Origin of the sequence: Thalassospira lucentensis (assembly GCF_011806425.1) — a bacterium.
GTDB classification, from domain to species: Bacteria; Pseudomonadota; Alphaproteobacteria; order Rhodospirillales; family Thalassospiraceae; genus Thalassospira; species Thalassospira lucentensis_B.
In genome coordinates, this window is the sequence record NZ_JAATOV010000007.1 from 1 (window position 1) to 115,343 (window position 115,343).

The window sequence follows — 115,343 nt, forward strand, 5'->3', positions numbered from 1 at the left end:
GATATTGCCGACAATTCCGACAGCAGCACGGTTGAAATCAGCATGTCGATGCCGTTCTAACAACCGACATCAAAACACCGGGCACCAAACAACCGGCATAACCACAAACACCCCCGACCACACATCGGGGGTGTTTGTGGTTGGTGAATGGTGAAGGGTCACGACCAGCCTATTTCGCAACAAAAGGCTATCGCTCGATCTTCAAACCGTCATCACCCCTTTTCTTGAAAATCAGCCCAACAAAACGCCCCAAATGCGTCTTTACCCCGAAAATTGAGACGTTCTGCATACATTCTGAGACGTTCTGCATATTGGGCAATTTTCTTTCTGCTAAAATGAAGCCTTTGAAATAAACACAATGGGTCATGTAGACGCATTGAAACCATAAAAGGCGCTCTGATGCAGTCAGGAACGACGATACGCGCGACACAGGAATGCTCCTGCTTTCCGGTAAACGATGCGCACCCTTCGCTGCGAACTCCCTTACCGCAAGCTCCCTTACCCATCGTGGTCATTGACCAAAATCTGCCGGCCCTTGGCGCCCTCATTCAGTCCTATCTCGGACTGGCACAGATTGCCTTGGTGCCAAATCAACGGGCGGGACGTCGCCTTTTGGCCTCTTTGGCCAACCAAGATGTCGAAATTCTCGCGGTAATTGGGTTTTCCGCCGATATCTGCCCAACCGGATCATCGGGCAGGAACTAAGAAAACGGATCGTATGGCAGAAGCGGCCAGCAGGCTGCCTGCTTAATTTCTAGGGATGACAAGCCGTTAGCCCAACGAATGCAACCAGTTTTCGTAGCGGGTATCAATCGCATTACTGACACGCTTGGCCGCAGGTGTCGGCCGATGACCTGCCCGCACATCGCCCGGAGTAATGTCATATTTCGCCCGAAACGCACGGATGAAACTGGCATCCGATGTATAGCCACATTCCAACCCGATATCATAGACTGACCGATGAACCTGTTTCGGATCGTTCAAAAGCTTAAGACCATGCTTTAAACGCATGTCGCGCACGTGGTTTTTCACCCCGCCATAGGCATCAAAAAGGCGATACAACGCCGCCCGCGAAACGCCAAGATCGGATGCCGCCTTCTCAGGCGTCAAATCCGGTGACAACAAATTGTCGCGGAAATACCGTCGGATCATAACCTGCTTTTCGATGTCCTGACGTTGCGCATGCATCTCGGCTGTTTCCCGATAGGCCGAATTCATCGAATTGGCCAACAGCATCACGATGGTTTGCTTTAAAACAGCAATCTGATCATCTTCGAGAAAATCGATATTGTTGTGCAATGTCATGATTTGATCGTGGGCAAGCCGCACGATTGGATCATTGGCCGTCAAAAATCGAAGATTGTGGTCATCTGGATTGATCAGCCGCTCTTCCAAAGGCTGCCGCGGAATAAACAGATGCAAAGAGTCAAATTCACTGGTCTGGGCCTCGGTATGCTGCGCGCAATCAAGCAACAGAAAACCACCCCCATGGCCAAGCGACGTCCCCCCGCGGCCCAACTCGCTTTGCACAACACCATCGGTATAAATCTGAATGTTATAGTGATCCATGCCGTCGCGCGCGAACATCTGTGAAGACCGCACAAACCGTTGTGACCGGCTTTGCGCCTGGATCATCAACATATCTTGGTGCCGCCACGACGTCAGATTGGCGGCAAAATCTTCGCTTCTGATATCACGGGGCGCATCAACGTCGTAAATACAGCTGATGCTGTCTTTCCAAACGTCGAACCGATCCTTACGCGCGACCCCGTCGAGGGTAAAAAACGATCTCTCGACGGTTTGTTTTTTGGGAATTATGGTCTCTTCCATGGAGCATGCGATCTTAAAGGGTGTGCATTATAAAATTAGACTGACCTAAATTTCGTTTTTCTTCAAGTTTTCCAATCCTTTCGATCCCATATCATCTATCATTCAACGTTTGATCGAACGGCACTGGCACAATGAAACCGCATTAAATGTGCCTAAATCGTCTTCACGCGCGAACAAGTTGGGAACAACTTGCTATCAACCGACGTTGTCCTAGGGTCTGAACCCAATTCAATGTTTAAAATGGCATCAGAACAAGCAAGACATGCAAGGAAATCTCCGCCGCGCGGGGTGTTGCCCCGGGCAAGGGGATTGACGCAGCAGGTCGCAGAGTGTCCTGATGTCCTTCGGATCGGAGGAATTTGCACGGGCTATTACGTCGCATCACCTTGCAAGGCAGCAAGCCTTGCTGCGGTGAAGCTCCTGATATCCGCACACATTCCTCACGACCATTTCAAGCATTGAATTGGGTTCAGACCCTAGCTACCGCATATATTTGAAAATTATCTCTCAAATAAAAATTGCACAAAACAGGAGAAAACATCATGTCCATCGGTCGCATTCTCGGCGTTGTTATCCTCGTTATCGGCATTGGCCTTTTGGTCACCGGCTATAACGCATCGGAAAGCGCTGTTGATCAGATTTCCGAAACGCTCGTTGGCCGCTATACCGATGAAACCATCTGGTATCTGATTGGCGGGATCGCTGGCATCGTTGCTGGTGTGCTTCTGCTGCTGTTTGGCCGTCGCCGCTAAGCACTAAGATACAACACCTGTTGCCGATGCTTGGGACCCTATTGCCCAAACCTTATCGCACCCCATAGGGTTTGGGCAGTACAGGCATCGGCAACAGACTGTTGACGAACAGCGTATGGTCAGAATTTCGCTTTGGCACCATAGTTACGGCAAATGATCTCATTGACCGAGGTGCCCGATTATGACCAACGCATCCCAAAACACCCCCAAAGCATCGTCCCCAAACGCTGCTTTAAGCTTATCCCCCCTCTTTATCTCCCACGGTTCGCCGATGCTGGTTGCGCGTCAAAGCACGCCAGCCTTTGATTTCTTTATCGGGGACCTTGGCCGTCATCTGGACGGTGTGCGGGCGATTTTGATGGTATCGGCCCATTGGCAAACCGATGTGCCAACCATCTCAACCGCGCAGACGCAAGAAACCATTCACGACTTTTACGGCTTCCCGCAATCGCTTTATGATCTGCAGTATCCGGCAAAGGGTGCCCCCGAACTGGCCCAACAGATTGCCGATCTGATCGGGGTTAAAACCGATGACAGCCGCGGCCTTGACCACGGTGCATGGATGCCACTTATCCTCGCCCGGCCAACGGCGGACATTCCGGTGTTTCAGCTTTCAATCCTGACCAACGGCAGCCCCAAGGATCATTTCGATCTGGGTAAAAAGCTGCGCGCTTTGCGTGATCTTGGCGTTCTGGTCATCGCCAGTGGTGCAATGACCCATAATCTGCGCGCGCTTGATCACGCCGAAGGCCCGATTGATCCATGGGCGACCGAATTTACCAACTGGATGATCGACAAGGTCAAATCACACGATATTGACGCCCTTCTTGATTATCGCGTGCGCGCCCCGCATGCGCGTATGGCCCATCCGCAGGACGATCATTTGATGCCGTTTTACGTCGCCCTTGGGGCCGCATCAGATGACTTTACCGCCAACCTGCTCCATGACAGTTATGAATTTGGCAACCTTGCCATGACCGCCCTTCGCTTCTACGATCAGGGCGAAATCAAAACCGCCGCCTGATGCGATATGGCATTGCCTTCCGTCATGCGGCCTTAACGCCCCATCGCCCGGACGGAAGGCCACCGCCATGCTGTCGCAAGACCAGACCACACTTGAAATTCGCACCAACGGTCAGGGTCTGACCGAAATAACCGACCCCATCCAATCATGGGTCGCCCAATCGGGCATCCGGTCTGGACAACTAACAGTGTTTGTCCGACACACATCGGCAAGCCTGACCATTCAGGAAAATGCTGATCCGGATGTGCGCCTTGATCTGGAAACCTTCTTTGCCCAACTGGTGCAAGAAAACCCCAGCCTCTATCGCCACACCTGCGAAGGGCCAGACGACATGCCCGCCCACATCAAATCAAGCTTGACCGATGTGTCGCTGACCATTCCGGTCGGCGATGGCTATGCCATGCTCGGCACATGGCAGGGCGTCTATCTGTTCGAGCACCGCCATATGCCCCATCGCCGCCAAGTCGTGCTGCATTTGATTGGCGAATAATCGCCCGTCAATCCGACCATCTTTTAGATCGCTTTTGCACCTAAAGAAGAAAAACTAATCAAAAAAACAGTCAGGCCGCAAGATCAGGCACACACACCCAAAGCCCCGTCACCTGCGTTTCCAGCAATTCACGCAAGGTCGCGCACATGTCTTCGCAGTCAAAACTCTGCAGACTGATATGCTGGTGAATGGTGAACAAAAACAGCGCCATAATCGTCTTGCGGATCAAAGGGACGGGGATGTCGGGATTAAGCTCCCCGTCAAGTTGCGCATCTTCGATCAACGCCTTGATCGCGCACAAAAGCCCGCTGCCCTGCATGATGTCATGCACCGCCCCTTTGCGCGGGGTAAAGACGACCTGTTGCAAAATCACCTGCCACAGCCCGGGCTGAAAAGCGATCTGCGCAAAGCGATAAGACGCGATATGCATCAACTTGTCGACAAAGCACCAGTCGGGCTCCATCGTATGAAGCCCGCGCTCAATCGCCTCGGCCATATGTTCGCCAAGGCTGGCAACAACCAGTTCTTCCTTCGTCGGAAAATGGCTGAAAATCGTGCCTTCAGCCACCCCGGCCTGCGCAGCAATCGCCCGTGTGGAGGCGTTTTCAAAACCCAATTGGTCAAAACAGCTGCGTGCAGCCGCAAGGATTTTTCGACGGGTCTCTTCACGCTGCTTGATCCGGGAATTCATCGCCACCTCGATTAAATGAGCAAACTCAATGAGTGAACTCAATTAATCGAGGTATCTGGTATCTGTCAATGATTGATACAATGATTACTGAAGCTTGGCGGTTGGCTCGGTCTTAATATCTGCCCCTAAATCCGCGCTATACGTAATGTCCTCGCAGGCGGCAAAGATATCGAGCTTCTTGTTATAGACAGTGGTTTGAACCCCCATCACGCCCAACACGGTCGAATACAGATTGTCGTGGGAAAACTGCCCCGTTTTCGCGGCTTGGCCAAGGCAATCGGGGTTGATCGCCCGTGATGCCGCAAAACCCGGCGACATCCAGGTAAACATCGGCACATGGGTTTGCTCATCAGGTGCAAACATATAAGGCGCACCGTGCAAATACATCCCGCTTTCGCCCAATGATTCCCCGTGATCAGACACATACAACAGCACCGTGTTAAACCGGTCCTGGTATGACGCCAGTTTCTTGGTCAATTCGGCAATCACAAAATCCGTATAGCGAATGGTGTTGTCATAGGTATTGACCAATTCCTGCTGGGTGCAATTTTCAATGTCGCTGCGCGGACAATCGGGGGTAAAGAACCGGTACTCTGCCGGATAGCGCTTGAAATAGGTTGGCCCGTGGCTGCCCATTAAATGGAACGTGATCAACCGATCGCCCGAAAGTGCCGAAATCTGGTCATCCAATCCTTCCAGCATCACCGCGTCAAGGCACGCCCCACCCTTGCAATATTGCGGAAAGTCATCCGGGTTGATCGTGACGTGATTGGTGCGATCGCATGTGCCTTTACACCCGCCGTCATTTTCCTTCCACAGCACGGAAACACCGGCCTTGGCAACCACATCCATCAGGCTTTCGCTATGTTGGGCAACCTCCCCGTCATAGCCATCATGACGCATGTTTGAAAACATACACGGCACCGAAACCGCCGTTGCCGTCCCGCAGGACCGCACATTCTGAAACGCCAAAATCCCCGGAATATCGCGCGTGAAAACCGATGTTGGCCGCCCGTACCCATTGGCCTGCACACTTTGCGCCCGCGCGGTTTCGCCAATCAGCAAAAACATCATGGTCGGTTTGCCATTGGCGTTTGCCTGCACCACCTGATGGGCATCATCGCCCACAGTGCGAAACGGCATCTGCGATGATAAAAACCGTCGTTTGGTATATTTGATCGTCCCGGTAACGTAATTCACCGGCGAAACTTCCTTACCAAGCACCTTGTGATTGCGCCCGACCGATGCGTAATCCTTGAAATAAAGCCCGGCAATCCCGCCCAGCATCACAAACGGGATCAGCATCATCAAAATCCGCTGCCCGACCCCGCGCACAATGGTCTTGGGATAGCGGATCGGCATCAAAATCAGGATCACAACCGGCACAATCCCGGTCAAAACAAACCACAAAACCGCTTGCAGGTTTAAATAGGATGCTGCCTCCACCGTGTCGGTTTCAACGATATTTTCGATCATGCTGCGGTCAAACACGATGCCATATTTCACCATCGCATAATTGGCCAGCGCACCTGTGATCAGCAACATCACGAAAAACGGTTTCAGGACGTATTTGAACGAAAACGGCGTAAACAAAACCAACGACCCAAACAGCAACACAAACGGCGCACTGGCCGCAAAGCCAAGGTCATAATCACCAAGCCCACCCAAAATGCCGTAAAAATGCGCCAACGCCCGCCAGTTCAAAACCACCGCGAAATAAAGGGCCAGAACCGCAATCACCACCCGGTAATCAACGGCCGGCAATTTCGATGAAATGCGCGAAAGGGGCTTAAACAAAGGCGAAAACGGCGGCTTAAACGGCGACTTAAATCGGGACATTGATACTCGCATGCTTGCTGGACCAACCACCCCGCCCCTTTGGGGCCATCCCGAAACGGTCCGGGATGAAGGCCAACATATGCGCGGCCCTTAAGGTCGTCGGTCATGATGACGGACACCTGTCATCTACCGACCCAACCTGACGCCAACCTGAACCCCGCCCCGAAGCCAACCTGTAAATGCCCGCAAAATAAAAAAGGCGATGCCCAAAGACACCGCCTGTTATCTCGTATCAAAACCGATCCGCGCAGTTGGTCCGAAACGCCCCTATTCCGCGGCACTTTCGCGCAATCGGCGTCCGGCACGCATGCCCAAAACGCTATGCACAATCAGGGTGGCAATCACCACCGCCCCACAAATAAACGTCATTTTGCTCGGCACTTCGTGAACAAACAACCACACCAAAAGCGACCCAAAAATCGCTTCGTTCAGCATAATAAGCCCAACCTCGGCGGCGGGAATTTTGCGCGCCCCGGCCGATAAGAACAGGAACGAAACCGGCACCACCCAGAACCCCAAAATCAAAAGCCACACCCAATCAATCCCATAAACCTCGGTCGGCTGGGCGGCGGGTGCCATCGCAAGGGTCGCGATAAACGCGCCAAACAGCATGCCTTTGACCTCGTCCATCTTGGGCCGCGCACTGATCACATTTAAAAAACCGGCCATGCAAAATGCCGCACATAGCGCCAAAATATCGCCCAGCGCATTTTCCCCGCCAAACCCGGCACCGACAATCAAAACCAACGCGGCCAAAACCACCAAGGACGCCACCCACGTCCGCATCGGAAGCGCACGCTTAAAAATAAACATCCCCATCAACCCGGCCAAAAGCGGCGTTGCGGAAATAATCACCAAGGTATTGGCCGCATCGGTATTGCGCACCGACAGGATGAACAGAACACTGGTCCCGGCATAAAAAATCCCGGTCAGGATTTCATCTTTGCCCGGCATGATGGCCTGAACAATTCCCTGCCCGCGCTCCACCCCACGCCAAAGGGCAACCCCCAAAAGTGCGATGGTCAAAAAGCACACCCGCCAAAAGGTCGCGGTCATGTCATCGGCATGGATCAACCGGATCAACAGCGCATCGGGCGATAAAATCGCAATCCCGATCAGGGCCAAAAGCCCGCCATGCAAATTCCCAATCCGCTTACGCAAAGACATCAAATCTCATCCCCAACCAAGTGATTTCCCCCTCCCCATCGCGCCACGCTTTCTCTTTTTGCTATCGATACCCGATACATGCGTGATCTGTGCGGGGGGCTATAAGGACGCGGCGATAAGCGCGCGGCCGTAAACCCCGGATAACACTGCGGTTCTTTCCCACCGATGGCAAATTGATTTTTCTCATCCCACCGTGCGCCCGGCCCCTCGATGGTTCTGCGATCCAAAAGAAACTGTTTTGTTCAGCCCGCAAGATCGCTAAGTTTGCCAAAGCATTCTGCGTCCCCACAGTAAAAGGATCCATTCGCATGGCTGGAAAAATTGACGCCCATCTTGCCGATCTTGGCATCACCCTGCCAACCGCCACCGCCCCGGTTGCCAATTACGTGCCCTATGTAGTCTCGGGCAACCTTGTTCATATCTCGGGCCAGATCACCATGGAAAATGGCGAACTGAAATTCGTTGGCAAACTCGGCAAGGATTATCAGGTGGAAGACGGCCAAAAAGCCGCCCGCCTGTGCGCGCTCAATCTGGTGGCACAGCTCAAATCGGCCATCGGCGATCTCGATAAAGTCACCCGCGTTGTCAAACTGAACGCCTTTGTGAATTCCGATCCGGCCTTCACCGATCAGCCAAAAGTCGTCAATGGCGCGTCTGACACCATGGTTGAAATCTTTGGCGATGCGGGCAAACACGCCCGTTCTGCTGTCGGCGTGGCCTCTTTGCCGCTTGGCGTTGCTGTTGAAATTGACGGCATTTTCGAAGTCGCCAACTAAGCACCCGTGACGGTCCAAACATCATAAAGCCGGGCATCTGCCCGGCTTTTATTTTGGTCATGGTATGGGCTTGGCTTAGCTCTCGTTGCTGATCGCCTTAAGCCCGACAACCCCGCCAATAATCATCAAAAGGAAAATGCCCTTTAACGCGGTCATCGGTTCTTTGAAAAACACCAAACCAATAATCGCCACCGCCGCGGTACCAAGCCCGGCCCAAACCGCATAGGCCGTGCTGACCGGGATGACCCGCAAGGTCAGGGATAACACCCAAAAGCTCAGGCCATAAACGGCCAAGCTCAGCGCCGAAAACCGCCAGTCGGTAAATCCGTTGGAAAATTTAAGCGACACCGTCCCGATCACTTCAAGACCGATTGCCGCAATCAGATAAACCCAGGACATGCTCTTCCATTCCTTGCTTGGTCAACGCGTTAGGACGCATCACGCCACACGTATTTTGTTCGCGCCACCATGCCCGAACTTATCCCCGGCGGCAATGCTCTGCACGTGTCCGGGCACATCTCAGGCGCACATAACGCGCCGCACCGCACAACAATTTCCCCCACACACGACCCATATCAATCCATTTGCCAAAACGGGTGCGTATAAATATTGCGTCCACCGGGCCAAACGGGCACATTGCCCGGACCATTCATGGCGCACCAAATACCAACTTGCTGGCGTCAGCAAACCACCTGACGCACGATGCCAAAAGACCAAGGAACACGTTGATGATCAAAACCGATATTCTGATCGCGGGCGGCGGGATCGCCGGGATGAGTGCCGCGGCACGCCTTGCCGCAGACGGACATGCCATCATCATCGTGGACCCGGCCCCCGCCGACATTGGCGAAGGCACCGATTTGCGCACCACCGCCTTTTTGGAACCGGGAATCGAAACCCTTAAAAAAGCTGGTGTCTGGGATGCCATCAAACCGACCGGTGCGGAACTTCGCGTCATGCGCATCGTCGATGCCGGTGGCACCGAACGCACCCCGCGCGAAACCGCCGACTTTGATGGCGCTGAAACCACACAAGGTTTCTTTGGCTGGAACGTGTCAAACAAGGCTGCGCGCGTCACCCTGATGGCAAAGCTGGCAAAGCTCGATAACGTCGAATTTCGCTTTTCCACCACCGTCACCGGCTTTACCGGCACCGCACGGGCGGGCGTCGCCCAACTATCTGACGGCGAAACGGTTGAGGCGAAATTGGTCATCGCCGCCGATGGCCGCAATTCATCGCTGCGCGAAATGGCCGGGATTAAGCATAAACGCTGGGCCTATGATCAAAGTGCGCTGGTCTTTGTCGTCACCCATGACAAACCCCACGATAATATCTCAACCGAAATTCACCGCACCGGCGGCCCGCTGACCCTTGTGCCGATGCCTGATTTGGATGGCAAGCCGTGCTCGTCGGTTGTCTGGATGGTCCCCAACGACCGCGCATCTGATCTGAACGCCATGAGTGACGATGCGTTGTCGGCTGAAATCACCCATGACACCATGAACCTGTTTGGCCCCCTGACGGTCGCAAGCCCGCGTGCCGTCTGGCCGATGATTTCACAAGTCCCATCGCGCCTGATTTCCGCCCGCTTGGCCCTGATTGCGGAATCCGCCCATGTCGTTCCGCCGATCGGTGCGCAGGGGCTTAATATGAGCCTGCATGACATCGAAACCTTGGCCCAGCTGATGGCAAAGGCCAAATTCAACAATGATGACATCGGCGCCACCACCCTGCTGAAATCCTACGAACGCAAACAACTGCCCAAAACCCTCGCCCGGGTGGGCGGCATTGATTTGCTCAACCGCGCCTCGATGTTTGAACCCAAAACACTGCGCGACCTGCGCTATGCTGGCCTTTCCGCCATCAACCGCATCGGCCCACTGCGCAAACTCGCAATTAAGGTTGGCGTGGGCAAGTAACAGCGTTCCACTGCCCTTCAAACTCAAAAAAGGCCCGCCAGATTGGCGGGCCTTTTGCATTATCGCAGGCTATGGTGACTTTCTCGCCACCTTATCCTCAGACAATCAACTTACCAGTCTCATCAAAAAACGGATGTGGCCCGTCATGGCGGTCGATATAGGCCATATGCGTCATCAGGTTTTTCTGATCCGCATCCCAAACATGCAAATGAAGGGCTGGCGGCTCCATCACAAAGGCCGATGCTCCACCAACCCGTAAATCAAATGCCACCTGATGGGCGACTGACGGTCCGATGCTTAACGGCACCCCGGCCCAGATCGTATGGATCGGGCGATGCACATGGCCGCAAATAATCGCCCGGATACGGTCGCGATGTGCCCGAACAATGTCGGCCAGACCATCCGCCCCCGCACCAAGATTTTGCACATCCATATGCGTAATCCCCGTCAGGATCGGCGGATGATGCAAGAAAATCAGGCAATCGCGTTCATCTTCTTCGGCCAACACATCGCGCAGCCAATCAAGCTGTTCGGTGGGCAAAACCCCACCGGGTTTTCCTTCCTCCAGCGTATCAAGCGCAATGAGACGCAGGTCAAAATCATCAACAACGTAATTCACAAACGCCTGTCCCGACGCAACGGGTGTTGCATCGGGAAACGCCGCACAAAGCGGCGCACGACAATCATGATTACCCGGCACCATGAAATACGGAATGGTCAGGTCTTTCAGGATTTCGGCGACCAACGCATATTCGTCGGGCGTGCCAAGATCACCGATATCGCCGGTAAACAGGACCACATCCGGGCGCGGCTCCATCGACATCACATAGGCCACCGCATTTTCAAGCGCGCCTGCCGTATCCACCTTGCGATAGGCAAGCCTGCGCCCCGCCCCGATATGCAGGTCGGTCAATTGTGCAATCAGCATCTTTTTATCTTTCTTGAGGATCTATCGTGCTTACGAAACAGCGTGGGCACTTTGGTTTGCAGCACTGTTTCCTGCGCCAGCCCCAACCGGGAAAACCGTCAACCGATCCGGATTAATCTGGCAATGCACATCAGCACCTGGCGCAATCACGTCATCGGCATGGGTATCGACAATCACCGCCTGCGCGCCAATCCCCGATACGGTTAACCGCAACCGTTCCCCCAAATACGAAACGGCTTCAACCCGGCCCGTCACGTGGGCACGCGCCGCGTCACAAGTCGAAAGACCATCAGCCCGGAAAAACAGCTCAACCGGGCCCTGATCAATGATCGCCCCGTGGCGTGGATCAAACGCATCGACCGCATCAAAAACATGGGTGCCGATATGCAGCCGTCCATCGCGCATCTGCCCATCCAACCGGTTGGCCGCCCCGACAAAGTCGGCAACGAACGGGTTTTGCGGCTTGCGGTAAATCTCGCGCGGTGTGCCGATCTGGGCGATTTCACCCTTTTGCATCACCACAATCCGATCCCCCAGCGCCATGGCTTCTTCTTGGTCATGCGTCACATAAACTGCCGTAATACCCAGCTTGCGCAACAGGGCATTAATCTCGGTACGAAGGCGCACACGCAACTTGGCATCAAGGGCGGTTAACGGCTCATCCAGCAACAAGACACGCGGCTGTACCGCGATTGCCCGTGCAAGGGCCACGCGCTGGCGCTGCCCGCCCGAAAGCTGATCAATCCGCCGATCCGCCAGCATTTCGATATGCATCATTTCAAGCATATCTTTAACCCGCGCATCGCTTTCTTCGCGCGAAACCCCATGCACTTTCAGGCCATAGGCAACATTCTGTGCCACGGTCATATTGGGAAACAGCGCATAAGACTGAAACACCATCCCCACCCGGCGCTTTTCAATCGATTGATGGGTCACATCGTCACCATCAAACGTGATCACACCGCCCTTATCGGGGAATTCCAACCCGGCAATCATGCGCAAAATCGTCGTCTTGCCACAGCCCGACGGGCCCAACAAAACAATCGTTTCCCCGCCCTCGATGGTCAAATCGAACGGTGCCAATGCCCGTGTGCCATCGCCAAAGGTTTTCGCACAATCGCGAAGTCTGATCTGTGTGCTCATAACGTATCCTCCGCCGTATCAATGCGCTTGGACGCACGCTTGCCTCGATCGGCAAGGGCCTGCATCGCAATCAGCAACGGCATAATCAGTATAAAGAAAATCAGGGTATAGGCGCTGCCGATCTCAAGGCGCATCGACGCATATGCATCGGCAAGCCCCACCGGCAACGTCTTGGTCAGCGGCGTGTGAAGCATCCACGTCAGATTGAATTCCCCAATCGACAAGGTTACCACCATCAACGCACCGGCCAGAATGCCCGGCTTGGCATTGGGCACGATCACGGTAAAGAACCGCCGCCAGAACCCAGCCCCAAGGCTGGCCGCCCCTTCTTCAAGCATTTTCATATCCATCGCCGACATCACCGCCGCGACGGACCGCACCATAAACGGCAAGGTAAACAACACATGCCCGGTCAAAATGAAAAGCCAGCTTGATCGGTATCCACTGACCCCGCCATAGGTAATCAAAAGCGCCAATGCCAACGCCAAACCCGGTATCGCAACCGGCAGGGTCAAAAGTTCTTCAAACAAACGGGTCAACCGACCGGGCCTGCGCACCAACACATACGCCAGCGGCACACCGGCCACCAACGTCACCGCCAAACACACCAACGCAATCCAAAGCGACAGCATGATACTGCTGGCATAAAGGTCCCAGACCTCGATAATCCAGCGCAACGTCAAGCCCGATGACAGCCCCTTAAAGACATTAACGGTCACCCCCGCCAAGGCGGACATCCCAACCGGGATCACGATAAACAGGCACAACAAAACCGTCAGGCCAAGCTGGCTGTAAAATTTCCAATCACGGCGCATGATCATGCTCCTCCGCGTGCGGCGGTATCGGCCGATGAGCCAACAAAACACCGAACGGCAAACAGAACCGCCCACGTCATTGCCCCCAACGCGATGCTCAGCGCTGCGGCAACGGCCACATTGGCGTTTCGGGTAAACTCGGTATAGATCACCATCGGCAACACATCGATATCGGTCGCCAACGTAAAGGCCGTGCCAAATGCCCCCATGGCGGTGGCAAAGCAAATCGCCCCAGACGACACAAGGCCGGGCATCAAACCGGGCAGGATCACATCCTTGATCACCCGCCATGTCGGCGCGCCAAGCGACCGTGCTGCTTCTTCAAGTTGCGGATCAAGCTTCTCGGCCGATGCCATCACCGCCAAAATCACCCGTGGGATCGAAAAGTATAAATAGCCGATAAACAGCCCGCTGATCTCATAGGCAAAGACGAGTTTCTCATCAAACAGCGCATCCGTAACACTGCCAATAACGCCCTGCCGACCCGCCAGCATAATCACCATAAAGCCAACAACCGTCCCCGGAAAAGACAGCGGCAAAGTCAAAAGCGCCATCAGCATATTGCGCCCGGCAAACCGGTTGCGCACCAAAAACAGGCCACAAACCCCACACAGGATAAGGGCGGTTAACGTCACCCCTGCCGACATCAAAAGCGTCTGAACCAAACTGGCAAAATACCGCCCGTTGGTCAGGATCACGAAATAGGTCGCCCACCCATCAGGCCCGTCTGCCACCCGCATCGCCACAAGTGCGAGCGGGATCAGGAAAAACGCCGCCACAATGATAATCCCCGGCGTCATCAAAAGGGCCAAGATCGCGGGGCTTCCGGCACCGGGGGTGGCGCGGCGCAAAAAACCAAATGGGAAAGAAGGGCGCGAACGCCCCTCTTGAATATTTTGAACCGACGACACCTTAGCGCACCTCAGACAGGTAACGTTCGCCAAAGCCCGACTGAACCTCTGCCATCTTGGCGTAATCAACCGGTTTGGATCGTTCATAATCGGCTGCTGGCAGGAATTTCTTGGATGCTTCTTCTGACATCGCCGATGCAATTACCGGACGCAGGAAGGCATTCGCCCAATGGGCTTGCCCGTCATCGGACATCACATAATCCAGAACCTTTTTGCCATTCTCGGCATGCGGTCCGTTTTTCACCAGGCTCATGACGTATGGCACCGCAACCGTTCCTTCGCTCGGAATGACAAAGGAAACATCTGCTTCGTCTTTGTATTTCGCACGGTACGCGTTGAAATCGTAATCGATCAGGATCGGAATTTCACCCGACAGAACCCGCGCATAGGCGGTCTGTTTTGGCACGATCGGATCGTTTTCTTTCAGCTTCTTGAAAAATTCGATGCCCGGCGTGAAATCATCAAGCGTTCCGCCCATCGCACGGTTGATCGCAACGGCCCCGGCATAGCCGACAAACGCACTCGACGGATCAAGATACCCGACCATGCCTTTGTATTCCGGCTTCAAAAGATCCGACCAGCTTTGCGGAACGGCGGCACCGTCAAGCGCCTCGGTATTGACGAACAATCCGATGGTGCCTGAATGAATGGCAAACCACGCGCCTTCGGGATCTTTCAAGCCGTCTGGGATTTTATCGAAATTGGCCGGTTTATAATTCGCCACCACGTCTTGCTGCTTGGCTTTGATGCCAAACGACACGCCGTAATAGGCAACATCGGCAACCGGATTGTCTTTTTCCGCCAAAAGCTGTGACAACGTCTGGCCAGAATTTTTGTTGTCTTGCGGCACATCGATCTTAAGATCGCGCGCAATGTTTTTAAGCTGCCCACCCCAGTCAGCCCATTCCGGCGGACAGTTATAGCAAATCGCAACATCGTCAGCAAAAGCAGGCTGCGCCGCCACAACGGCAAACGCGGCACCCATCACAAGTTGTTTGAAACGCACTTTTGATCTTCCTATAATCAAGTTGATGAACAGTGCTGGTCGGTGCCACGGTACGATCCGATGGACTCTCCAGCGCTTAGATGATGAGGCAGCAACAAACTCTGTGGGTTTGCCTGCCCCTTGATCAGGCCGCGCAGGAATGCAAGCGCCTGCCGGCCCATCTCTTGGGTGGGTTGAACTGCCGAACACAGCTTTGGCGTGATCAGCCCACCCACCGAAATTCCGTCAATCCCGCCAACCGACACATCATCGGGCACCGACAATCCATGTGCGCGACACGCATTCATCGCGGCAATCGCCAACATGTCGGTTGAACACACAACCCCGGTGACCTTTTCTGGCCCACATAGCAACGCGCCCAACGGGCCAACCAAATCGGCCTCATCAAAGCGCACCTGCACCAGGTTCTTTTGGGGGATCCCGGCATCATCAAGGGCACGGCAAAACCCGTCATAGCGTTGGCGCGACCGGTCTGAACTTTCAAAATGCCCGGCCACCATCGCAAGCGACCGGTGCCCTTTGGCAATCATGGCGGTGGTAATGTCATAGGCCGACTGCGCGTTATCGACACTGATCGCGGCGATGTCGGCACGGCTTGGCTGGTTAAACAGCAACACAAACGGGATTTTTTCCGCCAACAGCAAATCAACAACCGGGTTGTTGTCCGCATTCGCCAGCGTCAGGATCAATCCATCGACGCGATTATTCAAAAGGGCCGAAACCGCCCCCATTTCGCGTTCGGGATCATAATTTGATGACGTCAAAAGAACCGTCAGACCCTTGGCATTGGCATCCTGCTCAATGCCCTGCACCGCGGTTGCAAACACCGGATTGGCAAGGGTCGGCACCACAACACCGACCGTGCGGGTATGGGTCATCTTTAACCGGCGGCCATTGATGTTGGGCCGATAATTCAGATACGCCATCGCCGCCGTCACGACCTTCGCCGTTTCGGCTGGCACCTGATCGGGGAAATTAATCACCCGCGATACGGTGGCAATGGACAAACCTGATTTGCGCGCAACATCGCGCATGGTGGGTTTCGATGACATTCACAACAACTCCTGTAACGCCCCCACCATAGCGACGCTAAAAGTCAGTCTGATAACGTATTTGTTGCAGTTTCATGAAGGTTTGAAACGTTTACATTGGCGGAAAACAGCCATTCCCGCGATCAAGCTAAACCAATGGTTTTAGCGGTCATGCCGTCTTCCACGAAAGGTACCCGGTTAAAAATCAATAGCATGGGGACGCATCGCAAACCTCAATCATTCTTGGAAAATCTCAAGAATCCCAACAAAACATCACCGCGACGAATGGGTGCACATTCACGTCACAGAAAGCCGCGCCCGCTGAGAAAGCCATTCGTTATTTTTCCTTATCTTTCAATTCACTAAATCGCTTTTCACCCTAATTAATAGAACCCAAAATCGGTAAAACAACCATTGATATAAAATTAAATTAGTATAACCTTATAGTTGAAATCATGTGGGGACAGTTTCAAATGCTAAATACCAGTCAATCAGATCCAGCCGGGAACACAGTGATAAATATTCTGCTTGCTCAGGATGGCATCCCATTTTTCCCGGAACATGCTCATTTCGTTACACTTTTCCTTGCACCAGACAAACATGACTGCCTTGATCACTGGCGTCATACCGTTCAGAAAATAAACAAAAAATGCGCTGAATTATCGGATCGGACTGTCTGTGTGTGCGGTGTGGATTACAACTTGTGGGAACAATGGTGTGATCTTCATGACATGCCCTACCCCCGCGGCACCACCAGCAAAGAGGACCTAGAACAGGCGCCCTTTACCGACAGCGGCGGACAATTGTGGTTCCATATCAAAAGCGACAGCCCCGACAACTGTGACCTGATCGCAAAGGAAATCATCCATTCCTTTGAATCGCTGATTGACCATGACATTCAAACGACCGCGGCCAAACGAAAAGACGGCAAAGTCATCGGCGACCGTTTTCGCGATGCCATGATCAACCCGGTTGATCCGATCAATCTGTCGGAACGATGCACAATTGGCAATTCCGATGCCTACTATCGTGGTGGGGCTTACGTCATACAGCAAAAGTTCAAACACAATTGGACGCGTCTGGATGACATGACCATGATCGAAAAAGAAAACATGATCGGTCGCAACCACGACAACACCATCGTTCCAATGCACGATGACCGAAGCCATATAAAATGTGTGCGCCAGTTGAATGGCGAACGCGTAACCCAACGCATACTTCGTCAAGCCATACCCTATGGAAAGTCCCCAGAAGGCGGCGGACGGGAAGACGGCATCTATTTTGTTGCCTATACCGACGATGGCGATGTCTATCACCAACTGATTGAAAACATCGTCGGCCCGAAAAAGGGCTTTGTGAAGGATAAACTTCTCAACAACACCCACGCAGAATCCGGAAATTTCTGGTTTATTCCACCGGCCCGGCTGCTCGACGTTCCAACCAGCGATCAAAACCTGGATGTGCCGTTAAATGACTATTTCGATCTGCGTAGCAAAAACGGCTACATGTTCTACAACAACCGCGATTACCTTCACAAAGCACAGAAGGTAAATGGCGATGGCGTTGACGCAATCAGTGACCGTATCATGGTGCTGCTGGGGCAAACATTTAGTCGCTGGAATGACACATGGCAAAAGCCATGCGAAATGCCATACCTAGGACACCTGAATGACTATCTTGCCGAACCGCGTTGGCATGAATTTTCTGACATTGGGCAAAGTTCCTCTGCCGCCTTGCGTAAGGGTCTCGCAATCAAAATCAGTCTATCGGATGTCCTGCGCCGCGATAAATTCCGCGACGAGGCAAAGCTGTTCAATATTAAACCCTACGAGCTCATCGTCGGGAACATGCCCCCGCTAACACTTGGAAGCGGCACTCAGGTAATGGAATACCTGACAGAGGACGAGAAAATCGTTGGTTTCTTTGGGATGCTCAACGAATATTCCGCAACCGGGCATAATATTCCAAACTACCACAAGGCCATTAAGCTTGGTGTGCAAGGCCTTCTGGATGAAGCAAAAACCAAACTAGAACAGTCAGGTAGTGACACGGAAGATTTCTATCAGTCCGTCCTTTGGTCCCTCGAAGGCTTACAGGACTTCATTGCCGGCTATGCCGACCTTGCCCGCAAGGCTGAAAATGACACGCCTGATGAAGACACCTCATTGAAACACTGTTATCGCGAGATAGCAGAACGCATGGACCGACTTGCGTCAGGCAAGCCCGACGGCTTCGTTGATGCCTTGCAGCTTATCTTCTTGATCAATTGCTCTTTGCACCAAACTGGCGAACCGATGTCGATCGGGCGCCTGGATCAATATCTGATTGACGCTTACCAAAAGGACATTGAAACCGGAAAAATCAGCCAGTCAGCCGCACAGGAAGCTATTGATGCCTTCTGGCTGAAAATGGACGAAACGGTTCATTACAATCGCCAAAACATAAAAGACTACCTGACATATGGTACAGGTGCTGTGTTCTATTCTGCAGGCAACTTCCCACAAGGAGCCGCACTTAACCAATGGGTTCAACAGGTAACACTTGGCGGCTACTTACCGACCGATGATACCGACCCCAAAGATGGCTGTAATGAACTCACATTACTCTGCCTGCGTGCGGCACGCCGATTACCCCTGAACGCACCCTGCGTTTCTTTGCGGGTGCATGACAAAATGGAGTCCGATCTTCATCGCGAAATCATTTCCGAAGCAGGAAAAGCGATACTGTCTGGCGGTGCGCATCCGATCCTTCTCAATGACGACAAGCTATGCAAGGCACTGAAAGACAGCGGACCGCTTTCCCTTGCAGACTCACGTGATTATGTCTGCGATGGCTGTTACGAACCCGTGATTCAGGGGAAAAGCGAATGGGCATTTAGTTATGTCCCAATCCTTCCCACGGTTGGAATGGCGATGAATCAGGGGGCGACGATTGCCGGTGCTGGATGGGTGCATTTGCGTGGCCTCAAAACCGGCTGGAATTCCCCACCGCCCGAGGACATCCGTTCATTCGATGAATTCCTCGACATCTTCTTCACGCAGTATAAATGGCAAATCAGTGCTTTCTATAATGCGCTGATGAATGGCTATGGGGATTTGTGGCCAATTTGTCCAAGCCCGCTGTTCTCTTCGATGACGGACGGCTGCATGGAAACAGGTCGCGACATGACGAACGGCGGTGCCCAGTATCATATCGTCGCCCCCATGATGTGCGGCATTACCAATGCCATCAACGCTCTTTATGCCATCAAAAAAATGGTCTTTGATGCCGATACAGCCGTAACCAACCTTCCTGAATTGCGTCAGGCCCTGTTCAACAACTGGGGTCTGAACATGCAGGAGCCTTTCAACAATGTTCTCGCCGGCCCTGTCCGCGCCGAGGCCGCAGCCCTTCGCTACAAGGAATTGCGTGAACACGCGCTCACCTTGCCTAAATTCGGAGAAGGTGAATCCGATGAGCTTAAGAAACTTGGCGAAACAGTTGTTGGCAAATGCGTAGAGATCATACGCGACGGGATCGACAAACCACTTCCACCGATCAAGGCCGCGTACGATAAGCTGAAGGAAAAATACAGTCTGCCCGACAAAGAGTTTTCTTTCACAATCACCCCCGGCGTTGGCACGTTTGAGGACAATCTGGGACTTGGTTACACGATGGGCGCATCCGCTGATGGTCGGATTTCCGGCGAACCGATTGCCGACGATTTCTGCCCCGCGCCGAGCCCAATTGACATGCCGCCGATGACCAAACCCATTGATTTGATCAAGGGATTGAAAGACTGGAATACCGATCCGATCAATTTCGGGCTGTCAAATGCTGCACCGATTGACCTCAATATTGATGAGAATTTCGGCCTTAAAGACGTCGAAGAAGTCATTGGTCTGTTCGCAAAAAGTCAGATTGGATCGAACCTAATCACGATGACAACCGCCGATCCGCAAACCTATGAACGGTCTCTCAAGTTTCCTGAAAAATATGATCTTGTGCGCGTTCGTCAGGGCGGCTGGAGCGAGTTTTTCGTCGCAATGTTCCCCGAACACCAAAACTACATCCAACGACGTCCTTATTACCGCATCAAGAAATAAACCTCTGATGCGGGTCATTCAGGATCAAACCGAATGGCCCGCATGTCTCGGGTAGGAGCATTCAATGAAATCTGTCGCGATTGCCTTCATCTCGGCCGTTATATTGTCCGGCTGCGCCGCATCTGGCGCCAAACACGCAACACTTTCCTCCGTTGCATCCTTTTCGGAAATGGAAACCAAAATTGCCCAATGGGGTGATGCTGCCATGCCGAACACACTCATTGTTATGGACGATGACGATACGTTGACAATGATGGACTGTCCGGTGCAATCGGATCCTGAACAGTGTCAGTATATCGGTGGTCCAGCTTGGTATGCATGGCAATCAAGCATTCTTAACGACCCAACCAACCCTTACCGGGTCGCCAAAACCAGCGATGATCTTCTCAGCATATCCGCACTTTTGCTTGGCATGAACAACATGCCCTATACAGATCCAGATATCCCCAAGGTTCTGTCTGATCTTACGGAAAAAGGCGCACGCTTGTTGGTTTTGACCGCACGCGGCAACAGCAATGTCTCTGCGACGGAATCGCAATTCACAAACCTGGCCGTCGCCCAAAAAGATTTTCTAAGCTTTGTAAAAGACAATGCCCTGCTCGGAACTCAAAGTCGTATCGCAAGCATTGCCGGACCTGTAATTCCGGCGGCTTGTCCGGCACATATTCCCGTTACTTACCAACAGGGGGTCATGTATGTCTCGGGCCAGAACAAAGGTGACATGTTGAAATGCCTTATGGCGATCACAAACGTCAATAACGTTCGCAACATTGTGTTTCTCGATGACACCGCCGCAAATGTACAAGACGTCTATAAGGCATTTGAAAACAGCAAAAACCTAAATGTTCTCGCGCTGCATTACACAAGGCTGGAAGCACACAAAAATGCGCTAACCCAACCAGCGGCTAGCTCGTTACCTGACAACAAATACCAGATGAAGGCAAATGCTCGCTGGCGTGCGCTCAAATCGATGATGGATCAGGAACTTCTCCGACCGAACTTGCCCGCATCGAACTAAACCGGCAAACAACAGCTTTTTGATCCTGCCAGTAGATCGGGATCAAAGAGCTAACTCTGATGCAACCAAAGTTCCGCCATGAAACCATCCGGTTTGCCAGGGCGCGGGGAATGCAGGGTCAATTTGCCGCCGGTATTGCGCATGATGGTATCAACAATCGAAAGCCCCAATCCCGCACCGCGCGCCTTGGTGCGCGATCGTTTGAACCGGGCGGTCAATTCGGTCATATCCTGTGGGTCAACCACATCACCATTATTGGACACCGTGATCACGTTGCTGCCGGTGATTTCAATCACCACCGGGCTGTCGTCTTTGCCGTGTTTCAGGGCGTTTTCAATCAGGTTGCGCATACAAATCGCAAACGCATCGACATCGATATTGGCGCTTAACGCATCGCGTTGATCCGGGGCGCAATAAATGCGGCCGGCCCCGTCTGACACCCGTTCAAGGTCATCAATCACCATCGATAACGTCATGCCAAGGTTCTGGTTTTCCCCCGTCGGGCTTAGTCCCACCCCGGCTTCGGCACGCGCAAGCTGAAGCAGTTTCTCAGACAAGCGCGAAAGCCGCTTTAACGATTCTTCGGTTTGTTGGGCGCGTTTAAGCCCCTGTGGATTATCGGTCAGTTCCAGCAAAAGCCGCTGCGTCTGGGCCAATGCCGCCGCAATCGGGGTGCGCAATTCATGGGCACTATGCGCGGTAAAGGTCCGCTCGGCGCGCAATGCCGCATCAAGCTTTTCCATCAGCCGATTAACCGCGCGCACAATGGTATGGATTTCGTCGGGTGCGTCATGTTGCTCAATCGGCGAAAGGTTGCCTTCGCTGCGCGCTTCAATATCATCGCGCACCCGCCGGACCGGTTGCAATCCTTGGCGCACGGCAAAGATAATCCCGATAATCACGGCGGGGATCAGCAAGATGATGGGCAAGAACTGCGCGCTGACACTCGCCACAAGGGCCTCGTGACGGTGATTAAGCGATTCCGCAACCTGAATAACCCGCGTGCCATCATGCACCACGGCAGAATAAATGCGAAAATCGTCGTCGGTATGAAATCCTTCCAGCAACGGCGCGGAATACGGCTTATCTGACGCATTGGCTGAGCGCAGCAAAAGCCGCCCGGACAAATCGCGCACCTGATACATCAGATAATCTTCGCCGATTTCATCCTCGCCCTCGCCGCGATCGCCGGTTTTGTTTTCGCCCTGATCGGGGCTTTGGACCACCACCGTCTGGCTGTCACTGCCATTATGGATCAGGTAATCATCAATCAACGGCGCATAGCGATAGGCCGATTTGACAAGGCTGCTGTCAAACACCTCCTGCATCTCGTGATACATGGTAAAATCGGCAAGCAACGATCCGGCGATCCAAAAAAGACTGATCATCACCGTCAGGCGTTTGGTCAGGGCAAATTGCAGGCTTTTGGTCGAAAACATCCGCATTCTCATCCCTCTACCCGATAGCCAACACCACGCACGGTTTTAATCACATCCTTGCCCAGTTTGCGCCGCAGGCGACTGACATAAACCTCAACCGTGTTGCTTTCGATTTCGGCGCCAAATTCATAAAGCGCTTCTTCAAGTTGCGGCTTGGAAAGTGTTTGTCCCGGGCGGCGCACCATCTGATCAAGCAACGCCCATTCACGCGATGTCAGATCAATCTGCGCACCGTTAATCAGGACAACCCGCCCGGCCAAATCCACCTCAACCCCACCGGCCAATTCAACAAACGGATTGGGATTGCCGCTATAACGCCGCGCCACCGCCGACAACCGCGCCGACAGCTCGTTTAAATCAAACGGTTTAACCAGATAATCATCCGCCCCGGCATTGAGCCCCTCGATCCGGTCGGAAATCTGATCTTGCGCGGTCAGGATGATGCACGGCATCGCCGATCCATTGCGGCGCAACACGCGCAGCAAATCAATCCCCCGCCCATCCGGCAGGTTAAGGTCTAGCAACAGCACATCATAATTAGTACCCCGGATCATGATCTCGGCATCATGGATGCTTTCGGTGTGATCGACCGCTTCGCCGGCGGCCAATAAATGATCCCGCACCGCCTCGGCCAGCATGACCTCGTCTTCAACCAAAAGAATTCTCAAAACCCATCCCTCGCCTGCACTGCGCCATGTGACCGGCCTGCTTATCCAGACTTCCTGACACCAACCTGAACGCCCCTGATTTTGTCCTTCAGGCAGCTGTCAGGAAACCCTGTCATCTTCTGGCCCATCGGACACAGATGGCGTCCATCCGCTTTGTCTTTTCGTCTTGTTTGATCTTGTGTCGTCTTTGACCTTTATGAAGGAACTGCGCTGTGAAAAGAACTGTTTTCCCCACCCCTGCATCAAAATCCATCCTGTCAAAATCCACCTTGTCGGCGGCGATTGCCTTTGCGCTTTTGACCGCCGCGTCCCTTGGTGTGGCCTCAAGCCCGGCCCATGCCGATGATGACATGTGCAACGTTCCCAAGGCCGATTGGAAAACCAAAGAAGCGCTTCGCGAAAAGCTCACCGCCGAAGGTTGGGATGTGCGCAAAGTCAAAACCGAAGACGGCTGCTTTGAAGTTTACGCCATCGATGCCAAGGGCAAAAAGGTCGAAGCCTATTTTAACCCGGCCACCTTCGACACCGTCAAAATCAAACAAGAAGACTAAGGTCTGAACCCGCATCTCCCGTCCCCCCTTTAAGTTGGCCTGATTTAGCCAAGGACGACTTAAGGGCGTTTTGGCGGGCATGCACACATTCGGTCTGCACTGTCCCCTGCTCCTGACCGGTGCATTGCCCGCCAAAACCTTAAAGCCCCCAAGACCTTAAAGCCCCAAGAAGGAAAGCACATCATGTCATCAATCAAAGTCTGGGATCCGTTCGTCCGCCTGTTTCACTGGGGCTTGGCCGCAAGTTTCGCGGTTGCCTGGATCACGGCCGATGATTGGGACACGCTCCATCATTGGGCGGGGTATGCGGCGGCGGCATTGATTGGCATGCGGTTGGTTTGGGGTCTGTTTGGGTCGCGCTATGCCCGCTTTACCCAGTTTATCAAAAGCCCGGCGACCACCATTGGCTATATTGGCGACATCATCCACGGTCGCGAACGCCGCTATATCGGGCATAACCCCGCGGGTGCGGCGATGGTGATGGTGTTGATTTTTGGCATGCTTGGGTGCGCCTTTACCGGCTGGCTTTACACCACCGATGCCTTTTGGGGCTCAGACTGGGTCGAAGAAACCCACGAATTTTTGGCCAACGGCCTGCTGATCATGGTTCTGATCCATATCGGCGGGGTGCTGCTGGCAAGCTTGCGCCACCATGAAAACCTGATCCGCGCCATGATCACCGGCAAAAAACGCCGTCCGCTGTCGGACGACATCAGCTGATACCGAACCGCTTTCTCTTTTCGCCCTCAACCACCCAACGATCCCCACCTTGCAACCGCGCCCTTTCGGGTTCGGTTGCATTTTTTTGGGGTAAAATTGTTGGAAAACGCGGGCCTAGGCCTGCTTGATCACCCGCGCGCGATGACCAACAACCGTCACCCCGATGGCACCTCCTTGCGCCGTCAGGCCGCTATTTCGACGTTACATGTGCAAGTTCACGCGCATGGGTTGCCAACCCGTCACAGGCCGTCCCCCATGCCCGGTCCCCGTCATAAAGCGCCGATGTCAAATAGGCCCAGCTCATGCGCTGCGTAATTGCCAGACGGTCCGGGTCCTCGTCATCGGTTTCCTTGGCATCATATCCGGCAACCCCGCCAAGCCCATGTTTGCCCCCAACAAGGGTCAGTAAATGCTCGCTGCCCGGTGCATGATAAAACGGATCGGTATGCCATGCTGCCCCGCGCGTGGTCAGATGCGGGCTGTCGTCGCTGTCGCCCACCACCACAAGGGTCGGGATCGTCAAACGCGAAAAATCGGGATTAAGTGCGGTGTAATTTTCACGCGCATGATCGCTTAAACTGTCTCCACCGTTCCCCGGTGCGGCCAACAACACACCCGCCTTGATGCGCGGCTCGATCAAATTGACATCTTGCGCCTCCGGGTCTTTGGGATCAGTCAAACGCGCGCCAAGCAACATGCCCACCGTCTGCCCGCCAAGTGAATGGCCAACTGCTGCCACCTTGTCATGATCCAACCGCCCGGCAAGCATCGGGCACGCCGCCTCGATCTCGGTTAAATGATCAAGGATCGTTTTGAAATCTTCGACCCGCGACCGCCAGAAAAATGGCGCTTCGGGCGCATCCGGGTCAAAGCCAGCGACCTTTGAATTGCCATGCGTTGGCTGAATAACCACAAAGCCATGTGCGGCGTAAAAATCAACAAGCGGCCCGTACCCGTCCTTTGAGGGGATATAAAGCGACGGCCCATGCCCGTGTGATAACAAAATAATCGGCAAATCCCGCCCCTCTGCCGGGGCGGTGATCCGCATTTCAATCGGGGTTGGCCGACCGGGGGCGTCAATCACCACAGGCGCCATCGAAAGGGTCGCAACCGGGGAATTCACGGGGATGTGCCGCGCCTTATCAATAAGTTTGTTCATCATCGGCATCCTTAATTTGGTTGGCGCATAAGCCTGTTTGGCCTATACAACACGAAACGGAACATTGATCCGAAAACAAAGGGAACAACGTTCCGCTTAAGGAAACCAGATACGGAACAATGTTCCGTTTATCAAGTACAAAGATAGCCAGCCGCTATTTTCGCACGCTGATAAATCTGACTTAATGCTTGGAAAACAATGCGATGACGACCGAAACCCCCGGCACAAAAAAAGCCACCCGTGCGGATGCATTACGCAACGAAGACGCCCTGCTTGAGGCCGCCAAGGCCGTTTTCACACGCTTAGGAGTCGACGCACCGGTACGTGAAATTGCCGCCCATGCCGGGGTTGGTGTTGGCACGCTTTATCGCCGTTTTCCCAAACGAAGCGACCTTGTCGTCGGGGTGTTCAAACGCGAAGTCGATGCCTGCGCGGCCGAGGCCCCAAAGCTTGCCAAAAATCACCCCCCGGGCGAGGCGCTTTCGCGCTGGCTCAAACGCTATTGCCAATTCATTGCCACGAAAAAGGGATTGGCCTCTGCCCTGCATTCGGGCGACCCGGCCTTTAGCGCCCTGCCCGACTATTTCCGAAGCAATTTCGAACCGGTTCTGGCCGATCTTCTTGCAACCGCGGCCAAGGCCGGGGACGTGCGCGATGACATTGCCGCCTATGACCTGCTGCGCGCCATTGGCAACCTGGCCAGCAGCGGCGGACAGGACGGCGAAGATGGCATGGACCATACCTATCGGATGCTTGATCTGATGATTGACGGGCTGCGCTTTGGCAAACCGCGCTAAGCTCTAATCAAAATCTGGCGCAAACAGGTTCAGATCAAGGGTCGGCTTCACACCGATATCGCGGCGGTGCTTTTTCAAAAACCCGTTGGCGGCTTCGCGGCCCTTATCGCGCAGCATGGTCATAAAGCCCCACTCGGCATTCATTTTTGACGATGCATCAAGTTCGAGCATCACGTCACTGGCAATACAATGCATGCGCATTTCGGCCCATTTGCTGGCTTCGCACGCATGTTTGGGCGCATCATTTTTCAGGATCGAAATCATCCTGAGTTCCTTGACCAAACTGCTGTTAAACGAAATCTCGTTGAGGCGGCTGGCAATTTCATGGGATGTTTTGGGTACACCGGGCCGCTTAACCGGATTGATCTGCACAAGCACCGTATCATCTGCCCCGCATTCCCGCACCAGCGGGCCAAGGCTGGGATTGCCGCAATATCCGCCATCCCAATACGGGATGCCATCAATCTCGATCGCCTTATAAATCGTTGGCAAACAGGCCGATGCCAACAACACATCTACCCCGATATCGGGATTGCGAAACACCCGCCCTTGCCCGGTTTCCACATTGGTCGCGGTCACAAACAGCTTCGCCGGGCTGTGATTAAGCGCTTTGAAATCAATGATATCGCTTAAAATCGCCGCCAGCGGATTATCGCCGACCGGATTAAGGTCATAGGGCGAAAACAGCCGCGCACTCATATTCAGCCACATATAAGACAGCGAATTTTCAAGCGACCAATTGCCAAACAAAATATCAATCGGGCTGCGTTGTAATGGGCTAAACCGTGCCGCATCTGAAACCTTCTGCCAAAAGGTTTCCAAATCCGCACGCGCCACTTCATGGCCGCTTTGATCCGCCGTTCCCTTGGCAAGCCCCGATGTAACGACGGCGGCATTCATTGCCCCGGCCGAGGTCCCCGAAATCGCTTCAATCGCGATTTCCTCATCCTCAAGCAACCGGTCCAAAACGCCCCAGGTAAACGCGCCGTGCGATCCGCCGCCCTGAAGGGCCAGACTGATATGCTTTTGCGCTTTCTTGCCCTGGGTCGGTTTCTTCACCGCCCCAGATTTATTAGCAGCTTTCTTGACAGCCTCGCTCATCACAGCTCCTCAATCGCACATCACCACACGGCACATACAACCCAACACGCCGCCCTGATGATATGTCGCACAATTTTGGATTTACCAGCCACACGGGATATTAAAGCGAAAAGAAGCCGCAAAGACCACAAAGTTCCAGCGCGGGGCCAAATGGACCAAACACCTGCCCTTAAAAATCAGTGCTGATCACAAGCCGGATCATCAACGCGGATCATAAGACACTTCTAACCGCGTCCCACCGGGCTCCAACACCATGAAATGCTCTTTCGGGCCTTTGCCGGAAAACTCTGGCGCGAATTCAACTTCCACACCCGGCCATGCCTGAACCACCTTAAACAGGGATTTCAAATCATCGGACGACGCCACCTTTAACGCCATGTGATGCAGCCCAACATTCTTGTGCCGATCAAAGCGATTAAAGTCCTCGGCCTTGCGCTCCCACAACGTCACCTTGGCCTGCCCGTCGGTCATATAGGCGCTGGGATAATCGGGGTTTCCGCCAAACTGCTCCCACCCCAAAGCGCCCTCAAAAAACGCCTTGCTCGCCGCCAAATCACAGACCGTCAACCCAATATGATCAATCCCCTGTGTCACATAAGACGCCATGTTTTCATTCCTCCCTGATCACAAAACTTCCCTGAACCCTTTCGTCATTAAAAACCACAAGAATGCTATTTTCCACACACTGGGTTCTAGGCTTCGCAACGCGAATAAATGCCCCGCGAAATGACACACGGGCACTGCCGGTATCGGGTAAAAAAAGCACAACCCAAAACGCACCACAACAACCAAATGTTTAAACCATAACTTGCTAGCCCTTTGAACAGGAAGACATATTGCCGAGTTGTATAATAGTCTAACCCGATCTTATTGATTAAAGCAGCAACTGGGGGACACAGTTCATGAGCAAAGCCATTTTACGGGGCACGACCGCCCTTGCGATGATGTCGGTATTGGCACTTGGCGGGTGCGATAAAACAACCGGCCAAACAATTGGGTCAATCGTTGGCGTTGTCGGCGGCACGGTTCTTGGCGCGCAGTTTGGCAAAGGAACCGGTCAGCTTGTCGCAACCGCCATCGGTGCAACAGCAGGCTATCTCATTGGTGACTGGGTGGGTGAAATGCTTGACCCCAAAGACACCGAAGCCGTTCAGCAAACCACCATCAAAACACTTGATGCCGGCAGTGACGGCCAAGCGGTCACCTGGAACAATCCCGACACCGGCGCACGCGCCGAAATCACACCAACAAACACCCGCCAGGTCACCGCACAAGTCGAAGTCAAACGCCCGAAAGTCGTCGCAAGCCCGGTTGGCATGACAATCATCGGGGATGAACGGGTCATCCTCAAAGGGGCCAATGTACGTGCAGCACCAACGACCGACGCCAGCATTTTGCGTGGCCTGCGTTCGCAAACGCCTGTGAATGTGATCGGCAGCGTTAAAAATGGAAATTGGTATCTTATCGGACAAGACGGCAAAGCCATCGGCTATGTTTACCACACCCTCGTCGGGCAAACCGCTAGCGCGCCAGCTGTGCAAACAGCGACGGCCGACGCGCCAAATGATCCGGATGCGCAAAAAGTTGCCGAAGAAGAAATCGTCGCCAGCGACGATAACGTCATTGATCTTGATGCCGAATTTGAAACTGAAACGCTGATGGTACAAACCACCTGCCGCGATCTCTCCATGAAGGTCAGCGACGGCAGCGAAACGGAACAGCAAAATTACTCGGCATGTAAATCACCTGATGGCGTCTGGGAGCTCGGCTAATGCTCAAACGCCCTTCCCTTTCTGCGGTATCTCTGCTGTTTGCGGCCACGATGCTCACATCACCTTTTGGTTTGCACGCGGCAGAAAGCAAGCAAATTGCACGGTCTTCCAACCTCGGCATCGAACTGTTTGGTGTCGGCGGAGACGATTGGTGCAAAGCTGACAGCCAATTAACGCTGACGCGCACAAATGACAGCCCACTGGTTGGCACCGAAGAAAAGCTGTTTCCCAAGATCGCCAAAATTTTCAACACCGAGTGCCCACAAATGGAAACGGCGCAGGTTGTTGTGAATGATGCATCCGGCGCAACCACACGCGATTTCCGTATCAGCAAGAAAGCTGGCTGGAATATCGTCGAAGATGCCCCGGCAAAAACCGCGCAAGCAGAAACACCATCAAACACATCGCAGGAGCCACCGGCGCAACCCGCCCCCACCCAAACACAAGAAGCTCCCCAACCACCCAAAAAGCAAGAGCCAACGCTTGCTCAAAAGCAAGCTGAGCCTGAGCAAAAAACGGCGCCTGCGCCTGCGCCTGCGCCTGCGCCTGCTGTCGCCAGAGAAAAATATGTTTCTTTGTCAAAGGACAACCTTTTTTGGTTGGCCGCACATGAAGCCCCTGAATTGCTTGAAGACAATCGGGTCATTGATCAGCTGGCAACACTCAAAAGCTGTGACCGTTTCCTGTCTGTTCGCAGCAATGAATTCGCTCTCAGAGATTGGCGTCAAGAGGTCAAGCCAACTGTCGTCAAAAATGCAAACGCCGCATCAGACCTCTTTGAGTTTTCGTTCAATTTCCGCGTCAAACGTAACTACGATTTTGAGACTTCAATGCTCGACATCGGAAGCTTCACACCGAAAACACAGGAATACCGTGCGAAGTGCGGTTATCACGATACGTTTCGTGATAATACGTTCGGCGGCCGGGTCGATGTCAGCTTCGAAGGCTTGCCTGATAGCTTCAATCGCAAAATTTATCTGCCCGATGAGCTTGGTCGTGCTGCTGTCGACCGACTTGAAGCCACCGACAACAAAGTTCGCATCACATATCGTGCGCGCTTAAAAGGTATTGGCGTCAGCAACGATTGGGGAAAACGTTATGAACTCAAAGCTGAGTTCATTGATGTCAAAATCCATACCGGCAAACAGTTCGATTATCTGCTTGTCCATCATGATGCAGACAAGTTTTCCGCCGCCCGCGAACAGCATAAAATCGCACGCGAAGCAGCCGCCGAAGAACAACGCAAGATCGAACAAGAACGTCTTGCCGCACAAAGCGCACGCGAAGAAAAACTGCGTCGCCTCCAGATCGAGCAGGAAAACGCACGCGCCCAAGAACTTTATGAAAGCCTTGCTGGCGATAATGCTGTTCCGGCAAAACTCGCCGCCCTTTATCACGACGGAAATCCGGCATTTAATAACCCGTACGATGTCGCGGCCAAGGCAATTTCAGTCGGCCAAAAGTTTCCCGTCCGTGCCTTTGTCCGCGCCGGAAGCCGTGACAGCATCGGCTATCGCGCTGAATGGCCGTCTCGGCTGTATCTGACCGGGGCCGACCTTGAAGAAGGCGAATGGTACTTTGTTTCTGGCATGGGGGATGGTCAGAAAATCGATAACACCCTCCTCAGCATCATCACAGTCGACGAAGCGACAAAATGTGATGACCGCCTCTGCATGAGCGAAGATGACGTGATCGACTATGTTCGGTCACAATATCCGCAATGGACCGGGAAAGAGGAGTAAGCCCTATGAAACAAGAAAACAGCCATACGGCCGCACCCGCCCCGAAAAAGACCACCAAGATTGCACTTATCGCCGGTGGCGTGGGGGCTGTGGTTCTCATTGCCGGGTATTTCGTTGTTCAAAGCCAAGTTACCGATAGCGCAAGAACGGACATCGACAATTTCCTGCGCAACAACAACATGGATCGTTACGTTCAGTACCGCGATATCGACGCCTCTTTATTCGGGCAAAGCGTAACCCTCCACAATGTCCGGCTTGATTTCGGCGAAACACAAGGCACCATCGAAGCAATCAACGTCTCCAATTACGATGTTGATGAACGCAGTGGCCACCTCAACAGCATTGATATCTTGCTTGAAGGCACCGACTTCCCAATCAACCCAGGTCGGGCAAGCTTCTTCCAACGCCGAAGTGCCCCGCCCCCCTATCTCATTGGGGTCGACGCTGTGCGCGGCGATTTTGGGATGGAATATGAATATGACAACGTAAGCGGCACTCTTGATGCCGACGTCAATTTCAGCCTTCCTGATCTGATGGAAGGCGAGTTCAATATCGGCATCGGCAACCTCCACCTGCCGCCGATTGATCGATTGGCATCGCGTAAATTCGCAAAAATGAGCTCGGTACTACGAGACGCAAGTACCGCAGACCTCAAAGCGATCTCCCTAAGCCTGACAGACCTTGGGCTTGAGAATAAGGTCGCTGAATATTTTAGTGTTAAAGAAGGCATGGCACTTGATGCCGAGGCCTATCGCGATCACATCGTCGAGGTTCTTGAAAAGAATATCGAAAAAACGCCCCCTGGGACGCCCTTTGAAGAACACCTCGCCGACATTGCAAAATCGGCCACAGGATCGTCGGGCGGAACGCTGTCTGTTTCGTATGAACCGGAATATCCGACAACATTCGAAGATATGGGGGCGGCTGCATTTGGTTTGATGTTCGGGGGCTTAGGCGCCCTCGGAAACGGCTTCTACCAAAACAGCGAAATCCTAAATGACCTGTATGATCGCGATGTTCTCAAAATAGAATTTGATAGCTGATCAAGGCAAAAAACGCCCCGCATTCCGCTGCGGGGCGTTTTTCATTGGGGCCAAGGGCACAAGTGAAATTAAAAAACGACGCGCCTCGCGTGGCGAGGCCTAAGTTGTCAAAGCCCAGAGTAGCCGAACCCAGAGCGCAAAGCCCCGGTCCAACAATATCGCTCATCGTCCCCCACATTCCCTACCGTCACCCCCGCGAAGGCGGGGGCCCATCGTGCCTCACGCACCATCTCGGATGCCCGCCTGCGCGGGCATGACGCAAGGGTCCTAAAACCGGGACGCACTTCTTTTCTAGGAGTCATTTACGTCGTTTTAAACGGATGACGTCTGGGATTCCGGTCAGTCAAATCCATCAACTCATCAAACGAGAGTTTACCGATCCTAACATTCTCAAATTCCTCACTGGACAATTCATACTGATCAACTCCACCGCCATGCCGTGCAGCTAAAAATTCAAAAATGTACTTTTTTCCCAGTTTTAGAACCCGCCATCCATTTCCAGAAATCAAATCGTCAGAAATGATAATATCCTGCTTTTTAGGAACATACGTCTTGCCAAACTGGAGCTTAAAATCGTTGGCCATTTTTGATCCTCAAAAGAAAGGGGACATTCCCCTTTTTCACTCTATGAAAAGAAATGAACCACTAAAATACCCAGGATCAGGATAAACCAATCTCCACTTGGACTGGCAATTCGTACAAGAGAACCATCTTTCAGATATCATTTTGCCTGCAGATTTCTTTTCAACGGAAACCTCTATGGCTCGCCCGGTTTCTATCTGATTTTCCATCCATGCGACAAAACTTTCAAACTCATTCAAGGAGCGAAAAGTGTCTATGTTCTCCCAATGACAGTTCATTGGCTAACTTTCCAATTCGTAAACAAAAGGGTCGTAAAATGGGACGGCATTATCTCACCGCCCTACTCTCAACCCCCCACCCTCAAGCCCACTCAATCGCCGCCGGTAAATCCAGTTTCGGCGCCTGTTCCATGACCATCGCAAGGAAAATGCGCGCAATCGGCGACAGGCTTTTGCTGTCGCGTGTGATCACGCCAATCGGGCGGTGACGGACGGGTTGGCAAAGTGGGACGAAGGTCAGTTTGGCATCGGCATTTTGGTCCGACACGCCGGTTGCAATCCGCGCGGCCAGCTCCGGCAGGACCGTGATCCCCACCCCTTCGGCGACCATCGCGGCCAGTGTAACGGTGTTGGATGTCTCGACCACCGGGCGCAATCCCGCCACCAGCCCAAGCGCGGCAAGATCGCCCGACGTTTTCGCTGTGTCTTTCACATGCTCGGCTTTGTCACCGCGCGCTACCTTGGCCATCGCACGGTCAAGCTTTGCCGCACTGCCGACAACCGCCTTGGCCGCCCCCACGCCAAGGGCCGCGGCCTGTGTCACCGCCGCACTCATCGGCGTCGCTGGCACGTTCGGCACCGCCCCGCCAAATCCCTGATCGGCCATCATCGCACGCGTGCCTGATTCCGGGCCCAGCCCAACAAACGGCTGATCAAAAAGGTCCGCCCACGCGATTTCAGATTGCTGGGCAAATTCATGATCGGCCCGGCACAGCACGCCAAACCGATCAGAAAAAAGCGGACTAAACCGAATATCGGGCAGGTCCTGCCATTCCCCGGCAATGCCAAAATCGGCCTCGTTATTGGCGACCGCTTCATGCACTTCGCCAGCATTCATTTCATCGAGCCTAAGGCGCGCATCAGGGTGCTCGGCCACGAAATGGCGGATCACACCGGGCAAAATGCGGGTTAAAACCGACGGGGCTGCCGCAATACGGATTTTGCCACCAATCCCCTTGGACAACGCATCAAGATCACCAAGCGCCTCTTCAAAATCGCCCAGCAACCGCCGCGCAATCGGCAAAAACCGCTCCCCCGTCACGGTCAACGACACATGGCGCGTGGTGCGATCAAAAAGGGCCGCGCCCGTTACATCCTCAAACTGGCGAATGGTCGCGGTAATCGCCGGCGATCCAAGCCCAAGGGCGGCGGCCGCCGCACTAAACGATCCCTGCTCGGCAACCGCAACAAACACGCGCATATGGCGGATATTAAGTGATGACAGCATGATTTTAGATGTCCGTTCCAGTAAATGTGCGCCTGCCCCAAAAGACCATAGCGCCCAATCCCGCTGCGGGCAAAAGGCTTCTTGCGTGTTTTACATCGCCAAACGCTACTTTAAAGGGCATTCTGTCTGTAAGGTTCACGTTTCGACAATTGAGAATAAATTGAAGGCAATGACAGAAGACGACCGACCCAAACTACTCGCGGGCGATGAAGCCTTCGACCTTTGGCGCAAGGGTCCTGGCGCGTGGAACATTTGGATTGAAGCAAATCCGGGCACAGATATCAGCTTTGCCGGTTTTGTTTTCTCAATCAAACGGGTTTCTAAAAGAGAACTATCGTTCGCTGGCTATCACTTCGGCAATCGGAACATAGACTTTTCAAATGCCATTTTCAGAACTGGAGATGTCGTCTTCTCTAATGCGGTGTTTGAAGGTAACGTAGAATTCGCTGGCGCGGACTTCGGCAACGGAAGTATCAAATTTTGCGATGTAGAATTCCAAGGTGAAGTGAACTTTCTCGAGACAAAATTTGGAGATAGCAACGTTGACTTTGGTGGCTGCCGATTTAGGCAAGGTGCCGATTTCACGGAGGCTATCTTTGGAAAAGGACGTGTGGTTTTTAGCCGAACCAGTTTCTTTGGTCCCGCTGATTTTTATCTCACACAGTTTGGCGAAGGATATCTAGAGTTCTTTGACGCCCACTTTAAGGATCCAGTCTGCTTCCGTCGCTCCAGTCTCGGTTTAGGCGAACTATGCTTCAGAGAGACTCAATTCAATACCGACATCGTCGACTTTAGCGAAGCCATGTTCGGGAACGTCAGGATCGACTTTACTGATGCGACATTTGAAAATTGCGATTTAACCTTCAATCGCGCAAAGATCGGCGAGTTGATATTCAAACCTCATTTGTTCGCCTCTGAGCGCTTAGCCGCACAAAGCTTGTCAATTGAAGACTTAGCCATCGTGGTGTTCCCGAAAGGCTCAGCATCGTTGAAATTTTGCGACTTTCAAGGCGCGTCATTTCGAGGCTCATTATTTATCAAAGGCAACCTAAGCATTGTGCCAGACTTTCGACGCACGAGAGCTTCTCACCAAATTGAACTAAGCGACCTAGAGGTCAAACTCCTTCGTTCTCCCAAGTCGCCAAACTGGTTCAAAAGGTTTTATGCTGTAGCCGCAGATTCCCAAGATGCAGCTCGCTTGCGCCGTCTAAAGGAAATTGCCGAAACCAACAAGGATCATCAGGCCGCCTTGCGGTTTTCCGCCGATGAAAACAGGGCGCGACGCTGGATTGAAACATCATGGCTTGGATCTTTGCTCGATATCGCCTTTAGTGGTTTCAGCAATTACGGTCAAAGTATTCTGCGACCTTATTTGTGGCTCTTTAGTTTTTTTGCAGGGTTTATTGGCATTTACAAAACTTTGGCGACAGCTTGCCATGCGGGTTGGCTGACTTCATTGGGACAAGCAACCCTCTTATCCATCAGCAACAGCCTAGCGTTCCTACCGCAATCGAGAAGCTTGCGAACGGATGCCCTAAAAGCACTTTATCCCGGTGATCCGGGCTTTTGGGTCGATGCCCTCATGATCACCCAAGGCGTTCTCAGTTTCGTTTTCCTGTTCCTAATCGGTCTGGGTCTCCGCAACCGTTTCCGCCTGTAACATCAAGCGTGTCAAATATCCGCCGGACGCGGTGACAGGCCCTTGGCGGTGCTGGTGGTTTTGCCGCGTTGCACGGTGGGATGGACCTGTACCAAGCATTCATGAAAAACGCGCGCCATACGCGAAATCACGGTTTGCGGGAAATTGGCCGCACACATGGCGATTTTAAACGTCAAAAGATCGGGGCGAAGGGCGCGCATATCGCCGCGTTCAACCCATTGTTTGGCATAATGGGTCGGCAGGAAGCTGACGAACTTGCCACTTAGGATCAAATACGCCAGCCCTTCCATATCATAGGCCGTCGCACTGGGCGGATGGCGAAACAGCGATTGGAACGCGGTCGCCACCGAATAGCCGCGCCGGGCAAATTTCTGATCGGCCAGCAATTCAATCGGCATGTTCGATTGTTCGCGCCCATAAAGCGGATGTTCCCGCCCGCAATACATCATCTGTTCTTCGTGAAAAAGATGCTGCATCTGGATCGCGCCATTCATCGGCTGATTGGGCACAATGGCGATTTCCATCTGACGGCTGAGCAACGCATTTTCGATCTGGTTGGGCGACACCACCACAAGGGTCGGATGCACGCCCGGCACCCGATCATTAAAAAGCTGGATCGCCTGCCCCAGATGGCAATTGGGGTTTTCCACCATTGCATCAACCAGCCCAATGCGCAGTTCGCCACTCATATTGCCGCGAATGGCCCCGACTTCGGCGCGAAAGGAATCTGCTGCCGAAAACAGCTTGATCACTTCGCTGTAAATCTTCTGGCCATGCTCGGTCAGCGAGAATCCAGACCGCCCGCGCCGACAGAGTTTCACCCCCAACCGGGTTTCAAGGGCGGCCATCTGCGTACTGATGGTAGAGCGCGAAATGCCCAATTCATCCTGGGCGGCGGTAAAGCCATTGCTTTCGACAATGGTGCGAAAAATCCGCAACTGGCGGAAATCGACGTCACTAAGCGGTGGAATGGTGGTCGACACAGCAATCAAAGCCTTTACGTTGAAAAAATCGGACGTTTACTTTGGAAGTTCGATATTATTGAACACAAGACACCGTGGCAACTTCATTTGTGCAGCGCAACCGATCCCGTCCGGATTGGGATGTAATGCCCCCATCGCCGCCACCATGCTGCACCGCGCCGCCGCCACGGAGTTCTGAAATGACCAGTTCAAAAGACCCATCGACCATCAATTTCACCCCGCCTTCGGCGATGACCATGCCGCGCTATGCCGGGGTCGCAAGCTTTATGCGCGCCCCGCATCTGTCGATGGATGATGCGGCCTGTGATCTGGTCGATATCGCCATGCTGGGCGTGCCATGGGATGGCGGTACCACCAACCGTCCGGGCACGCGCCACGGTCCGCGCCAATTGCGCGACCTGTCAACGATGATCCGCCCGATCCACCCGGTTACCGGGCAAAACCCGTTCGAAGACCGTAACGTGGCTGATCTGGGCGATGCGCCGGTTAATCCGGCCGACATCATGGATACGCTTGAAAAAGTCACAAGCTTTGTCGCAGGCCTCAAAAACAAGGGCATTTCGCCCTTAAGTGCCGGCGGCGACCATTTATTGTCCTATCCGATTTTGGCTGCACTGGCAAAGGATCGCCCGCTGGGCATGGTGCACTTTGATGCCCATACCGATCTTTTTGACAGCTATTTCAACGGCTATAAATACACCCACGGCACCCCGTTCCGCCGCGCAATCGAGGACGGCTACCTTGATCCCAAACGCGTGGTGCAGATCGGCATTCGTGGTACGATGTATGACGGCGAAGATGTGCAATGGGGCCTGTCACAAGGCGTTCGGATCATCCGCATCGAAGAAGTCGAAGATCGCGGCATTGATGATGTCATGGCTGAGGCCCGCGAAATCGTCGGCCAGCAAGACACCTATGTCAGCTTTGACATCGATTGCATCGATCCCGCCTTTGCCCCCGGTACGGGCACACCCGAAATCGGTGGCTTCACCAGCCGCGAAGCCCAACGTTTGGTTCGCAAGCTTGCCGGGCTCAATATCGTCGGCGCCGATCTGGTCGAGGTTTCCCCACCCTTTGATCCATCGGGGGGCACCGCGTGGCTTGGCGTGTCGATCATGTTTGAACTGCTGTGCGTTTTGGCCGCGTCCAAACAAAGCAAGAACCCGAACAAGACCACCGCTTAAAGAGCTAAAGAACGTTTTTCGCCACCACCATCTGCGTCACCAAAACCACCAACCATAAAACCAAAACAAGACTTACAAGACTTATCAGAGAGTCCTCAACACGGAGATACACCTTATGAAACGGTTCCTTTCCAAGCTTTGCCTATCGGGCGTTGCCCTGATGACCGCGGCAAGCCTTTCAAGCACCGCATCGGCTGCCGAAGAACTCACCATTGCCCACTCCACATGGGTTGGCTACGGCCCGCTTTACATCGCCCAAGAAGAAGGCTTCTTCGAAGACGAAGGCCTTGATGTCAAACTGGTCATTATGGAAGACGTCAAAACCCGTATGCCGGCCTTGGCCGCTGGTCGGATTGACGTTGCCGTTACCACCATTGATACGGTTTTGGGTTTCTATACCCCCGAACATCCGCTGAGCTATCTGTTCGCGCTCGATGATTCACGCGGCGGCGATGGCATCGTTGCCAATCAGGACATCAAATCGGTTGCCGATCTTAAGGGCAAAAACGTCGCCTTTACCGAGGGGTCCGTTTCGCAGTTCTTCCTCAGTGTCCTTCTCAAAGATGCCGGCATGAAGCTTTCGGACATCAATGCGATGAACATGTCGGCCGGTGATGCCGGTGCGGCCTTTGTTGCCAAACGTGTTGATGCGGCTGTGACGTGGGAACCTTGGTTGACGCGCGGTCAGGATACCGAACATGGTCACCTTCTGGTCGACAGCACCAAAACACCGGGCCTGATCACCGACATCATGGTCACCACCAACGAGACCCTTGAAAAACGCCGCCCGGAAATGGAAGCCCTGTACCGTGCATGGACCAAAGCCATCGCATGGCAGAAAGAAAACGAAGAAGCAGCCGATGTCATCATGGCAAAGGGTGTTGGCGGCTGGCTTGAAGATCCGGCTGTGTTTGCCGAAACCCGTGCGGGCATTGCGTTCTATGACGATGCGATGAACAAGAAGTTCATGGATACCAGCAACACCGACGGCATTTTGGGCACCATCGCCAACGCCAAAGAACTCGGCGAAGAAGCCGGTCTGTTTACGATTGATGCGGAACCAGCAAGCCTGATCGCCGCCGACATCGTTAAGTAACAAGTAAAAAGAAGACTTCGGAGCAAGTACCATGTGGACCAGATCCCTCTTTTCACCCAAAACCGAGATTGCCAGACCGGTCTTTATCAGTCTGTCGCTGGCATCGGTTGCTGTTGTTCTGTGTCTATGGTGCTTGCTCACCTATGGCGGCATCACGCCAAAGGATTTCCTCGCCGCCCCGCACGAAGTCATCCTGGCCGGGGTCAAGCGCGTCGCCAATATGTCGCTGCTTGAACATATGTGGGCCAGCTTGGTGGTGATCCTGTCGGGCTTTATCTTGGCCTCGATCTTTGCCGTGCCGCTGGGCATCCTGATGGGCAGCTTCCGCGCCGTGCAGGCGATCATTGAACCGATCACCGGCTTCATGCGCTACATCCCGGTATCCGCCCTGATCCCGCTTTTGATCCTGTGGATCGGCATTGGCATCGAACAGAAAATCATGGTGATTTTCCTCGGTACGTTTTTCCAACAATTGATCCTGATTTCTGATGTCTCGGCCCGTGTGTCCAAGGATCTGATTGATTGCGCCTATACGCTCGGTGCTGATCGGCGCAAGGTTGTCACCCGTGTTTTGGTTCCGGCCTGCATGCCCGGTGTGATGGATAACCTGCGTGTGACAATGGGTTGGGCCTGGACCTATCTTGTTGTCGCCGAACTGGTCGCGGCCGATACCGGCCTTGGCTACATGATCCTCAATGCCATGCGCGGTCTGTTTACCGATGTGATTTTGCTTGGTGTCTTTACCATCGGCATTTTGGGTCTGATCACTGATTTCTTCTTTAAATGGGCGCGGCGCCGCTTGCTGCCCTGGTCTGCTGATTTTTAAGGTTATTTGTCATGAGTATGCTTTCCCTAAGCGACGTTACCGTACGCTTCGAACCCAAAGACAAACCAGCGGTCCTTGCCCTTGATGATGTCTCGCTGAAAGTCGCCAACAACACGTTTTCGGTCATTGTCGGCCCATCGGGCTGTGGCAAATCAACGCTTCTGCGTTTGGTCGCCGGGCTGGAAGTTCAGACCTCTGGCCATATGGAACTTGATGGCGAACCCATTGGCGGCCCGTCGGCGGATCGCGGCATGGTGTTTCAAAGCTACACGCTGTTTCCGTGGTTGACCGTGCGTGAAAACATCATGTTCGGCCCGAAACTTAAAAACCTGCCCAAATCCGAATGCGAAGACATCGCCGATGATTTGATCCAGGCCGTGCACCTCAACGGATTTGAAAATTCGTACCCAAAAGAACTGTCGGGCGGCATGCGCCAACGTGTGGCCTTGGCCCGCGCACTTGCCAATGATCCGCGCATTTTGTTGATGGATGAACCGTTTGGCGCGCTAGATAGCCAAACCCGTCAGGCCATGCAGGAACTGTTGCTCGATGTCTGGCAGTCACGCCGCAAAACCGTGCTGTTCATCACCCACGACATCGACGAAGCCATTTTCCTTGGCGATGAAGTCCATGTCATGTCGGCCCGTCCGGGCAGAATTCAAAAGTCACTCGACATCAACATCCCGCGCCCGCGCGGCATCGAAGTCCTGACCAGCCCGGAATTCACCGACTACAAAAAAACCATCCTGTCGCTGATGCACAAACAAGTCGTCGGCAGTCAGCAGCCAGAAGCACCAAAACGCGCAACGGCTTAAGAGGTTAAAGGGTTAAAGGGTTAAAGGGTTAAAGGGTTAAAGGCTTAACCGCCAATCAGCCCCCAAACCACCCGACAGGCTCAGATACAGGGAATGTGCGGCGCACAGCAGCCCCGCACATTCCCGACCGTTTTTAAACACTTGATGGCTTCTCACGTAAAAGTTCGACGTACCTTCGGTCGCAATACCACCATTCAATATCCGGTAGCTCCATTCGAAGTAAGTTTAACAACTCCCAACCCTCTTCATAGAACAAGTGATATTCTTGTTCATCATTGAAGCCGATATTTGAATGATCCGCCAAATCTAGTGTTTTATCAAAGGTCTCCTCCCACAAATGCAGCCGCGCTTTTAAGATATTAGAGATAGGCAACGTATCAGGATCAACGTTATCGGGTTCAGTCATATCCCAGAGACACCAACACTGATAATCTGACTGCAATTTCATCTTGCGCTTCGCGTTGTGCATATTCTCTCCTCAAGGTCCTGATCTCGGGTTCGCGCCTAAGATAAAACCACTGTCGCCGAACGTAATCGCTGTGTATTGGGTTTGGCCGTTGCAATGGTATTTGTATACTCGGCGACCTTCACCGGCACCTTGATAACCTAGAATCTTTCCATTTTATCGCGTCGGGTCAGATCAACATCCTAAAGAGTTGGAACGGTGACAGTTAATCACGCAAATTTTGAGTACTTCTTGTATAGTTTGTCGAATGAGATTTCACCTCTCCGCAGCGCTGAAAACTCTTCCTCCATTATCTCAACATCGGTAAATTTCGTCGCTAACTGCCCACTATCAAATTGGAAGAAATATACACCATCTGACTGAAAAGCCTTGCAGTGCATTCCTAGCAGTTCCTTCTCGTTCCCTCGAGCATTGCAAAAATAATACTCGTCCTCCCTCAACTCAAGGTGGCGATCTCTTTGCGAAGTATCAATCTTCACAGGCTTAAGCTTCACAATAAGCTCCACTAGAATTCAATTTCGATAAGCGGTGCGTTTCTCAACTCGACACCTGCTTCAGCAGTTCCACCGGCAGTAAATCCACCTGGCACCCATTGATGATTGGCTCCTCTCTCGTTTCCACTTGGAAATTTAATTCCAGCAAGATTTTGCTGTGGAATATGAAGAGCTACTGAATCACCATTTGAAAGTGTACCTGGGACGCTACCCAACGGGCTGTCTCTTTTTGTTCCTGTCTGTTAGTGCAATCATGTCTTCAAAAGTAAGTTCACCACTTTTAATGCGTTCGAACTCACCATCAGATATTGCGTAAACAATCGAACCACCGCCTTGTGCACTTGCCTGAAACTCGAAATAACAGGAGCCGTCCGCTTCTTTACGTGCCTCCCAATCTTGTTCTCGCCACAAGGTCTCAGAATGAATCGATGGCCGGCCGATAGGATAGTAAGTGTCACCGATTTTCTTAACATATGGGCCAAATTTTGGGTTCATATCGGTAATCCCATCAATTTCTTAGCTGATCTGTGATGTCTTTAAATGGCGCAGTACTAACGTCTGCGACACCATCACGCCCAACGACATGCCCACAAAAGGGGACAGGTTCGATCAAGGCCAAAGCTTAACCGCCAAACAGACACCAAACCACTTTAATGCTCCGCCGATTTACAGCGCCTCATGATCGACCAGAACAAACGGAATACCTTCGGAGCAATATTCAACCCGCGCCGAAACCCCATAAGCGCGCGATATCACCTCGGGCGATATGACGCTTTCCGTCTGACCAAAAGCAATCAACCCGCCGTCTGAAATCACCGCAAGCTGATCACAAGTCCGGATCGCAAGATTGATATCGTGAATGGCAATCATTGCGATGGCCCCGGTGTCGCGCAAGATCTCTCGAACCGCGTTAATCACCGCCAATTGCCATTTCAGGTCCAACGCACTGGTCGGCTCATCAAGCAGCAAAAGCTCAGGGTTGCGCACGACCACTTGCGCCAGTCCCACCATTTGCCGCTGCCCGCCTGACAAACGGTTCATCCGCTCAAGGGCAAGATGGCTGATGCCAAGATCGGCAAAGGCGGTTTCAACCGCTTCTTCCGCTGATCGCGTGTCCAACGCCCTCACCGCGCGACAGGCTGCCATCACGGCTTCGTACGCCACAAGTGGGCTTGCCGGGGGCAATGTTTGCGGAAGGTAGCCGATCATCTCGACACGCTTGCGGCGGTCGACGGATTTTAAATCCACGCCATTCAATTCAACGCCCCCCGTACTGTCACCAAGTGCGGCAATGGCGCGCAGAAGCGTCGATTTACCAGACGCATTCGGCCCCAAAAGCCCGACCATCGATCCCCGTGCGACCGACGACAGCGACAGGTTTTCAATCACCGACCGGCGCTTGTATCCCGCGGAAAGGTTGCTAATGACAAGGCCGGTCATGCGCGATGCTCCTTGGCGACAAGCAGGGATAGGAAAAGCGGAACCCCGACAATCGACGTCACGATGCCAAGCGGTATGATCATGCCCGGAATGATCGTTTTAGACGCGATTGACGCCAACGACAGGATCAACGCCCCCGCCAATGCGGCCCCCGGCAAGAAGAAACGATGATCTTCACCCAGCAACAGACGCGCAATATGCGGCCCGACCAAGCCAACAAACCCGATGGTACCGACAAAACAAACCGCGACCGCCGCCAAAAGGCTTGCGCGCAACATCACCGTCAGTCGAAGCCGCTTGGTATCAATGCCAAGGCTTTCTGCCTGCGCCTCGCCAGCACGAAGCGCGGTAAGCTTCCACACATTGCGTAACGACAAAGGAATGGCGATGATCAAAACCACCGCAACCGTTGCGATCTTTGGCCAGGTTGAACGGCCCAAGCTTCCCATGCCCCAGAAAACAATCTGCTGCAACGTGTCCGCATCCGCCAAAAACTGCAAAAGCGCAACCACAGAATTGATCGCAAACACCAGCGCAATCCCAAACAGGACCACACTATCGGCCCCATTCGATTGCGTTTTCGCCAAAAGATGGATCAAAAGCGCTGCCACCGCCGCAAACAAAAAGGCACTTGTTGGCAACAATGCTTCTTGCGGAAACCACGTCAGGGTAATCCCCGTCACCAGCACCAACGCCGCCCCTAACGTCGCCGCGGCCGAAACACCCAACGTAAACGGGCTGGCCAGCGGGTTGTTCAGAACCGTCTGCATTTCTGCCCCCGCCAATCCGAGCGAGGCCCCAACAAGCCCCGCCATCACGGCATAAGGCAGGCGAACATTAAACAGGATATAATGCACCGGCCCCGGCAAACCAGCCGGGTCAAACAGCCCGGCAATCACGCTATCGGGTGACAACGGGGCTGGCCCGGTAAAGACGTCAAAAACAAACGCAACCCCCAACAGCACGACCATAAGGATCAGGATCAGAACGCGATACAGGACGAAACGTGAATAGCCTTCCGCAAGCGTGCGGTCGGTTGTTGCCATCTGTGAAGGACGTGTCACGGACTGGGTCACTTTAATATTCATTTAGGCCCACGGCATCGTTGAGGCATATGTCTCTGCCGCATCATTAAATTCTGCCACCGCCGAAAACGGCGTCGTGTCGACGCAAAGTTCGCCCGCCTCACGGATCAGGGCGTGCGGCGCGACATGCTCAGAAACAGGATATTCATATCCCACACTGGCATAAATCTGCTGGCCTTTATCCCCGGCAAGATATTCCAAAAAGGCACATGCTTCCTTGGGATGGGGCGCATGCGCCGCAACGCCTGCCCCGGTGATATTGACCGGGGTTTTGCCATGATCAAACGTTGGCAAAATCGGCCGCACATGCTCGCTCCAGGCCTTTTGCTCTGGCCCGCCAACACCAGCACACATTTCCCCGTAATAGTACGAATTGGCGACACCGATCTGCGCCTTGCCCTCGGCAATCGCACGAACGGCACTGCGGTCGCCACCCTTGCTCAGCGGCCTGTTCGCCGCGATACCTTTTAGCCACGCCTCGGTTTTCTCTTGGCCGTAATGCGCCCGAAAGGCCGCAATCAAGGCCGTGTTGAACATATGATCGGCGGGTCGAATAAACAGTTGATCGCGCCAGCGCGGATCTGCCAGATCCGCATAGTCAAACTGCGTCACATCAAGGGACTTCTCGACGAAAACGAACCGCGCACGCATGGACTGCGCAAACCAGCGCCCCTCAGGATCGCGTAAATGTGCCGGCACCAGCTTATTAAGTGTCTCTGATTGCACCGGCTGCGTCAGGTTTGCCGCCGCAAGCGCCATAAGCCGACGGTAATCAAGTGTAAGCACGATATCAGCAGGACAATTTTCCCCTTCCTGTTGCACGCGCGGGGCCGCATCGGACTTGATATCTTCGATGGTTACCTCAATCCCGGTTTCCTGATGGAAACCGTCGGCAAGCAACTGGGTGAATTCCCGGTGACGGGTGGAATAAATGGTCAGTTTACGGTGGGTCATAGGGTCTGCTTATTCTAAGGGATCAAGGGCAACGGTATAAACGCCATCCTGCGGAAGCAACGGAAACCGCTTGCGAAACTCAGCCAGCGTCTTTCCGGCGTCAAAGGCATCTTTATGGTCCGGGTTAAGCCAACCTGCCAATGCTTCAAGGGCAACCAGATGAAGCGGCGTTTCATTCAGGCCGTGCCAAAGCGCATAGGCGCGTTTGTTGCGCACGGCCTTCAATTCCGCAAGTCCGGGATCAGAAACGATGCGCGCAAGACTTTCACGCGCTTGGTCCGCACTCACATTCGCGCCGATGGTAATTCCGCCCGAACCTTCGGCTTTCAGGCCACCGGTGGCAACATACACATCGGGTTGGCGCGTCAGCATATATTCAAGATTGATCGGGCCGACCGGCCGTGGCAACACGTCCGCGGCAATACTATGCCCGCCGACCAAGGCTGCAAGATCGGCAAAGCTGCCGCGCCCGATACTCGCACAGCAGGGCATCACCCCGGCATGACTGTGAAAAACCAAATCAGTCGGCGCACCTGTCTGCTTCCCAACCGCCTCGGTGATCCGCTTTAATGTTGCCTGATAAAACGCAATCGCTTCTTCCGCGCGGGTCTCTTGACCAAGCAACTGGCCAAGGATGCGCAGGCTCGGCACCGTGTCGTTAAGCGGATCCTGTGCGAAATCGACAACGGCAACATTCAGTCCCGCCTGCGTCAGTTCCCGGATGAAAGCCGTACTACCGTCACTTTCGACCGGCCCGGCATTGAACCGGCTGATCAACACCAGATCGGGCTGCAGCATAAGCAAGTTTTCGATCACAAAGTCACTTCCCGCCCGCCGGCCAATCACCGGCAGCGCGTTTAGCGACGGAAACCGGCTGTGCCATGCCTCGGCTTCGTTTGGGAATATCCGGTTCAGGTCATCGGCCCAGCCCGCAAGAATACCCATCGGGTCCGGATGGACCATGCCAATCATGCTCAGAAAACGGCCCTGCCCCAGCACAACACGGCTGGCTGGCTTTGCCAGTTTGATCTCGCGACCCAAAAGATCGCGAACCACAAGACCCGATTTCGCGCTGGCCAGCCCCGGAAGTGCAAGCGCCATCGACCCGGCGAGGAAAGCGCGCCGGGTTATTCCATTCACATTCGCCATCTTCGTGCTTTTCGGGACTCTAAATTTGTTAATATTGACTATCACTAGCATCTTATTCTATAGGTCCTACAGCAAGCAAGGCCTGAACGCAACTTGCTGAAATATTTTGCAGAATTGGGGAAATCGTGAGCAATCGACAGTTTAATTCCAGGGTATCCGTTCTCGCTTTGATCACGGGCCTGAACATCATTTCCTTTGCCCCGGCGACGCACGCTCAGGAAAAAGTCCAAACGCTCGACCCCATTATCGTGCAGACCAAGGGCGAAAACAAAGACAGCTATGTCGCAACGACATCAAGCTCCGCCACCAAAACCGCAACGGCGCTGATCGAAACACCGCAAGCTGTTTCCGTTGTCACACAAAAAGAGCTCGAAGCACGCCAAGTACAGTCCGTGGGCGAAGCCATCCGCTATAATTCCGGCGTCTTGGGCGACTATTGGGGCGGGGCTGATCTTCGATATGACAAAACCTTGATCCGCGGTTTTGATGCGGCCCAATATCTTAATGGACTGAAACTAAGCCAAGGCAAATTCGCCGGCCTCGGACGACCAGAACCCTACGGATTGCAGCGGGTCGAGGTCCTCAAAGGCCCCTCTTCGGTGCTCTATGGGCAAAACGCTCCGGGCGGCCTCGTCAACCTGGTTAGCAAAAAACCAACCGCAGACCCCATTCGCGAAGTCAATGTCTCGCTCGGCAACTTTGACCGTCGCCAAGGTTCGTTCGATGTCGGCGGTGCGCTCGATGATAACGCCGAATTCCAGTACCGCTTGGTTGGCTTGGCGCGCGAAAGCGACACCCAAACCGATTATGGCAAGAACGATCGCCAATTCATCGCACCATCTTGGCGCTGGGCGCCTTCTGATGACACCAGCCTCACCTTCCTTGCCAGCTATCTGCGCGAGGATCTCGGAAATCAGGTCAATGTATTGCCGCCAATCGGAACACTGACCTCCGCCTCCTTTGGGAAAATACCGACCAGTTTCTATCCCGGTGAACCGTCGTTTGATCAATTCATCCGCGCGTCAAAATCAATCGGGTACGAGTTTGAACATAGCCTTAAAGACGTTTGGACGTTCCGACAAAACCTTCGTTATGACCGGCAGGATGCCGATTACCGCTATGTCAGCTATTCCGGTGCGCCCGTCGTCGGAACAACGATGGCCCGTAAACGGACCTTCATCGATCAGGACCTGAACTCTATCGGCGTCGACAACCAGGCCGAGGCGGAATTCTCAGCAGGCCCCATCGACCATGACGTCATTGTCGGTCTCGATTACCGATATGTCGATTTCTCATATCAATTCGGCACCGCCTCCGCCCCCAGCCTTGATATCGCAAACCCCGTCTATGGCAGTGCGATCGAGATGCCGCGCACAACCAAAAGCGAACGGACGGAACAGCATCAGACCGGCTTTTACCTGCAAGACCAGATGCGGATGGATAATTGGGCCGTCACGCTCAGCGGGCGTTACGATGTCGCCGACAGCTCAACCGTGAACCGGTTGAAAAACACCACCGTCGACCAGAATGACAAAGAATTCACCTGGCGGTCCGGCCTTGTCTATCTCGCAGATAACGGATTGGCCCCGTATGTCAGCTATTCCACCTCGTTCGAACCAACAGCAGGCAGTGACTTTGACGGAAACGCCTTTGAGCCGACAACCGGCCAGCAATACGAAGTCGGCGTCAAATATCAGCCCAACGAAGCTGACAGCTTTGTTACCGTCTCGGCCTATAACCTGACCCAGCAGAACGTGGCAACGTCCGACCCCGATAATGTCGGCTTTGACGTCCAGACAGGCGAAACCGAGGTCCGGGGTGTCGAGCTTGAAGGTGTCGCCGTTCTCACCGACAGCTTAAGCTTAAAAGCCAGCTATACCTACATGAATGGCGAAGTCACCAAGAGCAACGATTACAAGGGCAACACCCCGGCCCAAATCCCCCGTCACATCGCCAATCTTTGGAGCGACTACACCTTTCAGGATGGCCCGCTGGCTGGATTTGGCCTTGGTGCAGGTGTGCGTTACATCGACAAACGCTTCGGCGACATGGCCAACAATATGGAACTCCCGGCGACCACACTGGTCGATGCCGCCCTCCATTATGACTTTGAAAAGCTCGACACCGACCTCAAGGGCCTAAGCCTGCGCGTCAATGCCAGCAACCTGTTTGACAAAGACTATGTCGGCCAATGCGCCAGCACCAAATTCTGCCAATACGGCGCACGACGCACCGTCACGGCCTCGCTTGGATATAAATGGTAAATGGTAAATGGTAAATCCGGTGCCAACTTCAGAAACAAGATCGCTCAACACGGCGCGATACCACAAACCGATTTAACCGACCCAGGTCATCCCCAATCAACTTGACCCAAAATAAAGGCTGGCCCCAAAAGGCCAGCCTTTATGCCAAGCGCACATCATCAAAATCTACGGGATCGTGATATTCACCCCACCCCCGCTGCCCGGCTTAAAAATCACCCCGCCATTGGCAGTGATTTCGGTCAGGACGGTGTGGTCATCCTGCTGCGCCTTGCCGACATTTTCAGACCACAGCAGACTGTCGCCTTCGCAGGTTTCCGATCGATAATCGCTGCGGATAGCGACCAGAAGCGCAACCATTGGCGATGGCGGCATGGATAAAGGGTCAATGGGTCAATGGATCAAAGGGTCATAAAATAGATCTGTCCACTTTTCTCTATTTTCTCTGAGTCATACCTCAAAAAACTCTACTTCTGCCCAATTTACACGCTTATCGACAAAATGATTTTCTTCCGAACGGTTCCAAACAAAACACAGCGCGTTTACGCTGTGCCATCCGTCACCCAGCTTTTCAATTACATTTGGCAATATCGCGCTTGATATAGATGGCGCGCGCAGCTCCATCGCGCACTCATAATACTCAGGGATTTTCCAATATTTTTTGATATCGGTTATCGTTACGTCTCCGAATTCATTGAGCGCACAAACCAGCGTTTTTCCAAGCTCAACAGCCTCCTCTGCTGAGGAAACGGAGGAAAACAAACGGATATTGACGAAAGGCCCATGTGTCATTTGTGCGTAATCTTTCTAACTAACGAAACTTTTGCACGGGAACCGTCGCCTGTAGCCCAGCCAATCTAAGATTTATCTGTCTTCGACAGCTGCACATACCATTCAAAGGCTTGCCCTTCCGTTCTGGACGAACCAAGAGTGCATTCATTCCCGAATTTATCGACGTACCCTTTGTTGGGCCCTCGCGGCAGGGAAGTAGTTGCATTCCAATCCTCTGGCGGAACATACCTAAACTTTCCAGATATTGGCAACTGCGCGGAATTGACACGGGCGGATTTCGACCAAACCTTCGCAGAACCCAATGTTCCCGACGGATATAAAGGCTACTCAGACTGATTATCGCCTGGGTATCCTGCGCGGCCAGAACCGACAGATCGAACCCGGCCAGAATAACATCGTCTTTTTGAAAAAGTCAGACTTGGCCCAAAACGCCGCCATGTATGACGGGATGAGACCTGCGAAAATTACGTCAGCACGTTTACGTGATGACCGCCGCCATTATCCTGCGCCCACCACATCATGGCCTCGCGATAGGCGGGCATATTTGGCAGGTCGTTTGAATTTCCGCCGCTGGCCATCACCTGGCCCCAAGCTTCCATCAGCTTCTCGACAGCGGGCATGCCCAATCCGACATCTTCCCGCCCGCCATGCACGAAATAGGATTTTTGCACTTCGGACCGGTCCACCACCCAGTCAAACGTGGCCTTTTCGTCTTCGCTTGCCGCGTCGTAAAAATCGATCACGTCCCGATACGCTTGTTTAAGGTCGTCGGGGTTGGCATCCATGATATCGGAAATGCGGTTCTCGACTTCTTTTTTCGCGGCCGCAACTTCTGCTTCGGAAAAAAGGCCGCCCGCATTGCTCTTCACCGCATACAGCATCTGACGATCAAGATCAGGGAACCCAACCGCGTCCCATTCTTCCTCTGTCGTGCCAGACGTTCCGATGATGCCATGCTTGGCATAGCCCGCATCAAGCTTTTCGCGCGCAATCATCGCGGCACTGGCAAGGGTGCCCGGTTCGGGCGCTGCTGCAGCCGCAGATTTCTGAGAAGGCACCGTTTGCCGCCCAGAAGACACCCCTACCGCATTGCCAGACGTCTGCGATGCCGGCTGCCTTTGCCCCGCATTCGAAGACAAAGTGGCATACCTGTTCATCATAAACCCAGGAATAGACGTCATGACCGTCCCTTACGCACAGTAGAGTATCACAATAATAGGGGAACTGACTTTAGGTCACACAACCTTAACAAGCAATTTATTTCCACCTAAACGTGTTTACTTAACCACCGCCTCTAACCGTTTATGCGCCGTGTAAAGCAGCGCCAAAACCAAAATAGCCACCAGCACCAATATCGACCTAAACATCAACATCGAACCCGGAACCTATAACGACCACAATATCAACCTGCCCCGACACCGACACCGACACCGACACCGACACCGACACCGACACCGACAAAAAAGGGACTGAGATACGATGCCCGACACAACGAAAATCGCGTCCCCCAAACACAAAAATCCAAACTCAAAAAAGAAGGCCGATTTTAAATAGTATGAGGATTTAAAATGCGGTGCGTCGGGTGATTTTTTGGTCGTGCGATTTGAGCGTTTTGGGCACGCGTCGATTATTCACTAAAAATGAATAATCAGTCAGAATTTTCGATTTGTGTATTTAATCGCGATCAGGTCAAATGGCCCAAATTCCCGTTCAAGCCGCCCTCAAAAAAGCGGCCAACCCATGAGAGCCCCGCAATGCCCGCGACCCAAAGCGTGATTTCAAAACTGCCGCGTCTTACCCCAGACAGATCGCTTGATAGTTTGACGCTCAGTTTCCTCAAAACCCTTGAATCTGAAGGGAAATTTGGCGGCGAAATCCATGCGGACTTCCCAACCCGGCTGCTTAATGCCACCGATAACAGCGTTTATCAGGTCATGCCGCGCGCCGTGTTGCAGCCAAAATCGCGCGAAGACATCAATATCGTCATGGAAATGGCTGGGCGCGAGGAATTTAACGAGGTCAAAATCACCCCGCGCGGTGGTGGTACCGGCACCAATGGTCAGTCGCTCAACAACACCATCATTTTGGATTCCTCCAAACATCTCAATAACATACTGGGGTTTGACGCTAAAACCGGCTTGGTCCATGTCGAACCGGGCGTGGTGCTTGACCAGCTTAATGCTTGGCTAAAACCACACGGGTTTTTCTTCCCGCCGGCGGTCTCCACCGCCAGCCGGGCCACCATTGGCGGCATGATCGGATCGGACAGTTCGGGCAAAGGATCGCGGATTTATGGCAAAACCAGCCATTATATCCACGATATGACCACGGTGCTGATTGATGGTACGGATTTCAAAACATCGGCGCTAAGTGCTTCTGATGCAAAGGAAATCATGGCGCGCGAGGATCGCACCGGATCGCTTTATCGCACGGTATTTGATGAAATAGCCCCACGTCGCGACCTGATCAAGGCAACCTTCCCGGAAATGAACCGCGGGCTTACGGGCTACAACCTGAAAGAAGCCGTTTCCGATCAAGGGGATATGAACCTTTCCTTCTTGCTCGCCGGGTCTGAGGGCAGCCTTGGCATGGTCAAGGAAATCACCCTGCGCGTCATCCCCCTGCCCAAGCACAAAGCCGTCACGGTTGTCCGCTATGACAGCTTTGATAGTGCCCTTCGCCATGTGCAAACCCTTGTAAAGTTTGATCCTGTCGCGATTGAAAGCATCGATGACAAGGTCATGAAACTGGCCGAGCAGGATGAAAGCTGGCACATGCTGGGCAAGTTGCTGGGCACAGATACCAGCAAGGTGCAAACGCGCGGCTTTAATGTTGTTGAATTCATTGGCGAAACTGTCGAAGAAGTTGCCGCAAAACAGGCCGAACTTGCCAGCCACCTGACCGCCAACCCAGATGCCGATTACGCCCCCATTGGCTGGGTACAGGCCACCGATCCGGCCCAAATCGCCGCCATCTGGTCGATCCGGGCCAAATCTGTTGGCTTGCTTGGCAATCTGGAAGGCAAACGCCGCGCCACCCCATTTGTCGAAGATACCGCCGTCCCGCCGGAAAATCTGGCTGATTTTATCGCCGAGTTCCGCGCCTTACTGGATGCCGAGGGCCTTGATTACGGCATGTTTGGCCATGTCGATGTCGGCTGCCTGCATGTCCGCCCATTGCTTGATATGATGGACGACGAAGACGAAGCGCGCATCCGCCGTGTTTCGGACGCAGTTGCCGATCTGACCAAACGCTATAACGGGCTGATTTGGGGTGAACATGGCAAGGGTTTCCGCGGCGAATATTCCCCGATTTATTTCGGGCCAGAGCTTTATGAAAGCTTGCGCCGTATCAAGGAAGCCTTTGATCCGGAAGGACAACTCAATCCCGGCAAGATCGCATCGCCCTATTCGAAAAACACACCGATCACCGCGATTGACGCGGCCCCAATGCGGGGCCAGTTTGATCGCCAAATCGAAGAAAAACTGCGCGACGAGTACCTTAATGCCACGCGTTGTAACGGCAATGGCGCGTGCTTTAACTGGGATCTGATGGACCCGATGTGTCCATCCTATAAGGTCACGCGCAATCGTGTACACTCGCCCAAGGGGCGGGCTGGCATGATGCGCGAATGGATCCGGCAAATTTCGGTTGGCACCGACCCAATGAACCAGGATTTGGCGGTGATCAACGCGCGTGACTTTTCCCATGATGTGTACGAAGCCATGGCAGGCTGCCTATCGTGTAAGGCCTGTGCGGGCCAATGCCCGGTCAAGGTCGACATCCCGGAAATGAAATCGCGGTTCTTGGAAACCTATCACACCCGCTATAAGCGCCCCATAAAGGACTATGTGATTGCCAAGCTGGAATATATTGCACCCCTAATGGCGACGGCCCCAGCGCTGTTTAACACCCTGCAATCCACCCCGCCGATGCCATGGATTTTCAAGCGGTTCATTGGCCTGACCGACCTGCCCAAGCTCACGCGACAAAGCTTGAAATCGGGGCTACGCCAACGCGGTATTGGCCGGTTTAAACAGGCCGAACTTGATGCGCTTACCCCCGATGAAAAAGCCAAGGCCGTCATCCTTGTGCAGGATTGCTTTACCACCCATTACGATACCGATGTGGTGCTTGCCCATGTCGACCTTTTGCAAACCCTTGGATATCGGGTATTTGTCCCGCCCTACCGGGCCAATGGCAAGGCGATGCACGTTAAAGGCTTCCTGAAAAAGTTCGATTATCAGGCCAAACAAAACGACATCGTCTATGGCAAAATCGCCAAATCCGGTGTGGCAATGGTCGGTATTGAGGCCAGCGTCACCCTGACCTATCGCCAAGAATACGCCCAGCGCCTGTCGGGGCGTCCGGATTACCGCGTGCACCTGTTCCATGAATGGTTGGCCGCCGAAATCGCCGAAGGCCGCCTCAACGCACCCAAAATTGATAACAGTGTTAACACCACACCCGCGGCAAGCCTGTTCCCCCATTGCACCGAAAAAACATCCCTTCCAGATGTTGGCGTAAAATGGCAACAAATCTTTGCCGCCTTTGGCCTTACGCTCACCACTGAAAAGACCGGCTGCTGCGGCATGGCGGGGGTTTATGGCCACGAAACCCGCCATCAAGAAACCTCGCGCGAACTCTATGATATGAGCTGGAAAAAGAAGGTCGATCAAACGGGGGCGGCAAACATGCTCGTCACCGGTTTCTCCTGCCGTTGTCAGGTCAAACGCTACGAAGGCGCAAAACCGCAGCATCCGGTGGAGTATCTGGCGCGGCATTTGGTTTAAGGATAAGAGATGGAACTCATACAAAACATCCTTGGTACGATTATCGCGTTTGCAGTTGGCATATTCGTCGTCCGGGTTTTCTGGGTAAGCGGTAGAGATCGCCGATCCAGCGACAGCCGAGAGCACGGCTCCCTTCCCGGCACGCACTATTATTCCGGATCGAATGACGGCACCGGATCTGATTCCGGTGGTCGACCATAATTATCTCTGAAAGTCAGACGTCTAAGGCCACGAAACCCGCCATCAGGAGCCCCCAATGATCCGTCACATCGTTTTGATCAAATTTAAAGCTGGCATTGATCAAGCGACGATTGAGCGTCAGTTTGATTCCTTGGCTGATCTTGGTAAAGAAATTGCGGGGATGCGGGGGTTTGATGGTGGATTTTCGGTGAGTCCGGAAAAGATGGAACAGGGGTTTCGTCACGGGTTCTGTGTTGATTTTGATGATGTCGCGGCGCGCGATGCCTATTTAGCGCATCCAACCCATCAGGCATTGGGGGCCGAGCTGGTCGCGGCGGCCGATGGCGGGATTTCCGGATTGATCGTGTTTGATTTGGAGATGTCATAAAAAAGGGAGCAGATGCAGATCTGCTCCCCGTGCGTGCCAAGATGATTTCTTGGATTGGCTTGTTAGCGCGTCAGGACTTCGGCGGCTTTGCGCGTTTGTGTGACGGACTTTTCAACACCTTCCGAGATTGTTCTGATTTCACCCAGTCTATTGACCAGTTCCTCGACCGAGACGGCCATTGTTTGCATGTTGTGCGACACGCTATCTGTGACCGCACTTTGTTCTTCGACCGAGGATGAGATGCTTGTCACACTGTCGCGGGCGGTTTCGATGGAGCCGCGAATGGTTTCAAGTGACTGAACGACTTCGTTGGAAATTTCCTGCACGCCACTGATTTCCGAGGAAATCTGATCGGTGGCCTTGGCCGCCTGATTGGCGAGGTTTTTGACTTCGTTTGCCACGACGGCAAACCCCTTGCCAGCGTCGCCAGCACGGGCTGATTCAATCGTCGCATTAAGGGCGAGCAAGTTAATCTGCCCCGCAATCCCACGGATAACTTCGACAATCCCGGTCATCGCATCCACAACCTCGGCCATTTTCTGGGTCGATTGGTTGGCATTGACGGTTTGGGTAAAGGCGTGCTCCGTCTCGTCACGGCTTTGGACCATGCTGCGCGAAATTTCGGCGATAGAGGCCGATAATTCTTCGGCACTGGCGGCCACGGTTTGCACCGAGTTTGCACTTTGCTCTGCAGCCGATGAACCACTGACGGCGGCATTTTCAAGATTTACGATATTGGCATCAATGTCAGCGAAATTCTCATCAATCATGACTTTGAGATCGACGAGAAGCTGGACCTGCTCGCTGACGTCTGTGGCGAGTTTGATCACGCGTTCTGGTTTGCCATGGGGATCGAAAATCGGATTATAGGTGGCTTCAAGCCAAACCGGCATACCGCCCTTGCCAACCCGTTTAAATTGGGCGGCCTGAACATTGCCTTTGCGCAGGTTTTCCCAGAAATCCTTGTATTCAGATGATTGGTCATAGCCCGGCTCGACAAACATGCTGTGATGTTTGCCGATCACCTCTTCCTTGGTATAGCCCATTGTTTTCAGGAAGTTCTCGTTGGCGGTCAGGATTTTGCCGTTGAGATCAAATTCAATGGTCGCTTGCGAGCGGTCGATGGCATTGACCAGCCCGGCGGCCAAGGCGCGTTCTTTGCGGCGCGCGGTAATGTCCGTGGCAAACTTGATAACTTTAACCGGCTTGCCCGATGCATTTAAAATCGGATTATAGGTGGCTTCAAGAAACACAGTTTCACCGTCTTTGCGGATGCGCTCAAACATGCCGCCTTCAAAGCTGCCTTCGGAAAGTTTTTTCCAGAAAGCCTCATATTCGGGGCTTTTCACTTCTGCTTGCGGGACGAAAATCGCGTGTTGCTTTCCGACAACTTCATCGAGTTCATAGCCCATGACATCTAGGAAATTTTGGTTGGCATGGATGATTTTGCCATCCATCGAAAATTCAATCACCGCCATCGATTTGCTAAGTGCTTGATATATTTGTTCGCCTTGTTGCGTCGAACGTCCCGCCCCGAAAATACTCAGCCCCATTATCTTTCCCATTTAAATTACTGTTTCAACATGGAGACGATCCGAATTCTCCATAAGAGCAATAACGACTATACTTAGGTATTGTTCCCTTTTAAACTTACAAGAGTATTAGGCCGATAATTTCGCCACAGCGTCGGCGCAGCCTTTACATTCCCATCGTCCCGACGGCCTATACCCACCTCTCCTTGCGTAAGATCAATGAGCGGTGCGCCATAGTGACCTAGGATCATTCCATAAATTGGTGCGTTGCATATAAAGGCGAACTCTGATCACCTGTATCGATCAAGGATTGTTTTGCCCTTGCCATATCCTGCCTTTGGAGAACGGAATGAAAAGTCTGCGTGGTCTGTTGATCGTTCTTATCGTAATTTTTGCGGCCGCAGGTGGTGGCTATTATTACTGGCAATCGCAGCAATCCGAACTGCCCGACTATATCGCATCGGGCAACGGCCGGATCGAAGCCGAAGAAATCCGTGTTGCCACCAAATACGCCGGTCGGGTCGATGCGGTTCTGGTCGATGAAGGCGATCGCGTTACCGCCGGACAGATTTTGGCCCAAATGGACACAGCCGAACTTTTGGCAAGCAAAGCCAAAGCCACCGCAGAAGTTGCCCGCGCCCAGCAAGGCATTGCCGAAGCGAAGGCCGAGATTGTCCAGCGCCAAAGCGAATTATCCTTTAGCCAGCAGCAGCTGACCCGCGCCAAAGAACTTGTCAAAAACAACAACATTTCCCGAGAGCAGCTTGATCAGCGCCAAGCCAACCGCGACGCCGCGCGCGCAGGGTTAAGTGCATCACGCGCGCACTTGACCAGTGCGGAACGTGGTGTTGAGGCCGCCCAGGCCGAACTGCGCCGTATTCAGGTGCAGATTGATGATTCCGTCCTGCGTGCGCCGCGCGATGGCCGGGTGCAATATCGTTTGGCCGAACCCGGTGAAGTATTGGCCGGTGGCGGCCCCGTGGTCACAATGATTGACCTGACCGATGTTTACATGAATGTGTTCTTGCCAACCCGTCAGGCAGGATTGGCCTTTGTTGGCAATGAAGCCCGCATTGTTCTAGATGCGGCCCCCAATTTTGTCATCCCGGCCAAAGTGACCTTTGTCGCCGATGACGCGCAATTCACCCCGCGTGAGGTCGAAACCCGCGAAGAACGCGACAAACTTATGTTTCGGGTCACGGTACGCATTGATCGGGAATTGCTTGCCGAGCATATCAAACGGGTGAAAACCGGCCTGCCCGGTGAAACCTATATCATGCTGGGCGACACCCACACGTGGCCGGAAAACCTGCACGTTAATCTGCCTGACGCACCAAATGCGACTGACACCAATGCAAACGCATCCCAAGGCACGCCGGAATGAGCAGCGGTGACGATATGGCGCCCATTACAGATACCAATGGCGATCTAGATCGGGCTGCGCCGGTTGCGGTGCGGCTTCAATCTGTTCGCCATCACTATGGCAAGGTCACGGCCCTTGATAGCATTGATCTGGAAATCCCGACGGGCCAGACCATCGGCTTTATCGGCCCGGATGGGGTGGGTAAATCCACCACCCTTGCGCTGATTTCCGGGGCACGTAAAGTGCAAGACGGGGTGGTTGAAACCCTTGGCGGATCGATGGCGGACGGCACGCATCGTAACAGTGTCCTGCCCAAAATCGCCTATATGCCACAGGGGTTGGGCAAAAACCTGTATATGGATTTAACCATCCGCGAGAATCTAGAATTCTTTGGGCGGCTGTTTGGTCAAAGCAAGCGTGAGCGCGATGAACGCATTACGCGTTTGGTCCGGGCCACCGGGCTTGATCCGTTTACCGAACGTCCGGCGGGTAAGCTTTCGGGTGGGATGAAGCAGAAACTTGGGCTGTGTTGTGCGCTGATCCATGATCCGGAAATCCTGATTTTGGATGAACCGACCACAGGGGTTGATCCGTTATCGCGACGCCAATTCTGGGAACTGATTGACGCGATCCGACAAACCCAGGGCCATATGACGGTTCTGGTGGCGACGGCATATATGGATGAAGCTGCGCGGTTTGATCATTTGATCGCGATGAATGATGGCAAGGTTCTGGCGACCGGAACGGCCGATGCGCTGTTAAGCCGAACCAACACCGACAACCTTGAAGCAGCCTTTATCGCCCTTTTGCCCGAGGATGAGCAGCGCGGTCACCAGGCCTTGAAAATCCCGCCGCGCACCGTCACAGACGACGTCCCGGCCATCGTGGCCGAGCACTTAACCCAGCGATTTGGTGATTTTACAGCGGTTGATGATGTCAGCTTTCGCATTGAGAAAGGCGAGATTTTCGGCTTTCTCGGATCGAACGGGTGCGGCAAAACAACCACCATGAAAATGCTGACCGGGCTTTTGGCGGCGACCGAGGGGACGGCAGAACTATTTGGTAAACCGGTGGATGGGCAGGATATCGAACTGCGCCGCCGGGTTGGTTATATGAGTCAGGCCTTTTCGCTTTATGCCGAACTGACGGTTTTGCAAAACCTTGAACTGCATGCACGGCTGTTTCATTTGCCATCCGACAAGATCAAACCCCGCATTGATGACCTGTCAGAACGGTTTGGATTGGCACCGTATCATTCTGAAATGGCGGAACAATTACCGCTTGGCGTGCGGCAACGTTTGTCACTGGCTGTGGCGATCATACACAATCCGGAAATCCTGATTTTAGATGAACCGACATCCGGGGTCGATCCGATTGCACGCGATCAGTTTTGGCAATTGCTGGTGGAGCTTTCGCGCGATCAAGGGGTCACGATTTTTATCTCGACCCATTTCATGAATGAAGCTGAACGGTGTGACCGCATTTCATTGATGCATGCCGGTAAGGTTTTGATCAGTGACACGCCAGACGCCATTACCAAAGAACGCGGCTGCGACACGCTGGAAGAAGCATTTATCCGTTATCTGGAAGAAGCCAGCGGCGAGGATGAGGCGAACGATCCTGCGAACAAGGGAAGCGCGAAAAAAGCCGATACGGATGCAGATCCCCTCGCCGCCCTTGCGCGTGACGATACCAGCTCGGCCCATTGGCAACCGGCAAAGGCATCGTGGTTTAGTTTCAGGCGGCTGTGGGCCTATTCCCTGCGTGAAACGATGGAGCTTGTGCGCGATCCGATCCGGTTGATGTTTGCCCTGATCGGGACTGCGATCCTGATGCCGGTATTTGGCTATGGGATTACGTTTGATGTTGAAAATCTGACCTATGCGGTTCTCGACCGCGATCAAACCGCAGAAAGCCGGACCTATATCGAAAACCTTTCAGGATCGCGGTATTTTGAGCAACAGCCCCCGCTTTTAAGCAATGATGATCTTGAGGCGCGTTTGCTGTCGGGCGACATTGCGCTGGCGATTGAAATTCCGCCGGGATTTGGCCGCGATGTCGGCCGTGGGGCCAGCCCGGAAATCGCCGCGACGATTGATGGCACAATGCCATTTCGTGCCGAGACCATTCATGGCTATGTCGAAGGCATTCATCAACGGTATCTGGATGAACATACCAAGCGCGATGTTGGGCAATCGGGCCAAAGCCAGCCGATGCAAATCGAAGCGCGCTATCGCTATAATCAGGATTTCAAAAGCATCTATTCCATGGTGCCATCGGTCATCGCCCTTTTATTGATGTTTATCCCCGCGGTTTTGATGGCAGTTGGTGTGGTGCGTGAAAAAGAATTGGGATCAATCACCAACCTTTATGTCACGCCAGTTTCACGGCTTGAATTCCTGCTGGGTAAGCAACTGCCCTATGTCGGATTGGGGATGGTCAATTTTGTTTTGATGACGGCGATGGCGCTGTTTTGGTTTGGCGTGCCGATCCGGGGCAATGGATTGACGCTTTTGATTGGTGCGGTGTTGTTTGTGATTTCGACAACCGGCTTGGGACTTTTGATTTCGTCCTTCACCAACACCCAGATTGCCGCACTGTTTGGGACTGCGATTGCGACGATGGTGCCATCGGTGATGTTTTCTGGGATGATGCAGCCGGTGTCATCGCTTGAAGGTGCGCCAGCGGTTTTATCGGTGATTATCCCAACATCGCATTTCATGTCGATCAGTGTCGGGACCTTTACCAAGGCGCTTGGATTTGGCGCGCTTTATCCGGAATTGCTGCATCTTGCATTGTTCTTCCCGATCTTGACTGGGCTTTCGATGCTGCTTTTGAAAAAGCAGGAGGTATAAGACATGCTTGGCCGTCGGATCAGCAACATATACCGCCTTGGCATCAAGGAGCTGTTTAGCCTTAAGCGCGACGTGGTTTTGATCATCCTGATTTTCTGGGCGTTTACCTTTGCGATTTATAACGCCGCAACCGGGTTTTCCCATGACCTGAAAAACGGATCAATTGCGATTGCCGATTTGGATGGATCGGCCTTATCGCTTCGGATTTCGGATGCGTTTTTGGCACCCTTTTTCCAAGAACCCGTGCAAATCCAAGAACGCGATATTGATGATGCCATGGATAGCGGTGCGTTTACCTTTGTGCTGGTGATTCCGCCCGATTTTGAAAAGGATGTGGTCGCAGGGCACGGGGCGCAAGTCCAGCTTAACATCGATGCCACCGCCATGATGCAGGCCGGGATCGGCCAAGGCTATATCAGCAACATCATTGCCCAAGAAGTCACCACATGGTTGGGCGGCAAGTCGGCCTATGCGGCACAGAACGCGGACCAAAATACCGCTGCCCAGATCGTCACGCGCTATGCCTATAACCAGAATGCGACGAGTTCGTGGTTTACCAGCACGATGGAAATCATCAATGCGATTACCATGCTGTCGATCATTCTTTCGGGGGCAGCACTTATTCGCGAACGCGAACATGGCACGATTGAACATTTGCTGGTGATGCCGCTTGATCCGTTTGAAATCATGATGGCAAAGGTTTGGGCCAATGGATTGGTGATTTTGATCGCCAGTATGTTCTCGCTTATTTTTGTGGTCGAGTTGATCCTTGGCGTGCCGGTGATTGGATCTAAATTGCTGTTTATGGCCGGTGTGACGCTGTATCTGTTTTTTGCCACGGCCCTTGGTATTTTCCTGGCGACCTTAACGCGATCGATGCCGCAATTTGGCTTATTGTTTATTTTGGTGGTGTTGCCGCTTCGAATGCTATCAGGCGGCAGTACGCCGGTTGAAAGCATGCCCGAAACCCTGCAAACCATTATGCAATTTGCGCCCTCGACCCATTTTGTGACCTATGCCGAGGCGATCCTGTTTCGCGGGGCTGGCATGGATGTGGTGTGGCCGGAATTTTTGTTGGTGTTTGTCATTGCACTTGGCTTTTTTGCGTTCAGCGCCATGCGGTTTCGCAAAAGCATCGCGCAAATGCGCTAGGGCTTTGTTTTCGGACTTGGCTGCTTTGGATTTACGAAAACTGGGTCCGCAGGAAGCCTTCAAGGAAATCAGACAGCCGCCGGGCGGCAAAGCTGCGTTGCCCGGCAACAACCCGGTTCATTTCCAAATGGGTTTCAATGCGGGATGCGCTGGCCAGTGGCCGCATGACCAAGCTGCCTTGGTCTATTTCACGCTTTACCGTCATTTCAGGCAAAATCAAAACAGCCGTCCCCCGCCGTGCCAGTTCCTTTTGCAGTTCAAGCGATGACGTTGTGAACGTGCTTTCACCGCATTGAAGGCCCGCATCGCGCAAACGCGCATCAAAGGCACGCCGCACACCAAAGGTCCGATCCGGCAAAGCCAGCGGATGTTCAACCAAATCAACAAGGGCGATTTCATCACATTGCGCCAAGGGGTGATCGGGCGACAGAATGGCTTCGTGGCGGATTGGGGCCCGAAACCGCGTTTCAATGCGGCTGTCGGCCGTCGAAAACATGGTGACGGATAAATCGGTCAGACCGTTGGCCACCGCATCCAAGGCGGCCTGTGCAGACGTTACTGTGACTTCGATGGTGATGGCCGGATAGCGTTGGGAAAATTCGGCCAATGCCGGGGCCAAAATGGCACTGGATGCCGCGCCATTGACATAAAGCGATACAGCACCGCGTTGCAGACCGCGCAAATCATCAATAATTTGCTCGACTTCGTTCAGGTCCCGCGCAATCGAAAGCGAACGTTCCGCCAATACTTCACCCGCCGCCGTCAGGCGAATGCCGCGCGGATTGCGTTCAACCAAGGCCGTGCCAAACAAATGTTCGAGCTTATCAAGTTGACGGGCGATTGCGGTTGGCGACACATTAAGGGCATCTGCTGCTTGGCGGATTGATCCGCATCGCATCAATTCGTTAAATACTGTAAGGGATTGGATTTCGACCATCGTTTCGCCACCACATTCATCAGTGCTACGGAAAACGTAGCACCCCGACATCAAATTATCGACTTCAAATTCACTGAAAAATGGTCTCTGTTATCAGACAGAAACATTTTCAAAATAAAATCAGGTCACATCAGGGGGACCACCATGCCGAACCGTTTCACACCAATCAGAAACCTTGCCTGTGCCGTTTCGACGGCCGCACTGATTGCATTCGCCCCGACCCTGTCACTTGCCGCTGGCAGTGTGACGTTTGGTCAGCCAGTTGAACCGGCGGGACTTGACCCGACCGTGGGATCGGCTGTGGCATCGGGCGAAGTCACATGGCAGAATATTTTCGAAGGTCTGGTTGCCGTGGATCGCGACGGCGAAGTTGTCCCGCAGCTTGCCAGCGATTGGACCATTGCAGATGGTGGACTGACCTATACGTTCAAGTTGCGCCCTGATGTCACCTTCCACAACGGTGTGGCATTTGACAGTGCCACGGCGAAATTCACCCTTGAACGCATCATTTCCGATGACAGCACCAATGGCCAAAAGGCCCTTTATACCGTCATTGAAAGCATCGATGCGCCCGATAGCACCACGCTTGTTCTTAACCTGTCGCAGCCGTCGTCAAACTTGCTGTATTGGTTGGGCTTTCCCAGTGCGGTGATGATTGAACCATCAAGCGTTGAAAGCAACAAAAGCAATCCCATCGGCACCGGCCCGTTCAAATTTGACGAATGGCGCAAAGGGGACCGGGTTTTGATGTCGGCCTATGATGGGTATTGGGGCGAAAAACCGTCGCTTGATGCGATCAGCGCGCGGTTCATTTCCGACCCACAGGCCCAAGCCGCCGCAATCATGTCCCACGACATTGACGTATTTGCCAAATTCGAAGCCCCGGAACTGTTTGCGCAGTTTGAAGCCGATGACAGTCTTGCCACCCATGTTGGGGTTGGCGAAATGGAAATCGTTGCGGGCATGAACAATACCCGCCCGCCGTTTGATGACCTTCGCGTGCGGCAGGCCCTGATGATGGCCGTCGATCGCAACATTCTGGTTCAAGGGGTCGAAAGCGGCTTTGGCACCCCGATTGGCAGCCACTTTTCGCCCGCAAGCCCGTATTATGTTGATCTGACATCGGAATATAGCTTTGACGTCGAAAAGGCCAAGGCACTTTTGACCGAGGCAGGCTATCCAAATGGCTTTGAATTTACCATGAAGGTCCCGACCCGAAGCTATGCCAGCCGGTCCGCCGAAATCCTGCAGGCGCTGTTTACCCAGATCGGGGTGACGGCCAATATTGAAAGCTCGGATTTCCCGGCGACGTGGATTCAGGACGTGTTCAAAGACACCAATTACGACATGACCATTGTTGGCCATGCCGAGCCGCTTGATATCGGGATTTATGCCCGCCATCCGTATTATTTTAACTACGACAATCCCGAATTTGATGCAGTGATGCATGACATCGATGCCGCAACAACACCGGATACCCGGGCGGCTGGTTTCAAAAAGGCACAGGAAATCATCGGCCATGATGTGCCCGCCCTGTTCTTGTATTCCGCCCCGAAATTGGGGGTTTGGGATGCGAAACTGACCGGGCTTTGGGAAAACGGTCCGGTGCCATCGAATGACATGACGGACGTTCGCTGGACGGAATAACGCCGTTCTTTAGCAGACGAACCATCGTACCAAGCCCCTTCGCGCCACCAAAGGCGACCGGCATAGTTTCCTTGCCCCACAACGACCCTGCCGGTCGCCTGCGCGTTTCCTTTTTCTGAAATGTGTGAAAGCCCAATGACCCCAGCCCTGAAACACATGCGCCGGGCGGCGGGATATCTTCTGATCCTGCTGGTGACGTCGTTTCTGATCTTTGTTCTGATCGAAGCGGCCCCCGGTGACCCGGCCGAAATCATGCTCGGCACTTCCGCCCAGGCAGACACCGTTGCCGCCCTTCGCGCTGACCTTGGTTTAGATCGACCAATGATGGTGCGCTATGCCAGTTGGATTGCCGGTGTGGTGACGGGCGACCTTGGCCAGTCTTACACCTATGGCACGCCGGTCGCCGAGCTGATTGGTGACCGACTGGCGGTGACCGTCCCGCTTACCCTGCTGGCGACAATTATCGCGATTTGCATTTCCTTGCCGCTGGGTGTTTGGGCGGGTTCGCGGCCCGGTGCGGTAACCGATGGGGTTGCGACGGTCTTTTCACAGTTTGGCATCGCGGTGCCGAACTTCTGGATCGGGTTGTTGTTGATCTTGCTATTTTCGCTGTCGCTTGGCTGGTTTCCGGCCGGTGGTTTCCCTGGTTGGGACGATGGCATTGACAAAGGCATCATGGCATTAATCCTGCCATCCATTGCCTTGGCCATCCCGCAGGCCGCGGTTCTGACCCGTGTGACGCGGGCCGCCGTGATTGAAGTCGCCAACGAAGATTTTGTGCGTACCGCACGGGCCAAGGGACTTGGCCGCAATCGGGCACTTTGGCTTCATACAGTGCCCAATGCATTATTGCCGGTGGTCACCATGCTGGGTCTGCAAATTCCGTTTCTGATTTCAGGGGCGGTATTGGTTGAAAACGTCTTTACCCTGCCCGGTATTGGCACCCTTGCCTATCAGGCGCTGTCGCAGCGCGATCTGATTGTCATTCAAAATGTGGTTCTGATGTTCGCAATCATTGTGATTGTCGTGAACCTGATTGTTGACGGTCTTTACGCCATCCTTGATCCCAGACTACGGACGCGCAAATGAAACGGATTCCCCTTAACCTTTGGCTGGGTGGCCTGATTTCGACTTTGCTGGTCGGATCGGCGGTTCTAAGCCGTTTCTGGACGCCCGAAGACCCAATAAAAATGAACATCCTTAACCGCCTTAAGGGCCCCGGTGATGCTGGGCTGTTGGGGGCCGATCAAATCGGGCGTGATGTTTTTTCAATGATTATGGCCGGTGGCTGGACGTCGCTTGGCATTGCATTGACCGCGACCATCATTGGTGGATCGATCGGCACCCTGATCGGGGTGACGGCGGCGGCCAAAAGCGGAATATTTGAAAAGGCATCCGGCTGGATCAACAGTGTTCTGTTTGCCTTTCCGCCGATTTTATCCGCCATTCTGTTGGGCGCGTTGCTCGGCCCGGGTGGTCTGACATCGATCATTGCGATTGGCGTTTTCATGATCCCGGTATTCACACGGATATCACGCGGGGCCGCGATGCAGATTTGGTCACGCGACTATATCAAGGCCGCCAAAATGGCCGGCAAAGGTCAGGCCCTGATTACCATCGAGCATGTATTGCCCAACATTTCCGCCCAGCTTTTGGTGCAGTTTGCCATTCAAACCGGACTTGGCATTTTGGCAGAGGCGGGATTGAGCTTCCTTGGCATGGGCATCGCCCCACCCACCCCAAGCTGGGGCAGAATGCTTGCCGATGCCCAGACCTATATCAGCACCGCGCCACATTTGGTGTTGGCACCGGGCATTGCCATTGCGCTTGCCGTTCTTGGCTTAAACCTGCTCGGCGATGGGCTGCGTGACCTGACCGATCCAAGGAGGAAACAGGCATCATGATGCTTTCGATTAGAGACCTCCGCGTATCGTTTGAAGATAGCAGCGGTGACAGCACCGAGGTTGTGCATGGCATAAACCTTGACCTTGCGCGGGGCGAGAGCCTTGGCATTGTAGGCGAAAGCGGATCGGGAAAATCGGTTCTGTCGCTGGCGACCATTGGGCTACTGCCCGGTACTGCGCGTGCCAGTGGGCAGATCATGTTTGAGGGGCAGGACCTGTTGACCCTGCCCGAAAAACAGATGTGCGGTTTGCGCGGGCGCAAGATCGGCATGATTTTCCAAGAACCGATGTCGGCATTAAACCCGGCCATGACGGTTGGCGCACAAATCGCAGAAGGTTTACGCCTGCATAAAGGCATGTCGCAAAGCGATGCCAAAACCGAAGCGTTGCGGTTACTCGAAATGGTTCAAATCCCGCAGGCCACCCAACGTATTAACAGCTACCCCCATGAAATGTCGGGTGGGCAGCGCCAGCGGGTGGGCATTGCGATTGCCATTGCCCTTAAGCCCGACCTTTTGATTGCGGATGAGCCCACCACCGCCCTTGATGTGACGGTGCAGGCCGAAATCCTTGATATTCTCGATGATCTGGTCACGGATTTGGGGATTTCACTGATCCTGATTTCGCATGACCTTGGCGTGATTGCGCGCATTTCTGACCGGACACTTGTGATGTATAAGGGCGACGAAATGGAGCACGGCGATACCGAACGCGTGCTGCGATCCCCCCAACATGATTATACCCGCAAGTTGCTTGACGCGATGCCCAGCCGGGCACGCAAAAGCCTTGATCAAACCGGGATGGAGGGCCCCCATGCCTAAGCTTCTGGAAATTAAAAACCTGACGCGCCAGTTTGATCTTGGCGATGGCGAAATCACGGCATTGGATAATGTGTCGCTCTCGCTTGAAGCAGGACAAATCATGGGTGTGGTCGGCGAAAGCGGATCGGGAAAATCGACGTTAGCACGGATTGTGATGGCGCTTGATACCCCGACATCGGGCAGCGTTCATATCAATGGGCATGATCTTTTTGAATTGTCGCCATCGGCCTTACGTGCGGCCCGGCGGGATTTTCAAATGATCTTTCAGGACCCATACGGATCGCTTAATCCCCGCCACACAGTCGGGCGCCTAATTGCCGAACCGCTTCATCTGGAAAAAAATGCCCCAACCGGCTCAGCACGGCGCGAGCGGATTGGCGAGCTTTTAAAGGCAGTTGGCCTTAAGGCCGGTGACATGGATCGCTTTGCCCATGAATTTTCCGGCGGGCAACGCCAACGCATCGCGATTGCGCGCGCACTGATCACAAAGCCCAAACTTGTGGTCGCCGACGAAGCGACCTCGGCCCTTGATCTGACGGTGCAAAAACAGATTTTGGATCTGATTTCTGGGTTGCGTGCCGAATACGGGATTTCGGTTCTGTTCATCACCCACAATATCGGCGTGGTCGAAGAAATCTGCGACGAAGTTGCGGTTCTTGAACATGGCAAACTGGTCGAAACCGGATCAACCGATATGGTCCTGAATGCGCCCAAAGAAGCCTATACCCGCCGACTGATGAATGCTGAGCCGACATTGGAACATATCGGGCGCAAGGCGTGGCGTGACGCCCGCGCGCCGTAAGAAGACATCAGATGTCATCGCCCCCAATAAAACCAGTTTAAAGGTGCCACCATGTCCGAACTTCTTACGCTTTCTGCCCGCGATGTCCTGAATGGGTTTAAGGACAAAACAATATCGCCCGTCGAATATATGTCAGAATTGACCGCGCGCGTGGATGCGTGCGAGCCCCAAGTCTGCGCACTGTATGATTATCAGCCCGAAGACGCCATGAAGCAGGCGCGTGCAGCCGAACAACGCTGGATGGATGGCGCGCCGATGGGGCCGCTTGATGGCATGCCCGTCACGGTTAAGGAATTGATCGCCACCAAGGGCACCCCCGTCCCCATGGGCACTGCCGCGATTGATTTGACACCCGCCAAGGATGATGCACCAACCGCCGCCCGGTTAAAGGAAGACGGCGCGATCATTTTTGCCAAAACCACCTGCCCCGATTACGGGATGCTGAGTTCCGGTCTTTCGACGTTTCACCCGCTTAGCCGCAATCCCTGGGATCTGAGCCAGAACCCCGGTGGTTCAAGTGCCGGGGCCGCATCCGCCGGGGCTGCTGGATACGGCCCGCTTCATATTGGAACCGACATTGGCGGATCAGTCCGCCTGCCCGCCGGGTGGACCGGATTGTTTGGTTTTAAGCCGTCATTGGGGCGTATCCCGATTGATCCGTATTATACCGGGCGCTGTGCCGGGCCAATGACGCCACGGGTCGATGACGCCGCCCTTTTGATGGGAACCATCACCCGCCCCGATGCACGCGATGCCACGTCCCTTCCGTACGAGGACATCAATTGGGACGCGCCGGGTATGAATGTTAGCGGCATTAAAATTGGCCTGATGATGGATGCGGGATGTGGTATCGACGCCGAACCCGATGTGCAAAAAGCGGTCCGAAATGCGGCAAAAGAATTCGAAGCACATGGTGCGGAAATCATAGAAATTCCGCCAGTTTTAACGCGCGCAATGCTTGATGGACTTGATGTGGCATGGCGGGCGCGTTTTTGGGGCATGATGCAACAATTGCCCGAGGCCAACCGGGCGAAAATCCTGCCCTATATCCATGAATGGGCAAAGGCCGGTGCATCAATCAAACCAACCGAGGTTGCCGCCGGGTTTGATCAGACATTTGCCATGCGCAAAGCCTGTGCGAAGGCGTTTGAGGATGTCGACTTTATCTTGTCGCCGGTGAACCCAAATGTCAGCTATCCGGCGGAATGGGCATCCCCGACCAACGATCCGGCCAAACCGTTTGAGCATATTTGCTTTACCGTGCCGTGGAACATGGGGGAGCAACCAGCATGTTCGATCAATTGCGGCTTTTCACAAAGCGGTATGCCCATCGGCCTTCAGATCGTCGCCCCACGGTTTGAGGATTTGAAAGTCTTCCAACTGGCCCGCACCTTTGAAAGCTGGCACGGCCCGATCACAAACTGGCCGGAAATCCAGCGCGGTTAATGCGCGGCATATGCAAAAGCGACGCGTCGCACACATCGTCCCGGACGGCATGATCACCATGCGTCCGAGGGCGATGTGTTGATGCATACAAGTTCAATCGATCTTTGGCACGACAGCCGGCAGGCCCATTAATTCTGCACCGACCGGCAAGATGGCCGCAGCGTTTGCCAATCCTGATGGGCCAAGAAGTTCTGTCGCGGTCAGGGATGGTTTGATCAGCGAACGCCGGGTTGGCAAATCGTAAAATCCCAAATTGATCTGCGCACATAGGGCGGTCAAAATTTCAAACGGCAGCGATCCACCCAGAACAATCGTGTCGGGGTTATAAAGCTGAACCACCGCGGACAGTGGTTGTGACAAGCGATTGCCGCGATCCTTAATCCAATCAACAAGTGACGCGTCCTGCCCTTTGAACAGTTTGATCAGATAATCCATCGTCAGACGCTCTATCGCACAGCCGAGATGTTGCGCCAAATCGGGCAAGTTGGGGCGCGGTCCGGTTTCGGGGATCAGCGCGCCGAAATTGGCGGCCTGGTTATATGCGCCGCGGAATATTTTGCCATCAATCACCAAGCCACCGCCAATGCCACTATCCAAGGTCAGGTGAAAGACGCAACGACGCCCGGATTCAGGTTTGTGTGCTTCGAACCCGGCAATGCAATAGGCGGCATTTTCCCAGTAAACCGGCAATTCAAACGTTTCGCGCAACGATGCGGCGATATCTTGAAACGGGATGCTAAATTGCCGCGGGGATATTTCAAACAATGTGCCATTTTCGCGCACGATTGCCGGCACGGCTTGGCCGATGCCAATCACGGGTGCTGGGGCGTTTTCAATTAAATCACCGACGGCATCACGGATACCCTCAAGGATGCTTTGGGCGTTACCTTTGGGCTTGATGATCCGGGTTTCGTGGACCGAACCGCTTAGATCCGCAAGGATGGCGATGCCGTCTTGTGGGGTAAGATAAAGGCCGATGCTGTAAAACGCATTTTTGTTTAAGAACAAGCGGATTGGCGGCTGCCCACGCCCGCCCTCAGACGGGGTTGATCGTTCTTCGATCACCAGCTGCATCTGTTCAAAGGTTTGAACCGCCTTGGACAGCATCGATTTTGACAGATTGAGTTTTTCAGCAATTTCAGCCCGGCTTTTGCCCGGGTTCAGCCAGACAAAACGCAGAACGGTCTGTTCGACATCTGTTATCGGCAATCGGCCATTTTTAAACCGGGTTCGCATCGTCAACCGATTCCCTAAATCCTGAACATTTTTCCGCACGTTTTCCTGTGTGCGGAACTTATCTCAATTGTCATGTACATGTCATGCACTTAATAGTAAGTTCGCGGTATGAACTAATTATAAGAACAACCCTTCATCGCCGGGAGCGAAAATGGCCAGACTTGAAATTCGGGAGGTCTCAAAGACTTATCCCAACGGTTTCCGTGCCCTTGAAAATGTGTCTATCGACGTAAAGTCGGGCGAATTCCTTACGCTGCTTGGCCCGTCTGGATGCGGAAAAACTACATTACTCAAAGCAATTGCCGGCTTTCACCCAGTGTCGTCGGGAAAGTTCCTGATTGATGGCAAGGACGTTACGACCGATTCCCCGGAACGGCGCGACACAGCAATGTGTTTTCAGTCCTATGCCCTGTTTCCCCATATGACGGTTGCGGAAAACATCCTGTTTGGGCCACGGCAAAACCGGCTGAGCAAATCAGAATGTGACGTGCGTCTTGCCGATTCATTGCGTCAGGTCGACCTTGAAGCCCACAGCGATAAATTGCCCACTGCCCTTTCAGGTGGGCAACAGCAACGTGTGGGACTGGCGCGTGCCATGGCGATGCGCCCGGGCGTGATTCTGTTTGATGAGCCGCTTTCAAACCTTGATGCGAAACTGCGTCATCAGGTGCGCTTTGAAATGCGGGCCTTGCAGGCCGAACTTGGCTTTACTGCGATCTATGTCACCCATGATCAGGCCGAAGCACTTGCGATGTCGGATCGGATCGCGGTGATGAAGGCAGGACGCATCGAACAAATCGCGCCGCCTTCTGACATATATGACCGCCCTGCCAATCGCTTTGTTGCCGATTTCATTGGGGCAGCCAACATCATAAGCGCTGAATTTATGGCGACGGACACAGCCAACATGTGGTCCGCACGCACAGAAATCGGCACGTTCAAGATTGCGTCGGATGAAAACCTGACCGGCAAGAAGCGCTATATTTGCTGGCGCCCGGAAAGTGCAGAAATTGTTGAAAATGCACCAACCAACACCGAAAACACGTTCACTGCCAAAGTTGTCACACAGGCCTATCAAGGCAATGTGACCGACATTGTCATGCGCCCGGTTACGGATGGATCAAACGACACCGTTAGCATTCAAACCCGCAAGCCCGAAACCATCCGGGCAGAGCTTTCAATCCGGTTGGCGCCAGATGCGTTTTCCGTTCTGGAGGATGTCTGATGCGGGCATATTCCCCAAGCAACTGGAAACATACCGGCGTTGTATTGCTGTGTCTTTTGCCCGGTCTTGGACTGATTATCCTTTTGATCGGGACGGTCATATCAATGGCTGTTGCGCAGTCGGTTGGATATTTCAATTTTTCCGGACCAAGCGAATTTTCACTGATCTATTGGCAGAAGCAACTAGCGTCGCCGTTTTTGCATCGATCCGTTTTGTATTCGGCGAAAATATCGTTGCTGTCGTCGCTGATTTCCGTCGGGTTGGCCTACATGTTTGCGATGTGGCTTCGGCGTCCTTTTCCGGGATCGACCATGCTGGGCGGATTGCTTAAGGCGCCGATGATGGTGCCCGGATTGGTGGCGGCGTTTTTGTTGCTGAACGTCATTGCCTTCCACGGTTTTGTGAATGAATTCCTTTTATGGACGAACATCATTTCCAAGCCGCTTCGCATGCAAAATGACAGTTTCGGGACGGCTGTGATTTTTCTGCAGGTTTGGAAACAGATGCCCTTTGCGCTTTTGGTGCTCATCGGCCCGGTTCAATCCATCCATAACGAGATTTTTGACGCGGCGCGTGATCTTGGCGCCAGTGCATGGACACGGTTTCGCAAGATTGTCCTGCCGCTGACCCTGACCGCGATGCAGGCGGCCCTTATCCTTGTTTTCATACGGGCGGCTGGCGACTTTTCATTCCAAGTGATTGTCGGCCCGCGCGAAGTCAGTTCGATGGCGCAGTACATGTACACGGTCCAGAGGTTGTACGGCGAATGGAATGAAGCCGCGGTTGTTGCTGTCGTGCTGATGACCATGTCTCTGACAGGCGCGTTATTGCTTGCTGCTGTTTCACAATTCCTTGTTACCGGCAGGAGGCGATAATGCGCAGATCCAAACTTAATATCCTTCTTGTCGCCATTCTGGTCATTGTGCTGGTTCTGTGGCTTGCCGTACCGTTTGGCATGGCGCTTCTTTGGTCGCTTGTCGATCCGAGCAAGGCGTGGAGTTACCCGGATTTACTTCCGCAAAAGCTGTCATTCGTGCGCTGGACAGAAATGTGGGAAACCACGAACTTGGCCTTGGCCATGGGGCATAGCTATACGCTGGCACCGATTGTGGCGGTCTGCACCTTGATCCTTGCCGCACCGACGGCCTATGCGTTTGCCAGACTGGATTTCCACGGCAAGACCGCGGCACAGATGTTGTCTTTATTGCCGTTGGTCGTGCCGGAATTTGTCACAGCGCTGTTTTTCACATCGCTTCTTTATAAGCTGGGCATCTATGCCAAGTTTCCCGCCATCGTTCTTGGGCATATCGTTTTGTTTTTGCCCTATGCGATCCGCATCCTGACGGTTTCGTTTGCGCAAGTGCGCCAAGACTTGATTGATGCGGCGCGCGATCTGGGGGCAAGCCCATGGGCACGTTTTTCATCTGCTTTTTTGCCGGTCCTTAAACCCGGCATTCTTGCAGCCCTCATCATCGTGTTCATTCAAAGTATCGAGGAATTTGCGATTTCGTTTGTCGTCGGTTCCCCCGATTTCACGACCATTCCGACAATTCTTTATTCCTATCTTGGCGATAACTTCATCCGCCCGAATGCGGCTGTTGTGTCCCTTATTCTGGTCGTGCCCAACATCATCCTTTTGCTGATTTTCGAACGGCTGCTCAAAAGCAATGGCGCAGTCACGGTCGGCGGCAAGGGATAAATTAACAGCCACTATTTTATCAACGGGAGCTTAGAAATGCTAAAACGCACGCTTATAGCAGCCGCCACGGCCCTGTCTTTTGCCCAGCCTGCCCTTGCAGCCGATGACATCATGACCAAGCCATGGGATGACATTGTCGCCCAAGCCAAAGAAGAAGGTCAGGTTGTGTGGTACAACTGGTTCTTGCAGCCACGGTTCCGCGAATTCGTAAAGGGATTTGAGGAAGAATACGGCATTGAAGTCACCATCCCTGATGGCACCAACGAAGGGAACTTCAACAAGTTTCTGGCCGAGCGCGATCGCCCAGAAGGCGATATTGACGTGATGTCCGTTCCCGGCGACGCGCTGAGCAAGTTCGACCCGAAGACCTATTTCCTCGGTCCGCTTGATACCCTGCCCGACTTTGACAAGCTACGTACCGAAATCAACAGCGGTGATGGCAAGGGATATGCGGTTGCCTATTGGGGCAATCAGACCGGCTTGGCATACGATCCGACACAGGTGGAGTTTGCCGACCTACCGCAGACGTTTGACGATCTGACAGCCTGGATGACCGCGCACCCGATGGAATTTGCGTTCAATGATCCGCAAGGTGGCGGTGCTGGCAAAGCTTTCGTTCAGATGGCTGTCCGATCAAAGGTATCTGATGCCGACCTTAAGGCCGAAAAATTTGACGCCGGATGGGATTGGTTTAAGTCGCAAAAAGACAATTACGGCTACACCGCATCAAACGCCGATAGCCTGACCCGCCTGAACGGCGGTGAATTTCACCTTGTGGTGGCGTGGGAAGATCATCTTGCCGGCCTTCAAAAGAAAGGTGAGATCGACAAACGCATGAAATTCTACATCCCGAAATTCGGCATGCCCGGTGGCGGCAATGCGGTTGGCATTCCCGCCAATGCAAAGCACAAACATGCGGCCCTTGTTTTTGTCAATTGGCTGACCTCGGCCAAGGTGCAGGAAATGCTGGCAACGCAGCTTGGCGCATCGCCGGTGAATAGTGCGGCCAAAGGTGTTCCGGGCGGTGTGCCGGCCGAACAGCGTGCCTATTCTGTTGATTGGCTGGCGGCTGACACCACGGACGCGATTTCCAGACAGTTTCTGGAAAAAGTCGTCCTCGGTCAGTAAACGGAGCAATCATCTTGAATCAAGAAACACCTCAGAACAACGAGCGTCAGCCACAGGCTGGCGCTCAATCTGCTATCCCGTCTGGCGTTGGCCGGAAATTCCATCCTGACGGCAGCATTCGTCCCTTTCCGGGCAACACGGTGATCTGCCACCTCGATCAGGACAGCGCGCTTTTTGACGCGCTTTTGCGCATGAGAAAGACGTTGGCAGAGCTTCCTTTTGCATCGGCTTATACCTTGCTGCCGCCTGCAAGCTGGCACATGACGGTGTTTGAAGGCGTTTGCGATGAAATCCGCAAGCCCAGCTATTGGCCATCTGATTTGCCGATGACGGCACCTTTGGAAACCTGCAATGCCTTGTTTGAGCAGAAACTGCAGGACTTTGACCTTGGCAGTGATGCGCCGTTTAAAGTCAAACCTTTGGGCTTGCAGCCGCTTGTCGATGGTATCGCGCTGAACATTCAGCCGGCGACCGATGATGATGAGCAAAGATTGCGCGATCTGCGGGATCGCCTGTCTGAGCTTTTGCTGCTGAAACATGAGCAACATGTTTCTTACGCATTTCATCTGAGCATGGGGTATCTGATCCGGAACCTAAGCCCGGATGAACAGCACCAGCTTCATGATCTTTTTGAAAATGAAAGTGCAACAAACGGCACATGCTTTGAACTGGGTGCGCCGGAGTTTTGCCGCTTTGACGATATGTTCGCCTATGAGCGGCAATTTTATCTTAAGCCACAAGAAACAACCAAATAGACTGAGCCGATCCGATGTGCATGCCCCCGCATGCACGTTCTCAATGCCGGTTTAAGGCAGGATCGATCCAGTCAAAAAAGCAGCCTTACCGGGCGCATCATCCGGTAAGGCTGCTTTGATTTGGATCGGAAAGACGAAGCCGTTAAATTTGACTTTGACGGGCCAGACATTGGCCGCAACCCAGTGCCAGCACCTCATTGGCGATCACGACAAAAGGGGTCTGTCCCCTTATTAGTGCAGGCTAATTAGGCCATGCGCCTTAGGCCTTGAACTTTTTCTTTTTGAAGATGATCACCAGCAGCACTGCACAGATGATCAACACCAGTATTTCCATTAGGCCGCGTGTCGCATGTCCATCGATGAATTGGAGTGCGTTGTTGCGAACCCCGACAGATCCCACTTCGCGTTCGCGTGCGGTAAAATACAGCCTGACAAACATGCCGGTCACGATAGAAGTGAAGATAATATCGATACCAACCAACACCGAAAGAACAATCACACCAGTCTTTTTATAGATCGGTTTGAAGAACTGCCATACGACCAAAACCAACAAGATAATTGCCGATATCGATGTGATCATCTTTCCCCCGCCCCGAGCTATCATGTTATAATAACAAAACGATATCGGAAACCGAACACCCCGCCAACCCGATCTTTTTGGCCGCGGCTTGGCCCATTGACGACGATGCCAGGTCAGTCATTGTGCAGCGGAATGATGGTGCGTGATGGCGGCGGCGTTCGCCGGTCTAATCAGACCGGCGAAGCCGTCACCAAATTGGATTTCTGGCGGGCCAAATATTTGCCGTCGCCCTTTTGGCCAGTGACTTCGCCGTCTTTCACGACGGTTTTGCCGCGTACGATGGTGTGGACCGGCCAACCTTTGACCTGGAGGCCTTCGTAGGGGGTGTAGTCGCAGCCCTGTGCCAGCAAGTCATTGGTGATCGTGACGTTTTTGGTCGGGTCCCATAGGGCGATGTCGGCGTCTGAACCAATCGCAATCGTGCCCTTTTGCGGGTACATGCCATAGAGCTTGGCGTGGTTGGTCGCCGTCAGTGCAACAAAGCGGTTTAGGTCGATGCGTCCCTTTTGCACCCCTTCGGAAAACAGGATCGGCAGGCGAGTTGCCACGCCGGGAATGCCATTGGGGATCCAGCGGAAGCTTTTCTTGCCCTTTTCGATCAGCTTGCCTTCGGGGTCGTCAAAACGAAACGGACAGTGATCCGATGAAAACAGATCAAACACGCCGCGCTGCAGACCATCCCAACAGGCGTCCTGACTTTCCTTGTCACGTGGCGGTGGGGAGCAGACAAATTTCGCACCCTCCATCTCGGTTTTATCGAGATCATCGGCGGTCAGCATCAGATATTGCGGGCAGGTTTCGCCAATCACCTTGCTGCCGCGCACCCGGGCGCGTTCGATTTCTTCCATGGCTTCGCGGTTCGACACATGGACGATCACAATCGGGGTATCGACGATTTCAGCCAGTGAAAGCGCACGATGGGTGGCTTCGCGTTCGGCGGCAATCGGGCGGGTTGTCGCGTGGGATTTGGCGGAAAATTCGCCCGCCGCTTCGTGCTGCCCGATCAGGAACCGAATGGCGTCTTCGTTTTCACAATGCACCATAACAAGCGCGCCGGTATTTTTGGCCGCATCCAGCGTATCAAGAATTTCATCATCGCGCAGGCGCAGGTTTTCATAGGTCATGAAAACCTTAAACGAGGTATAGCCGTCTTCGACCAAGGCCGGAAGTTCTTGCCCCAACACTGCCGGGGTTGGATCAGTGACGATCATGTGAAACGCCACATCAATGTGGCATTCCCCGTCCGCCTTGTCGTGATAGACCTTAAGCGACTGACGCAGACTGTCGCCCCTTTCCTGCATGCAGAAACTTAGGATCGATGTGTTGCCCCCAATCGCTGCGGATCGGGTGCCGGTTTCAAAATCATCGGCCATGACAATGCCATCACCTGATGGCTGGGCAATGTGAACGTGGCTATCGATCCCGCCGGGCATGACATAAAGCCCGGTGGCGTCGACGATATCAGCACTGTCGGTTAGATCATTGGCCAAGGCAGCAATTTTGCCATCCTTGATCCCGACATCGGCCATGAAGGTGTCACTGGCGGTGACGATGGTGCCGTTTTTGATAATGCGGTCAAACTGCATGGTACCTCCTTCTGGCTTTAGGCGCTGAGTTCAGCGGATGCGTCGTCAAACATCTTGTCAAAGGCCGCGGTCAGTTTATCGACTTCTTCGATTGTGTTGTAATGAACCATCGCAACACGGACCAATCCGCCATTATCGGTAACATCAAGATATTCGGCCAAACGGCGCGAATGGAAATCGCCAAAGCGAATGGCGATCTTGAACTGATCGATATACCGGCAAACCTTATCGGCATCGAGGCCATCAAAACGGAAACTGATGGTCGGAATGCGTGTGCCGTCTTTATTATCGGCATGACCAACGATGGTGCAGTTATTGCGCCCGCGCAGATAGGTCAAAAGACGATCACACAGGGCATTTTCCTGCGCGGCGATGGCATCAAAGGCCGCAACAATTTTGTCGCGCACCGATCCAGTTTCCCCAGCCATTTCACCAAGCGTTTGCAGATAATCAACAATGCCGCAGGTGGCATAAGCCAGTTCGTAGTTCGGGTTGCCCGGCTCTAACTTGCCGGGGACTTTATCCTTGCCATAGAAATAGTGATAGAGCGTGTCGAGTTCGCGCAAATAATCGTATTTGCCGTACATCATCGCATAGTGCGGGCCATAGGTTTTATAGAGGCTAAAGACGTAATAATCCGCGTCAAAAGCCTGCACATCAATCGCGCGGTGCGGCGCATAGGCCACCGCATCCACACAGAGACGCGCACCACGTTCATGAACAAAATCGGCAATTTCGCGGATCGGATTGATCGAGCCCAGAATGTTCGAAACGTGCGTGACACAGACAAGCTTGGTACGGTCGGTCATCAAGGGTTCAAGATCAGCCAGATCAAGTTTCATCTGATCACGATCCAGCGGCCAGAATTTGATCGTAACGCCGGCATCCTGCAAACGATCCCACGGACCGATATTGGATTCATGATCGGCAATGGTGACGATGATTTCATCGCCCTTTGAAAGCTGGCTGGTCATTGCCTTTGCCAGATTTTGCAAAAGCGCTGTGGTGGAACTGCCAAAGACGATTTCTTCGGGACGGCTGGCATTGACCAGATGCATCGCGCTGGTGCGCGCCTCGAGCAAGGCAGCGGCGGCACTTTGCGAAACGTCATACGATCCACCAATCTGCACGTTCTTTTCATACAAAAACGTATTGATGCGATCGACAGCGGATTTCAGGATTTGCGAACCGCCGGCATTGTCAAAAAACGTCCATCCGTTCGACAAAGCGGGAAACTGGCTGCGGACAAAGTCCATATCAAGTGACTTGTTTGGGGCCATTGGGGCATTCCTCCGAGAAGCGTAGCGTTTTGTTTTTAATGATCAAGAACTGCGTGCAGAAAACTGCGGGTGCGCTCTTCCTTGGGATTATCAAAGATTTCTGCGGGTGGTCCGGCTTCGATCACGTTGCCGCCATCCATAAAGATCACGCGGTCCGCGACCTGACGGGCAAAGCCCATTTCATGGGTCACAATCACCATCGTCACCCCGGTCCCGGCGAGCTTTTTCATCACATCAAGCACCTCGCCGACCATTTCTGGATCAAGGGCGGATGTCGGTTCATCAAACAAAAGAACCTTTGGCTCCATCGCCAGAGCACGGGCAATTGCCACGCGTTGCTGCTGCCCACCTGACAGGTTTTCCGGGTATTTATCAGCCTGTTCGGAAATACCAACACGTTCGAGCAACACGCGTGCGCGGGCTTCGGCGTCCTTGGCGTTGCTGCGGCGGACCCGCATCGGGGCCAACATCACATTGCGCAACACCGTCATGTGGGGAAACAGATTGAACGACTGAAACACCATGCCGACTTCGGCACGCACCGCGGCCAAGGCCCGGCCCGGCATTACAGTGATACCATCGACGGCAATTTCACTTTCCGCGTCGAACGATTCCAACCGATTGATGCAGCGGATCAGGGTTGATTTGCCAGACCCCGATGGGCCGATGACGCAGACCACTTCGCCTTGGGCGATTTCAAGGTCAATGCCGTGCAGAACCTGAAAACTGCCATAGGACTTTTTAAGATTGTGGATATTGATCTGAGCAGACATTAGCGCCCCCTGCTGTAGCGTTTTTCCAGCCGGGCGACGACATAGACCATCGGCCACAGAAGGATCAGGTAAATCAAGGCCGCGCCAATCAGCGGCGTTGGATTGGCCGATAATGCCTGTGCCTGTGTTGCTTGTTTAAGCAAATCAGGCATGGCGACAACCGATGCCAAGGCGGTGTCTTTCATCACGTTGATACAGTTATTGGTCAGCGGCGGGATAACGATGCGAATGGCCTGGGGCAAGATCACATCAACCATCGTGTGACGGTTGGAAAGACCAAGCGCGGCCGAGGCTTCGAATTGACCATGCGGAATGGCTTCGATCCCGGCCCGGAAAATTTCGGCGGTATAGGCCGCAGACACCAGCGTCAACGCAGTTACGGCAGAAAAGAACGGCGATAAGCGCACGCCAACAAAAGGCAGCGCGTAATAAACAACGATCAACAAGACCAAAAGCGGGATCGAGCGGAAGATATCGATATAGCCACGCACAAGCACCTGAATGAAGGCCGGGGCATATAAGCGCGAAATGGCAAGGAAAAGTCCGCCAATCAGGCCGCAAATGATGCTTGTGATGCCAATTTGAACCGTCACAAACAAGCCGCTAAGGAGTTGCGGCAAGCTGTTGATCAGGACGGGTATGTTAAAAAAGGTCGAGAATAAATCCATAACACCACCGTTAAAGGATGTACCGACGGTGAACGGTTATTCACCGTCGGCAAAAGTCTGACTGGTCTGGGCGTCGATTATTTGATCGACGGCATGTCCATGACCGTCACGGTCGAGGTGGTGTCTTCTGGTTTTGCGCCAAACCAGCTTTCGTGCAGGGCTTCGATGTAGTTTTCTTTTTTCAACTCGGTCAGCACGTCGTTTACTTCGGTTGCAAGCGGCGCATCCTTGTTAAACATGATCGAGTATTTTTCACCGGTGGTGATACGTTCGACCACTTTGAGGTCCGGCTTGTCTTTGACGTAATAAAGAAGGGCTGGAATGTCGCTGATATAGCCGTCAATGCGGCCCGCAGCCAGATCAAGCATCGCAGGTGCAAGACCTTCGTAGCGGCGGATTTCACCCAGCGAATATTCCGCAGTGTGTTCGCCCGCCCACATGTCACCGGTGGAGCCAGTATCGACACCAACGACTTTGCCATTCATGTCTTCAAGACCGGAAATGCCACTGGCAGCCGTCGCGGTCAGGGACTGGTCACTGTCATAGTAAGGCTGTGCAAACGTCACAGACTCAAGACGTTTATCGGTGATGGTGATCGAGGATACCGCCATGTCGATGCGGCCCGACTGAACCGCCGGGAACAGGCCATTGAACGGGATGTTGACGAATTCGACAGTTTTGCCCAGACGACTGGCAACTTCCTTGACCAGATCAACTTCAAAACCAACGACATTGCCGTCGGCGTCCTGAAATTCCCACGGAACGTTGCCGATATTCGCACCAACCGTCAGGTCTGCTGCGTTTGCGGACGACAGCGACGAGAGTGCAAGCACCCCACCAACGACTGAGGATGTAAGAAGTGAAAGAAATTTCATGATGATTTCCTTGTGTTTTTTGCCTACCCTGAATAGTACCGGTCTAACTGGTCTGACCAGTTAGACCAAACAAACATATTAAATTGACCCGCGCAAGCGTGTTTGTGCAAAAATGAATCAAATACGTTGCACGGACGCAAGTTGGGTAAAAAATAAGCAACAAGGAAGAGCGGGCATGCTCAGCAAAACACTTCTGCCGCAGACAGTTGCGCGCCAAATTCAGGAAATGATCCAAAGCGGGTCACTAAACCCCGGCGACAAGATCCCGTCCCAACGCGAATTCGCGCAGAAATTCGGCATTTCTCGTGCATCGCTACGTGAGGCGCTGCTGACGCTGGAAACACTTGGCTTGATCAAAACCGAGGCCGGGCGCGGCACCTTTGTGACTGATCCTGACAGCCACAAACAGGCGGATATGGCCCCCTGGCGCTATTCCGAGAGCCATACGGTGTTTGACGTGTTTCAAACGCGCATGATCCTTGAAGGGGAAATTGCCGCCCTTGCGTGTGATCGCCTCACGGCTGGGCAGCTTGAACATATGGCGGATGCGACCGATCAGATGGAAAAAGGTTGGGCCGCGCAGGATTTGATTTCCAACGTTGATGCGGATTTGGAATTTCACAACACGATTGTTCAGGCATGCAGCAACAGCATGCTGCGTGATCTTTATAAAACCGTGCGTGACCAGATCACCGAAACCCAACGCCAGCCGATCCCAATTACCGATCCGGAACGCATGCGCGCATCGATCGCCGAGCACCGCCGCATTATTCAGGCCCTAAAAGATGGCAACGCCAATGCGGCACGTGAAGAGATGCAAAACCACATTCGTAACACCGCGCGGTGCGCGGGACTAAAGGCATAACACTTCGCCATTCGGCAAACATTCGGAACAAAGGCAGGTGCACCAACGTGCCTGCCGTCTTCCGATCGACACCAGGAAAATCGGAACACCAGAACCCCAGACACACAAAACCCCGCGCGGCAAACCGGCGGGGCGGGAATGGTGGGCCTAACAAGACTCGAACTTGTGACCTCTCGCATGTCAAGCGAACGCTCTAACCAACTGAGCTATAGGCCCGCAAATCCATCTTTCGAAAACCGCCCCTTCGGGTAAGAAGAAGTGGTCATGCCGTTTGCGTCGGCGAGGCGGTATTTAGCCCAAGGCAGAGAAAGGCGCAACCCCAGAAATGGTATTTTGACAAAAATTCTTCATCAATTGTGCGGCAATTCCCATATGCTATTGTCAGAGCCAATGAATTGAAACGCCGGATTATTATCAAGATACCGTCATTAGGGATGGACGCGACGAACGACAATGAACCAGTTGCCTTCGGAAATGGCCACAACCGGCCCTGCCACCGTTATCCTGCCTGCCCGGCAAACCTTGCCCGTGGTTTTTGCATCCCCGCATTCAGGACGGCAATATCCGCGCGACCTGATTGACAGCGCACGCATAGGCGCATTTGAACTGCGCGCATCCGAAGATGCCTATGTCGATCAACTGTTTGCCGCCGCCCCACAGATGGGCGCACCGCTTCTGTGTGCGACATTCCCACGCGCCTATGTGGATGTTAATCGCGGCGCGCTGGAGCTTGATCCACGCATGTTTGACGGCGAATTGCCCGCAGATGCCGAAATTCATTCAATGCGCGCCCTATCGGGCCTGGGATCGATCCCACGCGTGGTCAGCGGCGGGGTTGAGATTTATAAAACCCGCCTGCCCGTCGCCGAGGCATTTGATCGTATCGACACCTATTACCGACCTTATCACCGTGCGTTGCAAAACCTGATTGAGGCGACGCGCGATAACTTTGGCTACTGCATTTTGATTGATTGCCATTCGATGCCCGGCGATTCCGTCGACAGCATGAAGAACCGCGTTGATATGGTGCTTGGCGATTGCTATGGAAGTTCCTGCCACCCGTCATTGACACGGTTTGTCGATGATCGCATGCGCGATTTGGGCTTTGCCCCGTCGCATAATGATCCATATGCCGGGGGCTATTGCACACGCCATTATGGCCGCCCCTTGGAAAATGTGCATAGCCTTCAGATCGAGCTTGCCCGATCACTTTATATGGACGAAGCAACGATCACGCCGCACCGCGGATTTGACACCCTGCGCGAACAGATGACCCATCTGATTTCGTGCTTCCACGATCTTGACGGGAATCCGTTTTAATGACCAGCGCTGCGCCCACCGACGACAACACCCCCATCAGCGATTTGACCATTCGGGATGCAGAACCCGAAGATTTCGCACGCATTACAGAAATATACGGCCATCATGTTTTGCATGGCCTGGCATCCTTTGAAGAACGCGCACCGGAAATTGCCGAGCTAACATCGCGCTGGCAACATGTGCGCGAACGCGGCCTACCCTATCTGGTGGCAGAAGTTGACGGTCGGGTTGAGGGATTTGCCTATGCCGGGTCCTATCGCACACGCCCTGCCTATCGCTTTACGGTCGAAGACACGATCTATATCGCCCCAGACGTGGTCGGCAAAGGTGCGGGTCGCGCCTTGCTATCAGAATTGATTACGCGCTGTACAGCACTTGGATATCGCCAGATGGTCGCCGTCATCGGGGATTCCGCCAATGTCGCGTCCATTGGCCTTCATGCCCGGCTTGGCTTTCGCGTGGCGGGCACATTGCAGTCCGCGGGCTTTAAACTGGGCCGCTGGGTCGACAGCGTGATTATGCAGCGCGGACTTGGTGATGGTGACGGCAATTTCCCGGATGGCAACCCGAACCGGGAAAAATAAGAGCCCTTCGAACCGCACCAATCCAGCCCAGGACACGATCCAAGGCGTTTTCGCACTTCATCATGCGGGAACGCCTTTTTTCTGGGGTGAGCCGTCTGAACATTGATCGGTGCAAGACTTTCAGCCTGCGAAGCCAAACAGAATGCACGATCTACGAAAGCCACATCACCAAAGAAACCCCAGATTGATTTGCAATGCAGCATTTCGCGACGAGGGAAATCAAAGCATCCCACCAAGGGAATTGGCAGATCGCAAGATCAGCCTAAAACCCTGATTCCAGACAAAAAAAAGGCCGCCTATGAAAGCGGCCCAAGTCTAGGGAGGAAACGTCCAAGAAACGAGCGAACAAGTCGCTCGCCGGAATGCACTGCGTCCTACCGCAGCGCACAAATGGAGATTACTCATTTGCCGGGCGGGACGCAATAGCTTTTTGACTGTTTTTTTATCAAATTTATTTATGCACATTTTTTGATCAAAAATTCACATAACTGACACCGTTTCGAGCGGAAAGACCCCTTAATCCGGTTAATTTTTGATCATGCCCTAATCACAGGCAGCCATGACCAAACACTCCGAGAGGGGTAAAAAAGCCGAATCGATTCGTTAAATTTGGCGGATTTACTGGGATTCCGCAGATCAAGCGCCTGAAACGAATCCCATCTCAGCAAATAATCAAGGCAAACACCCTCAACAGGACGGGCAAAACCAAAAGACCGCGCCCTAACGATCAGACTGCACAGATGACCGGCGGTCATGGAATAAAGAACTAATAGATCCAATGTTATCCGATACTTAAGGATAAAATCGCCGCTCCGACAACACCTTCGTCATCCGGCATAGACCGCAAAGGCAGCACATTAACCGGAACACAGAAAATGCTCGTAACCGTGCACTGGCATCCAACCTGGAAAGAAAACCAGATGAGGACACCAGCCAGATTGGGATTGAAAGCGGGACGGAAGACAAGTGGACAGCATTCGACGGCATCAAGGCCGTGCGGCCGCAAACCGGCCTAGCGAAAGCATAGGCAGGATACCGTCACCCAAGATAGACCAATAAATATGCCAGAAAGGAACACCACAGCCGCCAGAACAACGAACTAGTTCAAAGGCTGGTTAGCAGGACCACCGCCGGGCTGAGCTGATTTACCAGCAGCCATAGCACGACCATCCGCTGCAACAGACGTTTTGCGGCCAGAAAGCTCGCCGGCGATCATATCATCATGATCACGGCGTCTTTTGGCGTCATACATCCGCTGATCAGCGAGATCGATCAGATTTTGCGGCATGGCAATCGCATCTTCAAGGCGCTCAGCCACGCCTACACTCCCGCGCTGCACCTTACCCGCGCCCAAGCTTGCAAGCCCTGGCGTCATGACACGATCAAGAATACCTTCTGCATGCGCGGTATCCACTTCTGGCAAGAGCACAAGAAACTCTTCCCCACCCCATCGCACGACCATATCTGACAGTCGAAACCGGCTGATCAGGCTTTTGCCCACCTCGGCCAAAATGCGGTCACCGTAATCGTGCCCATTGCGATCATTGATCTGCTTAAAATCATCCAGATCGATAAAGGCGACGGTATAAGGCACATTTTTGCGCACCGCGTTGTCAAACGTGACCCGCATCATTTCCAAACCAAAGGCACGGGTAAAGCACCCCGTCAGCGGATCAAATGCGACCTCTTGTGCGGCAACAATTGTGCGATAAAACTGCACCAATGACGACATAATCGCGAGCGGCAGCAGCACCGCCAAAATCATTTCAAGCGCAACAAATCCGGTGGCCAAGGTCACCTGCGATGCAATACCCAGCAAAACCAAAATCGGCAAGGACAAAATCCCCGCCTCAACCAAGGTGAGCGGCATGATGGCGATCATCAACACCAGCCCCAGCAAAAGGAAGCTATGGGTACTGAACATACGCTGCGTTGCGAGCGGGTCCGCGGGCGCAAGCAGACTGAGCAAGCAAACTGCGAGCAGCAGCATAAACATCGGGAGATATGGAAAATGCCGCCGCATCCGCGCACTGACCGCGCGATTAAAAATCACCGCAAGCGAAACCCCCGCAACCAGCAGGCGCATCATAAAGGTTTGCGAACCCCACATCCGCGCATCATAAACCCCATCCCAAACAGGGATAATGATCAGCAGAGCAAAAACAAAAATGGCGGCAAAACGGGCGGTGAGCTGGATGGATTCTTTGCGGCGCAGGTGCAATATCTCTGCATGGCGCGGCGTGTACAGAAAATCCCTGTAGCGACACCGCAACAGCCCTACGCGACGCTGACTATCTATGGTGGAACAAGGCAGCACGCAAAAGAGCTCCAATTACAAAGATTTTGAGAGCCAACGGCTCCTTAAAAACGTTCACCATGTTTCCCTTATTTAACCGCAGATACAACTATCCTTAAGAAGGGCAAGGACGGAAATATCGAGACCAAATCAAGAAAATCACAAACGAAAACGACTCAAGTCACTGATATGAAATGATATTTAATACATTATTTTATACTAAATCAAATAGAATTAATTTACCTTTCAGTGATTTTAGCCCTGCGAGGGCCAAATCCGCCCACGCGTTACCCATAAAAAAATGCGGCATGCCAAGAAAGCATGCCGCATCAACGATTCATTTGATCTGAACAACCGAGCCTTAAGACAGATTGAGCCGCCCCCACCGCAGCGAAACGCACCGCGGCTAGATGACTAGCCCCAAAGCTCTCGGTCAGGCAATCCCATGACACCGTTGTCAAATTTCAGACCGTGCTCACGGTCTTTTGCCATCCAGATCGGACCATCAAGATCCACAATGCGCGATTTCGCACCAATGATCATGGCCGGTGCCATCGCAAGCGACGTGCCGACCATACAGCCGGTCATCAATTGAAGACCCGCCTTGGTTGCGGCCTCGGCCAACTCAAGCGCGCCGGTCAAGCCGCCGGTTTTGTCGAGCTTGATGTTGATCATGTCATAGAGATTGGCCAGACGCGGAATGTCGGCAATCGTATGAACAGACTCATCCGCACACAACAGAACCGGGCAATCGATGCTGATCAAACCATCATCCTGCCCGGCAGGCAGGGGCTGTTCGATCATTTCAACGCCAAGCGCATCAAGTTCCGCGCCGATATCGGCAAGAAGCTCTATCGACCAGGCTTCGTTGGCATCCACAATGATGCGAGATTTTGGCGCACCTTCACGAACGGCACGCACCGATTCCAGCACATTTTCGCCATTCAGCTTTACCTTAAGCAAAGGGGCTGATGCGATCTTGCGGGCAGCTTCACGCATGTTATCGGGCGTATCGATGCTCAGCGTTTCGGCTGTGACCACACCTTCTGGTGCTGGGCACTCGGCCAATTCCCATGCACGACGGCCATAACGCTTGGCTTCAAGGTCCCAGTAGGCACAGTCAACTGCATTCCGTGCAGCGCCGGCTTTCATGGCATCCTGAAGTTCTTTGCGCGTCATGCCACGTGACAAGGCATCGGCCTGGGCCTCGATATCGGCGATGACGCCGTCGACGGTTTCATCATACCGCGCATAGGGAACACATTCCCCATACCCGGTATGTTCACCGTCTGACAGTGTCACCTTGACCACATGTGCCTCGGTCCGTGCCCCGCGCGAAATTTTAAAAACCTGCGCAAGGGGGAAGACTTCGGAAATCACACTAAGCTGGGGCAAGATTAAATCTCCTGCAGCTTATCAACGATGGACGCAACGCCGGTACGCACCGGATCAACTGCTGGCAAACCGAACTCGGCTTCGACATCTGCCAGAAGCTTGGTCGCAGCGGCATCATCAAGCGCCTTGGTGTTGATTGCAAAACCAACAACAACGCAATCTGGGTTGGTCAGGCGTGCATGCTGAAGGTTTACTTCCATGCAGGTTTTCAGATCCGGCAATTTATAGCCTGGAAGACCGCGCATATGTTCACGGGTCGGCTCATGACAAACCACAAGGGCGTCCGGCTGCGAACCATGAATAAGCCCCATGGTCACACCAGAGAACGACGCGTGGAACAAGCTGCCCTGCCCTTCGATGGCATCCCAGTGATCCGGATCATTTGCCGGTGCAATGGCTTCGACCGCACCAGAAATAAAGTCAGAAATCACCGCATCAACAGAGATACCTTCGCCTGCGATGAAAATACCGGTCTGGCCGGTCGCACGGAAGTCAGACTTCATGCCGCGTTTTTTCATTTCGGCATCAAGGGCCAGCGTGGTGTACATTTTACCGACCGAGCAATCCGTGCCAACAGCCAGAACACGCTTACCAGAACGCTTTTCGCCGTTACCGACAGAAACCTTGCCGTCGAAGTGACGAACATCAAACAGGCTGACACCTTTGGCCTTGGCCGCATCAACCAGTTCGGGGATCGTGGTCAGACGGGTGTGCAGGCCATTGGCAATGTCCATGCCCGCATCAATTGCCGCCAACAATGTTTCCATCCATGCCGGGCCAATAATCCCGCCACGGTTAGCAACACCAAGAACCAGCGTTTTAACGCCAGCTGCCTTTGCTTCGGCAATCGACATTTCCGGCAAACCAAGATCGGCCTTACAGCCCGGCAAGCTCAGCTGCGCAACGCACCATTCCGGGCGCCACTGCTTAATGCCAATAGCGGTTTTTGCAGCCAGTTCATCCGGCGCATCACCAAGAAACATAAGATAGGGATGATTGATTTTCATAATACCTCCTTGACCAGCATCCAAACGGTGCCCTTATAATCTGGAGCAGTTATAGCGCAATATGGTGGAAGCGTTCCAGATATATGAATTGATATATTCGACGATACACTCGATATTTCGACTATAATTCGACAATACGGACTAAAAAGAAAATAAAATACAAAACTATTTGAAGACCAACATCCTTTCTTGTGAATTTTGTCGGGAATGGCCCGAAAAACGCAAGAAAATGCAATTTTGAAGGACTGGCGTGAAAGCGCCCGACTACATATGAGCACCGATCTCAAGAAGTGGCTATCTGAGCGAAAAATCGAAGAAGTCGAATGCATTGTGCCGGACATGTCAGGGGTGGCCCGGGGCAAGGTTTTGCCAACACAGAAGTTTCTGCGCGGGCTTGAGGCCAAAAGCCTCGCCATTCCCGAGGCGATTTTCTGTCTGACGGTAACGGGCGGATACCCCGAAGAAACCGATGCATTCCTTGATCCGGCCGAAAAAGACGTGGTCATGGTACCCGATCCGGAAACGATCCGAGTCGTGCCGTGGTACGAAGAACCCACCGCCCAAATCATCTGCGACTGCTACCATTTTTCGGGTGAAGAAGTTTCAATTTCGCCGCGCGGCGTTCTTAAGCGTGTTTTGCGCGCCTTTGAAGAACGCGGCATGAGCCCGATCATCGCCCCCGAGCTTGAATTTTATCTGGTGGCGAAAAACACCGATCCGGACAACCCGCTTGAACCGCCAATCGGCCGATCAGGACGCCCGGAACGCGCATCGAACGCATTTGGTATTGATGCCATCAATGAATTCGATCCGCTGATCGAAGACCTGTACGATTATTGCGAAGCCATGGATATCGATGCCGATACCATGAGCCACGAATCGGGTCCGGCCCAGCTTGAAATGAACTTCAATCACGGCACCCCGCTGGAACTGGCCGATCAGGCTTTCCTGTTTAAGCGTACTTTGCGTGAAACAGCCTTGAAGCACGGCGTGTATGGCACATTCATGGCCAAACCGATGGGCAACCAGCCGGGCAGCTCGATGCATATCCATCAAAGCTTGCTCGACATCAAAACAGGCAAGAACCTGTTTGCCGATGATGACGGCGAAAATTCGAAAATGTTCTTAAACTATATCGGTGGCCTGCAACGTTACTTGCCTGCTGCCATGCCGCTTTTGGCGCCGAACATGAACAGTTATCGCCGTTTGCAGCCTTGGTCGGATGCCCCGATCAATATGCATTGGTCACTTGATAACCGCACTGTCGGCCTTCGCCAGCCAAACGGCCCGGCCGCCGCACGACGAATTGAAAACCGCCTTCCGGGGGCAGATGCCAACCCGTATCTGGCGGTTGCCGCGTCCCTTGCCTGTGGTCTTTTGGGGATTATCGAAGAAGTCGACCCGACCTCGCCGATCGAAGGATCTGGCTATGACCGGGCACATTCCCTGCCCCGTCACATCCACGAAGCATTGGCGAAATTCCATCGCTGCAAACCCCTTAAAGAGCTTTTGGGCGAAGAATTCGCCACCGCTGTTATCGCAGTTAAAGAAGCCGAGTGGGATGCCTATCAGACCGTGATTAGCGCATGGGAGCGTGAGCACCTTCTGCTGAACGTGTAACGTGACATTCAACTATGCCCAATTGAATATTGCGCCGGGGAATCCAACCCGGCGCAATATTGTTGCAATTAAACTGCCTAAATTTTCACAAGATGCGAAACATGCTTAATTTTCCATCTTATGTTTGACAATATCATGCCTTATTCGAAGGATACGAGTGTCTTGGGAGAAAATTTAGGATGTTTAATGTTCATCCATGCAGGCCGAGAAAGATGATTTTTGGGTCCGCATGGGTCGAAGGTTGGGTGTCTTAAAGACAGGACTTTCAATATTTCAAACGCTGCCATATGGGAGGCTCAGCGAAATGAAAACTCTTCTTACAACTTCCAGCCTTGTTGTGCTTGCCTCCATCGGCTTTGCCGGTGGCGCATCCGCACAAGATGAGCTGAATGTCTATAACTGGTCTGACTATATTGGCGAAGACACGGTTGCCAATTTTGAAAAAGAATACGACGTAAAGGTCAATTACGACGTCTTTGACAGCAACCAAGTCGTCGAAGCCAAACTTCTGGCTGGCAATTCGGGCTATGACGTTGTTGTTCCGACCCTTGCCGATGCGCAGCGCCTGATCGCCGCGGACATTTTCCAGAAAATTGATAAATCGAAACTGGAAAACTTTGGCAATCTGGATCCAGTGATCCTGAGCCAGACCGCGAAATACGATCCGAACAATGATTATGCGGTTCCCTACCTTTGGGGTACGAACGGTTTTGGGTATAACGTTGCCAAGGTCAAAGAGGTTCTTGGCGATGATGCACCGCTTGATAGCTGGGCAATGATTTTTGACCCGAAATATGCGGAACCGCTTTCGAAATGTGGCCTGACGATGCTCGACGATCCAGGCGAGATTGTGCCGCTGGTCAACTTCTATCTGGGCAACTTGCCAGAAGGCAAGCCGACCAAGGAAAGCATCGAAAGTGCGATGGCCCAACTTGAAAAAGTGCGCCCATACGTCACCTATTTCCACAGCTCGCAGTACATCAATGACCTTGCCAACGGCAATGTCTGCATATCTGTAGGCTGGTCTGGTGATGTCGGACAGGCCGCGGCACGCGCCGCCGAAGCAGAGAATGGCAACGAGATCAAATACGTGATCCCGAAAGAAGGAACACTGATCTGGTTTGACACCATGATGATCCCCAAAGATGCCCCGCACCCGGATTTGGCGCATAAATTCATCGATTACGTTCTGCGTGCCGACGTTGGTGCGGACCTTGCGAACTATGTCGAATATGCCAGCCCGAACGAAGCGGCGATGCCAAACATCCGAGACGACCTGAAATCTGATCCGGGCGTGTATCCGACCCAGGAAGTAAAAGAACGTCTGCGGTCAAAAGTCGAACCGGATCCGCGCGAACTGCGCACCCGTACCCGTCTTTGGACCAAAGTTAAAACCGGTCAATAAGACCAGTTTGACAGACACAATTCCCGGTTGGCCGCACATCCAAACCAACCGATGAAATCTGATAAGGGCGCGGTACAAACCGCGCCCTTTTTGACATCAGGTTGCGACAGATGTGACTCGTAAAAACTCCAACCCGATGGCGCAATATCGCCATCACTCCCTAGCCGCTTAGAGCCGCTAAAATTGCCCATTTTCTGAACACCAACAGGTCATTTACTGCCGTTTTTTGGGGCAAACGTAACTTGTTGTTCAAAATATCGCACACCCCTCTTTACAGATTGTAGAATTGCTTCATCCTGTTATTTGGAAAGGATCGATGCGTCGACGCCAAGCACATGCACCAAAGAATGTGCAGTTGATTAACTGGGGCGGCGTGCCCGATGATTTCGGTTCGTGCAGACAATCAACAATGGGAGAATGCCGGTGCCACAGGGGGCTTTGGAAAGCGCATATGAGGATGTGCACAAGACACAGCCTTGGAACAATCCCGACGCGGTTCCTTTTATCCGCTTTGAGAATGTAACCAAGAAATTTGGTGATTTTTACGCTGTGGACGATGTGTCTTTTGACATTTATCGTCATGAGCTTTTTGCCCTTTTGGGCGGATCAGGGTGCGGTAAAACCACACTTTTACGCATGTTAGCCGGGTTCGAAGAACCAACTGCAGGCAAAATTTATATCGACGGTGTCGATATGTCGGGCGTGCCCCCTTACGAACGCCCAACCAACATGATGTTCCAGTCCTATGCCCTTTTCCCGCATATGAGTGTCGAGCAAAATGTTGCCTTTGGCCTTTTACAGGATGGCGTGTCGCGCACGGAAACCAAACAGTTGGTTGCCGACATGCTGGCCCTTGTGCAAATGAGCAAATTTGCCAAACGCAAGCCCCATCAGCTTTCAGGTGGTCAGCGTCAGCGCGTTGCATTGGCAAGGTCACTGGTTAAACGCCCCAAAGTTCTTTTGCTCGATGAGCCGCTTGGCGCGCTTGATAAAAAACTGCGTGAACAGACCCAGTTTGAACTGGTCAATATTCAGGAAAAAGTCGGCACGACCTTTGTCATGGTGACCCATGACCAAGAAGAAGCGATGACCATGGCATCGCGCATTGCCGTGATGAATGAAGGTGTCATCAATCAGATCGGAACCCCGTTTGAACTTTATGAATATCCCAACAGCCGCTATACCGCGAACTTCCTGGGCCAAGTAAATTTGGTCGAGGGTGTTTTGGTTGATGATGATGAAAAATATGCCGTCATAAAATCAGACGAAGGTGGCTGCGATATTTACATCGACCACGCGGTTCAAGGCCATCAAGGCATGACATTCTGGGCGGCGCTTCGCCCTGAACGTTTGCGCCTGACCAAGGAACCACCAGAAAACACCAAATATAACTGCATGTCGGGCAAGGTCGAAGAAATCGGCTATCTTGGTGGGCTTTCGACCTATCATGTGCTTCTTGCCAGCGGCAAACGCATCAAGGTAACTGAACCCAACTTCACCCGCCAAATTGAACCGCGTTACACGTGGGAAGATACGGTGTGGGTATCGTGGGAGGCCGGGGCTGCTTCGGTTCTAAGTAAATGAGCGGTGACAAATTAACCCTGAAACAAAAGTTTGATCGCTGGATGATCAAACACGGCCGTGTGCTGGTGATCGGCCTTCCGTATTTTTGGCTGTTTCTGTTTTTCCTGGTGCCATTCCTGATCGTTTTAAAGATCAGCTTTGCCACGGCAGAATACGCCCAGCCACCTTATAGCGCGCTGTTTAGCTGGATCGATGAAGGCATTACGATCACGCTGAATTTTGGCAACTATCTGTTCCTGTTATCTGACAGCCTATATGCCACCGCATATCTTAACTCGATCCGGATTGCGGCCATATCGACGATCATAACGCTTCTGATCGGCTATCCGATGGCTTATGGCATCGCACGCGCCAGCGGGACTGTGCGCAGTGTCCTTTTGATGCTGGTGATTTTGCCGTTTTGGACGAGTTTCCTGATCCGTGTGTATGCCTGGATCGGCATCCTTGACCGCGAAGGTTTGATCAACGCGTTCTTGCTGTGGACCGGGATCATCACCGAGCCGCTGATCATGCGCCAAACCGAAGGCGCGGTTTATATTGGTATTGTTTACACCTATTTACCGTTCATGATCCTGCCACTGTATTCCACCTTGGAAAAGATGGATGTCAGCCTGATTGAGGCAGCACTTGATCTTGGATGTAAACCTTGGAAGGCATTCCTGAAAATTACCCTGCCCTTGTCTATGCCGGGTATTTTGGCCGGATCGCTTTTGGTGTTTATCCCCGCTGTTGGCGAATTCGTCATCCCGGAACTTCTGGGTGGACCAAACACCTTGATGATCGGGCGGACCTTGTGGAACGAATTCTTTGCCAACCGTGATTGGCCAATCGCATCGTCTGTGGCGATTGCAATGCTGGTGTTCCTGGTGGTTCCGATTATGTGGTTCCAGCACATCCAATCCAAGCAGGAGGAAGGCCAGTCATGAGTGGTAAAAGATCAACCTTCCTGATTTCGGCATTGGTATTTGGCTTTGCCTTTCTGTATGTGCCCATCCTGCTTGTGATGATTTACTCCTTTAACGAGGGGAAACTTGTCACGGTTTGGACAGGGTTCTCGACCAAATGGTATGTGTCGTTATTTTCCAATGACGGCATGATCGATGCCGCTTGGAACAGCCTGCGCATCGGGGTGATGTCGGCGACCTTGGCCCTTGCCCTTGGCACGCCTGCTGGTCTTGTAATGTCCCGGTTTGGGCGGTTCAAAGGACGCACCCTGTTTTCGGGCATGATCGCCGCACCGCTTGTCATGCCCGAAGTCATCACCGGTCTTTCGTTGCTGTTATTGTTTGTGACACTGGAACAAATGATTGGCTGGCCAGCGGGACGTGGCATTTCGACAATCACGATTGCGCATACAACATTCTGCGCGGCCTATGTCGCGGTTGTGGTGCAGTCGCGCCTGTCGGGTATGGATACATCGGTTGAAGAAGCCGCCATGGACCTTGGGGCGAAACCGGCAAAGATTTTCTTTGTCATTACGTTGCCCATGATCCTGCCTGCCCTTTTAGCCGGATGGCTATTGTCGTTCACTCTGTCACTTGATGACCTGGTGATCGCAAGCTTTGTGGCCGGTCCCGGATCGACGACACTGCCGATGAAGGTTTTTTCATCGGTACGACTTGGCGTATCACCGGAAATCAACGCGCTGGCGACTTTGATCATTCTGGCCGTGTCGGCCATGATCCTGCTTTCCAGCTTGTTGATCCTGCGGTCCGAACGCAACCGAAGCCGCGCGTCAGCACAGGCAGAAAGCTAATCGCGCGACAGCGACCGGCAATGAGACACCCCAACAAAAAAGCAGCGCCCGATATATTGGGCGCTGCTTTTCGTTTTAGGGGTAAATTTATCGTCGATTTGGTTTAGCTGACTGTCGCGTTTTCTTTGGCACGGCGCATCATTTCACGGCATTGCATGCCCGGTGCGACAACCTGCCAATAGGTTACAACGGCTTCTTCTGCGGACTCTGCAAAATCAATGATCAAGCTGTTGAGCGCATTTTGCTCCATCAGGTTTTTGACCCGATCAGGAAGCCGTGACATCTGCCACAGCCCCATCACCAATGCGTAAGATGACCGCATCAACTTATTGGCTTCGAGTGGCGTAATATCATAAAGCTCGGCCAAGGCATCGGCGGTACGTTTGACCATGGATGCCAAAAAACGTCTGTGGCCGACGACCATTTCATCATCAGAACCTGATTCCAAAACCCCTTGCGACAATGAAGCAAGCGACAGGAATTTTTCATTTTGGACGAGATAATCAACAAATTGCCGCGCAACCCGTGTTGAATCGCGATCTTCGGGCCGACGCAATGCTTCTTGGTCAATAATATCAAGATTGTTTTCGAACCAACCTTTCTGAAAATGCCGAAGCACTTCAAGAAACAGTGATTCCTTGCTTGAAAAATAAAGGTACAAAGTCCCCTTCGCGAGGTTTGCACGACGTGCAACCTCTGCGGCGGACGGCAATGTACCGTCACCTTCAAGGTACAATTCGCGTGCGGCCTCAAGAATATCCGCACGGCGTTTTAGTTTTTGCTCATGGCTACGCGCCCGAACAAGATTCTCTTGTTCCATTAAATGTTCTCCCCCAACATTTTCCCCTAAGAGATATTATTGCATGTTAATTCACCCCAAAGTCAAATAAGACAAACTGACTACGCAAACAAATGGCGTAAAAACGCAGAAAACTGCTACTTTCTGGCTAAAAAATTGCCAAATACAAATGAATTAAGTTCATATCGTGTCCAGTTGCGTGTTTCGAAATGGACAAAATCGGTATTTTTGTACGGTTCTTTATGCGAGTCGTTCATGACCAAAGGTTAGCTAAAGCTATTCTTATTGGGGGGTGCGCATCGGGACAAAGTTGGTTAAAACCAATTTTGGGAAATGGACATCTGAAAAATCAGAGCCCCCAAACAACAAAAGAAACATAACCGAGCAACCGAGGACACATGAGTACGCAAAACACTGGACCGGAAAAAGACGGTCCGCAGACACCTGTACCTGACAACGCGCCATCTGGCAGCGCAGATACCGGAACAGACACCGCCCCACAGGCCGCGGCACCGCAAAACAGCACCGAAGCCCAAAATCAGTCGGCGGCTGCCAACAGCATGGCCCCTGCTGGCACGGGCGATACGCAACCACCTGTTCCCGGCGCACCATTCGGTCGCGAATATGCGGGCGGCGGATCTGGCACCATTTCCTATTCCGGGCGCTGGCAAGACGTTCTGAAACTGTGCTGCTGGAACACGTTGTGGACCATTCTGACTTTCGGGATTTTCCGGTTCTGGGCGAAAACGCGCATGCGTCGCTATATCTGGAGCAACACCATCATTGACGGTGATGCCCTTGAATATACCGGCCGCGGACTTGAGCTGTTTCTTGGCTTTGTGATTGTCACGATCATTTTAGTGCCGGTTATCTTGGTGATTAACTTTGCTGCTACGATGTTGCCGCCGGAACTGATGGTCATTCCGGTCATTGCGATCTATGTAGCACTTGGCTTTTTGGTCTTTGTCGCAGTGTATCGGGCAGTCCGATACCGCCATAGCCGGACATTCTGGCGTGGCATTCGTGCGCGACTGGGCGGCTCAGCATTTAAATATGCCCTGATCGGCTTTGGCACCACGATCGTAACGGTGTTGTCACTGGGTATTCTGGCACCGCTTAGCTTTATCGCCACCACCCGCTATGAAACCGACAACACGTGGATCGGCGAGACACAAGCGCACTTTACCGGTACGTTTGGCGCAACATTCAAACGCTGGATCAAGAGTTGGTTGATTGTGGCTGTCGTGATCGCCGCAGTCGTTGGCGTGTCGATTGCGGCAACAAACGCAAACATCATCTGGCTTCCGCCGGTGTTTGGCATCATCGCCTATCTCGCGATTGCGTTTATTTTCGTAAGTTACCGCGTTTGGTTGATCCGCTATCAAGCCGAATGCACCGAAATGGGGTCGATCCGTTTTTCAAGCGACCTTCAAACATCGCAATATATCAAGATCATCCTGCGCTTCTTGGGCTTGTCTCTGGTCGTTATGGTTGTTGCGGTTTTGTTGATGCTGGCGTTCGGCGGGTTTGCTGCACTTAAAATGATCGGTTCTGGTTATGCCACCGATCCGCAGCAGGTTCTGATGGCGTTTATCCCGCTATTCATCGTCATGCTTTTGATCGCGCCGTTCTTTAACATCATGTCCTTTACCTTCCTCGTTCATTCGGTGTTGGCGGCGACCATTTCGTCACTGGATTATGATGGTGAAATCACCGATCTTCATGCCGATGCGCACAACCAGAACATCCCGCGCACGGGCGAAGGATTGGCCGAGGCATTTGACCTTGGTGGTATTTAAACCAACTTGGCTTAACGGATGAGATATGAGCTTTAACGCCCCTGCCCGTTATTTTGACGGAAAGACATCCGCGGCCCAAAACGTCACGGTCATCATTGATGACCGTGACGTCATCCTTTGTAAGGACGGCAACCTTGGCGATGCATTTGCCACACTCAGCCGCCGCGATTTATTGCTGTGTGAAAAGCCCCATGCCAACAGCCCGCTTCGTCTGCGTCGTTTGCGCGATGACGGTATGCGCATTGTGTTTGCCAAAGAAGACGCCAAAACTGTTGGGGATATTTTGTGCCAAGGCCCTGTGCCCGTTGCCGTTGATGAGGCATCAGGTCGCGCCATCACCCGCCTGACGGTTGGCATCATTGGATTTACCGCATTGGTGGGATTGGTCATCTGGCTTGCGGTTCCGGTCGCGGCACAGATTTTTGCCGACCTTTATCCAAAACAATCTGAAATCGCGATGGGCAAATCTGCCCGTGATCAAATTTTGTATACGCTTGGAAAACTCGATGACGATTTTGAAGTTTGCGAGCCAACCGACCAAGCCTATGACGCTGTCGATAAAATCATAACCCAACTGGGTACGAACACGCCGCTTGGATATGACTATGAGGTCACATTCGTGCGCAGTGACATTCCCAATGCTCTTGCCCTGCCTGGCGGTCAAATATTGGTGTTTTCGGCCCTTACCGACATCATGGACAGCCCAGAAGCCTTTACCGGGGTTTTGGCGCATGAAATCGGCCATAGCGAGATGCGCCACGGATTGCGCAACCTGTTTGCCAACAGCGCCATCACACAGTTAATCCGCTTGATCAGTGGCGGTGCAATGATTTTCCCAGCCGAGCTTGCCTTAAAACAGGGCTACACCCGCGGCATGGAACGCGAAGCAGATGCGTTTGCCCTCGACAGCATGCAACGTGCCAATATCCGCACCACAGACACAGCCATCCTTTTCGCAAAGCTTCGCGACATGATGGAAAAGGATCACGGGGGGGTGGATTTACCCGAAATGCTGAGCTCCCACCCGGATATGAATGCGCGTATCACCCTGTTTGAAAATGCCACCGCAACCGGCACGGTTCAGATTGATGCCGCCGAATGGCAGTCCTTAAAAACAGTCTGCGACGATGAGTCAGACGGGTAATTCGGTCGTGCGTTTCACTTCACGCAGCGTAATGACCGTCTGAACGCGTTCGACCCCCGGAAGCTGGGTTAATACTTCGCTGTGGATGCGTTCGTAATCGCCGGTGTCGCTATAGACCACATGCACCAGATAGTCGCTTTGGCCCGCCAATAGATAGCATTCCACCACTTCGGGGACTTTCTGAACTTCTTTTTCAAAGGTTTCCAACGCTTCGCGGGTTTGGCGCGTGATGGAAATATTGACGAACGCGTTGCCCGGCTTGCCGATGCGGGCCGGGTTGAGCAACATCGTGTAATGATCAATGAAACCGGCTTCTTCGAGAAGACGCACACGGCGCAGACATGCCGATGCTGACAGGTTCACTTTTTCCGCCAGCTCAGCATTGCTGATACGACCATCTCGCTGCAGCAACCGCAGGATCATGCGATCACGTTCATCAATCTGCATTTCGAATATTCCCCTGACAACATGGCTATTCTTTAAAATTATCTAGCAATGATAGCATCAAAATCACAGTGAATTGAAGATTAATTGCCCGAAATTTCGGCTATCATGCATAATCAACAAAAAGAAGGCGTAAAACGCCAATATAACAAGGTGTGATGCGGTGTTTAAACCGTGCAAAGCACTTGGGCCCCGCCGGACCATACCGGGGGAAAGGCCGACGACCACCACATACGTCGGGAGAAAACGTAATGCTGATTGGTGTTCCGAAAGAAATCAAAAACCATGAATATCGCGTGGGATTAACCCCGGTCTCGGTCCGGGAAATCACCACGCATGGACATAAAGTGATCATCGAAACCGGTGCCGGCGCGGGCATTGGCTGCAGCGATGAGGATTACATCGCCGCTGGTGCGCAAATAGTTGAAACCGCATCAGAAATTTTTGCCACCGCCGAGATGTTGGTCAAAGTCAAAGAACCGCAAAAAGTCGAATATGAACAACTGCGTGACGGGCAGTTACTGTTTACGTATTTGCATTTGGCGCCGGATCCCGACCAAACTGCCGGGCTTTTAAAATCCGGTGTAACGGCAATTGCCTATGAAACCGTGACGGACCGCAATGGCGGCTTGCCGCTTTTGGCACCGATGTCCGAAGTTGCCGGTCGCATGGCACCACAGGTTGGCGCCGCAGCCCTGCAAAAGGCCAATGGTGGACGCGGTATGTTGCTTGGGGGTGTTCCCGGTGTTGCCCCGGCCAAGGTCGTTGTCATTGGCGGCGGTGTTGTTGGCACCAATGCGGCCCGGATCGCCGCTGGCATGGGGGCCGATGTCACGATCCTTGATCGCAATATCAAACGCCTGACCTATCTGGATGATTTGTTTGGCCCACGCATCAAAACCCAATATGCCACGATCGATGATACCGAGGCACTCGTCTACGAGGCAGATATGGTGGTGGGCGCGGTTTTGATCCCGGGGGCCGCCGCGCCAAAACTGATCCATCGCGATCAGTTGGCCCAGATGAAACCCGGCTCCGTCATTGTGGATGTGGCGATTGATCAGGGCGGCTGCTTTGAAACATCCAAAGCCACCACCCACGCCGACCCGACCTATATCGTTGACGAGGTGGTGCATTATTGCGTTGCCAATATGCCTGGTGCCGTGGCCCGTACATCGACCTTCGCACTCAATAACGCCACCCTGCCCTTTACCTTGGCCCTTGCCAATAAAGGCTGGAAGCAGGCCTGTCAGGATGATCCACATTTGGCGGCCGGTCTAAATGTTCATGCCGGACAGGTAACCTACAAAGCTGTGGCAGATGCGTTGGGATATGAGCACGCGCCGCAGGACAAAGTTCAGATCTAAGCTGGCACCGCAGATAGAGGCCGATTAGGCAGACAAAACAAAAGGGAGCCCCCATTGGAGGCTCCCTTTTTTAATCAAATCATAAACGCGGTCTGTCTTAGAATTCGACCTGCGTCACGTCGCGAACCGCACCTTTATCCGCACTGGTTGCCATGGCGGCGTAGGCGCGAAGGGCGGTTGTGACTTTGCGTTTGCGCGGTTTCTCTGGGCGCCAGGCTTCTGGGCCTTTGGCTTCCATGTCCTTACGACGCGCGGCCAGAACAGAATCGTCAACCACGATCTTGATCGAGCGATTAGGGATGTCGATTTCAATCACATCGCCCGGTTCGACCAGTGCGATATCCCCACCAGCCGCGGCTTCGGGGGAAACGTGACCGATGGAAAGCCCAGATGTCCCGCCCGAGAAACGGCCGTCCGTAATCAATGCACAGGCCTTGCCAAGCCCCATCGATTTCAGATAGCTGGTCGGATAGAGCATTTCCTGCATGCCCGGACCACCTTTCGGGCCCTCATAGCGAATAACAACAACGTCGCCTTCTTTGACCTCACCGCCGAGAACCTTGGCAACGGCTTCGTCCTGACTTTCGCAAATCACGGCCGGGCCGGTGAATTTCAGGATGCTTTCATCCACACCGGCTGTTTTAACGACGCAGCCATTGGTTGCCATGTTACCAAACAGAACCGCAAGACCACCATCCTGGCTGTAAGCATGCTCGACATCGCGGATACAGCCGTCCTTTTCGTCCATATCAAGGTCATCCCAATAGCGTTCCTGACTGAACGCAGTTTGGGACGGCACCCCACCCGGCATCGCGCGGAAGAACTTATGAACGGCTTCGTCCTTGGTGCGACGGATATCCCATTTTTCAAGGGCATCAGCCATGGTTTTGGAATGCACTGTTGGTACGTCCGTATGCAGCAACCCACCGCGTTCAAGTTCACCCAGAATACGCATGATACCACCGGCACGATGGACGTCTTCCATGTGATAAAGCGGATGGGATGGTGCGACCTTGGACAGGTGCGGGATTTTGCGTGACATGCGGTCCATGTCAGACATGGTAAAGTCGACTTCAGCTTCGCGTGCAATGGCCAACAGGTGAAGCACCGTGTTGGTCGACCCACCCATGGCGATATCAAGCGCCATGGCATTTTCAAATGCATCAAAGGTCGCAATGCCGCGTGGGGTCGCAGTGATGTCGTCTTCTTCGTAATAACGACGTGCAAGCCGGACCGAGGTACGGGCCGCTTCAAGGAACAGCTCCTTACGCGCCGCATGCGTTGCCAGCACCGAGCCATTGCCCGGCAGCGCAAGACCAAGCGCCTCGGCCAAGCAGTTCATCGAGTTGGCGGTAAACATGCCAGAGCATGACCCACAGGTCGGGCAAGCAGAACGCTCAACCGTTGCAACTTGCTCGTCCGAGATGTTCGGATCGGCAGCCTCAACCATCGCATCAACCAGATCAAGATGGCGTTCTTTGCCATCGATGGTGACCTTACCGGCTTCCATCGGGCCACCGGACACAAACACAGCCGGCACGTTCAGGCGCATTGCAGCCATCAACATACCCGGGGTGATTTTGTCACAGTTTGAAATGCAAACAATCGCATCCGCGCAATGGGCATTGACCATATATTCAACGGAATCAGCAATGATTTCGCGTGACGGCAAGCTATAAAGCATACCGTCATGGCCCATCGCGATGCCGTCATCAACAGCAATCGTGTTGAATTCCTTGGCAACACCACCGGCAGCTTCGATTTCACGCGCGACCATCTGACCAAGGTCTTTAAGATGCACGTGACCCGGCACGAACTGGGTGAAGCTGTTGACGACCGCGATGATCGGTTTGTCGAAATCTTCGTCTTTCATTCCAGTGGCGCGCCATAGGCCGCGCGCACCGGCCATGTTACGACCATGTGTTGTTGTACGGGACCGATATTCCGGCATGGAAGAACCTCTCTAATTCGCGGTGTAAGTTTCTTTATATGACTGCGGTTCTAGCACAGTCTTGGCGCAGTTTGACAGTTTTTTGCCCGAAAATTTCATCATATTCCAGCATATGGCACGATTAATACCAAAGCGCCTGATTTGACGTCTTCCTCCTTCGTAATGACGTGCAATTGCGGGCCGATACCCCACCCCTGGCGAGCCTACCCTACCTATCCGTAAGACCCAGAATACTATCCCATTAGATAGGAGACCTGAATAGAGTGAGACCATATCTTAAAGATCGATTATCGCCGCCAGGCGATTCTCCCACTCCCATTCTCGCCCCGGGCCTTCGAAGGTTCGGGGTTTTTTTTGCCCAAAATCCGGCCTATCTGGCAACCGCCTTAAAACTCCATGCTTTAAAGGCGCAGCGGAACCCTTTAATGTCTTTAAGCATTTAGATTGTCGTGGTTTTAGCAAAGCCACACACTGCAAATAGTTTATTCCCAGACCAACACAAGGCGGAGCAGCCCCGATCCATGTCCGACAAACTAAAGACACTGTTGCGACGCGGACTGAGTGCCCACGAAGGGCGCCGCCCCGAAGAAGCTGAGAAAATCTATCGTCAGGCACTCGACCTTGAACCGGGAAATCCAGAGGCAGAGCACCTTCTGGCGACATTGCTAACAAGTGAGGGACGTTACGGCGAGGCCCTTGATCTGTTTGACAGCTGCCTGACACGATTTGGCGCCAACCCAGCGGCACGGTGCAATTACGCCATTGCCCTTGAAAGCTCCGGCCAGGTCGAAAAGGCGATTGATCAGTTTCGCCAAGCGATCAGTTATCATGGCGACTTTCCAACCGCCCTTTATCACCTGGCCCGGCTTGAATTGCCGCGCGGACATCTTGGCCAATCTGTTGATCTGTTAGGGCGACTTTTAGGGCTTCAACCCAACCATTTTGAAGGACTACTTCTTTTTGGCGAAGCGTTGCATGCGCTTGACCAAGAAGAAGCCGCGTTAAAATCGCTGGAGCACGCCGCCGAGGCAGCAGGCATTACCCCGGTCATGATTGGCCGTGTTGCGGCGATGTTATTGCGCCTTGGGTATCCCAAACCGGCCCAACATCTTTATCAACGCGCACTAAGCATTGATCCGAAATTTGTTCCGGGTTTGCGCGGATTGGGTCAGGCACTTGCCCATCAGGGACAGTATGCCAAGGCAATCGCGCTTTTGCGCACCGCAAGACAACTGACCAAAGACACGGTCGAGATTGATCTGGTTCTGGCTGATATCATGCTAAAATGCGGCGATGTGGACGAAACCATCGCAACACTTGAAGCGGTCCTTAAAAAACACCCCGACAATGTTAACGCTGATAGCATTCATCTGCGATCATTGGCCAAGCAATCAAGCACAGACGGGGCAGCGTTTTGCAAGGCAGCGAAAAACTGGGCCAAAAATCATATGCCCATCGCGGCACAGCCGGATTTTGCCAATAGCAAACAAACCGACAAACGATTACGCATTGGCTGGATTTCGCCGTTCTTTTCCGACCATCCCTCGTTTAAGCTTTTGGGCCCGCTTGCACGCAATTTGAATCGCAACGATGTTGAGCTGTTTTTATATTCGGCCACACCGCGCCCCGACCGGGTGACCCATTCCTGGCAAATCATGGCAGATGGTTGGCGGGAGGTATTTGGTCAGGACCCGATGCATATCGCCGACCGCATTCGTAAGGACAAGATCGATATCCTGATTGATTTGTGCGGCCCCCACCCGGCCCAGCCAATAGAAGTGTTCGCCCTGCATGCGGCCCCCGTTCAGGCCAGCATCGCACCAAACACAACCGGCATGCCCCAGATGGATTATCTGATCGGGCATAAGGATATTTTCGACGGCAAGCTTCCCAGCAATAAATTGCTGACAGAAAAGCCGCAAGCGCTTGCATTCGGGCCGTATCTACCGGGCGAGTTTGATCAGGCAAGCCCGATATCGCCCCTTCCAGCAGCCGTCGGGGATGTGATCCGATTTGGCTGCATCGACCGTCTTGCGCATATCAGTGAAGACACGCTGATGTGCTTTGCACGCATTTTGAATAAGGTCGCGAACAGTCGCATCGTTGTTCAGGACGACGTTCTTGAAGATTCCTATGCCGCCAAGACGTTTCTGGATCGGGCCCGCCAAGCCGGGATAAATCGCGATAAGCTGGACCTTGCAGGGCGCATTGCGCCAGAAGATCGCGCCGCGTTCTATGCCCAGATCGATATTGGATTGGCACCGTTTCCGGCAATATGTCTTGAAAACCATTTCGAAATGCTTTGGCACGGGGTGCCGTTTGTGTCCTTGGCTGGCGAGCTTCCGGGATCGCGGATCGGGCTGGCGCTTTTAAGTGATATCGGTCTTGCAGCCCTTTGCGCGCATACCGAAAAAGGCTATGTCGATAAATGCGTTATGCTGACCGCCGACGTAACAGCGCTTGGCAGCATTCGCGAAAACATGCGTGATCGCCTGCAAGACAGCAAAGCCCTGCATGCGCCAGCAGTTGCCCGCGAATTTGAGGATGCCTGCCGCGACATGTGGCAAAACTGGTGTCAGGAAAACAGATAAAACACTGCGGTTACGACCGGCCCAGCATATCGGTTAAAATGTGATCCACCGCAGCACTAAGATCATCAACAACCAAATCGGCCTTTGTTGCGTCAGGAAGGGCTGCTTCCTTTGCGCCGTGCCCGGTTCGGACGATAATGGTGCGCGTCCCTAACGCCTGCCCGGCTGCAATATCATTGATCCGGTCACCAACCATCACACTTTCAGGCAGTGAAATGGCAAACTCGTCGGCGGCGGCCAGCAGCATACCGGGTTTGGGTTTGCGGCAGTTACTTTCGCGGCGATATGCCCCCTCACCGTCTGGATGAAATGGCGAATAATAAATACCCTGCAGCGATGCATTTTCACGCGCCAGCATCGCGATCATTTCCTGATGAATATCGCGAAGGTCGCCTTCGTTAAGGTATCCACGCGCAATGCCCGACTGATTGGTAACAACAATCACCGGAATGCCCGCCGCATTCAGACGCGCGATGGCCTTGGCCGATCCGGGGATCAATTTTAAATCCGCCACCTTGGACAGGTAATGGACTTCTTGGTTAATAACCCCATCGCGATCGAGAAAAACCGCCGGCAACAGGTTGCGCCGGTCGCGAAAGCGCGGGGCCGGATCGATGAAGTGCCTTTTGACGGTATTTTTCGATGCTTCTTTCATCGTGTGCCTACTGATTTGGGGCCAATTGATGTTGTGAAACAATGCCGTATCGCGGCCCTGAAATACAAGGGGCGTGACACACAATGTGCGACTTTATTCACATCGGCAGAAATTGGTAATACCATTATTTTCTTGCGGCAAAGCAGCGTTGCGTGACAATTTGACCGCAAGTTGCTTTCTGGGGGACCGTTTGACCAATGTTTGCCGATATTTTTGCCATTTTGGCACCTGTTTTTATTACCACCGGGCTTGGCTACGCTTGGGCCCGTGCGGGCAAGCATTTTGACACCAATCTGGTCACCTCGATTGTTACATATTTTGCCACACCATGCTTGACCTTTGCCGCCCTTGCGACAGTTGAACTGGGCGGTGATACATTGATTTCGATGGGAACCGCTGCGGTTGCGGCCAATATCATTTTCGTCATCATTGGCTGGCCGATCCTAAAAGCTTTTAAACTATCCCCACGGACCTATTTGCAATCCCTGACATGGCCGAATGTCGGAAATGTTGGTCTGCCACTATGCCTTCTGGCGTTTGGCAAAGAAGGTTTGGCGTTATCGGTTGCGTTTTTTGCCGCCTATATCGTTATTCAGCTTACCATTGGTGTAGCGTTTGTATCGGGCATCTTTTCGATGCGATCCCTTGCAAAGATGCCGATTATCCCAGCCACCGTGATCGCAACACTGTTTTTGGCGACCGATACCACCGTCCCGGATTGGTTATATAACACCACCAACCTCATCGGACAGCTGACCATCCCGTTGATGCTGTTCACTCTTGGTGTATCGTTGGCAAAACTGCGCCCAGTCAGCTTGGCACGCAGCACAGCGCTTAGCTTGCTGCGTCTTGGCATGGGGTTTGGGGTTGGTCTTGTTTTGTCGGAAGTCATGGGGCTTACCGGCGTAGAACGCGGCGTTGTGATTTTGCAGTGCTCAATGCCCGTTGCGGTGTTCTGTTATCTTTTTGCGCAGCTTTATAACCGTGAACCCGAAGAAGTGGCTGGTGTCGTAATCTGCTCAAGCTTCCTTGCGGCCTTCGCGTTGCCCGCACTGCTTTGGTACGTTTTGTAGGGTTATTATTTTACTTTCAGGCGATACTCGCCTGAAACACCGCCCCCCTCGTCATCTTGGGAATAAAACCCGACGGCGCAATCATACTGGCCCTTTTCAAGGTCAGGATCCCCGCGGTCGGACGCCATGCTGCGCACATATGCCCGGCAGGCTTCAACATCATCAAGGTCGGCATCGGAAATGAAGATGTCGTTGGGTTTTGATCGATCAGGCATATAAACAGCCGTGACCTTTTCCCAAGGTGCGGCATCATCGGTCCAGATCATATCAGCAATGTAGCGTTCAGGGCTTCCGAAACTGACCGTGGCAAGAATGGCAATGCCGCTTGCGATCACGGCACGACGGATCATACTTTTATTCATTCTAATCCCTGCAAGTCAGGCCAAAAGCCACTTTTGAAAACTTATCCATCAGGTTCACGATCACGCAGACAAAAATAAGACGACAATTTCGCCGTCTCGCGGTTTTGCAATCTGCTTAGCCCGTCACCGGATGTGCATGGTTCAGCGGACCGTTTCCTTTGCCGTAATCTGGTGCCGTTCGGATGGCCTCGCGCACATAGGCGCGCGCGCGCGCAACAGAATCCGAAAGCCCCATGCCCTGCGCCAGTCCGGTTGCAATCGAACTTGCAAGCGAACAGCCCGTACCGTGATTGTTTTCCGACGGAATGCGATCACCTTCAAAGCCTTCGACATCGCCATCGTGACGCCACAGGATATCAACAATCTTATCGCCCTCAGCATGACCACCTTTGATCAACACGGACTGAGCACCCAATTCCCCGATTTTATGGGCCGCGGTAATCATGTCTTCTTCGTTGGTAATTTTCATGCCCGACAGCACTTCTGCTTCGGGGATGTTTGGGGTTAGAACCATCGCACACGGTACCATTTTAGATATCAGCGCCTCGACCGCGTCTTCGTTCAAAAGGCGCGAACCGCTTTGCGAAATCATCACCGGATCAACAACCACCGGGATTCCTTCACATTTTGTTTTGATAAATTGCGCAACCGCATCAATTACCGGCACACTATGGAGCATACCGGTTTTAATCGCATCTGCACCAATATCATCAATCGTTACGGTGGCCTGCTGAACGATCAATTCCGGCGCAATGCCCAGAACATCAAACACGCCAGTGGTATTTTGGATCGTAAGGGCGGTGATTGCAGTTGCCGCATAACCGCCAAGGCATGTCACCGATTTAATATCGGCCTGAATACCTGCCCCACCGGAACAATCAGAACCAGCGATAATTAAGACACGACCCTTCATGATCGTCCTCCTCAACACCCTAAAACCCAAATAAACATCTTCGCAGTTTCGGCGTGAAATTAACCTGCCACCACGGTGATTTCGGCAACGATACCATCGACAATTTGTTCGACCTTAACCGCATCGTCGCCTTCGGCCATGACACGGATCAGCGGTTCGGTTCCGGATTTACGAATCAGAACCCGTCCGTCGCCGTTAAAGGCCTTTTCGGCAGACGAAATCGCATCGATCACACTGCTTTGTGACAGCGGATCAGCCCCGGCAGAATAGCGCACATTTTTCAAAATTTGCGGCAACGGTTCAAACACGCGGCTCATTTCCGAAACAGGTCCGCTGCGCGATGCCAGAACGGCCAGGACCTGAAGCCCCGCCAAAAGCCCATCACCAGTTGAGGCAAAATCAGACAGCACGATATGGCCCGATTGTTCGCCGCCGACATTACAATCAAGGGCGCGCATCTGCTCAACCACATAGCGGTCACCGACCTTGGTCCGGATTAAACGCAGATTGTTCTTTTCAAGATAGCGTTCAAGACCAAGATTGGACATAACGGTCGCCACCAAAGCATCGCCGCGCAGCTGTCCAGTCCGCTTCCAGTGAGTCGTCACAAGGCCCATTAACTGGTCGCCATCGATCAAATGGCCTTTTTCGTCACACATCTGAATGCGATCCGCATCACCATCAAGGGCAATACCGACATCGGCCTTTTCAGACAACACGCGATCACACATGGTTTTTGTGTAGGTCGAACCACATTGATCATTAATGTTCATGCCGTTGGGCTTCGTCCCGATTTCAACGACTTCGGCACCAAGTTCACGCAGAACTTTGGGCGCGACGGAATAAGCCGCACCATTTGCACAATCCAGAACGATCCGAAGCCCTTCGAGCGATACCGAGCCCGGAAGCGATGATTTCACAGCTTCTATATAGCGCCCCGGCGCATCATCAATACGCTGCGCACGACCCAACGCATTTGCCGGGACAAGCTTTGGCGACAAATCGCTGTCCATCAGGGCTTCGATTTCCAACTCGACCTTATCAGACAGCTTGAACCCATCCGGACCAAACAGCTTAATACCATTATCCTGAAACGGATTGTGAGAAGCGGAAATCATCACGCCGATATCGGCACGCATGGATTTGGTCAGCATGGCCACGGCTGGTGTTGGCATTGGCCCCACCAGCATCACATCCATCCCCATCGACGTAAAGCCGGCCACCAATGCCGGTTCAAGCATATAGCCTGACAGGCGGGTATCTTTACCGATCACGACCTTGTGGCGGTGATCCCCACGGGTGAAGTAATGGCCGGCAGCCATACCAACTTTCAATGCGACTTCTGCAGTCATCGGTGCGGTATTGGCTGTTCCGCGAATGCCGTCTGTGCCAAAATATTTGCGGCTCATGCGTGTGTTCTCTATCTGTCTGCCGGTTTAAATCCCGGGTTCATACATTCTGACTGCCGGTTATATCAAAGTGACGTTTCAATGCTACCGGCAAGTGACACATTTTAACGTTCGGTTCGCGACCATTCGGTTAACGCGCCCCTATAAGAATAATCTGATAAAACCAATGACCTGGTCAGCAAAAACAGCTATCAGAACACCATATCGAAATGTGTTTTTTTGGGGGCACTTTGCGCGAAGTTCGCCAGTTCTTGGCATTGTGCGGCATTTGGGCCGTTGTGATCATTGCCCTTATCGGTTCCATGACATCGTTTGGGTCTATCGCATCGGCACAGACCGAAATGCCCCAGCTTGTCTTGCCTGCAAAGGGGATCGCCGCGCACATTGACCTCAACCGGTTTATGGAGCGCCTTCAAGCAGATCTTCCGATCGAGACCCCTGTCGATTTGATCGACACGCCATCTTCGGAATTTGAACGCGTCGAAGGCACACCTGCTGCTGGGTATATCAAGCGGATGGTTTGGTACCGATTACCGTTTTCCGTTACCGCCCAAGACAAAAATGTCTTTACGCCAACATATATCGAAATTGGTCCACCGCACCTTAATGAGATCAACGTCTTTGTCATCGACGACAAGACGCGAAATGTCGTCTGGAACAATAGACTTGGTGACCGGATTCCCAATGGTCCCAAAACGCTCAGCAGCCTAAAGCACCTTTCGGAATGGCCGGTTTTAACCGTGGGACAGTATTGGTTAATCATCGGAATACAAACCACCAGTGCCCATATTTTTCAGGCAAAGCTTTACGCCCAAGCTGAAATGATCTCCGACACCGAAGAACATAACCTTTTGCACAGCAGCTTTCTTGGCGTTCTGCTGGTCTTGTTTGGGGTTTATCTGACGTTTGGCATCATTACGCGCGACAAGTCCATTCTTTGTTACAGCTTTTATGTCGCATCCATATTGATGATCAATTTGGGCACCTCGGGTTATGCCCAACTGGTTTTAAAAGATATGTGGCCACACGCCAGCGACTTTGTTGTCGGTGCCGGTTCGGCACTTTCAATCGGTTCGGTGATCGCGATGTGGGCGCATATTATTCGGCTTGATCATTACAATCCGCCGGTTTACCGGGCCATGCTGATCTTTTCCGTATTGGCAATTGCGGGTTCTGTCACCGCCATATCGGATTCCTATATCTATTTCATGCGAATCTTCCTTGTCCCCGTTCTGGCTTTGATGATCACGCTATTTATCTATCTGTTTTATATTGCCTATCGTGAAAAGCGGATCGCGTCGCATCTGTATTTTTTGATCGCACTTGGTCTGCCATCGCTTGCCGCTATTGTCACTGTTTTCGCATTGCTTGGTGCCCTGCCGATCACGGCGTTTACAGCCAACATGCACCAGTACAGCTCTTTTGTGCATCTCGCGATGCTTGCGATTGCGATGGGGTATCGCACTTACAAACTGACACGTCAGTCAAGTAAAGCTCATCATAACAATCGCCGGGTCGATCAGCTTGCTGGGGAACAACGCACCTTCATTACGATGCTGTCGCATGAGTTCCGTACACCACTGGCGATCATTCAACGGTCTGCCGAAATTCTTGGACTACATATGCGAAGTGAACCCGTCGCGGTCCATAACCGCCTTGCCACCATTCGCGGGAACGCAGCGCAGCTTTCTGGATTGGTTGATGCCTTTCTGACCAAGGAAACACTTGATAGCGCAAACTTCACCACATCCTTGCAGCCAACCAACATCGATGAATTGCTACGTGAATTGATCAGCCAGCGTAATCGCGAAACCCCTGATCATCAGGTTGGGTTTAGAAATGTCGATTTTGCTGTCGTTAATATTGACCGCATTCTGTTTGAACGTGCGATTATCAACTTGATCGAAAATGCCCGAAAATACGCACCCGGCGCGCCAGTATGGATCGCGTGTAATCGGGCATCAAACGGGTTTGTCTATATTCGGGTTATTGACGACGGTCCCGGTATTCCGCTTGATGATCTTTCGCGCGTATCTAGTGCGTTTTACCGAGGACAAGATGCGGGCGTCACCCAAGGTGTTGGCCTTGGCCTGCACATCACCAACCGCATTATCGAGGCTCATAACGGATCGATGTCAATCTCTGTCGGTGAAAATGCCGGCACCACGGTGATGATCAAAATCCCCTATAACCGGAAAGAAACAGTCCAAAAATCCAACTCGGATTTCTTTACATTACCGACCAGTCAGCGGGCAAAAGATCGTCCTGATCAGAATGATGATGGGGCTAAGAAGTCATGAATATCTCAGCCCGATCAATTCGTCATTTCGTCAAACGCATGACGCTATTGCGCGAAAATTTCAATCGCGCATATGGGGCAACTTTGCGGGGCTTTACGCTCGCGACCCTACTCATTGTTTTTACAATGATAATTGGGGGGAATGCTGCACAGGCCCATGGCAGCACACCGCCTACCGCGGGACATGCCGATGAAATTGTATTGGGCGGAACACTTCCTGGGAAACTCGACCTAACCCCGTATCTTTCTTGGTATGTCGACAAAAGCAAACAGATGCCCCTTGAGGCTGTGCGTACGCTTTCGCTGCAGGATTTCAGCCAAAGTAAGGGCATCCCATCATTTGGCTATACGACAAATATCATCTGGTACCGGGTCGATTTTTCTGTGGATCAGGTTTGGGACGCACGCCCCTTGATCGAGGTACAGCCCAATTACCTCAATTTCATTGATATGTATCTTTTCAAAGAGACACAAAGTGCCAAAGGAACAAACGCCCTTTGGCACACGAGCATGGGCGACCACATTCCTTCAAGCCAAAGACCGTATAAAGGTGAGTCTCATGTCGCGGATTTACCGCAACTTGATACCGGGTCGTATCAGTTGTTTATTCGCGTACAATCGAACAGTGCCAACTTGCTTACACTTACGCTTTGGCAGTCCAACGACCTGATTTCGTCGATTACACGACGCAACCTTGTGGCCAATGTCTTCTTTGGCATTTTTATCAGTATTGGCATTTCGTATTTCATCCTTGGCCTGATCGCACGTGATGCGGTGGTTGTCACGTATGGGCTTTGGATTGCGTCCGTGGGGATGGTGATATCGATTGTTGATGGCTTTGGCTTAAGCCACCTGCGCCCGGAAGTCCCATGGATTAACGACCTGATTTTGGGCGGCTCCAACATTATATCGCAAGCTGTGGGCATTTTCCTATGGCTACATATTATGGACTTCCGCAACCGCGCACCCAAGGTATTTTGGCTCGGCATGGTGTATTGCGCCGTCATTTTAAGTTTCATCGTTGGGACGACGAACGATCTTTACACCATCTTTGGCGCTTATATCGCCCCGTCAGTGTCGGTTTTCATGGCCTGCATGTGCTTGGTTTTGGTCAAACGCCTGATTTATGATTTCAGAAACCCAGCACTTTGGGCCTATTTAGTCGCCCTCGCCCTGCCCAGTACCGCAGCCATTATGTTGCAACTGTCCCACACAGGCTGGATCCAGGCCACCCCACTGACCCTTGGGCTGCATCAGTTCACGTTTATATTTCACGTATTTGCAATGGGCTTATTGATGGCGATACGCCTGTTGCAGCTTGAGCGCGACAGAGTAATCGCTTCAAACAAAGCCGAGGAAACCACGTCGCTTGTTGGAGAGCAACGCAAGCTCATTTCAATGCTATCGCACGAGTTTCGAACCCCGCTTGCCGTTATTCAACGATCGGCGGAGATGTTAATGCTGCTATCAAAGAAGCAAAGCGACGACGTCTGGGCACGATTGCAACGCATTCAATTTCAGGCCACCAAACTCGCCCGCCTCGTTGATATTTTCCTGAACAAAGACGGCATTGACGATAAGGAGTTTTCGCTCGCGCGGGAGCCCGCAAATATAAATGACTTCATGGCAGAATTTGTCAAAGATACAAGTCGCGCAGACGCCAAAATTATTCTGAGATGTATCGATACCGAGGCTGTCGAAGCCTATATCGACGAGCCGTTAATGGCGCTGGTCATGACCAACCTTGTCGAGACGTCACGGCGTTTTGCGCGCGGCACACCAATTGGCATTCAAGTCCGCCTGCAAAACAGCCAACTGGCCGAAATATCAATCCCCTGCCAAGGCGAAGACCTAAACGATGAGGAAGTGTTGCTGATCGGAAATGCTTTGTTCCGACGAGACTTGGAAACAAAGTCGCTGCGCAATGCGCTGGGCCTTCACATTTCCCAACGCATTATTGACGCACATGGTGGGTCGATAAAGTTGCGTGACTTGGGAACCAACGGCATTGAACTATGCGTTCTATTGCCCTGTGAAGTTCTGACTTAGGCGCCTAAGGCACAAGACGGATCAACGCGCGTCCATCCCATCAAGCTGTTCCAGTTTAGGATTGATCGTCCGCTTCAATGTCGCCTTCGGCTTCGCCGGAGACCGATCCAACAGATGTGAAAGCGTAACCACGGCCATATGCGGTCCGCACCGGAAGTTCTTCACCAGTTTGTTTTAGGACTTTTTGGCGTACCCGTCGGATCGCGGTATCAAGGTTACGGCAATTTTCCGCTGTATCCGCCTTGCCGAGCGCAATAACGATCTCGGGTCTGGTCAGCCACGCACCATCCGCCTCAATCAACAGCTTTACAATTGTACGTTCGGCCGCGGTCAGCGATGCCGGTGTCCCCTTTGGGTTCAACAACGTCCAATTAAGCATATCGAGAACCCAGCTATCTTGTTCTGCTGGGCTGCTGTCCCCGCCTTTATTATCGGCGCGCGATGCGCGTCGAAGAAGCGGCTGCAAGGCGGCTTCAATCACGGACAAGGGGCTGTCTTTGGTCAGATAAACGTCCGCACCGGACTTATAGCCCGTCAGGTGGTTGTCCATCCCCGAGAGGGATGTCAGCATCATGATCCCGCAATCAATATTCTGACGAACATGTTTGGCAAGATCGTAACCATCGGCATCAGGCAGCATGATATCAAGAATGACAGCGTGGGGCTTTTTCTGCTCAAGCGCGCGGTAGAAGCTTGCACCGGTTTCACATCCGGTGACGTCAAAGCCGCACATTTCAAGATATTCACAAAGGTCTTTGTTCAGATCGATGTTGTCTTCAACGACAAAGACGCATTGCCCCGTCTGACCTTGACTTGATGTCATACTTTTTTCCGAAGTCTGTAAGCGCGACAATTCATCGATAAATGAACATGTCGAACTCGACGTTTTCTCAACCTAAAAATGTGACATTTTATATCACGTTGTTTCTTCTGCTCTTTTTTTTAGTCCTGCACGCGCGGATTGCGCAAGCCCGAACCGCAAAAGGTCAGAAATTGCCAGAATTCAATTTTACGAATGGCAAACTCTACCCAATAAGAGAATATCCTTATTGGGTAGATGACGCCTGCTTTTACTCAATCTAGAAGAAATAGCAACCTATACAATCATCAAGGTACAGGTTGATTTCCTAAACCAGTGCTGTCGAGCTCGCGACTGAGATGGCCTGCACTGTTTCTTGAACATCATGGACACGGATCATCTGCGCGCCATGTCGCCATCCGTTGACAGCCGATGCAATTGAACCGCCCAGCCGTTGTTTCGGCTCGGCTTTCGGATCGATTTTACCGATAAAGGACTTACGCGACGTTCCAAGCAAAATCG

General features: G+C 53.0%; 104 protein-coding genes and 1 tRNA gene (1 of these 105 running past the window's edge). 53 read left to right on the forward strand and 52 right to left on the reverse strand.

Translation table 11 applies throughout. The features are described from left to right. The first annotated feature begins 507 nt into the window (after positions 1 to 507). Complete coding sequence (locus HCZ99_RS18130) at positions 508 to 705, forward strand: hypothetical protein (RefSeq protein ID WP_167448435.1); 198 nt, start codon at positions 508 to 510, stop codon at positions 703 to 705. A 66-nt stretch (positions 706 to 771) separates the two neighbouring features. Here the strand turns inward: HCZ99_RS18130 and HCZ99_RS18135 are convergent, their stop codons facing one another. Further along, entirely contained in the window at positions 772 to 1,830 is a 1,059-nt protein-coding gene (locus tag HCZ99_RS18135) for a helix-turn-helix domain-containing protein (RefSeq protein ID WP_167448436.1), read from the reverse strand. 542 nt (positions 1,831 to 2,372) lie between these two features. Here HCZ99_RS18135 and HCZ99_RS18140 point away from each other — a divergent pair. The 3 genes from HCZ99_RS18140 (at position 2,373) to HCZ99_RS18150 (ending at position 4,096) form a co-directional block, all read left to right on the forward strand. Further along, the gene (locus tag HCZ99_RS18140) at positions 2,373 to 2,582 is read left to right on the forward strand and encodes a DUF3185 family protein (protein ID WP_167448437.1); all 210 of its coding nucleotides are present in this window, start codon (positions 2,373 to 2,375) and stop codon (positions 2,580 to 2,582) included. A 181-nt stretch (positions 2,583 to 2,763) separates the two neighbouring features. After that, positions 2,764 to 3,606: a DODA-type extradiol aromatic ring-opening family dioxygenase gene (locus HCZ99_RS18145; protein ID WP_167448438.1), complete on the forward strand. Its 843-nt coding sequence runs from the start codon at positions 2,764 to 2,766 to the stop codon at positions 3,604 to 3,606. A gap of 67 nt (positions 3,607 to 3,673) precedes the next feature. Further along, a complete protein-coding gene (locus tag HCZ99_RS18150) occupies positions 3,674 to 4,096 on the forward strand; it encodes a secondary thiamine-phosphate synthase enzyme YjbQ (protein ID WP_175581577.1) in 423 nt (140 codons plus the stop codon). A 70-nt stretch (positions 4,097 to 4,166) separates the two neighbouring features. Here HCZ99_RS18150 and HCZ99_RS18155 read toward each other — a convergent pair whose 3' ends face one another. The 3 genes from HCZ99_RS18155 to HCZ99_RS18165 all read right to left on the reverse strand — a co-directional run bounded on the left by HCZ99_RS18155 (position 4,167) and on the right by HCZ99_RS18165 (position 7,793). Then, positions 4,167 to 4,829 (reverse strand): TetR/AcrR family transcriptional regulator, encoded by a 663-nt coding sequence (locus HCZ99_RS18155; protein ID WP_254869739.1) that lies wholly within the window; start codon positions 4,827 to 4,829, stop codon positions 4,167 to 4,169. A gap of 42 nt (positions 4,830 to 4,871) precedes the next feature. Continuing rightward, positions 4,872 to 6,626: a phosphoethanolamine transferase gene (locus HCZ99_RS18160; protein ID WP_167448439.1), complete on the reverse strand. Its 1,755-nt coding sequence runs from the start codon at positions 6,624 to 6,626 to the stop codon at positions 4,872 to 4,874. Positions 6,627 to 6,893: 267 nt separating this feature from the next. Then, positions 6,894 to 7,793, reverse strand: coding sequence for a DMT family transporter (locus HCZ99_RS18165; protein ID WP_167448440.1), 900 nt, complete (start codon positions 7,791 to 7,793; stop codon positions 6,894 to 6,896). 308 nt (positions 7,794 to 8,101) lie between these two features. On the opposite strand from HCZ99_RS18165, the gene HCZ99_RS18170 reads away from it, so the two are divergent. Continuing rightward, positions 8,102 to 8,569 (forward strand): RidA family protein, encoded by a 468-nt coding sequence (locus tag HCZ99_RS18170; protein WP_167448441.1) that lies wholly within the window; start codon positions 8,102 to 8,104, stop codon positions 8,567 to 8,569. A 75-nt stretch (positions 8,570 to 8,644) separates the two neighbouring features. Here HCZ99_RS18170 and HCZ99_RS18175 read toward each other — a convergent pair whose 3' ends face one another. Continuing rightward, entirely contained in the window at positions 8,645 to 8,968 is a 324-nt protein-coding gene (locus tag HCZ99_RS18175) for a DMT family transporter (RefSeq protein ID WP_167448442.1), read from the reverse strand. Between the two features lie 329 nt (positions 8,969 to 9,297). Between HCZ99_RS18175 and HCZ99_RS18180 the strand changes: the two genes are divergently transcribed. Next, entirely contained in the window at positions 9,298 to 10,488 is a 1,191-nt protein-coding gene (locus HCZ99_RS18180) for an FAD-dependent oxidoreductase (protein ID WP_167448443.1), read from the forward strand. Positions 10,489 to 10,585: 97 nt separating this feature from the next. Here HCZ99_RS18180 and HCZ99_RS18185 read toward each other — a convergent pair whose 3' ends face one another. Genes HCZ99_RS18185 through HCZ99_RS18210 form a run of 6 tightly spaced genes read right to left on the reverse strand, consistent with a single transcriptional unit; the run spans position 10,586 to position 16,343 of the window. After that, positions 10,586 to 11,416, reverse strand: a complete 831-nt coding sequence (locus HCZ99_RS18185; protein WP_167448444.1) for a phosphodiesterase — start codon at positions 11,414 to 11,416, stop codon at positions 10,586 to 10,588. A gap of 30 nt (positions 11,417 to 11,446) precedes the next feature. After that, positions 11,447 to 12,559 carry an ABC transporter ATP-binding protein gene (locus HCZ99_RS18190; RefSeq protein ID WP_167448445.1) on the reverse strand — a complete coding sequence of 371 codons (1,113 nt, stop codon included), beginning with the start codon at positions 12,557 to 12,559 and terminating at the stop codon, positions 11,447 to 11,449. After that, entirely contained in the window at positions 12,556 to 13,374 is an 819-nt protein-coding gene (locus tag HCZ99_RS18195; protein WP_167448446.1) for an ABC transporter permease, read from the reverse strand. The genes HCZ99_RS18190 and HCZ99_RS18195 overlap by 4 nt, the downstream gene beginning before the upstream one ends. Positions 13,375 to 13,376: 2 nt before the next feature. Further along, entirely contained in the window at positions 13,377 to 14,285 is a 909-nt protein-coding gene (locus HCZ99_RS18200) for an ABC transporter permease (protein WP_368484281.1), read from the reverse strand. A 1-nt stretch (position 14,286) separates the two neighbouring features. Continuing rightward, positions 14,287 to 15,291, reverse strand: coding sequence for an ABC transporter substrate-binding protein (locus tag HCZ99_RS18205; RefSeq protein WP_167448447.1), 1,005 nt, complete (start codon positions 15,289 to 15,291; stop codon positions 14,287 to 14,289). Between the two features lie 17 nt (positions 15,292 to 15,308). Further along, positions 15,309 to 16,343: a LacI family DNA-binding transcriptional regulator gene (locus tag HCZ99_RS18210; protein WP_167448448.1), complete on the reverse strand. Its 1,035-nt coding sequence runs from the start codon at positions 16,341 to 16,343 to the stop codon at positions 15,309 to 15,311. Positions 16,344 to 17,053: 710 nt separating this feature from the next. Between HCZ99_RS18210 and HCZ99_RS18215 the strand changes: the two genes are divergently transcribed. Both HCZ99_RS18215 and HCZ99_RS18220 read left to right on the forward strand, forming a co-directional pair. Beyond that, positions 17,054 to 20,407: a Dyp-type peroxidase gene (locus HCZ99_RS18215; protein ID WP_254869740.1), complete on the forward strand. Its 3,354-nt coding sequence runs from the start codon at positions 17,054 to 17,056 to the stop codon at positions 20,405 to 20,407. 64 nt (positions 20,408 to 20,471) lie between these two features. Next, the gene (locus tag HCZ99_RS18220; RefSeq protein ID WP_303047863.1) at positions 20,472 to 21,425 is read left to right on the forward strand and encodes a DUF2608 domain-containing protein; all 954 of its coding nucleotides are present in this window, start codon (positions 20,472 to 20,474) and stop codon (positions 21,423 to 21,425) included. Positions 21,426 to 21,475: 50 nt separating this feature from the next. Here HCZ99_RS18220 and HCZ99_RS18225 read toward each other — a convergent pair whose 3' ends face one another. Together HCZ99_RS18225 and HCZ99_RS18230 are read right to left on the reverse strand one after the other, a co-directional pair. Continuing rightward, positions 21,476 to 22,864, reverse strand: coding sequence for an ATP-binding protein (locus HCZ99_RS18225; protein WP_254869741.1), 1,389 nt, complete (start codon positions 22,862 to 22,864; stop codon positions 21,476 to 21,478). 8 nt (positions 22,865 to 22,872) lie between these two features. Further along, positions 22,873 to 23,532: a response regulator transcription factor gene (locus tag HCZ99_RS18230; RefSeq protein WP_167448452.1), complete on the reverse strand. Its 660-nt coding sequence runs from the start codon at positions 23,530 to 23,532 to the stop codon at positions 22,873 to 22,875. Between the two features lie 212 nt (positions 23,533 to 23,744). On the opposite strand from HCZ99_RS18230, the gene HCZ99_RS18235 reads away from it, so the two are divergent. Next, complete coding sequence (locus HCZ99_RS18235) at positions 23,745 to 24,083, forward strand: PepSY domain-containing protein (protein ID WP_368484282.1); 339 nt, start codon at positions 23,745 to 23,747, stop codon at positions 24,081 to 24,083. 183 nt (positions 24,084 to 24,266) lie between these two features. Further along, entirely contained in the window at positions 24,267 to 24,803 is a 537-nt protein-coding gene (locus HCZ99_RS18240) for a cytochrome b/b6 domain-containing protein (RefSeq protein ID WP_167448453.1), read from the forward strand. 190 nt (positions 24,804 to 24,993) lie between these two features. Here HCZ99_RS18240 and HCZ99_RS18245 read toward each other — a convergent pair whose 3' ends face one another. Further along, positions 24,994 to 25,962: an alpha/beta hydrolase family protein gene (locus HCZ99_RS18245; RefSeq protein WP_167448454.1), complete on the reverse strand. Its 969-nt coding sequence runs from the start codon at positions 25,960 to 25,962 to the stop codon at positions 24,994 to 24,996. Positions 25,963 to 26,165: 203 nt separating this feature from the next. Between HCZ99_RS18245 and HCZ99_RS18250 the strand changes: the two genes are divergently transcribed. Next, positions 26,166 to 26,759, forward strand: a complete 594-nt coding sequence (locus HCZ99_RS18250; protein ID WP_167448455.1) for a TetR/AcrR family transcriptional regulator — start codon at positions 26,166 to 26,168, stop codon at positions 26,757 to 26,759. A gap of 3 nt (positions 26,760 to 26,762) precedes the next feature. Here the strand turns inward: HCZ99_RS18250 and HCZ99_RS18255 are convergent, their stop codons facing one another. Further along, the gene (locus HCZ99_RS18255; protein ID WP_167448456.1) at positions 26,763 to 27,860 is read right to left on the reverse strand and encodes a patatin-like phospholipase family protein; all 1,098 of its coding nucleotides are present in this window, start codon (positions 27,858 to 27,860) and stop codon (positions 26,763 to 26,765) included. A gap of 201 nt (positions 27,861 to 28,061) precedes the next feature. Next, positions 28,062 to 28,466: a VOC family protein gene (locus HCZ99_RS18260; protein WP_167448457.1), complete on the reverse strand. Its 405-nt coding sequence runs from the start codon at positions 28,464 to 28,466 to the stop codon at positions 28,062 to 28,064. 296 nt (positions 28,467 to 28,762) lie between these two features. Between HCZ99_RS18260 and HCZ99_RS18265 the strand changes: the two genes are divergently transcribed. Genes HCZ99_RS18265 through HCZ99_RS18275 form a run of 3 tightly spaced genes read left to right on the forward strand, consistent with a single transcriptional unit; the run spans position 28,763 to position 32,417 of the window. Further along, the gene (locus tag HCZ99_RS18265; protein ID WP_167448458.1) at positions 28,763 to 29,632 is read left to right on the forward strand and encodes an SH3 domain-containing protein; all 870 of its coding nucleotides are present in this window, start codon (positions 28,763 to 28,765) and stop codon (positions 29,630 to 29,632) included. Further along, on the forward strand, positions 29,632 to 31,374 hold the full coding sequence (locus HCZ99_RS18270; protein ID WP_167448459.1) for a hypothetical protein: 1,743 nt from the start codon (positions 29,632 to 29,634) through the stop codon (positions 31,372 to 31,374). The genes HCZ99_RS18265 and HCZ99_RS18270 overlap by 1 nt, the downstream gene beginning before the upstream one ends. A gap of 5 nt (positions 31,375 to 31,379) precedes the next feature. Then, positions 31,380 to 32,417, forward strand: coding sequence for a hypothetical protein (locus HCZ99_RS18275; protein WP_167448460.1), 1,038 nt, complete (start codon positions 31,380 to 31,382; stop codon positions 32,415 to 32,417). 302 nt (positions 32,418 to 32,719) lie between these two features. Here HCZ99_RS18275 and HCZ99_RS18280 read toward each other — a convergent pair whose 3' ends face one another. Both HCZ99_RS18280 and HCZ99_RS18285 read right to left on the reverse strand, forming a co-directional pair. Continuing rightward, positions 32,720 to 33,001, reverse strand: coding sequence for a hypothetical protein (locus HCZ99_RS18280; protein ID WP_167448461.1), 282 nt, complete (start codon positions 32,999 to 33,001; stop codon positions 32,720 to 32,722). 358 nt (positions 33,002 to 33,359) lie between these two features. Further along, complete coding sequence (locus tag HCZ99_RS18285; RefSeq protein ID WP_167448462.1) at positions 33,360 to 34,505, reverse strand: LysR family transcriptional regulator; 1,146 nt, start codon at positions 34,503 to 34,505, stop codon at positions 33,360 to 33,362. Here HCZ99_RS18285 and HCZ99_RS18290 point away from each other — a divergent pair. Beyond that, positions 34,504 to 36,165: a pentapeptide repeat-containing protein gene (locus tag HCZ99_RS18290; protein WP_167448463.1), complete on the forward strand. Its 1,662-nt coding sequence runs from the start codon at positions 34,504 to 34,506 to the stop codon at positions 36,163 to 36,165. The genes HCZ99_RS18285 and HCZ99_RS18290 overlap by 2 nt on opposite strands. Before the next feature lie 11 nt (positions 36,166 to 36,176). Here the strand turns inward: HCZ99_RS18290 and HCZ99_RS18295 are convergent, their stop codons facing one another. Continuing rightward, positions 36,177 to 37,148, reverse strand: a complete 972-nt coding sequence (locus HCZ99_RS18295; RefSeq protein ID WP_167448464.1) for a LysR family transcriptional regulator — start codon at positions 37,146 to 37,148, stop codon at positions 36,177 to 36,179. Positions 37,149 to 37,327: 179 nt separating this feature from the next. On the opposite strand from HCZ99_RS18295, the gene speB reads away from it, so the two are divergent. From speB to HCZ99_RS18315, 4 genes are all read left to right on the forward strand, one after another. After that, positions 37,328 to 38,332: an agmatinase gene (speB, locus tag HCZ99_RS18300; RefSeq protein WP_167448465.1), complete on the forward strand. Its 1,005-nt coding sequence runs from the start codon at positions 37,328 to 37,330 to the stop codon at positions 38,330 to 38,332. A gap of 115 nt (positions 38,333 to 38,447) precedes the next feature. Continuing rightward, positions 38,448 to 39,428: an ABC transporter substrate-binding protein gene (locus HCZ99_RS18305; protein ID WP_167448466.1), complete on the forward strand. Its 981-nt coding sequence runs from the start codon at positions 38,448 to 38,450 to the stop codon at positions 39,426 to 39,428. A 31-nt stretch (positions 39,429 to 39,459) separates the two neighbouring features. Continuing rightward, entirely contained in the window at positions 39,460 to 40,254 is a 795-nt protein-coding gene (locus HCZ99_RS18310; protein ID WP_167448467.1) for an ABC transporter permease, read from the forward strand. A gap of 11 nt (positions 40,255 to 40,265) precedes the next feature. Further along, positions 40,266 to 41,069 (forward strand): ABC transporter ATP-binding protein, encoded by an 804-nt coding sequence (locus HCZ99_RS18315; RefSeq protein WP_167448468.1) that lies wholly within the window; start codon positions 40,266 to 40,268, stop codon positions 41,067 to 41,069. Positions 41,070 to 41,202: 133 nt separating this feature from the next. On the opposite strand, the gene HCZ99_RS18320 is transcribed toward HCZ99_RS18315, so the two are convergent. The 7 genes from HCZ99_RS18320 to HCZ99_RS18350 all read right to left on the reverse strand — a co-directional run bounded on the left by HCZ99_RS18320 (position 41,203) and on the right by HCZ99_RS18350 (position 46,648). Further along, positions 41,203 to 41,538, reverse strand: coding sequence for a hypothetical protein (locus HCZ99_RS18320; RefSeq protein ID WP_167448469.1), 336 nt, complete (start codon positions 41,536 to 41,538; stop codon positions 41,203 to 41,205). Between the two features lie 206 nt (positions 41,539 to 41,744). Continuing rightward, complete coding sequence (locus tag HCZ99_RS18325; RefSeq protein ID WP_167448470.1) at positions 41,745 to 42,029, reverse strand: hypothetical protein; 285 nt, start codon at positions 42,027 to 42,029, stop codon at positions 41,745 to 41,747. 207 nt (positions 42,030 to 42,236) lie between these two features. Next, complete coding sequence (locus tag HCZ99_RS18330; protein ID WP_167448471.1) at positions 42,237 to 42,524, reverse strand: hypothetical protein; 288 nt, start codon at positions 42,522 to 42,524, stop codon at positions 42,237 to 42,239. Between the two features lie 171 nt (positions 42,525 to 42,695). Continuing rightward, positions 42,696 to 43,469 carry an ABC transporter ATP-binding protein gene (locus tag HCZ99_RS18335; RefSeq protein WP_167448472.1) on the reverse strand — a complete coding sequence of 258 codons (774 nt, stop codon included), beginning with the start codon at positions 43,467 to 43,469 and terminating at the stop codon, positions 42,696 to 42,698. Beyond that, positions 43,466 to 44,533 carry a FecCD family ABC transporter permease gene (locus HCZ99_RS18340; protein WP_368484283.1) on the reverse strand — a complete coding sequence of 356 codons (1,068 nt, stop codon included), beginning with the start codon at positions 44,531 to 44,533 and terminating at the stop codon, positions 43,466 to 43,468. Before HCZ99_RS18340 ends, HCZ99_RS18335 begins: the two co-directional genes overlap by 4 nt. A gap of 24 nt (positions 44,534 to 44,557) precedes the next feature. Then, positions 44,558 to 45,508 (reverse strand): extracellular solute-binding protein, encoded by a 951-nt coding sequence (locus HCZ99_RS18345; RefSeq protein ID WP_167448473.1) that lies wholly within the window; start codon positions 45,506 to 45,508, stop codon positions 44,558 to 44,560. A 9-nt stretch (positions 45,509 to 45,517) separates the two neighbouring features. Continuing rightward, positions 45,518 to 46,648, reverse strand: coding sequence for an ABC transporter substrate-binding protein (locus HCZ99_RS18350; protein WP_167448474.1), 1,131 nt, complete (start codon positions 46,646 to 46,648; stop codon positions 45,518 to 45,520). Positions 46,649 to 46,782: 134 nt separating this feature from the next. On the opposite strand from HCZ99_RS18350, the gene HCZ99_RS18355 reads away from it, so the two are divergent. After that, positions 46,783 to 48,921, forward strand: coding sequence for a TonB-dependent siderophore receptor (locus tag HCZ99_RS18355; protein ID WP_167448475.1), 2,139 nt, complete (start codon positions 46,783 to 46,785; stop codon positions 48,919 to 48,921). A gap of 165 nt (positions 48,922 to 49,086) precedes the next feature. Here HCZ99_RS18355 and HCZ99_RS18360 read toward each other — a convergent pair whose 3' ends face one another. From HCZ99_RS18360 to HCZ99_RS18375, 4 genes are all read right to left on the reverse strand, one after another. Next, positions 49,087 to 49,293 (reverse strand): hypothetical protein, encoded by a 207-nt coding sequence (locus tag HCZ99_RS18360; RefSeq protein ID WP_167448476.1) that lies wholly within the window; start codon positions 49,291 to 49,293, stop codon positions 49,087 to 49,089. 75 nt (positions 49,294 to 49,368) lie between these two features. Continuing rightward, entirely contained in the window at positions 49,369 to 49,710 is a 342-nt protein-coding gene (locus HCZ99_RS18365; protein WP_167448477.1) for a hypothetical protein, read from the reverse strand. A 65-nt stretch (positions 49,711 to 49,775) separates the two neighbouring features. Further along, positions 49,776 to 50,012: a polymorphic toxin type 17 domain-containing protein gene (locus HCZ99_RS20950; protein ID WP_167448478.1), complete on the reverse strand. Its 237-nt coding sequence runs from the start codon at positions 50,010 to 50,012 to the stop codon at positions 49,776 to 49,778. 162 nt (positions 50,013 to 50,174) lie between these two features. After that, positions 50,175 to 50,768 (reverse strand): hypothetical protein, encoded by a 594-nt coding sequence (locus HCZ99_RS18375; RefSeq protein WP_167448479.1) that lies wholly within the window; start codon positions 50,766 to 50,768, stop codon positions 50,175 to 50,177. Between the two features lie 696 nt (positions 50,769 to 51,464). On the opposite strand from HCZ99_RS18375, the gene HCZ99_RS18380 reads away from it, so the two are divergent. The 3 genes from HCZ99_RS18380 to HCZ99_RS18390 are packed head-to-tail and all read left to right on the forward strand — an operon-like array spanning position 51,465 to position 55,071. Next, positions 51,465 to 54,503: an FAD-binding and (Fe-S)-binding domain-containing protein gene (locus HCZ99_RS18380; protein ID WP_167448480.1), complete on the forward strand. Its 3,039-nt coding sequence runs from the start codon at positions 51,465 to 51,467 to the stop codon at positions 54,501 to 54,503. 9 nt (positions 54,504 to 54,512) lie between these two features. Beyond that, complete coding sequence (locus HCZ99_RS18385; protein WP_167448481.1) at positions 54,513 to 54,704, forward strand: hypothetical protein; 192 nt, start codon at positions 54,513 to 54,515, stop codon at positions 54,702 to 54,704. A 55-nt stretch (positions 54,705 to 54,759) separates the two neighbouring features. Then, the gene (locus HCZ99_RS18390) at positions 54,760 to 55,071 is read left to right on the forward strand and encodes a Dabb family protein (RefSeq protein WP_167448482.1); all 312 of its coding nucleotides are present in this window, start codon (positions 54,760 to 54,762) and stop codon (positions 55,069 to 55,071) included. A 62-nt stretch (positions 55,072 to 55,133) separates the two neighbouring features. Here the strand turns inward: HCZ99_RS18390 and HCZ99_RS18395 are convergent, their stop codons facing one another. Further along, complete coding sequence (locus HCZ99_RS18395) at positions 55,134 to 56,624, reverse strand: methyl-accepting chemotaxis protein (RefSeq protein ID WP_167448483.1); 1,491 nt, start codon at positions 56,622 to 56,624, stop codon at positions 55,134 to 55,136. Between the two features lie 328 nt (positions 56,625 to 56,952). Between HCZ99_RS18395 and HCZ99_RS18400 the strand changes: the two genes are divergently transcribed. From HCZ99_RS18400 to HCZ99_RS18410, 3 genes are read left to right on the forward strand one after another with little or no spacing between them, the layout of a single operon-like run. Next, positions 56,953 to 57,987, forward strand: coding sequence for an HlyD family secretion protein (locus tag HCZ99_RS18400; RefSeq protein ID WP_167448484.1), 1,035 nt, complete (start codon positions 56,953 to 56,955; stop codon positions 57,985 to 57,987). Further along, on the forward strand, positions 57,984 to 60,821 hold the full coding sequence (gene rbbA / locus HCZ99_RS18405) for a ribosome-associated ATPase/putative transporter RbbA (RefSeq protein WP_439654662.1): 2,838 nt from the start codon (positions 57,984 to 57,986) through the stop codon (positions 60,819 to 60,821). The genes HCZ99_RS18400 and rbbA overlap by 4 nt, the downstream gene beginning before the upstream one ends. Positions 60,822 to 60,824: 3 nt before the next feature. Beyond that, positions 60,825 to 61,973 (forward strand): ABC transporter permease, encoded by a 1,149-nt coding sequence (locus tag HCZ99_RS18410; protein ID WP_167448485.1) that lies wholly within the window; start codon positions 60,825 to 60,827, stop codon positions 61,971 to 61,973. 31 nt (positions 61,974 to 62,004) lie between these two features. Here the strand turns inward: HCZ99_RS18410 and HCZ99_RS18415 are convergent, their stop codons facing one another. Further along, on the reverse strand, positions 62,005 to 62,910 hold the full coding sequence (locus HCZ99_RS18415) for a LysR family transcriptional regulator (protein ID WP_167448486.1): 906 nt from the start codon (positions 62,908 to 62,910) through the stop codon (positions 62,005 to 62,007). A gap of 144 nt (positions 62,911 to 63,054) precedes the next feature. Here HCZ99_RS18415 and HCZ99_RS18420 point away from each other — a divergent pair, with 144 nt between their 5' ends. From HCZ99_RS18420 to HCZ99_RS18445, 6 genes are all read left to right on the forward strand, one after another. Continuing rightward, a complete protein-coding gene (locus HCZ99_RS18420; protein WP_167448487.1) occupies positions 63,055 to 64,557 on the forward strand; it encodes an ABC transporter substrate-binding protein in 1,503 nt (500 codons plus the stop codon). Positions 64,558 to 64,692: 135 nt separating this feature from the next. Next, a complete protein-coding gene (locus HCZ99_RS18425) occupies positions 64,693 to 65,646 on the forward strand; it encodes an ABC transporter permease (protein WP_167448488.1) in 954 nt (317 codons plus the stop codon). Then, positions 65,643 to 66,461, forward strand: a complete 819-nt coding sequence (locus HCZ99_RS18430) for an ABC transporter permease (protein WP_167448489.1) — start codon at positions 65,643 to 65,645, stop codon at positions 66,459 to 66,461. The genes HCZ99_RS18425 and HCZ99_RS18430 overlap by 4 nt, the downstream gene beginning before the upstream one ends. Next, positions 66,458 to 67,282 carry an ATP-binding cassette domain-containing protein gene (locus tag HCZ99_RS18435; protein ID WP_167448490.1) on the forward strand — a complete coding sequence of 275 codons (825 nt, stop codon included), beginning with the start codon at positions 66,458 to 66,460 and terminating at the stop codon, positions 67,280 to 67,282. The genes HCZ99_RS18430 and HCZ99_RS18435 overlap by 4 nt, the downstream gene beginning before the upstream one ends. Then, on the forward strand, positions 67,275 to 68,084 hold the full coding sequence (locus HCZ99_RS18440; RefSeq protein ID WP_167448491.1) for an ATP-binding cassette domain-containing protein: 810 nt from the start codon (positions 67,275 to 67,277) through the stop codon (positions 68,082 to 68,084). Before HCZ99_RS18435 ends, HCZ99_RS18440 begins: the two co-directional genes overlap by 8 nt. Before the next feature lie 51 nt (positions 68,085 to 68,135). Beyond that, positions 68,136 to 69,530, forward strand: coding sequence for an amidase (locus HCZ99_RS18445; RefSeq protein ID WP_167448492.1), 1,395 nt, complete (start codon positions 68,136 to 68,138; stop codon positions 69,528 to 69,530). A 93-nt stretch (positions 69,531 to 69,623) separates the two neighbouring features. Here HCZ99_RS18445 and HCZ99_RS18450 read toward each other — a convergent pair whose 3' ends face one another. After that, positions 69,624 to 70,766: an ROK family transcriptional regulator gene (locus HCZ99_RS18450; RefSeq protein ID WP_167448493.1), complete on the reverse strand. Its 1,143-nt coding sequence runs from the start codon at positions 70,764 to 70,766 to the stop codon at positions 69,624 to 69,626. Positions 70,767 to 70,917: 151 nt separating this feature from the next. Here HCZ99_RS18450 and HCZ99_RS18455 point away from each other — a divergent pair, with 151 nt between their 5' ends. Genes HCZ99_RS18455 through HCZ99_RS18475 form a run of 5 tightly spaced genes read left to right on the forward strand, consistent with a single transcriptional unit; the run spans position 70,918 to position 75,573 of the window. Next, positions 70,918 to 71,991 (forward strand): ABC transporter ATP-binding protein, encoded by a 1,074-nt coding sequence (locus tag HCZ99_RS18455; protein WP_167448494.1) that lies wholly within the window; start codon positions 70,918 to 70,920, stop codon positions 71,989 to 71,991. Next, entirely contained in the window at positions 71,991 to 72,866 is an 876-nt protein-coding gene (locus tag HCZ99_RS18460) for an ABC transporter permease (protein ID WP_167448495.1), read from the forward strand. The genes HCZ99_RS18455 and HCZ99_RS18460 overlap by 1 nt, the downstream gene beginning before the upstream one ends. Further along, on the forward strand, positions 72,866 to 73,690 hold the full coding sequence (locus HCZ99_RS18465; RefSeq protein WP_167448496.1) for an ABC transporter permease: 825 nt from the start codon (positions 72,866 to 72,868) through the stop codon (positions 73,688 to 73,690). The genes HCZ99_RS18460 and HCZ99_RS18465 overlap by 1 nt, the downstream gene beginning before the upstream one ends. 36 nt (positions 73,691 to 73,726) lie before the next feature. Further along, the gene (locus HCZ99_RS18470; RefSeq protein WP_167448497.1) at positions 73,727 to 74,818 is read left to right on the forward strand and encodes an ABC transporter substrate-binding protein; all 1,092 of its coding nucleotides are present in this window, start codon (positions 73,727 to 73,729) and stop codon (positions 74,816 to 74,818) included. Between the two features lie 14 nt (positions 74,819 to 74,832). Then, positions 74,833 to 75,573 (forward strand): DUF1868 domain-containing protein, encoded by a 741-nt coding sequence (locus HCZ99_RS18475; protein WP_167448498.1) that lies wholly within the window; start codon positions 74,833 to 74,835, stop codon positions 75,571 to 75,573. A gap of 259 nt (positions 75,574 to 75,832) precedes the next feature. Here the strand turns inward: HCZ99_RS18475 and HCZ99_RS18480 are convergent, their stop codons facing one another. The 6 genes from HCZ99_RS18480 to HCZ99_RS18505 form a co-directional block, all read right to left on the reverse strand. Next, complete coding sequence (locus tag HCZ99_RS18480) at positions 75,833 to 76,153, reverse strand: hypothetical protein (protein WP_167448499.1); 321 nt, start codon at positions 76,151 to 76,153, stop codon at positions 75,833 to 75,835. A 170-nt stretch (positions 76,154 to 76,323) separates the two neighbouring features. Continuing rightward, positions 76,324 to 77,739: a dihydropyrimidinase gene (hydA, locus tag HCZ99_RS18485; RefSeq protein WP_167448500.1), complete on the reverse strand. Its 1,416-nt coding sequence runs from the start codon at positions 77,737 to 77,739 to the stop codon at positions 76,324 to 76,326. Positions 77,740 to 77,756: 17 nt separating this feature from the next. Next, on the reverse strand, positions 77,757 to 79,019 hold the full coding sequence (locus HCZ99_RS18490; RefSeq protein WP_167448501.1) for a cysteine desulfurase-like protein: 1,263 nt from the start codon (positions 79,017 to 79,019) through the stop codon (positions 77,757 to 77,759). A 35-nt stretch (positions 79,020 to 79,054) separates the two neighbouring features. Further along, positions 79,055 to 79,792 carry an amino acid ABC transporter ATP-binding protein gene (locus tag HCZ99_RS18495; RefSeq protein WP_167448502.1) on the reverse strand — a complete coding sequence of 246 codons (738 nt, stop codon included), beginning with the start codon at positions 79,790 to 79,792 and terminating at the stop codon, positions 79,055 to 79,057. Continuing rightward, positions 79,792 to 80,460: an amino acid ABC transporter permease gene (locus HCZ99_RS18500; protein ID WP_167448503.1), complete on the reverse strand. Its 669-nt coding sequence runs from the start codon at positions 80,458 to 80,460 to the stop codon at positions 79,792 to 79,794. The genes HCZ99_RS18495 and HCZ99_RS18500 overlap by 1 nt, the downstream gene beginning before the upstream one ends. 77 nt (positions 80,461 to 80,537) lie before the next feature. Continuing rightward, complete coding sequence (locus HCZ99_RS18505) at positions 80,538 to 81,335, reverse strand: ABC transporter substrate-binding protein (protein ID WP_167448504.1); 798 nt, start codon at positions 81,333 to 81,335, stop codon at positions 80,538 to 80,540. 175 nt (positions 81,336 to 81,510) lie between these two features. Between HCZ99_RS18505 and HCZ99_RS18510 the strand changes: the two genes are divergently transcribed. After that, positions 81,511 to 82,200, forward strand: coding sequence for a FadR/GntR family transcriptional regulator (locus HCZ99_RS18510; protein ID WP_167448505.1), 690 nt, complete (start codon positions 81,511 to 81,513; stop codon positions 82,198 to 82,200). A 139-nt stretch (positions 82,201 to 82,339) separates the two neighbouring features. Here the strand turns inward: HCZ99_RS18510 and HCZ99_RS18515 are convergent. Further along, a tRNA-Val gene (locus HCZ99_RS18515) sits at positions 82,340 to 82,416 on the reverse strand. Between the two features lie 237 nt (positions 82,417 to 82,653). Here HCZ99_RS18515 and HCZ99_RS18520 point away from each other — a divergent pair. Beyond that, a complete protein-coding gene (locus HCZ99_RS18520; protein WP_167448506.1) occupies positions 82,654 to 83,520 on the forward strand; it encodes an N-formylglutamate amidohydrolase in 867 nt (288 codons plus the stop codon). Continuing rightward, positions 83,520 to 84,104, forward strand: a complete 585-nt coding sequence (locus tag HCZ99_RS18525; RefSeq protein ID WP_167448507.1) for a GNAT family N-acetyltransferase — start codon at positions 83,520 to 83,522, stop codon at positions 84,102 to 84,104. The genes HCZ99_RS18520 and HCZ99_RS18525 overlap by 1 nt, the downstream gene beginning before the upstream one ends. A 1,099-nt stretch (positions 84,105 to 85,203) precedes the next feature. On the opposite strand, the gene HCZ99_RS18530 is transcribed toward HCZ99_RS18525, so the two are convergent. After that, entirely contained in the window at positions 85,204 to 86,028 is an 825-nt protein-coding gene (locus HCZ99_RS18530) for a GGDEF domain-containing protein (RefSeq protein WP_254869742.1), read from the reverse strand. Between HCZ99_RS18530 and HCZ99_RS20740 the strand changes: the two genes are divergently transcribed. Further along, positions 86,014 to 86,451, forward strand: a complete 438-nt coding sequence (locus HCZ99_RS20740) for a hypothetical protein (RefSeq protein WP_254869743.1) — start codon at positions 86,014 to 86,016, stop codon at positions 86,449 to 86,451. The genes HCZ99_RS18530 and HCZ99_RS20740 overlap by 15 nt on opposite strands. A gap of 363 nt (positions 86,452 to 86,814) precedes the next feature. Here the strand turns inward: HCZ99_RS20740 and dgcA are convergent, their stop codons facing one another. Both dgcA and dgcN read right to left on the reverse strand, forming a co-directional pair. Next, positions 86,815 to 87,795 (reverse strand): N-acetyl-D-Glu racemase DgcA, encoded by a 981-nt coding sequence (dgcA, locus tag HCZ99_RS18535; RefSeq protein ID WP_167448508.1) that lies wholly within the window; start codon positions 87,793 to 87,795, stop codon positions 86,815 to 86,817. 2 nt (positions 87,796 to 87,797) lie between these two features. Then, positions 87,798 to 88,802, reverse strand: coding sequence for an N-acetyltransferase DgcN (dgcN, locus tag HCZ99_RS18540; protein WP_167448509.1), 1,005 nt, complete (start codon positions 88,800 to 88,802; stop codon positions 87,798 to 87,800). A gap of 270 nt (positions 88,803 to 89,072) precedes the next feature. Between dgcN and HCZ99_RS18545 the strand changes: the two genes are divergently transcribed. The 5 genes from HCZ99_RS18545 to HCZ99_RS18565 all read left to right on the forward strand — a co-directional run bounded on the left by HCZ99_RS18545 (position 89,073) and on the right by HCZ99_RS18565 (position 95,167). Beyond that, positions 89,073 to 90,422 (forward strand): glutamine synthetase family protein, encoded by a 1,350-nt coding sequence (locus tag HCZ99_RS18545; RefSeq protein ID WP_167448510.1) that lies wholly within the window; start codon positions 89,073 to 89,075, stop codon positions 90,420 to 90,422. Between the two features lie 304 nt (positions 90,423 to 90,726). Next, complete coding sequence (locus HCZ99_RS18550; protein WP_167448511.1) at positions 90,727 to 91,827, forward strand: polyamine ABC transporter substrate-binding protein; 1,101 nt, start codon at positions 90,727 to 90,729, stop codon at positions 91,825 to 91,827. A gap of 417 nt (positions 91,828 to 92,244) precedes the next feature. Then, positions 92,245 to 93,411 carry an ABC transporter ATP-binding protein gene (locus HCZ99_RS18555; protein ID WP_167448512.1) on the forward strand — a complete coding sequence of 389 codons (1,167 nt, stop codon included), beginning with the start codon at positions 92,245 to 92,247 and terminating at the stop codon, positions 93,409 to 93,411. Next, complete coding sequence (locus tag HCZ99_RS18560; protein WP_167448513.1) at positions 93,408 to 94,337, forward strand: ABC transporter permease subunit; 930 nt, start codon at positions 93,408 to 93,410, stop codon at positions 94,335 to 94,337. Before HCZ99_RS18555 ends, HCZ99_RS18560 begins: the two co-directional genes overlap by 4 nt. Beyond that, positions 94,334 to 95,167, forward strand: a complete 834-nt coding sequence (locus HCZ99_RS18565) for an ABC transporter permease subunit (protein WP_167448514.1) — start codon at positions 94,334 to 94,336, stop codon at positions 95,165 to 95,167. The genes HCZ99_RS18560 and HCZ99_RS18565 overlap by 4 nt, the downstream gene beginning before the upstream one ends. A 103-nt stretch (positions 95,168 to 95,270) precedes the next feature. Here the strand turns inward: HCZ99_RS18565 and HCZ99_RS18570 are convergent, their stop codons facing one another. Continuing rightward, positions 95,271 to 95,987, reverse strand: coding sequence for a TetR family transcriptional regulator (locus tag HCZ99_RS18570; RefSeq protein WP_167448515.1), 717 nt, complete (start codon positions 95,985 to 95,987; stop codon positions 95,271 to 95,273). Positions 95,988 to 96,364: 377 nt separating this feature from the next. On the opposite strand from HCZ99_RS18570, the gene HCZ99_RS18575 reads away from it, so the two are divergent. Together HCZ99_RS18575 and HCZ99_RS18580 are read left to right on the forward strand one after the other, a co-directional pair. Continuing rightward, complete coding sequence (locus tag HCZ99_RS18575; protein ID WP_167448516.1) at positions 96,365 to 97,765, forward strand: DUF898 family protein; 1,401 nt, start codon at positions 96,365 to 96,367, stop codon at positions 97,763 to 97,765. A gap of 25 nt (positions 97,766 to 97,790) precedes the next feature. Further along, complete coding sequence (locus HCZ99_RS18580; protein WP_167448517.1) at positions 97,791 to 98,909, forward strand: M48 family metallopeptidase; 1,119 nt, start codon at positions 97,791 to 97,793, stop codon at positions 98,907 to 98,909. On the opposite strand, the gene HCZ99_RS18585 is transcribed toward HCZ99_RS18580, so the two are convergent. Continuing rightward, entirely contained in the window at positions 98,898 to 99,356 is a 459-nt protein-coding gene (locus HCZ99_RS18585) for an Lrp/AsnC family transcriptional regulator (protein ID WP_167448518.1), read from the reverse strand. The genes HCZ99_RS18580 and HCZ99_RS18585 overlap by 12 nt on opposite strands. A 248-nt stretch (positions 99,357 to 99,604) precedes the next feature. Here HCZ99_RS18585 and ald point away from each other — a divergent pair, with 248 nt between their 5' ends. Further along, a complete protein-coding gene (gene ald / locus HCZ99_RS18590; protein WP_167448519.1) occupies positions 99,605 to 100,720 on the forward strand; it encodes an alanine dehydrogenase in 1,116 nt (371 codons plus the stop codon). Between the two features lie 97 nt (positions 100,721 to 100,817). Here ald and ilvD read toward each other — a convergent pair whose 3' ends face one another. Further along, positions 100,818 to 102,671, reverse strand: a complete 1,854-nt coding sequence (gene ilvD / locus HCZ99_RS18595) for a dihydroxy-acid dehydratase (RefSeq protein WP_167448520.1) — start codon at positions 102,669 to 102,671, stop codon at positions 100,818 to 100,820. A 521-nt stretch (positions 102,672 to 103,192) separates the two neighbouring features. Between ilvD and HCZ99_RS18600 the strand changes: the two genes are divergently transcribed. Next, entirely contained in the window at positions 103,193 to 105,262 is a 2,070-nt protein-coding gene (locus HCZ99_RS18600) for a tetratricopeptide repeat protein (RefSeq protein WP_167448521.1), read from the forward strand. A gap of 10 nt (positions 105,263 to 105,272) precedes the next feature. On the opposite strand, the gene gmhB is transcribed toward HCZ99_RS18600, so the two are convergent. Further along, positions 105,273 to 105,917 carry a D-glycero-beta-D-manno-heptose 1,7-bisphosphate 7-phosphatase gene (gene gmhB / locus HCZ99_RS18605; RefSeq protein WP_167448522.1) on the reverse strand — a complete coding sequence of 215 codons (645 nt, stop codon included), beginning with the start codon at positions 105,915 to 105,917 and terminating at the stop codon, positions 105,273 to 105,275. A 197-nt stretch (positions 105,918 to 106,114) separates the two neighbouring features. Between gmhB and HCZ99_RS18610 the strand changes: the two genes are divergently transcribed. After that, positions 106,115 to 106,990 (forward strand): AEC family transporter, encoded by an 876-nt coding sequence (locus tag HCZ99_RS18610; RefSeq protein WP_167448523.1) that lies wholly within the window; start codon positions 106,115 to 106,117, stop codon positions 106,988 to 106,990. 5 nt (positions 106,991 to 106,995) lie between these two features. On the opposite strand, the gene HCZ99_RS18615 is transcribed toward HCZ99_RS18610, so the two are convergent. The 3 genes from HCZ99_RS18615 to glmM form a co-directional block, all read right to left on the reverse strand. Continuing rightward, entirely contained in the window at positions 106,996 to 107,352 is a 357-nt protein-coding gene (locus HCZ99_RS18615; RefSeq protein WP_167448524.1) for a hypothetical protein, read from the reverse strand. A 115-nt stretch (positions 107,353 to 107,467) separates the two neighbouring features. Continuing rightward, positions 107,468 to 108,265 (reverse strand): bifunctional hydroxymethylpyrimidine kinase/phosphomethylpyrimidine kinase, encoded by a 798-nt coding sequence (gene thiD / locus HCZ99_RS18620; RefSeq protein WP_167448525.1) that lies wholly within the window; start codon positions 108,263 to 108,265, stop codon positions 107,468 to 107,470. A 59-nt stretch (positions 108,266 to 108,324) separates the two neighbouring features. Then, positions 108,325 to 109,674 carry a phosphoglucosamine mutase gene (gene glmM / locus HCZ99_RS18625; protein ID WP_167448526.1) on the reverse strand — a complete coding sequence of 450 codons (1,350 nt, stop codon included), beginning with the start codon at positions 109,672 to 109,674 and terminating at the stop codon, positions 108,325 to 108,327. Between the two features lie 230 nt (positions 109,675 to 109,904). Between glmM and HCZ99_RS18630 the strand changes: the two genes are divergently transcribed. Further along, positions 109,905 to 111,974: a sensor histidine kinase gene (locus HCZ99_RS18630; protein WP_167448527.1), complete on the forward strand. Its 2,070-nt coding sequence runs from the start codon at positions 109,905 to 109,907 to the stop codon at positions 111,972 to 111,974. 125 nt (positions 111,975 to 112,099) lie between these two features. Next, positions 112,100 to 114,022 (forward strand): sensor histidine kinase, encoded by a 1,923-nt coding sequence (locus HCZ99_RS18635; RefSeq protein WP_303047868.1) that lies wholly within the window; start codon positions 112,100 to 112,102, stop codon positions 114,020 to 114,022. A 55-nt stretch (positions 114,023 to 114,077) separates the two neighbouring features. Here HCZ99_RS18635 and HCZ99_RS18640 read toward each other — a convergent pair whose 3' ends face one another. Beyond that, the gene (locus HCZ99_RS18640) at positions 114,078 to 114,845 is read right to left on the reverse strand and encodes a response regulator transcription factor (protein ID WP_167448529.1); all 768 of its coding nucleotides are present in this window, start codon (positions 114,843 to 114,845) and stop codon (positions 114,078 to 114,080) included. Between the two features lie 304 nt (positions 114,846 to 115,149). Beyond that, positions 115,150 to 115,343: the end of a dihydropteroate synthase gene (gene folP, locus HCZ99_RS18645; RefSeq protein WP_167448530.1), read on the reverse strand. It continues 922 nt past the right edge of the window; only the last 194 of its 1,116 coding nucleotides appear in the window; its start codon lies beyond the right edge, outside the window — the gene reads right to left on this strand; the stop codon is at positions 115,150 to 115,152.

What these genes read in the sequence shown, in the direction of transcription:
- HCZ99_RS18135 (WP_167448436.1), bottom strand. Translation starts at nt 1,830, where the DNA reads ATGGAAGAGACCATAATTCCCAAAAAACAAACCGTCGAGAGATCGTTT.
- HCZ99_RS18140 (WP_167448437.1), top strand. Translation starts at nt 2,373, where the DNA reads ATGTCCATCGGTCGCATTCTCGGCGTTGTTATCCTCGTTATCGGCATT.
- HCZ99_RS18145 (WP_167448438.1), top strand. Translation starts at nt 2,764, where the DNA reads ATGACCAACGCATCCCAAAACACCCCCAAAGCATCGTCCCCAAACGCT.
- HCZ99_RS18150 (WP_175581577.1), top strand. Translation starts at nt 3,674, where the DNA reads ATGCTGTCGCAAGACCAGACCACACTTGAAATTCGCACCAACGGTCAG.
- HCZ99_RS18160 (WP_167448439.1), bottom strand. Translation starts at nt 6,626, where the DNA reads ATGTCCCGATTTAAGTCGCCGTTTAAGCCGCCGTTTTCGCCTTTGTTT.
- HCZ99_RS18165 (WP_167448440.1), bottom strand. Translation starts at nt 7,793, where the DNA reads ATGTCTTTGCGTAAGCGGATTGGGAATTTGCATGGCGGGCTTTTGGCC.
- HCZ99_RS18170 (WP_167448441.1), top strand. Translation starts at nt 8,102, where the DNA reads ATGGCTGGAAAAATTGACGCCCATCTTGCCGATCTTGGCATCACCCTG.
- HCZ99_RS18175 (WP_167448442.1), bottom strand. Translation starts at nt 8,968, where the DNA reads ATGTCCTGGGTTTATCTGATTGCGGCAATCGGTCTTGAAGTGATCGGG.
- HCZ99_RS18180 (WP_167448443.1), top strand. Translation starts at nt 9,298, where the DNA reads ATGATCAAAACCGATATTCTGATCGCGGGCGGCGGGATCGCCGGGATG.
- HCZ99_RS18185 (WP_167448444.1), bottom strand. Translation starts at nt 11,416, where the DNA reads ATGCTGATTGCACAATTGACCGACCTGCATATCGGGGCGGGGCGCAGG.
- HCZ99_RS18190 (WP_167448445.1), bottom strand. Translation starts at nt 12,559, where the DNA reads ATGAGCACACAGATCAGACTTCGCGATTGTGCGAAAACCTTTGGCGAT.
- HCZ99_RS18195 (WP_167448446.1), bottom strand. Translation starts at nt 13,374, where the DNA reads ATGCGCCGTGATTGGAAATTTTACAGCCAGCTTGGCCTGACGGTTTTG.
- HCZ99_RS18210 (WP_167448448.1), bottom strand. Translation starts at nt 16,343, where the DNA reads ATGTCATCGAAACCCACCATGCGCGATGTTGCGCGCAAATCAGGTTTG.
- HCZ99_RS18215 (WP_254869740.1), top strand. Translation starts at nt 17,054, where the DNA reads ATGCCCTACCCCCGCGGCACCACCAGCAAAGAGGACCTAGAACAGGCG.
- HCZ99_RS18220 (WP_303047863.1), top strand. Translation starts at nt 20,472, where the DNA reads ATGAAATCTGTCGCGATTGCCTTCATCTCGGCCGTTATATTGTCCGGC.
- HCZ99_RS18225 (WP_254869741.1), bottom strand. Translation starts at nt 22,864, where the DNA reads ATGTTTTCGACCAAAAGCCTGCAATTTGCCCTGACCAAACGCCTGACG.
- HCZ99_RS18240 (WP_167448453.1), top strand. Translation starts at nt 24,267, where the DNA reads ATGTCATCAATCAAAGTCTGGGATCCGTTCGTCCGCCTGTTTCACTGG.
- HCZ99_RS18245 (WP_167448454.1), bottom strand. Translation starts at nt 25,962, where the DNA reads ATGAACAAACTTATTGATAAGGCGCGGCACATCCCCGTGAATTCCCCG.
- HCZ99_RS18250 (WP_167448455.1), top strand. Translation starts at nt 26,166, where the DNA reads ATGACGACCGAAACCCCCGGCACAAAAAAAGCCACCCGTGCGGATGCA.
- HCZ99_RS18255 (WP_167448456.1), bottom strand. Translation starts at nt 27,860, where the DNA reads ATGAGCGAGGCTGTCAAGAAAGCTGCTAATAAATCTGGGGCGGTGAAG.
- HCZ99_RS18260 (WP_167448457.1), bottom strand. Translation starts at nt 28,466, where the DNA reads ATGGCGTCTTATGTGACACAGGGGATTGATCATATTGGGTTGACGGTC.
- HCZ99_RS18265 (WP_167448458.1), top strand. Translation starts at nt 28,763, where the DNA reads ATGAGCAAAGCCATTTTACGGGGCACGACCGCCCTTGCGATGATGTCG.
- HCZ99_RS18270 (WP_167448459.1), top strand. Translation starts at nt 29,632, where the DNA reads ATGCTCAAACGCCCTTCCCTTTCTGCGGTATCTCTGCTGTTTGCGGCC.
- HCZ99_RS18275 (WP_167448460.1), top strand. Translation starts at nt 31,380, where the DNA reads ATGAAACAAGAAAACAGCCATACGGCCGCACCCGCCCCGAAAAAGACC.
- HCZ99_RS18280 (WP_167448461.1), bottom strand. Translation starts at nt 33,001, where the DNA reads ATGGCCAACGATTTTAAGCTCCAGTTTGGCAAGACGTATGTTCCTAAA.
- HCZ99_RS18290 (WP_167448463.1), top strand. Translation starts at nt 34,504, where the DNA reads ATGATTTTAGATGTCCGTTCCAGTAAATGTGCGCCTGCCCCAAAAGAC.
- HCZ99_RS18285 (WP_167448462.1), bottom strand. Translation starts at nt 34,505, where the DNA reads ATGCTGTCATCACTTAATATCCGCCATATGCGCGTGTTTGTTGCGGTT.
- speB (WP_167448465.1), top strand. Translation starts at nt 37,328, where the DNA reads ATGACCAGTTCAAAAGACCCATCGACCATCAATTTCACCCCGCCTTCG.
- HCZ99_RS18305 (WP_167448466.1), top strand. Translation starts at nt 38,448, where the DNA reads ATGAAACGGTTCCTTTCCAAGCTTTGCCTATCGGGCGTTGCCCTGATG.
- HCZ99_RS18310 (WP_167448467.1), top strand. Translation starts at nt 39,460, where the DNA reads ATGTGGACCAGATCCCTCTTTTCACCCAAAACCGAGATTGCCAGACCG.
- HCZ99_RS18315 (WP_167448468.1), top strand. Translation starts at nt 40,266, where the DNA reads ATGAGTATGCTTTCCCTAAGCGACGTTACCGTACGCTTCGAACCCAAA.
- HCZ99_RS18320 (WP_167448469.1), bottom strand. Translation starts at nt 41,538, where the DNA reads ATGCACAACGCGAAGCGCAAGATGAAATTGCAGTCAGATTATCAGTGT.
- HCZ99_RS18330 (WP_167448471.1), bottom strand. Translation starts at nt 42,524, where the DNA reads ATGAACCCAAAATTTGGCCCATATGTTAAGAAAATCGGTGACACTTAC.
- HCZ99_RS18335 (WP_167448472.1), bottom strand. Translation starts at nt 43,469, where the DNA reads ATGACCGGCCTTGTCATTAGCAACCTTTCCGCGGGATACAAGCGCCGG.
- HCZ99_RS18345 (WP_167448473.1), bottom strand. Translation starts at nt 45,508, where the DNA reads ATGACCCACCGTAAACTGACCATTTATTCCACCCGTCACCGGGAATTC.
- HCZ99_RS18360 (WP_167448476.1), bottom strand. Translation starts at nt 49,293, where the DNA reads ATGCCGCCATCGCCAATGGTTGCGCTTCTGGTCGCTATCCGCAGCGAT.
- HCZ99_RS18365 (WP_167448477.1), bottom strand. Translation starts at nt 49,710, where the DNA reads ATGACACATGGGCCTTTCGTCAATATCCGTTTGTTTTCCTCCGTTTCC.
- HCZ99_RS18380 (WP_167448480.1), top strand. Translation starts at nt 51,465, where the DNA reads ATGCCCGCGACCCAAAGCGTGATTTCAAAACTGCCGCGTCTTACCCCA.
- HCZ99_RS18385 (WP_167448481.1), top strand. Translation starts at nt 54,513, where the DNA reads ATGGAACTCATACAAAACATCCTTGGTACGATTATCGCGTTTGCAGTT.
- HCZ99_RS18390 (WP_167448482.1), top strand. Translation starts at nt 54,760, where the DNA reads ATGATCCGTCACATCGTTTTGATCAAATTTAAAGCTGGCATTGATCAA.
- HCZ99_RS18395 (WP_167448483.1), bottom strand. Translation starts at nt 56,624, where the DNA reads ATGGGGCTGAGTATTTTCGGGGCGGGACGTTCGACGCAACAAGGCGAA.
- HCZ99_RS18400 (WP_167448484.1), top strand. Translation starts at nt 56,953, where the DNA reads ATGAAAAGTCTGCGTGGTCTGTTGATCGTTCTTATCGTAATTTTTGCG.
- rbbA (WP_439654662.1), top strand. Translation starts at nt 57,984, where the DNA reads ATGAGCAGCGGTGACGATATGGCGCCCATTACAGATACCAATGGCGAT.
- HCZ99_RS18410 (WP_167448485.1), top strand. Translation starts at nt 60,825, where the DNA reads ATGCTTGGCCGTCGGATCAGCAACATATACCGCCTTGGCATCAAGGAG.
- HCZ99_RS18415 (WP_167448486.1), bottom strand. Translation starts at nt 62,910, where the DNA reads ATGGTCGAAATCCAATCCCTTACAGTATTTAACGAATTGATGCGATGC.
- HCZ99_RS18420 (WP_167448487.1), top strand. Translation starts at nt 63,055, where the DNA reads ATGCCGAACCGTTTCACACCAATCAGAAACCTTGCCTGTGCCGTTTCG.
- HCZ99_RS18425 (WP_167448488.1), top strand. Translation starts at nt 64,693, where the DNA reads ATGACCCCAGCCCTGAAACACATGCGCCGGGCGGCGGGATATCTTCTG.
- HCZ99_RS18430 (WP_167448489.1), top strand. Translation starts at nt 65,643, where the DNA reads ATGAAACGGATTCCCCTTAACCTTTGGCTGGGTGGCCTGATTTCGACT.
- HCZ99_RS18435 (WP_167448490.1), top strand. Translation starts at nt 66,458, where the DNA reads ATGATGCTTTCGATTAGAGACCTCCGCGTATCGTTTGAAGATAGCAGC.
- HCZ99_RS18440 (WP_167448491.1), top strand. Translation starts at nt 67,275, where the DNA reads ATGCCTAAGCTTCTGGAAATTAAAAACCTGACGCGCCAGTTTGATCTT.
- HCZ99_RS18445 (WP_167448492.1), top strand. Translation starts at nt 68,136, where the DNA reads ATGTCCGAACTTCTTACGCTTTCTGCCCGCGATGTCCTGAATGGGTTT.
- HCZ99_RS18450 (WP_167448493.1), bottom strand. Translation starts at nt 70,766, where the DNA reads ATGCGAACCCGGTTTAAAAATGGCCGATTGCCGATAACAGATGTCGAA.
- HCZ99_RS18455 (WP_167448494.1), top strand. Translation starts at nt 70,918, where the DNA reads ATGGCCAGACTTGAAATTCGGGAGGTCTCAAAGACTTATCCCAACGGT.
- HCZ99_RS18460 (WP_167448495.1), top strand. Translation starts at nt 71,991, where the DNA reads ATGCGGGCATATTCCCCAAGCAACTGGAAACATACCGGCGTTGTATTG.
- HCZ99_RS18465 (WP_167448496.1), top strand. Translation starts at nt 72,866, where the DNA reads ATGCGCAGATCCAAACTTAATATCCTTCTTGTCGCCATTCTGGTCATT.
- HCZ99_RS18470 (WP_167448497.1), top strand. Translation starts at nt 73,727, where the DNA reads ATGCTAAAACGCACGCTTATAGCAGCCGCCACGGCCCTGTCTTTTGCC.
- HCZ99_RS18480 (WP_167448499.1), bottom strand. Translation starts at nt 76,153, where the DNA reads ATGATCACATCGATATCGGCAATTATCTTGTTGGTTTTGGTCGTATGG.
- hydA (WP_167448500.1), bottom strand. Translation starts at nt 77,739, where the DNA reads ATGCAGTTTGACCGCATTATCAAAAACGGCACCATCGTCACCGCCAGT.
- HCZ99_RS18490 (WP_167448501.1), bottom strand. Translation starts at nt 79,019, where the DNA reads ATGGCCCCAAACAAGTCACTTGATATGGACTTTGTCCGCAGCCAGTTT.
- HCZ99_RS18495 (WP_167448502.1), bottom strand. Translation starts at nt 79,792, where the DNA reads ATGTCTGCTCAGATCAATATCCACAATCTTAAAAAGTCCTATGGCAGT.
- HCZ99_RS18500 (WP_167448503.1), bottom strand. Translation starts at nt 80,460, where the DNA reads ATGGATTTATTCTCGACCTTTTTTAACATACCCGTCCTGATCAACAGC.
- HCZ99_RS18505 (WP_167448504.1), bottom strand. Translation starts at nt 81,335, where the DNA reads ATGAAATTTCTTTCACTTCTTACATCCTCAGTCGTTGGTGGGGTGCTT.
- HCZ99_RS18510 (WP_167448505.1), top strand. Translation starts at nt 81,511, where the DNA reads ATGCTCAGCAAAACACTTCTGCCGCAGACAGTTGCGCGCCAAATTCAG.
- HCZ99_RS18520 (WP_167448506.1), top strand. Translation starts at nt 82,654, where the DNA reads ATGAACCAGTTGCCTTCGGAAATGGCCACAACCGGCCCTGCCACCGTT.
- HCZ99_RS18525 (WP_167448507.1), top strand. Translation starts at nt 83,520, where the DNA reads ATGACCAGCGCTGCGCCCACCGACGACAACACCCCCATCAGCGATTTG.
- HCZ99_RS20740 (WP_254869743.1), top strand. Translation starts at nt 86,014, where the DNA reads ATGGGTACTGAACATACGCTGCGTTGCGAGCGGGTCCGCGGGCGCAAG.
- HCZ99_RS18530 (WP_254869742.1), bottom strand. Translation starts at nt 86,028, where the DNA reads ATGTTCAGTACCCATAGCTTCCTTTTGCTGGGGCTGGTGTTGATGATC.
- dgcN (WP_167448509.1), bottom strand. Translation starts at nt 88,802, where the DNA reads ATGAAAATCAATCATCCCTATCTTATGTTTCTTGGTGATGCGCCGGAT.
- HCZ99_RS18545 (WP_167448510.1), top strand. Translation starts at nt 89,073, where the DNA reads ATGAGCACCGATCTCAAGAAGTGGCTATCTGAGCGAAAAATCGAAGAA.
- HCZ99_RS18550 (WP_167448511.1), top strand. Translation starts at nt 90,727, where the DNA reads ATGAAAACTCTTCTTACAACTTCCAGCCTTGTTGTGCTTGCCTCCATC.
- HCZ99_RS18555 (WP_167448512.1), top strand. Translation starts at nt 92,245, where the DNA reads ATGCCGGTGCCACAGGGGGCTTTGGAAAGCGCATATGAGGATGTGCAC.
- HCZ99_RS18560 (WP_167448513.1), top strand. Translation starts at nt 93,408, where the DNA reads ATGAGCGGTGACAAATTAACCCTGAAACAAAAGTTTGATCGCTGGATG.
- HCZ99_RS18565 (WP_167448514.1), top strand. Translation starts at nt 94,334, where the DNA reads ATGAGTGGTAAAAGATCAACCTTCCTGATTTCGGCATTGGTATTTGGC.
- HCZ99_RS18570 (WP_167448515.1), bottom strand. Translation starts at nt 95,987, where the DNA reads ATGGAACAAGAGAATCTTGTTCGGGCGCGTAGCCATGAGCAAAAACTA.
- HCZ99_RS18575 (WP_167448516.1), top strand. Translation starts at nt 96,365, where the DNA reads ATGAGTACGCAAAACACTGGACCGGAAAAAGACGGTCCGCAGACACCT.
- HCZ99_RS18580 (WP_167448517.1), top strand. Translation starts at nt 97,791, where the DNA reads ATGAGCTTTAACGCCCCTGCCCGTTATTTTGACGGAAAGACATCCGCG.
- HCZ99_RS18585 (WP_167448518.1), bottom strand. Translation starts at nt 99,356, where the DNA reads ATGCAGATTGATGAACGTGATCGCATGATCCTGCGGTTGCTGCAGCGA.
- ald (WP_167448519.1), top strand. Translation starts at nt 99,605, where the DNA reads ATGCTGATTGGTGTTCCGAAAGAAATCAAAAACCATGAATATCGCGTG.
- ilvD (WP_167448520.1), bottom strand. Translation starts at nt 102,671, where the DNA reads ATGCCGGAATATCGGTCCCGTACAACAACACATGGTCGTAACATGGCC.
- HCZ99_RS18600 (WP_167448521.1), top strand. Translation starts at nt 103,193, where the DNA reads ATGTCCGACAAACTAAAGACACTGTTGCGACGCGGACTGAGTGCCCAC.
- gmhB (WP_167448522.1), bottom strand. Translation starts at nt 105,917, where the DNA reads ATGAAAGAAGCATCGAAAAATACCGTCAAAAGGCACTTCATCGATCCG.
- HCZ99_RS18610 (WP_167448523.1), top strand. Translation starts at nt 106,115, where the DNA reads ATGTTTGCCGATATTTTTGCCATTTTGGCACCTGTTTTTATTACCACC.
- HCZ99_RS18615 (WP_167448524.1), bottom strand. Translation starts at nt 107,352, where the DNA reads ATGAATAAAAGTATGATCCGTCGTGCCGTGATCGCAAGCGGCATTGCC.
- thiD (WP_167448525.1), bottom strand. Translation starts at nt 108,265, where the DNA reads ATGAAGGGTCGTGTCTTAATTATCGCTGGTTCTGATTGTTCCGGTGGG.
- glmM (WP_167448526.1), bottom strand. Translation starts at nt 109,674, where the DNA reads ATGAGCCGCAAATATTTTGGCACAGACGGCATTCGCGGAACAGCCAAT.
- HCZ99_RS18635 (WP_303047868.1), top strand. Translation starts at nt 112,100, where the DNA reads ATGATAATTGGGGGGAATGCTGCACAGGCCCATGGCAGCACACCGCCT.
- HCZ99_RS18640 (WP_167448529.1), bottom strand. Translation starts at nt 114,845, where the DNA reads ATGACATCAAGTCAAGGTCAGACGGGGCAATGCGTCTTTGTCGTTGAA.